The following is a 114,221-nucleotide window of genomic DNA, read 5'->3' as shown; positions in this document are numbered from 1 at the left end:
GGAGGCGCCCGACCCACCGCGGGCGTCGTTCACCGCCCGGCCCTGGCCGGCCGGGCGGCTGGCCGGCATCGACGACGCCACCGACCCGGCGAACGTGGTGGTCGACGCCCGCGACGCGCAGCGCTTCCGCGGCGAGCAGGAGCCCGTGGACCCGCGGCCCGGGCACGTGCCCGGCGCGGTCAACGTCCCGTGCCGCGGCAACCTGGACGCGTCCGGGCGGTTCCTGCCCGCCGACGAGCTGCGGGCCCGCTTCACCGCCGCGGGGGTCGGCGAGGACAGCACGGTGGTGTCCTACTGCGGCTCCGGCGTGACCGCCTGCCACAACCTGCTCGCCCTGGAGCTGGCCGGGCTGCCCGCGGGCCGGCTCTACCCGGGGTCCTGGTCGCAGTACAGCCACGCCCTCGACCGCCCGGCCGCCGTCGGCGGCTGAGGGACCTCCGAGGGCCGGCCGCGGCGGTCCGGCCGGTCGTCCCGGGAGCGTCAGGAGTCCCCGGTGGCGAGCTCGTCCAAGTGGTCGCCGAACCCGATCGCGCCACCGGCCTGCGCGGTCCGGTCACGGTCGGTGGTCGGGAGCACGTCCTGCACGGCGTCGATGCGCTTCCACGCCGGGTGGGGGGCGTTGCCCTCGGCGTCCGGCACGTACGGGGAGTCGCTCACCCGGGTGTGCCGGTGGATGTAGCGGCCGCAGTCGTGGAACACCCGCTCGACCCGCGCACGGACGACGAGGCGGACGGCGGCCACCCGCCCAGCAGCTCGTCGTCGGCGGTGACGCTCGCCGTCGCCTGGACGCGGATCCGGTTCGGCGTCCCCAGGTCGATGAACAGCACGCCGGTCGCGTCGACGGTGGCGAGGAGGAAGAAGTCGCGCGAGGCGTGAGCAGAAGGCCACGGCCCAGGCTCGCGCGCGGCGGCGGTCCGCTCGTGGCGACCGGCCGGACCCGCTCATGAGTCGTCATGCAGAGTCGTGCATACTGATGCTGTGTCCAAGGTGCTGAGCAGTCTCCCCGTCGGCGAACGCGTCGGGATCGCCTTCTCCGGTGGTCTCGACACCTCCGTGGCGGTCGCCTGGATGCGCGACAGGGGCGCCGTCCCCTGCACCTACACCGCCGACATCGGCCAGTACGACGAGCCCGACATCGCCTCGGTGCCCGGGCGGGCCGGCAGCTACGGCGCGGAGATCGCCCGGCTGGTCGACTGCCGCGCGGCGCTGGTCGAGGAGGGGCTCGCGGCGCTGACCTGCGGGGCCTTCCACATCCGCTCCGGCGGGCGCAGCTACTTCAACACGACCCCGCTCGGCCGGGCGGTGACCGGGACCCTGCTGGTGCGGGCGATGCTCGAGGACGACGTCCAGATCTGGGGTGACGGCTCGACGTTCAAGGGCAACGACATCGAGCGCTTCTACCGGTACGGCCTGCTGGCCAACCCGTCGCTGCGGATCTACAAGCCGTGGCTGGACGCCGAGTTCGTCACCGAGCTCGGCGGCCGCAAGGAGATGTCGGAGTGGCTGACCGCGCACGGGCTGCCCTACCGGGACAGCGCGGAGAAGGCCTACTCCACCGACGCCAACATCTGGGGCGCCACCCACGAGGCCAAGCGGCTCGAGCACCTGGACGCGAGCATCGAGATCGTCGAGCCGATCATGGGCGTGCGGTTCTGGGACCCCGACGTCGAGATCGAGGCCGAGGACGTGACGATCGGCTTCGCCAACGGCCGGCCGGTGTCGATCGACGGCAAGGAGTTCGACTCCGCCGTCGACCTGGTGCTGGAGGCCAACGCCATCGGCGGCCGGCACGGCCTGGGCATGTCCGACCAGATCGAGAACCGGGTCATCGAGGCCAAGAGCCGCGGCATCTACGAGGCACCGGGCATGGCGCTGCTGCACGCGGCCTACGAGCGGCTGGTCAACGCCATCCACAACGAGGACACCCTCGAGACCTACCACCTGCAGGGCCGGCGGCTGGGCCGGCTGATGTACGAGGGTCGCTGGCTGGACCCGCAGGCGCTCATGCTGCGGGAGTCGCTGCAGCGCTGGGTCGGCATGGCGGTGACCGGCGAGGTCACCCTGCGGCTGCGCCGCGGCGAGGACTGGTCGGTCCTCGACACCACCGGACCGGCGTTCAGCTACCACCCGGACAAGCTGTCGATGGAGCGGACCGAGGACCCCGCCTTCGGGCCGGGCGACCGCATCGGGCAGCTGACCATGCGCAACCTCGACATCGCCGACTCGCGGGCCAAGCTCGAGCAGTACGCCTCGCTGGGCATGGTCGGCAACGAGCGGCCGGCGCTGGTCGGCGCCGCGCAGGCCGCGGCGACCGGGCTGATCGGTGCCATGCCCGAGGGCGGCGCCGAGGCGATCGCGGCGCGCGGCGCGCGAGGCGGCGACGAGGAGCTGCTCGACCGCGCGGCGATGGAGTCCGGCACCGACTGACAGCGGTGTTCGTGCCGGCTGTCCGGTGTGGGCCGGGGTCCGACGGTGACGTCGGTGCCGGTCACATGGCCTCATCGGGGCCCGTGGCCGGCGACGGTGTGCGCGCACGCCGCGATCTCGTGTGGAATGAGCCCTCAGCGCACGTCATCGCCGGTGCGGGAGGCCGTGTCCGCCGACCAGCCAGCACGCCGCTGTGAGGGAGGACCCTCCGCGGTGGTGTGGGGCAGCGCACCCCGGACCGCCCGCTGTGCCCGGTCCCCACCGGCCCGGCTGGGCCGGTGCGGCTCAGGTGGCGGCCAGCAGCCGGAGCAACGGTGTGGGCACCGACGACGGGTCGAGCCGCTCGGCCAGTGCTCGCGCGTACCGGGCCTTGCGGCCGCTGGTGGTGCCCAGGAATCGGTGCAGCTGCTGCTCGGGCGGGCGACCGCGGTGCGCCGGCTGGCGGCGGAAGGTCGTCAGCGCGCGGGCCTCGTGCTGCGCCCGCACGACGTCCTCGACGCCCGTGATCCCCACCGACCGGATGAGCTCCTCCTCGAGGTCGGCCACGCAGGCGAAGAAGCCGGCCGACGCCAGAGCCTCGCGGGACGGGCCGGCCGCGGACCCGGCCCCCTCCACGGCGCGCCGGAAGAACGGCTCCTCCGCGGCGTCGTACAGCCCGGTGACGCGGAGGTCGAGCCCGTGCGGCCCGAGGAGCGCGAGGTGCCGGCGGACGTTCGTGGCGCCGCCCATCGGCAGGACGCACACGCCCTCCGCGGCGAGGTCCCGGCCCTGGGACCGCGCGACCGCCTCCACCGCCTCGCGGTCGCTGACCCCCTCGACGAGCACGACGGTCCGGAGGCCGGCCTCGCCGGCGAGGCGGCGGGCCAGGGTCCCCGAGGCGTCGTCGCCGCGTGCGGCCCAGGTCCGCAGGGCTGAGGCGAGCGGCGCGGACACAGGAGGGGACCCTGTCAGCCGCCCCCCGCCCGGTCCAGCGACGTGGCGGGGCCCCGACCCACGCCGTCGAACAGGTTGGCGACCAGGGCGTCGGCGAAGTCGTCGGTGAGCGGCGAGCCCGGGAGGTCGTCGACGCGATCACCGCCGACGGCGGGACGGCCACCGACGTGCAGGCCGACGTCGCCGACTTCTCCAGCTCCGTGGTGCACATCGCGCTGCCGTCCTACTCGGCGTACGCCGCCACCAAGGGGGCGGTCGACGCGATGACGCTGGTCCTCGCCGAGGAGCCGCGCGGCCGGGACGTCACCGTCAACGCCGTCGCGCCGGGCCCGACGGCCACACCGCTGTTCCTGGACGGCAAGCCCCAGGAGGCCGCCGACCGGCTCGCCTCGATGGCCCTGCTCGAGCGCCTCGGCACCCCCGAGGACGTCGCCGAGGTCGTCGCCTTCCTGGCCGGCCCGGCGCTGGGTCACCGGGCAGGTGCTGTACGCCAACGGTGGCGTCGTCTGATCGCTCAGGCCTGTTGCGCCAGCCAGTCGGGGAACGCGTGCAGGTCGGGGACCAGTCGCCGGCTGAGGTCGAGGTCGCCGCGGTAGGCGGGCGGGGAGGCGAACCAGGTGAACATCGCCCTGAGGTCCTCGTCGGGCAGGACGTCGACGGGCAGGGCCTCGTAGCGGGCCGGCACCCCACGGGCTCGTCCCACGGCGGCGGCCGCCTGCTCCATGGTCAGCTCGTCGCCGACCAGCTCGACGGCGCCGCCGGGCACGCGGGAGGGGTCGAGCAGGGCCGCGGCGGCGGCCGTACCGATGTCCTCGACGGCGACCATCTGCAACGGCACGTCGGCCGGCATCGGCATCCGCAGCACCAGCGTCCCGTCCTCGAGGTCCTGGCCCACTGCCCCGCCGAGGTTCTCCATAAAGAACACCGGGCGCAGGAACGTGACGGGCTGGCCCAGCCGCTCGACGTGCTCCTCGACCCGCCGCTTGCTCTCGAAGTGCGGGATCCCGGTGGACCGCTCCGCACCGCCGACCGAGCTGAACACCAGGTGCGGCACGCCGGCCGCCCGGACGGCATCGACGGCGGCGGCGCCATCCTCGGCCTCCCGCTCGGTACCGCCGGGCCCGAACGGCGTGGTCATGACGAAGGCGCCGTCGACGCCGGCGAAGGCGGCGCGCAGGCTCCCGGGCTCACCGGTGTCACCGCGCACGATCTCGACGCCCTGCGCCGCCAGCGCCCGGGACCGCTCCGAGGCGGGGTCCCGGCTCAGCGCACGCACCCGCGCCCCCGCCGCGAGCAGAGCGCGCACCGTGGCGCCGCCCTGCTGCCCGGTGGCTCCGACGACCGCGAACACCGGGGATCGGTCAGCTGCCATCTCGCCGCTCCCTCCGAGGGGAGCCCCAGCCTCCTGGGGCCGCGCAGGCCCCGCAAACGGGCGGGTCCGTCCGGATCGGCCGCGGGAGGATGTCGCCGTGGACGCGACCGCCACGTCCGCGGCTCAGGCACGCACACCGGGCCGTGGAGGGGCCGGCCACCGGCCGGGCGTTCCGCGACGTCCGGGAGGTCTCCTGGTCCACCGTCCGCGGCGGCCGCATCGTCGACCGGTGGGGGCTCGACCTGTCCCTGTAGCCGTCCTCCGGGACAGGTCCGAGACCTCGGTCCCCCGTCACCGCGGAGGGACGGTCACCGGGCGGTCGTGGCCAGCCTGGCACCGAGTGCGACGAAGGAGACGGCGAAGGCCTGGCGGATTCGCCGCACGACACGCGGCCGCTCGACCAGGTGGCGGCGCACGGCCGCGGCGAAGACCCCGTACCCGGCGAACACGACGAAGGTCATGGCCATGAACACGCCGCTGAGGCCCGTCATCACCAGGAGCTGATCACCGGCGTTGGTCGGCACGAACTGGGGAAGGAAGGCGAAGAAGAAGAGCGTCAGCTTCGGGTTGAGCAGATTGACCAGCACTGCGGAGGTCACCACCCGTGGCCAGGAGCGCCGCGCGACCTGGGCGGAATCGACCACCAGCGGGCTGCGGTCCCGCCACGTCGCCCAGGCCATGTACAGCAGGTAGGCCACCCCGAGCAGCTTCACCGCCTCGAAGGCCACTCCGCTGGCCCGCAGCAGCGCCGCGGTGCCGGTGATCGCGGCGGCCAGGTGCGGCACGATGCCCAACGTGCAGCCGGCGGCGGCCACGAGGCTGGCGCGTGCTCCGCGGGAAAGCCCCGCTGAGATGGTGAACAGCGCACCGGTGCCTGGCGTGGCGACGATGACCAGCGACGTGATCAGGAACGCGACGCTCACCACGACCTCCCTGGCTGAAGGCAGGAGACGTTACAGCCAGACGCGGCACGGCCGATCTGCGAACCGGTCGTGGAACGGCCGGCCCGGTCCTGTCCCGGCGTGAGCGCGTGGTGGGCGACGCGTCGGCGCGGCAGGCGACGGGCCCGAGGACGTCGTCGACTCGGCGGCACCGGATGCTGATGCTGTGCCCGTGGTGACGCACCCCGGCCAGGTGGACGTGACCGCAGCCGAGGTTCGCGTGCTGGTCGACCAGCAGTTCCCGGCCCGACGCGACCTGCCGGTCCGGCCCCTGCCGCAGTCCGGCACGGACAACGCCCTGTTCGGGTTGGGGACGCGGCTGGTCGCCCGGGTCCCGCTGGTGCCCGACGACGTCGAGCCGCTGCGCCGGCTGTGGGCCCGGCTGTGCACCCTGCCGCCGAGCCGCGGCGGAAACGTGATGACCCACGGCGACCTGATCCCCGGCAACGTGCTGGTGGCCGGCGACCTCCTCGCCGCCTGGCACCTGTTCGACGTGGGTCCACGCCAGGCGCCGCGGGCCGACCTGGGCAGCGGTGACCTGCAGTGGGCGCGTGGTGCCGCGTGGGCGCTGCAGCAGGCCCTCGGCGTGGGTTGGTACTACGTCGACAGCAACCCGGCGATGAGCTCGATGGGCCTGCGGACCCTCGACCGGCTCGTCGCGCACCCCCCGGCGATGCCGTGAGGCGATCCTGCTCCGGCCGTCCGCAGTCGGGCGCCGCTGCCGACGTCAGGCACGATGCCCCTGTGGTCGACCGCCGGTACCCGCCGATCGAGCCATATGAGACCGGACGGCTCGACGTCGGCGACGGGCACTCGCTGTACTGGGAGCAGTGCGGCAATCCCCACGGCAAGCCGGCGGTGGTGCTGCACGGGGGCCCGGGCTCGGGCTGCACCCCGGCCATGCGGCGACAATTCGACCCGGCCCGTTACCGGGTGGTGCTGTTCGACCAGCGCAACGCCGGCCGCAGTACACCGTGGGCCGGCGAGCCGGAGGTCGACCTGTCCGCGAACACCACGCCTCACCTGCTCGACGACATCGAGCAGCTGCGGCAGCACCTGGACATCGACCGATGGCTGGTCTGGGGCGGCTCATGGGGCGTGACCCTCGGCCTGGCCTACGCCCAAGCCCATCCCGAGCGCGTCACCGAACTCGCGCTGGCCGCGATCACCAGCCCCGACCGGTGGCTGATCCAGTGGATCACCCGAGACATGGGCCGGGTCTTCCCGCGCGAGTGGGAGCGCTTCCGGGACGCCGTCCCGGCGGCCGAGCGCGACGGCGACCTCGCCGCGGCCTACAACCGGCTGCTGCACGACCGCGACCCGGCGGTGCGGGCGAGAGCCGCCCAGCACTGGTGCGACTGGGAAGACACCCACGTCTCCCTCGCCCCGGACGCCGAGCCGTCGCTGTCCCTGGCCGACCCGGCGGTCCAGCTCGCCTTCGCCCGGGTGGTCACCCACTACTGGGCCAACGGCTGCTTCCTCGACGACGGCCAGCTGCTCCGTGACGTGCACCGGTTGACCGGCATCCCCGGGATCATGGTCCACGGCCGCTACGACGTCAGCGGCCCGCTGGACGTCGCCTGGCAGCTGGCCAAGGCTTGGCCCGACGGCGAGCTGACGGTCATCGGCGACGCCGGCCACTCAGGTGGCGGCATGCCCTCGGTGTTGATCGAGTACCTGGACCGGGTCGCCCGCTGACAGGCACTGCCTGCACAGCTCGTTCTCGACACGTTCCAGCTCCGCAGCTGAGAGGGACGTGACCGTCCGCACGCTCCACGTGCAGAGGCAGCCTCGGTGCAGGACGAAGCGCTCATGATGATCGATGACAACGTCAGCGATCACTGGTCGGAGGACGAGCCGCGCTCACGAACGCCGGTCCCATCAGGTTCACGGGCGCAGCTGCGGATCGCCTGCTCGAGGGCTGCGACGACCTCCTGCTCTGCCCGACCGGCGAACGCGCGCTCGACCTCCTCGAGGGCACGGTCGTGATGCTCCATGGTCGTGATGGTCCATGGCGCTGCCGCGCGGCTGTCGACCTGAGTCACCGTGCAAGGTCGTCACGCTTCGACGCTTCGGCCTCGACCTGGCTGGGAAGGGCGACGCCCCGTGGAGATCTGCCCGGCGGGACGTCCTGGCGTGACCCATCCATGACCTACGCGGCGGCGGAGAGGGTTACAGGGGGCCGGCACGGGCCGTCCGGATGATCCTCCGGTACTCCTCCGGAGGGCCTGACGGCAGCCTGACCTGCGGTCTTACTTGGAGCGGGTGACGAGAATCGAACTCGCACTGTCAGCTTGGGAAGCTGATGTTCTGCCATTGAACTACACCCGCGGTGGCCCTCTGGCCGGCCATCAGCGTAGCAAGCCGCGGAGGTCGGTGGTCAGCCGCCGCCCGGGCGCGGGCTGCGGATGACCACCGTGGTGCCCGACGGGCTCGGTGTGGCGGCGACGTCGGCGAACGCGCTCATGAGCATCGAGCCGCGGCCGCGGTCCATGCTCGACGTCCGTTGCCGCCACTGCCCGTGGTCGTGCACCGCGATCTCGACCGCGCCGTCGTCCACGGTCACGCGGACGTCGACGACCGGCTCGGCCGGATCCAGGGCGTGCTCGACGGCGTTGGTCGCCGCCTCGCAGGTGGCCAGCAGGAGGTCGTAGACCCGGTCCTCGGGCAGGCCGGCGCCGGTGAGCAGCGCGCGCAGCCGGCGCCGCAGCGGCGGGATGGCGGCGGGGGTCGACGGGAACCGCCATGCGGCGGTGACCGGCCCGGAGGCCGCCGGGGCCGGCCGGGCGGACGGTGCGGGTGCGTCCGCACCGCGGGGGCGCGGGGGCGGCGGCGCGGGACTCGACGGGGGAGCGCTGGCCCGGGGCGGGACACCCGGTTCGCGCCGGCCGCGGGAGCGCTCGAGCACCGAGCGCAGCCGGCCGAGCAGCTCGGCGGACTCGAACGGCTTGGCCAGGTAGTCGTCGACGCCGGCGTCGAAGCCCTCGACGGCGGCCTCCTGACCGGCGCGGGCGGTGAGCATGACCACCGGGACGCCGCGCGTGGCGGGGTCGGCGCGCAGCGCCCGCAGCAGCCCGAAGCCGTCGAGGCCGGGCATCATCACGTCGGTCAGCACGACGTCGGGCCGGGAGCGCGCCGCGTCGAGCAGCGCCGACTCGCCGTCGGCCGCCGTCCGCACCGTCCACGACGGGGACAGCAGCCGGACCAGGTAGGCGCGCATGTCGGCGTTGTCGTCGACGACGAGCACGGCGCCCAGCGGGCCGGCCGGCTCCACCGGGCGGGCGCTCCAGCCCAGGTCGTCGTCCCACGGGGTGAGGGCCGCGCCGCGCACCGCGGGCGGGGCCGACGGCGGGGGAGCGGCGGCGTCCGGCTCCCCGAAGGGCACCCGCACGGTGAACGTGCTGCCCACGCCCGGCTCGCTGGCGACCTCCACCGTGCCGCCGTGCAGGCCCACCAGCTCGCGGACCAGCGCCAGGCCCAGCCCGGTGCCCTCGCGGCTGCGGGCGGGGGAGTCGGTGACCCGGTGGAAGCGCTCGAACAGCGCCGGGAGCTCGCCGGCGGGGATCCCCACGCCGGTGTCGGAGACACACAGCACCACCGCGTCGTCCTCGGCGCGCAGCGAGACGGTGATCCCGCCGACGAAGGTGTACTTGACGGCGTTGGCGACCAGGTTGAGGACCACCTTCTCCCACATCCGCGGGTCGACGGCGGCCGGGCGGGGCAGCGGCGGGCAGTCGACGGCGAGCGTGAGACCGGCCCGCTCGGCCGCGGCGCGCAGCACGCCGGCGAGCTCGGCGGTGGCGGCGGCCAGGTCGGTCTCCACCCGCACGGCCGACGTCCGGCCGGACTCGATGCTGACGAACTCCAGCAGGTCGTCGACCAGGCGCTTGAGCCGCGTGCCGTTGCGCAGGGCGAGGGTCAGCTGGTCGCGCACCGCCGGCGGCAGCTGCCCGCCCGGGTCGGCGAGCGCGTCGGCGATGGGGGCCAGCAGCAGGGTCAGCGGCGTCCGCAGCTCGTGGCTGACGTCGGAGAAGAACGTCGTCTTGGCCCGGTCCAGCTCCGCGAGCGCCTCGGCGCGGGCGCGCTCGGCCGCGTAGGCCCGCGCGTCGACGACGGCGCCGGCCACCTGCGCGGCCAGCAGCTCGTGAAAGGTCCGGTGCTCCTCGTCCAGCGCCCGGTTGGGGCTGACGCCGACCACCAGCGCCCCCACCGGCTCCCGGCCGGCCCCGCCCGACAGCGGCAGCACCACCGCCTCGGTGACCGCGTCGCCGAACGGGCCGCCGGCGACGCCGAGGCCGGCCACCGGGACGGCGCGGAGCTCCTCGGCGGTGGCCGCGGTCCCGGGCAGCCGCTCGGCCGGCACGCCCACGGTGGCGGCCTGCCGCAGCCGCCCGTCGTCGTCCGCGGTGAGGTAGACGGCGGCCAGGGGGACGTCGAGCGGGTCGCTCGCCAGGGCCCGGCACACCTGCTCGGCCAGATCGTGCTCGTCCTCGCGCCGGCCCGCGGCGGTGGACACCTCGTGCAGCAGCCGCTGCCGCCGCTCGGCGACGACCTGGCGGGTGACCTCGGTGCACACCGCGTGCATGCCGGCGACCTCTCCGGCGTCACCGAACGCGGGGGCGTGCGAGACGGTGAAGTAGGTCTCCTCGCGGTAGCCCGCGCGCTCCAGCAGCAGGAGCAGCTGCGGGATCCACGACGCCTCGCGGACCGCCATGGCCCGCTCGACGGGCTCCTCCAGGGCCGCCCAGCCCTCGGCCAGCGTGACCCGCAGGTCGTCGCCGATGGCGCCGGGGTGCTTGGCGCCGATGAGGGTCGCGTAGGCGTCGTTGTAGAACTGCGTGTACTGCGGGCCCCAGGTCAGGATCATGGGGAACCGCGAGGCCAGCACGGTGCGGACGGCGTAGCGGAGGCTCGCCGGCCAGCTGCCCACGGGCCCGACCGGCGTCGTCGACCAGTCGAAGGCGGCCATCAGCCGGCCGTTCTCGCTGCCGCCGGCGAAGACGTCGTCGCCGTCGGGGCCGCCGGCGGCGTCCGGGGCCACGGGCACCTCCAGGACGACCCTCCCTGCGAGCACGCCGCAGCGAGCTCCCGCTCGGCGTCAGGACCTCGGTGGCCGGACCGGCCACCTGACTGTCGGCCACGGTACATGCGCCGGCTGCGAGGTCGCCGGACCTGCCCGGGCGGACCCGTCAGCGGCGCATCTCCGCCAGGAAGCCGGTCGCCTCCGACCGCAGCCGCTCGGCCATCTGCGACAGGCCGGTGACGTCGGTGGCCGTCGCGCCCAGGGACGCCGAGCCGTCGACCGCCGCCGCGATCCCGTCGACCAGGCCGTTCATGTCCGCAACGGTGCCGCCCACGGAACCGATGACGGCCGTGACGTCGTCGCAGGCCGCGCGGATCGCCTCGACCTGCGCGGTCACCCGCTCGGTGGCCTGGGAGGTCTGGTCGGCGAGGTCCTTGACCTCGGAGGCCACGACGGCGAAGCCCTTGCCGGCCTCCCCGGCACGGACGGCCTCGATCGTCGCGTTGAGCGCCAGCAGCCGGGTCTGCGCGGCCACCGACTCGATGAGCGCGATCACCTGGCGGATCTCGGTGGAGGTGCGGGTGAGGGAGGCGAGGGTGGCCGAGGCGTTGCCGACCTCGGACGCCGCGGCCTCGGCCGCCGTGGTCAGTCCGGCCGCCGAGGCGCTCATCTCCGTCGCCGCCGTCGCCACCTGCTCGCTCATCGCCAGGACGACGGACTCGAAGTCGTCGGCCAGCCGCAGCCGGGAGGTCTGCGCCTCGGTGACCCGGCCCGCGGTGTCGCGCATGGCGTCGCGGGCGGCGTTGATGTCGGTGGCCGCCTGGCGGTGGGCGCCGTGGAGGCCGGTGAGGAGGACCTTGCGGTGGAACCGGCCCTCGGCGGCCGAGGCCAGCGCGGCCCGCGACTCGCGGACGAAGGCGTCGCTGACGTCGAGGGTGCGGTTGACCCCGTGCTGCAGCGCGGCCAGCTCCGGGACGGCGTCGGAGCCGTCGACCGGGACGGCGCGGGCCTCGAGGTCGCCGCGGGCGGCCGCCTCGCAGGTCTCGGTGAGACGCCGGACGAAGGCGCGGTAGACCTCGAGCTCCGCGGCTGCCGAGCGGCCCTGGTTGCGGCCCACGTCAGTTCTCCTCCTCGGTGACGACCGCCCACACGAAGTCCTCGTAGGAGGCGGCGTGCTCGGCGATCAGGCGGTCGAGCAGTGCGGCGGAGGCGGCGACGGCGGCTCGCGCGTTCGGGTGGCGACGCTCCTCGGCGAGCAGGGTCTCGTAGAGCGGGCGGACCCGGTCCAGAGCCCGCCTCGAGGGCCGCCGGCGGTTGGAGTGGTAGCCCACGAGCGAGCCGTCGGCGCCGTAGGACGGCGTCACGTGCGCGAGCACCCAGTAGTGGGCGCCGTCGGCGGCGAGGTTGTTGATGTAGGCGAACAGCTCCTGGCGGGCGGCCAGCGTGTCCCACAGCAGCTTGAACACCGCGCGCGGCATGTCGGGGTGCCGGATGAGGTTGTGCGGCTGCCCGATGACCTCGTGGAGGTCGTAGGCGCCCACGCGCAGGAAGACGTCGTTGGCGTAGGTGATCACGCCGCGCGGGTCGGTCTTGGAGACGATGAGCTCCTCGGCGGAGAAGGTGCGCTCCTCGCCGGTGGGCCGGACGGGCGTCCGTGCGCCGCGGCGGGCCGCCGTCCGCGGGATGGTCTCCAGCACGCGTCCTCCTGGCTCCGGACCGGGGTGTCCCCGCGGGTATCGGCAGCCGGGTCCCCGGACGTCAGCCGAAACGGCGACGTGCGGTCCGGCCGCGCCGCGCCGAGGAGGTCCCCGGCGCGGCGCGGCCGGTCCGCTCAGACGTCCAGGGCCACCCCCCGGCACGACGCCGAGCAGTCCAGCGTCCACAGCGACGCGGGGACCGCGGCCAGGCGGGCCGAGCGCACCAGTCGCAGGCCGCCGGGACCGGTCCGCTCGTCCGGCGTCGAGGGGGCTGCGCCGTCCGCCGGCGGGGTGGCCGGTGCGGGCGCGGGTGCGGGGGTCGGCGTCGGCGTGGTGCCCGGCGTCGTGCCTCCGCCGGTCCCGCTGCCGCCGGGAGCGGTCGGTGCCGTGCTCCCGCCGGAGCCGGACGCGACGTACTCCAGCACCGTGCCCAGCACCTGGAGCCGCCCGTCGGGGGCGAAGACCGTCACGTCGTACCGGCCGGCCACGCGGGCCGGGGTGCGGAACACCAGGGCGGTGCTCGTGCTGCTGACCACCTGGGCGGCGCCGGTCGTCCCCACGAGCACCCGGGCCCCGAGCGGCAGGGCCAGGCCGGTGATCCGGACCTGGGTGCCGCCGGTGACACCGACCCGCACCGGGCTGATCGAGGTGATCTGGAACTGCCCGCGGGCGGGGAAGCTGACCGTGCCCGAGCCGTCCGGCGGCGGGGTGCTGCCCGAGCCGCCGCTGCCGCCCGAGCCCGTGCCGCCGGAGCCCGTGCCCGTGCCCGTGCCGGTGCCGGTGCCGGTGCCGGTGTCGGGGGTTCCGGTGCCCGTGCTGGAGCCGCCGGAGCCGGAGCCGGAGCCGGATCCGGATCCGGAGCCCGTGCCCGTGTCGGGGGTCCCCGCGCCGGAGCCGCCGGAGCCCGTACCGCCCGAACCCGTGCCGGTCCCGCCCGAGCCCGTGCCCGTCCCGCCCGAGCCCGTGCCGGTCCCGCCCGAGCCCGTGCCGGTCCCGCCCGAGCCCGTGCCGGTCCCGCCCGAGCCCGTGCCCGTCCCGCCCGAGCCCGTGCCGGTCCCGCCCGGGCCGGTGCCGGGGGTGCCGCTCCCGGCGCCACCGGAGCCGCTCCCCGTGCCGCTCCCGGCGTCGGGGCCGGCCGCGGCGGCTGCGCCGACCAGCAGGGGAGCCGCCCGCGTGAGACCGACCGGTGCGCCGTCGCGGGTTAGCTGGACGGTGAGCACGTAGCGGCCGTCGCCGAGCGTCATCGTCGGCGCGAACGCCAGCCCGGCCGGCGAGGTGCGCGCGCCCAGGGTGAAGGTCGCCTGGCCCTCGTCGTCGGTGGTCACCGTGGCCCCGCCGAGGGTGATCGGGACGTCGGCGACGGCCCAGGTGCTGCCCTCGTACTGCATGCCCAGCCCGAGCGTGACGCCGAAGGTGCCCGGCGCCGACGTGCCGCTCACCGCGATGCGCGGGCCGACCGTGCCGGCGGGGGCGGTCATGCCGCTGAAGGAGTAGTCGACGGCGCCGAGGCCCGCGTCGGCCAGGCCGGCGACCGAGAGCCGCCCGCCGGTGACCGACCGGCCGCGGAAGGCGGCCACCGGGTCGACGTCGGCGAGCAGCGCCTGGCGCACCTGCTCGGCCGTGGCGTCGGGCAGCGCGGCCCGGTAGAGGGCCGCCGCGCCCGCGACCTGCGGCGCGGAGAAGGAGGTGCCGTCGACCAGGCGGTAGCCGCCGTCGTTCCAGGTGGAGAAGACGCGGCTGCCGGGCGCGAAGAGGTCCACCGAGGTGGCGCCGTACGCGGAGAACGAGCTCATCGTGTCCGCGGCGGTGCTCGAGCCGACGGTGACGACGTTCGGCTCGGTCAGGTTGGCCGGGTACACCGGACTGCGGTCGCGGTCGGCGGCGTCGTTGCCGGCCGCGGCGACGACCACCACGCCCTTGGACCCGGCGTAGGCCACCGCGGAGCGCACGGTCTCCAGCGCCCAGCCGGACATCGGGCCGCCCCACGACGCGTTGACGACGTCGGCCCCGTGGTCGGCGGCGTAGCGGATCGCCTCGGCGGCGAGCGCGACGTCGACGCCGCTGCCACTGCCGGCGGCGAGCGGCATGATCGTCACCTCCGGCGCGATGCCGGCGGTGCCGCGGCCGTTGTCGGCGCGGGCGCCGACGGCCCCGGCCACGCTCGTGCCGTGGGTGCCGTTGGTGCCGTTGTCGACCGCCGGCGAGTTGGTCGTGAAGTTCCAGCCGTGGCAGTCGCCGGCCTTGCCGTTGCGGTCGGTGTCGACCGTGCCGCAGGGCTCGGCCGGGTTGGTCCACAGCGCGCCGGCGAGGTCCTCGTGGTCGGAGTCGTAGCCGGTGTCGACGACGGCGACCACCACGCCGGAGCCGCGCCCCCCGGCCCAGCCGTCGGGAGCGTCGGTGTCGGCGTCGGCCACCGCCGTCTGCTGCGGGGCGTTGCTGCCGGTGTTGTCCAGGTTCCAGCCGTACGTGGGCACGTAGGGGTCGCTGACGGTGCCGAAGACCTCGACGGTGGGCGAGGGCTCGACGGCCGCGACGCCGTCCACCGCGGCGAGGTCGCCCTCGTCGAGGGAGCCGGTGGCCACCAGGGCGCGCCCGTCGCTGAGCCGCTGGACGTTGGCGACGCCGTCCAGGGCCCCCAGCGGGTCCAGCAGCCCGGCGGCGTCCCCGGACGCCGCGGTGACCACGTAGCGGGTCAGGCCGTCACCGGCACCGAAGTCCCCGGCGACGGCCACGGCGGGTGCGGCCAGGGCCGTGTAGGCCGCCGCTCCCGCGTAGCCGGCCACCAGAGCCGTCACGAGCACACCCGCCTGGGTGCGCCTCCTCAGGGTGGACACGTGCCCCTCCTCCCGGCCCGGTCCGCCCGGGCGCCACCGGCCCCCGGCGGGGGCCAGCAGGACGGCATCGGCACGCCGGCCGGCCGCGCGGAGGGGGACGGCACCGGGTCTGACCCGGGAGGATGAGGTCGCCCTCCCTAGACTCCGCGCCATGCTGCTGTCCGACCGCGACATCCGCGCCGCGATCGCCGAGGGGCGTCTCGGCATCGAGCCGCACGACGCGGGGCTGGTGCAGCCCTCGAGCATCGACGTCCGGCTCGACCGCTACTTCCGGGTGTTCAACAACGCCCGCTACACCCACATCGACCCCGCCCAGCAGCAGGACGACTTGACCACCGCGGTCGAGACCGAGGGCGACGAGCCGTTCGTGCTGCACCCCGGCGAGTTCGTGCTCGGCTCCACGCTGGAGGTCGTGTCCATCCCCGACGACCTCGCCGCGAGGCTCGAGGGGAAGGCGCTGGCGCTGGAGACGTCCGTGCCCACGCCGACCGGCTGGAGCACGATGGGCGAGCTCGTCGTCGGCGATGAGGTCTTCGACGAGAACGGCATCCCGTGCCGAGTGGTGGCAGCGACCGAGGTCATGCTCGGGCGTCCCTGCCGTGAGGTGGAACTCAGCGACGGATCGCTGTTCACCGCCGACGCCTCGCACCTGTGGGTCACCACGAGCAAGCAGGAGCGTCGCCCGGGTCGGCCGCGGACCACATCGGCGAAGACCACGGACGAGATCGCCGCGACCCTCCGGTACGGCCAGGAGTTCAGTCACCAGATCGCGCTGGCCGGACCCGCGCAGTACCCCACCGCCGAGCTGCCGATGGACCCCTACGTCCTCGGCTACTGGCTCGGGGACGGCACCAGTACCAAGGGCGAGATCACGGTCGGCCGTGGAGACGAGGAGGTCCTCGCTTCGTTCGAGGCCGCCGGTTACTCCGTCTGGTCGGCGACCAGCCCGCATGCGTACCGCCTCGGCGGCGCCGCGCGTCACACAGACCACGAGCACCGGGGCAGCGAGGGTGGGCGGTTCAGTGGCAACGGCTCCCTGAGCAGCCACCTCCGTGCGCTCGGCCTGCTGGGTGACAAGCGGGTGCCGGCTGTCTACCTCACCACCGACGTCGACCAGCGGTTGGCGCTGCTGCAGGGGCTGATGGACTCCGACGGCTACGTCGACGAGTACGGCCGCTGTGAGTTCACCAACACGCGCGAGGACATCGCCTGGGCTGTCCACGAACTGGCCGCCAGCCTCGGGCTACGGCCGACCTACCGGAAGAAGCGAGCCATGCTCGACGGTGTGGACTGTGGCCCGGCCTTCCAGGTGAAGTTCACGCCGCGCCGGTTGCCGGTCTTCCGGCTGGCACGCAAGGCCGCCCGGCTGAGGACCGATGACCGCGGCCACGAGTTCCGCGCCGTTCGCGCAGTGCGTGAGGTACCGACCGTCCCCGTTCGGTGCATCCAGGTCTCCTCACCGAGCGGGATGTTCCTCATCGGGGACTCCTACGTGCCCACGCACAACTCATCGCTGGGCCGTCTCGGACTGCTCACCCACTCGACGGCGGGCTTCGTCGACCCCGGCTTCTCCGGGCACATCACGCTGGAGCTCTCCAACGTGGCCAACCTGCCGATCACCCTGTGGCCGGGCATGAAGATCGGCCAGCTGTGCCTGTTCCGGCTCACCTCGGCCGCCGAGCACCCGTACGGCTCGGCGGTGTACGGCTCGCGCTACCAGGACCAGCGCGGCCCCACGCCGTCGCGGTCCTACCGCAACTTCACCCGCGCGGAGACGCGGCCCGTGCCGGACTGACCGGTGCGGCCGGTCCCGCCGGTGACCAGCCGGGCAGCTCGTCGTCGACGTACCGCTCGCGGGTGGCCAGCCACCCGGTGACCGTCAGCCCGACGGTGGTCACCGCGACCAGCACGAACATGCCGGTGTAGCCCCCGGTCACGTCGCGCAGCACGCCCACCAGCAGTGGGCCGGCGGCGGCCAGGAGGTAGCCCCAGCCCTGGGTGACCGTCGACAGCGCCGCCGTCGTCTCCGGCGTGCGGGCCCGCACCCCGATGAGCGCGAGCACCATGCTGAAGGTCCCCATGCCGACGGCCAGCACCGACATCCACAGCCACGGCAGCGTCAGGGGGGCCAGCCACAGCCCGCCCCAGCCGACGACGTAGCAGGCCATGAAGCCCAGCAGCAGCGGCCGCTGCAGCCGCTGCCGCACGGTGAGCGCCGGGCCGACGGCGTTGACCGGGATGACGACGATCGAGTTGACGCCGAGCAGCAGCCCGGCCGTCGCCGCGCTCAGGCCGGTGTCGCGCAGGTACTGCGCCGACCAGCCCATGACCACGTAGGCCTGCGTGGCCTGCAGGCCGAAGAACGCCGCGAGGACCAGCGCCGTGGGGCTGCGGCGCAGCGGGGCCATCCGCACCGAGCGGTGCTCGCCGCGGGAGGCGCCGGGTTGCCGCGGCGTGACGGCCCAGGGCAGCGCCGCCAGCAGCGCCAGGACCGCCCAGACGCCGAGCGCCCAGCGCCAGCCGCCGGGGCCGGCCGCCGCCGCGATCGGGGCGGTGGCCGTCGCCGCCACGGCGCCGCCGATGGCCATGGCGGCGCTGTAGGCGCCCACCAGCAGGCCCGTGCGCTCCGGGAACCAGCGCTTGACCAGGCCGGGCAGCAGCACGTTGCCCAGGGCGCCGCCGACCATGGCCAGCGCCGTGCCGACGAGGAACAGGGCGAAGGAGCCGACGACCGCACGCAGCACCAGCCCCGCGGCCATGGTGAGCAGTGCGCCGGCCAGCACGTGCGCGTCCCGGAAGCGGGCGGCCAGGGGCGGCCCGGCGAAGCCGATGGCGGCGAAGCAGACCACCGGCATCGTCGTCACCACACCGGCTGCCGCACTGGAGACGCCGAGCCCCGCCTCGAGCTCCTCGAGCACCGGGCCCACGGAGCTGACCGCCGTCCGCAGGTTGGCGGCGGTGAGCACGATGGCCACCGCCACGAGGACCAGACCGCGGCGCCGGTCCGCGGCGGCCGGTGCGGTGGTGGGGGCGGCGGCGGTACGGGTCACCCCCCGATGGTGCCTGGCGGGTGCGCGCTGCAACCAATCCGCTGGTCAGGCGCGCAGGCGGGTGCGGCTGACCGCCTCGATGCGGGGCACGACCCGGGGCACGCGCTGCCAGAGCACCCGCTGCAGGGCCAGCGTGACGAGGGCGGCCACCAGGATCCCGGCCAGGTTGAGGCCCAGCTGCAGGGCCGCGCGGCCGAACTCGGTGCCGCCGCCCAGGGCCAGGGAGACCGCCATGTCGGCGGCGGCCGGCACGGTGGTCACCGAGATGAAGACGCCGACCAGCGCGCCGCTCCTCGCCGAGGTGACCGAGAGGACCCCGGCGATGCCGGCCAGCACGGCCACCACCACCGACCAGCGGTCCGGCGCGGTGATGAAGCCGGTCTGTGGGCGCTCGGCCGTCAGCACCTCGGTGCCGAACCAGCCCAGCCCGCGGGCGGCGAGGGTGGCCAGCGCGGTCACCGCGATCGCCACGCCGAAGCCGACCACCAGCGCGCGGACCGCCGCGGTGGCGATGCCGCGCCGGCGGTGCACGACGGCGACGGCCAGCGCGGCCAGCGGGGCGAACTCCGGGCCGAGGACCATCGCGCCGATCACCAGCACGGCGGAGTCGTTGACGATCGCGACCGCCGCCAGCAGCGTCGCGATGGTGAGGAAGGACAGGTAGGACACCGACAGCGCCGAGTCGGCGGCCGTCGTCCGGACCACCTGCTCCCACACGACGGCGTCGGACCCGTCGCCGGGTGCGGCCTCCTCGGCCCGCTGGGCCCGGGCCGAGACGGCGGTGTCGACGGTGACCACCGCGATCCCGCCGTCGCGGTCGACGGCCAGCTCCCGCAGGCCGGCCACCAGGGCGTCGGCGGACTCGCGCGCGACGTCGGCGAGGACGAGGTCGCCGGGCGGGGAGACCGACGCGCCGGGGAGCACGGCCAGGTGCGCCGTCCCCGGGCAGCGGTCGAACAGGTCGCGCACCGCCTCGGTCCGGTCGGCCGGCACGGTCACCCTCAGCTGCAGCAGCACCGGGCCGTCCTACCCCACACCGGCGCGGGAACGACGGACGCCGCCGGTAACGGCCCCCTGCAGGGCCCCGCCGCGAACTCGCGAGTGGTGGGGGGCAGGGGGTCCTTTCCTCAGGCCTGCGGCCCGTGTCCCGTGGCGGCCGAGCCGGTGCCGGCGACGTCGTCGTCGGCGGTGCCGACCTCGGTGCCGTGCTCGGTGCCCGGCGTGCCGACGGTGGCCATCGACCGGAGCAGGATTTGGCTGACGTCGAGGACCTCGACGTGCTCGGCGGCCTCGCCGTTCTGCTTCTTCGACGTCAGGGCGTCCGACAGCATCGTGATGCAGAACGGGCAGGCGGTGGAGATGACGTCCGGGTCGAGGCCGAGGGCCTCCTCGGTGCGCTCCACGTTGATCCGCTTGCCGATCTTCTCCTCCATCCACATGCGCGCGCCGCCGGCGCCGCAGCAGAAGCCGCGGTCCTTGCAGCGGTGCATCTCCTGGGTGGAGAGGCCCTGCACGCTGTCGAGGATCTCCCGCGGCGGCGTGTAGACCTTGTTGTGCCGGCCGAGGAAGCACGGGTCGTGGTAGGTGACCTTGCGGTCGACCGGGGTGACCGGGGTGAGCCGGCCCTCCTCCACCAGCTGGCTGAGCAGCTGCGTGTGGTGCACGACCTCGTACTCGCCGCCCACCTGCGGGTACTCCCGGCCGAGGGAGTTGAAGCAGTGCGGGCAGGTGGTGACGATCTTGCGGGTGCCCGGCACGCGGCCCTCGAAGACGCCGTCGAGGGTGGCCACGTTCTCCTGGGCCATCATCTGGAACACGAACTCGTTGCCCATGCGGCGGGCCGGGTCGCCCGAGCAGGTCTCCCCGGAGCCCAGGACGGCGAACTCGACGCCGGCGGTGTGCAGCAGCTCGGCGACGGCCTTGGTGACCTTCTTGGCGCGGTCGTCGATGGCGCCGGCGCAGCCGACCCAGAACAGGTACTCGACCTCCTGGGGCAGCGGCCCGTCGGCCATCCGCACCTCGAAGTCCATGTCCTTGATCCAGTCCTCGCGGGTGCTGGGGCTCACGCCCCAGGGGTTGCCGCGGTTCTCGAGGTTGCGCAGCATCACGCCGGCCTCGGACGGGAAGTTGGACTCGATGAGCACCTGGTAGCGGCGCATGTCGTCGATGTGGTCGATGTGCTCGATGTCGACGGGGCACTGCTCCACGCAGGCGCCGCAGTTGGTGCAGCTCCACAGGACGTCGGGGTCGATGACCCCGCCCTCCTCCAGGGTGCCGACCAGCGGGCGGTGCGCCTGGGCGTCGTTGGTGCCCTCGATGCGGGCGTAGCCCGACGCCCAGACCTGCTCGTCGCTGGGCTTGAGGACGTCGTAGTCCGGCGCGGTCTCCGACGCCGTCTTCTCACCGAGCAGGTACGGGGCCTTGGCGTACAGGTGGTCCCGCAGGTCCATGATCACCATCTTGGGGGACAGCGGCTTGCCCGTGTTCCAGGCAGGGCACTGGCTCTGGCACCGCCCGCACTCGGTGCAGGTGGTGAAGTCGAGCATCCCCTTCCAGGTGAAGTCCTCGATCTTGCCGCGACCGAAGACGTCGTCCTCGCCCGGGTCCTCGAAGTCGATCGGCTTGCCGTTCGAGGTCATGGGCTGCAGCGGGCCGAGCGCGACGCTGCCGTCGTCGTTGCGCTTCCAGTAGATGTTGAAGAAGGCGCTGAACCGGTGCCAGGCGACGCCCATGTTGAGGATCCGGCTGACGACCACGAGCCAGGTCAGCGAGACGACGATCTTCACGAAGGCGACGACGCTGAGCAGGTCGGGGCTGTCGGGCAGCACGGTGGCCAGCAGGCTGGCGAACGGGTGCGACCAGGTGGGCGCCTCGGTGAGCCCGGAGGAGACCTTGAGCGCGCGGATCAGCAGGATGCAGATGCCGACGGTGAGGACGACGGCCTCGACGAAGTAGCCGCGGCCCTCGTTGGAGCCGGCGAAGCGGCTGGTCCGGCCCTGGCGGCGCGGGTGGTCCTTCTGGCGCCGGTAGATCAGGTACAGGATGCCGATGATCGTCCCGGCGCCGATCACGTCGGCGAAGAGGTTCCACAGGCTCCACTCGCCGATCAGCGGCAGGTGGAAGGCCGGGTTCCAGACCTCGCCGAAGGCCTCGACCAGGGTGAGGAACAGCCCGTAGAAGCCGACGAAGACGAACCAGTGGGCGGCGCCGATGGCCGACCACTTGAGCATCCGGGTGTGGCCGAGCGACTCGACGGCGAGCGTCTTGAGCCGCTGGCCGACCGGCCCGTTGCGGGTGGAGTCCGGCTGGCCGGTGCGGATGATCCGCACCATCGCCCGGACGGCGCGGTAGGCGAAGACGACCGCCACGATGAGGAACAGCACGCTGATCGTGCCCAGCACGATCTGCAGGGGGCCCGTCATGATTCCCTCTCCCCACGCCTCGTGGCGTCGGTTGTCTCCGGTCCGCCCGGACGGCGCGAGAGGGGCCTCACCGCCGTCCCCACCGGCCCGTGGGCCGGCGGCGGATCGCGCGCGGGCGCCTGTGCCCGCGCAGCCCGCACGATAGCTGGCCGGAACACAGATTACTCAGCGGTAACCCCGGGCGCCGCGCCCCGACCCGGAACCGCCCCACGGTGCTCGGCGCCCCGCCGTCCCCGGCCTGACCGGGACGTTCGGGGGACGCGTGCGGACGGTGGTCGACGGCTGGCGTGCGGGCCGGACCGCGCCGACGGGCGACGAGGTGAGCGGGCTCACGACCCCGGTCGGGCGCCCCGGCCGTCGCCGGTCGGGAGCCGGCACCGACCGCGCTTCCTCGGACCGTGGTCCACCTCACGGGAGAGGAGTACGGCGGGGCGGGGAACACGGTCGGCGGGTGTGCCGTTAGGGTGGGCAGGAAAGTTGAGCGGACCCGACGCAAGCCAGTGCACGACCGGGCAGCGCGGCCCGCGCGACGACCTGCAGCCACCAGCACAGCACCCACAGCACGCACCCGCACACGGAAGAGAGGCCAGCTCATGGCTCGAGCGGTCGGTATCGACCTCGGCACCACCAACTCCGTCGTCACCGTCCTCGAGGGCGGCGAGCCGACGGTCATCGCCAACTCCGAGGGCTCGCGCACCACGCCCTCGGTCGTCGCCTTCGCCAAGAACGGCGAGGTCCTGGTCGGCCAGTCGGCCAAGAACCAGGCCGTCACCAACGTCGACCGCACCATCCGCTCGGTGAAGCGCCACATGGGCACCGACTGGCGGACCGGCGAGATCGACGGCAAGCGCTACACCCCGCAGGAGATCAGCGCCCGCATCCTGCAGAAGCTCAAGCGGGACGCCGAGACCTACCTGGGCGAGCCGGTGACCGACGCGGTCATCACCGTCCCGGCCTACTTCGAGGACGCGCAGCGCCAGGCCACCAAGGAGGCCGGTGAGATCGCGGGCCTCAACGTCCTGCGCATCGTCAACGAGCCCACCGCCGCCGCCCTGGCCTACGGCCTGGACAAGGGCGAGACCGAGCAGACGATCCTCGTCTTCGACCTCGGTGGTGGCACCTTCGACGTCTCCCTGCTCGAGATCGGCGAGGGCGTCATCGAGGTGAAGGCCACCGCCGGTGACAACCACCTCGGCGGTGACGACTGGGACGAGCGCGTCGTCAAGCACCTGGTGCAGACGTTCAACGCGCAGACCGGCATCGACCTGTCGAAGGACAAGCTGGCCATGCAGCGGCTCCGCGAGGCCGCCGAGAAGGCCAAGATCGAGCTGTCGGGCGCGCAGTCGACCAACGTCAACCTGCCCTACATCACCGCCGGGGCCGAGGGCCCGCTGCACCTCGACGTCACGATCACCCGTGCGGAGTTCCAGCGGCTGACCCAGGACCTGCTCGAGCGCACCCGCGCGCCGTTCAACCAGGTCGTCCGGGACGCCGGCATCTCCATCGGCCAGATCGACCACGTCGTCCTGGTGGGTGGCTCCACCCGCATGCCGGCCGTGACCGACCTGGTCCGCGAGCTGACCGGCGGCAAGGAGCCCAACAAGGGCGTCAACCCCGACGAGGTCGTCGCCGTCGGTGCCGCCCTGCAGGCCGGCGTGCTCCGCGGTGAGGTCAAGGACGTCCTGCTGCTCGACGTCACCCCGCTGTCCCTGGGCATCGAGACCAAGGGCGGGATCATGACCAAGCTCATCGAGCGCAACACCACGATCCCGACCAAGCGCAGCGAGATCTTCACGACGGCCGACGACAACCAGCCCTCCGTGCAGATCCAGGTCTTCCAGGGCGAGCGCGAGATGGCGGCCTACAACAAGAAGCTCGGCATGTTCGAGCTGACCGGGCTGCCGCCGGCCCCGCGCGGCGTGCCGCAGATCGAGGTCGGCTTCGACATCGACGCCAACGGCATCGTGCACGTCACCGCCAAGGACCTCGGCACGGGCAAGGAGCAGTCGATGACCATCACCGGCGGCTCCGCGCTCCCGAAGGACGACATCGAGCGGATGATGAAGGACGCCGAGGCCCACGCGGAGGAGGACAAGCGCCGCCGCGAGGAGGCCGAGACCCGCAACCTGGCCGAGTCGCTGCAGTACCAGACCGAGAAGTTCCTGGCGGAGAACGGCGAGCGGATCCCGGCCGACAAGAAGGAGGAGCTCGGCGAGGCCCTCACCGAGCTGCGCTCGGCCCTCGGCGGCTCCGACATCGCCGCGATCAAGTCGGCGCAGGAGAAGGTCGCCCGCGTCTCGCAGGAGGTCGGCGGGGCGCTCTACGCCCAGCAGGCCGAGGCCGGCGCGGCCGGCACCGGTGACGGCGCGACGGGTGCGCCCGGTGGGGCGGGTGCATCGGCGTCCTCGGCCGACGAGGACGTCGTCGACGCCGAGATCGTCGACGAGGACAGCGACCGCCGATGAGCCAGGGGGACGAGCAGCCGCGGGTCGTGATCCGTGACAAGCGGCGGATCGACCCCGTCAGCGGCGCGGTGCGGGCGCCGGCCGGCCAGCAGCCGGCCGGCGCCCCGCCGGGCCCGTCCACAGCCGACCCGTCGCCAGGGGAGCAGATGAGCGAGAACGAGACCGTCGCCGGCCCGGAGGTCGTCCCGCCGGTGGCAGCGGGCGAGGACCTGTCCCGCCAGCTGGCCGAGCGCACCGAGGACCTGCAGCGGGTCACCGCCGAGTACGCGAACTACCGCCGGCGGGTGGACCGCGACCGCACCGCCGTCGTCGACCAGGCGGCCGAGCGGTTCGCCGCGCAGCTGTTCCCGATCGTCGACGACATCGAGCGGGCCCGGGACCACGGTGACCTCACCGGCGCCTTCAAGGTCGTGGCCGACCGCGTCCTGGGGCTGCTCGACGGCCTCGGCGTCGAGGCCTTCGGCGTCGCCGGGGACCCGTTCGACCCGGCGCTGCACGAGGCCGTCCTCCACGACACGTCCGACCAGGTGAGCGTGCCGACGGCGACGACGGTCCTGCGGCAGGGTTTCCGCCGCGGCGACCGCGTCCTGCGCACGGCGATGGTCGCCGTCAGCGAGCCCGCCGGTGGCGCCGTCGTCGCCGGCGAGCCGGTGACCGGGCAGACCGTCGAGGACGCGACCGGCAGCGGTGCGCCGGGGGAGACCCCGGCCGCCGGCTGACCGGCCGCGCACGCACCACGGACGCGAAGAGAGGAGGCGCCCGATGAGCACTCGGGACTTCATCGAGAAGGACTACTACGCCGCACTGGGCGTCTCCCAGAGCGCGGACGCCGCGGAGATCAAGAAGGCCTACCGGAAGCTGGCCCGCGACCTGCACCCGGACAAGAACCCGGGCAACGCCGACGCCGAGGCCCGCTTCAAGGAGGTCTCCGAGGCCTACGACGTCCTCGCCGACCCCAAGCGGCGCAGCGAGTACGACGAGGCCCGGCGGCTGTTCGGCAGCGGCGGCGCGGGCGCGCGGGCCGGGTTCCCGGGCGGCTTCCCCGGCACCGGCGGCGGGGGCCAGCCCTTCGACCTCGGTGACCTCTTCGGCGCCGCGGGCGGCCGGGGCGGCGCCGGCGGCGGCCTGGGGGACATCTTCGGCAACCTCTTCGGCGGCGGCGGGGCCGCGGCGCCCGGGTCGACCCGCGCGCGTCAGCAGGCGGCGTCCGGCCCGGCCCGCGGCCAGGACGTCGAGACCGAGGCGACGCTCTCCTTCGAGGAGGCCGTCCTCGGCGTGACCGTGCCGCTGCGCATGCAGAGCCCGGGCACCTGCCCGACCTGTGCCGGCAGCGGCGCGCGTCCTGGCACCTCGCCGCACACCTGCGAGGTCTGCGGCGGCGCCGGCGTCACCAGCCGCAGCCAGGGTGCGTTCGCCTTCTCCGAGCCCTGCCGCAACTGCCGGGGCAGCGGCTCGGTGGTCGACGACCCGTGCCCCACCTGCGCGGGCAACGGCGTGACCACCCAGACCCGCACCATCACCGTGCGGATCCCCGCCGGCGTCAAGGACGGCCAGCGCATCCGGCTGGCCGGCAAGGGCGCGCCCGGACGGCGGGGCGGCCCGGCCGGTGACCTGTTCGTCGTCGTGCACGTCAGCGACCACGAGCTGTTCGACCGCCGGGGCGACGACCTCACCCTCACCGTGCCGATCACCTTCCCCGAGGCCGTCCTCGGGACGACGCTGACCGTGCCCACGCTGGAGGCGCCGGTGACGCTCAAGGTGCCCGCCGGGACCGCCAGCGGGCGCACGCTGCGGGTCCGCGGGCGGGGCGTCCCGGGCCGCGGCCGCTCCGGGGACCTGCTGGTGACCGTCGAGGTCTCCGTGCCGCAGCGCCTCTCCGCCGAGGCCGAGCGGGCGGTGAAGACGCTCGACGCCGAGCTCGGCGACCCGCGGCCGCAGATCACCGCGGCCGTCGAGAAGGGGAGCACCCGGTGAGCGCGCCGGGCGCCGACGGCCGGGAGCGGCGGGACGCCACCCGCACCGTCGCCGACGACGCGCCCGTCTTCGTCATCTCGGTGGCCGCCGAGCTCGCCGGCATGCACGCCCAGACGCTGCGGCAGTACGACCGGCTGGGCCTGGTGACCCCGGGCCGCACCCCCGGCGGCGGACGGCGCTACAGCCCGCGCGACGTCGCCCTGCTCCGGGAGGTGCAGCGCCTCTCGCAGGAGGACGGCGTCAACCTGGCCGGCATCAAGCGGATCATCGACCTGGAGTCGCGGGTCGAGGCCCTGCAGCAGCGCGTGCACGAGCTGCTCGGCGAGCTCGAGGGCTCCGAGCACCGGCGGATCGCGGCGGAGTCGGCCCTGCGCAGCGGCTTCGGGTCCCCGCTGCGCCGGGCCGACCTCGTGCCGGTGCGCCCGCCCAGCTCGGCGCTGGTCGTGTGGCGCCCCCGGGAGAGCCGGTGAGCGCCGTGACCGACCCGCAGCCCCCCGGCACCCCGGGGCCCGACCCGCACGGGTCCTTCGTGCGGCTGGAGCGCGAGATCGGCCTGCTGCTGCGCCGCTCCCGGGCGATCTCGGCCCGGCTGGCCCGCGAGCTGCACCCCGACCTCGACGGCGCGGCCTACGGGCTGCTGGCCCTGCTGCAGGACGCCGGCCCGCTGCGCGCCAGCGACCTGGTCGCCCGCCTGGGCCTGGACAAGAGCACCGTCAGCCGCCAGGTGGCCTCGCTGGTCGACCTCGGGATGGTGACCCGAGCGCCCGACCCCGCGGACGGGCGGGCGCAGGTGCTCACCACCTCGGCCGAGGGGGCGGCGCGGCTGGCCCGCATCCGCGAGGCGCGCCGCGCCCGCTGGGAGGCCGACCTCTCCGGCTGGCCGGCCGACGACGTCGCCACGCTCGGCGAGCTGCTGGCCCGGTTCAACCGGCTCGGCGAGGCCCGGGAGGCCGAGAGCAGCTGAGGGCCCCGTCCCTCCCGACCGCGCACACGGCACACGAGACGACGGCGCCCCCGTACCGGGCCGGTACGGGGGCGCCGTCGTGTCAGCGGGTCAGGTCACTGCCCGGGGACCATCCAGCCGAGCACCGGTGAGGCCTGCAGCACCACGATGAGGCACATCAGCAGCAGGAGCAGCATGCTCCAGCCGAACACCTTCCGGAACAGCTCGCCTTCCTTGCCGGCCATGCCCACGGCGGCCGCCGCGATCGCCAGGTTCTGCGGGCTGACCATCTTGCCCATGACGCCGCCGGAGGAGTTCGCCGCGGCCAGCAGCACCGGGTCCAGACCGGCGCCGGCCGCCGTCTGCACCTGCAGGGCGCCGAACAGCGCGTTGGCCGAGGTGTCCGAGCCGGTCACCGCGACGCCGATCCAGCCGAGGATGGGCGAGAGGAAGGCGAAGAAGCCGCCGGTCTGGGCCAGGGCGCGGCCGAGGTGGCCGGTCATCCCCGACTGGTTGAGGACGTAGGCCAGGGCGAGCACCGCCATGACGGTGACGATGGCCCACTTGAGCTCCCGGTAGGTGTCGACGTAGGCCTTGAGCCCGCGCCCAGGGGAGATCCGCAGGACCAGCATGGTGAGCAGCCCGGCGATGATCATCAGCGTGCCGGCGGCGGGCAGCCAGTTGAAGGTGAACGTCGTCGACGCCAGCTCCTCGCTGGAGCCGGCCGCGAACACGTTCAGCCCGGGCCAGGGGAAGGTCGTCGTCCACGGGGCCTGGGCCAGCGCCGACTTCACCGGGCCGAGGTTGGCCAGGGCGAAGATCACGATGACGATCCCGTAGGGGGCGTAGGCCTTGGCGACCTCCGCCGGGGTGTCGGGCAGGAGCGGAGCGTCCTCGGCACCGGACGCCGGGGCGTGCGGGTCACGCGCGGTCTGGCGCCCCGGGGCGTCGCCGAGCTCCTCGCCGGCGGTGGCGCCGACCCCGGCACGCCCACGGCGACCGGACCCTGCGGCCACGGTGCCCGCACCGCCGGCCGCGTCGGCCCCTGTCCCGGCGCGGGACAGGGAGGCCGCGGTGACCGGCTCGTAGCCGGCCTTGCGCATGCGCACCACGGCGACGACGGCGGCCGCGGAGACCAGCGCGGCGATGATGTCGGTGAGCGGCACCGAGACGTAGTTGGCGGCGAGGAACTGGGCGACGCCGAAGGAGACGCCCGCGACCAGGGCCTCCAGCCAGGTGTCCTTGACGCCCCGCCTGCCGTCGACGACCAGCACCAGCACCAGCGGCACGATCGCGGCCAGGATGGGTGTCTGCCGGCCGGCCATGGCGCCCAGGGTGTCGACGGTCAGCCGCGCGTCGTCGCTCACGCCGGAGGTCACGGTGGCGAGCGTGACGATCGGCGTGGCCAGCGCGCCGAAGGCGACCGGGGCGGTGTTCGCGATCAACGCCACGGCCGCCGCTTTCATCGGCTGGAAGCCCAGCGCCATCAGCATGGAGACGGTGATCGCGACCGGGGTCCCGAAGCCGGCGAGGGCCTCCAGCAGCGCACCGAAGCAGAAGGCGACGATGATCGCCTGGATCCGCAGGTCGGGGCTGACGTTCCCGAACGAGCGCCGCAGCACGTCGAAGTGCCCGGTGGCGACCGTGAGGTTGTAGACCCAGATCGCGTTGATGACGACCCACAGGATCGGGAAGAACCCGAACGCCGCGCCCTCGGTCGCGGACAGGGCGGCCTGCCCGACCGGCATGCGGAACGCGAGGATGGCCAGGACCAGGGCGACGGCCAGCGAGATGAGGCCCGCCAGCCAGGCCTTGACCTTGAGCGCACCGAGGAGCACGAACAGGGTCAGCAGCGGTACCGCTGCCACCAGGGCGCTCAGTGCGAGTGACCCACCGACGGGGTCGACGACCTGCTCGAACAACGGGGCTCCTTCCCTCGACGGTGAGGGGGGTGTGGCTCTGTGGGGGTGGTGCGGCGGTGCGGTGGTGCGGGGAGGCAGGGGTCCGTCGTCACCGGTCCGCGGTGGCGGGCCGGGCCAGGGCGGTCCCGGGGCCGGTGAGCGCCCGGTCGAGCACCTCCTCGACGGGGACCCCGCGGATGGAGGCGTCCAGCACCTGGACCGTGTGCGCGACCGGCATCCGCTCGCCCATGCGGGCCAGCGTCGTCGCGACCTGCATCCAGCAGCCGGGGTTCGCGGTCACCATCAGGTCCGCCCCGGTGGCCAGGACGGCGGCCGCCTTGCGCTCGCCGAGCTCCCGGGCCGGTTCGGGCTGCAGCATGTTGTACGTGCCGGCGCTGCCGCAGCACAGCTCGGCCTCCGTGAGCTGCCTGAGCTCGATGCCGGGGATGCCGCGCAGCACCTTCCGCGGCTCCTCGCGGATGCCCTGCGCGTGAGCCAGGTGGCAGGCGTCCTGGTAGGCCACGGTCATGGGCAGCGGGTGCCGCTCGGCGACCGGACCGAGCTCGACGATGAACTCACTGATGTCCCGGGCCTTCTTCGCGAGTGCCTCGGCGCGCGCGGCCCACCCCGGCTCGTCGCGCAGCTGGTGGCCGTACTCCTTGACGTTCGAGCCGCAGCCGGCGGCGTTGAGGATGACGTGGTCGACCCCGGCCCGCTCGAAGGTCTCGATCGTCCGCTTGGCGAAGTCCAGCGCCTGCTCCTCCCGCCCACCGTGGCCCGGCAGCGCCCCGCAGCAGCCCTGGCTCCGCGGCACGATGACGTCGCAGCCCTCGGCGGCCAGCACCCGCACGGTCGCGGCGTTCACGTCGGGGAAGAAGGTGCCCTGCACGCACCCGGCCAGCAGCCCGACGACCGCCCGCCGCTCACCGACGGCCGGCGTCCGCTCGGGGACGCGCTCCACCGGGCCGAGCTTGGGCGCGAGGGACTCCATCGCCTGGAGCGGCGCCGGGAGCCGGCGCATCAGGCCCGTGCGGGTCAGCAGGCTGCCGAGCCGGCTGGCCTGGTAGGCCCGCAGCGGCCCGCGCAGCGCCCGCAGCCGCTTCGGGTAGGGGAACAGGTTGTAGATGAGGTCGCGGTAGAGCTTCTCCGACCTCGGCCGCCGGTAGCGCCGCTCGATCTGCGGGCGGGTGGCCTCGATGAGCTTGTCGTACTGGACGCCGGACGGGCAGGCCGTCACGCAGGCCATGCAGCCCAGGCACTGGTCGAAGTGCCGCACCATCGAGTCGTCGAGCGGCTCGCCCTCCAGCGCCTCCTTCATGAGGTAGACGCGCCCGCGGGGGCTGTCCATCTCCTCGCCCCAGAGCACGTAGGTGGGACACGTGGGCAGGCAGAACCCGCAGTGCACGCAGTCGCCGATGAGCGCGGCGTCCGGCGGGTGGTGGTCGTCGAAGGCCGGCTGCACGGCCTGGCGCGTCTGGGGCAGGCCGAGCAGGGTGGGGGTGCCGACGGTGGCGGCCCCGGTGCCGGGCGGCAGGTCGATGTCCTGGCCGACGTCGAGCGGACGGCGCGCCCCGACCACCGCGGCCGGTGCCTCGTCGGCGGTCCGGGCCGCTCCGGTGGGCGATCCGGACGGCAGGTCGGCGACCGTGTCGCGCACCGGGTTGACGGTGGGGGAGGCGCCAGGGGACCCGGGCGGAGGTGAGTCGCCCCGGTCGCGGCTGCCCGGCGTGATCTCCGTCATCTACAACCCTCCGACGAACCGGCCCGGCGACATCCGCCGCTCGGGGTCGAACCTCTCCTTGACCCGCCGCATGAGGTCCAGCGAGTCGCCGACCGGACCCCAGTGGTCCAGCCGGTCCCGGACGGCGTCGGGCGCCCGCAGGACCACCGCGGTCCCGTCGTGGGGGGCGAGTGCGGCCCGCAGCCGCGGCAGCGCCTCGACCGCCTCCCCGGCCGGGAGCGCCGCGTAGGTCACCCCCGTGGCGGCGTGCGCGGCCACCGCCGTCCCGGCGGGCAGCGCCTCCAGCGCCGCCGCGAGCGACGCCGGCGCGTACGCCAGCCGCAGCAGCACGTCGTCCGCACCGCCGGGCCTCCGGCCGAAGTCCTCCGGCAGGTCCTCGGACTCCTCGCCGCCGCCGAGCAGGGCCAGGGCGGCCGTGGCCTGCCCGGCCACCGACTCCGCGATGGACTCGAACAGCACGACCAGCCGGGCGCCCCCGCCGGCGGTGCCGACCAGCTCCACGGCCGACGGGGTGAGCGTCGAGCGGGCCAGCGCGATCGACAGGGGGCCGGCGGCCGCGGCGTCCGGCAGCTCGAGGGTGACCACCCGCCGCGCCGGCGGCACCGGGTGCAGCCGCCAGGTGGTGGAGACGACGACGCCGAGCGTGCCGTGGGCGCCGGTGAACAGCTTCCCCAGGTCGTACCCGGCGACGTTCTTGACGACCTTGCCGCCGGCGTGGGCCACGGTGCCGTCGGCGAGGACGACGGTGATGCCGATGAGCAGGTCGCGGGTGGTGCCGTACCGCAGCCGGCGCGGCCCCGACGCGTTGGCGCTCACCACGCCGCCGAGCGTGGCGCCTTCCTCGGGCGGGTCCAGGCCGAGCAGCTGGCCGGCCCGGCCGACCTGCGCCTGCAGGTCGGCCAGGCGCACCCCGGCCTCGGCCACGACGGTGAGGTCGCCCGCGACGTGCTCGACGACGCGGTCGAGGCCGGTGAGGTCCAGCAGCAGGTCGCAGGACTCCGGCGGCGCCGCCCATGTCAGTTTGCTGCGCCCGCCGACCGGCACGACGGTGCGCCCGTCGGCCGCCGCGGCCCGGACGACCCCGGCGGCCTCCTCGACGGTCCCTGGCCGGACCACCTCGCGCGGCACCACCCCGGCGACGGCGTCGTCGGGGCCGCCGGCCCGGCCGGTGAGGGCGGGTGCGGTCACGCGTCCTCCTCGCCGGCGCTCGTCGGCCTCGTGACCGACGGTGCTCCGTCCAGTGAGCTCACCCGCTCGCTCACTAGAAGACCTCGCCGAGGCCGGCCGCCTGCACCGGGTGCTCGCCCTTCCGGACGCCGGGCCGCTCGCCGCACAGCCGGGGGGTCGGGAAGACCTTGCCCGGGTTGGCGACGCCGTCGGGGTCGAAGGCGCACCGCAGCAGCTGCATGGTGTCGAGGTCCTCCGGCGTGAACTGCTTGCCCATCTTCATCCGCTTCTCCTGGCCCACCCCGTGCTCGCCGGTGATCGAGCCGCCGGAGGTGATGCAGAGCTCGAGGATGGCGCCGGCCAGCTCCTCGGCCTCGTGGGCCTGGCCCTCGACCGCGTCGTCGAACAGCACGAGCGGGTGCAGGTTGCCGTCGCCGGCGTGGAACACGTTGGCCACGCGCAGGCCCCGCTCGTCGGCCATGCGCTCGATCTCGGCGAGCACCTCGGGCAGCTTCGTGCGGGGGATGACGCCGTCCTGCACGAAGTAGCTCGGGCTGATCCGGCCGACCGCCGCGAACGCCGACTTGCGGCCCTTCCACATCAGCGCCCGTTCCGCGTCGTCGGCCGCGATGCGGATCTCGAAGGCGTTGCGGGCCCGGGCGATCTCCTCGACCTGCCGGAACTGGGCCTCGACCTCGACCTGCGGGCCGTCGAGCTCGATGACCAGCACCGCCACCGCACCCGCGGGGTAGCCGCAGCTCACCGCGGCCTCGGCGGCCTCGATGGCCAGCGCGTCCATCATCTCGACGGCGGCCGGCAGGATCCCGGCGGCGATGATGTCGCTGACCGTGCCGGCCGCGTCCTCGACCGAGGAGTAGCCGACCAGCATGGTCTGCACGGCCTCCGGCACCCGGACCAGCCGGAGCGTCAGCTCGGTGGCCACACCGAGGGTGCCCTCGCTGCCGATGAACGCGCCCAGCAGGTCGTAGCCGGGGTGCTCGGGCGCGCGCCCGCCCAGGTGTACGACCTCGCCGTCGGGCAGCACGACCTCGGCGCCGAGGACGTGGTTGACCGTGAAGCCGTACTTCAGGCAGTGGGCGCCCCCGGCGTTCTCGGCCACGTTGCCGCCGATCGAGCAGACCAGCTGGGACGACGGGTCGGGCGCGTAGGCCAGGTCGTGGGGCGCCGCGTCGCGGGTGACCCACAGGTTGATGACCCCGGGCTCGACGGTGACCTGGCGGTTGTCCGCGTCCACCGGGGACAGCGTGCGCAGGCGCGACAGCACGAGCAGGACGCCGTCGGCGCTGGGCAGCGCGCCACCGGACAGCCCCGTGCCCGAGCCGCGCGCCACGAAGGGGACGCCGGCCTCGGAGCAGAGCCGCACCGTGTCGACGACGTGCTGCCGGCTCTCGGCCAGCACGACGATGGCCGGGGTGACCTTGAAGTTGGCCAGCCCGTCGCACTCGTAGGTGCGGACCTGGGCGCGGTCGGTGAGCACCCGCCCGGTGCCGACGGCGGTCCGCAGCCGCTCGGCGAGCGCTGCGGTGCGCTGGGAGGTGTCCGGTTCGGCGATGGCGGTCATGGGGTCCTCACGGCATGCGCTCGTAGGCCGGCTGGGTCGGGGAGTCGCTGGGCTCGTCAGCCGGCGCCGTCCCGGTGGACGGCGCCCCCTCGTCGACGATCCGCCCGACGGCCGGTAACTCCGGCCGGCGGCCGTCGAGCTCGCGGTGCAGCAGGGACGCCAGCGCCAGCGCCCGAGGCGTCAGGACCTCCTCCGACCGGTTGCCCGTCGGGCCGGTGGTCTCGAGGGCCGCCACGGCCACGCTGCTGCTCATGCGTCTCCCTGTCGATGTGGTCCTGTCGATGTGGGTCGTCGTCCTGTGGTCGTCGTGATCGGTCATGGTGCCGCTGCGCCGCCGCCTCAGCGACTCGAGATCGTCCGCAGGCAGGTGTTCCGCATGGCGGAAGATGCTGTCTACAGTCCGGAAACCGGTCCGGAAGGTAGTGGGCCCGGTCGCCGGGGGTCAAGGTGGGTGGTCGGGGGGGGGGCGCCCGGACGGCGGGCGGCCCCGGGGGGAGGGGCGGTGGCGACCGACAGGACGGGCGCGGGCGGCGCGGCGGAGGGTGTGCAGTCCCTGGAGCGCGCGTTCGCGCTCCTCGAGCTGATGGCCGACGCCGGGGGCGAGGTCGCCATCAGCCGGCTGGCCGCCGACAGCGGTCTGGCGCTGTCGACCATCCACCGGCTGGTCCGCACGCTCGTGGCCCGGGGCTACGTGCGGCAGCTGCCGTCCCGGCGCTACGTCCTCGGTCCGCGGCTGATCCGCCTGGGGGAGAGCTCCTCGCGGATGCTCGCCACCTGGGCCCAGCCGCACCTGTCCCGGCTGGTCGACGACATCGGCGAGACGGCCAACCTGGCCATGCTCGACGGCGACCGGGTCGTCTACGTCGCCCAGGTCCCCTCGCGCCACTCGATGCGGATGTTCACCGAGGTGGGCCGTCGGGTCCACCTGCACTGCACCGGCGTCGGCAAGGTCCTCCTGGCCCAGCTGCCTGCCGAACAGGCGCGCCAGCTGCTCGTGCAGGCCGGCATGCCGGTGCGCACCGAGCGCACGGTGACCGACCCCGACGAGCTCCTCGCCACGCTGCCGGCCATCGCCGCGCGGGGCTACGCCGTCGACGACGGCGAGCAGGAGGCCGGGGTCCGCTGTGTCGCGGTCCCGGTGCCGGGTAACTCCTCGGCCGGGGCCATGTCGGTGTCGGGTCCCGCGGGTCGGCTGGGCATGGACGCGGTGTCACGGGTCGTGCCGCTCCTGCAGTCGGCCGCTGCCGCGTTGGCCGCCGAGCTGCGGGAGGACGGCGGCCCGGTTTGAGTCGGGGTGCCGCCCGGGACCCCCAGGGCGCCGGGGAGGTGAGCCACGGGACACGCAGAGTCAGTTGCCTGTGGCAACCAAATGGATGTATGGTTGCAGTCTGCAAACACCTCCTCTCCGTGTGAGGACCCCATGCCCCTCTCTCCCGGCACGCGCGACCGTCTCGTCGCCGGTATCGCCCACGTGATCCGCACCGGCCGGCACGTCTCGACGCGGGCCGCCGAGTCCGTCTACGGCGGGCTGCCCTCCTTCGGCTGGGCGCTGCTCCTCCCGCTGGAGCGCGAGGGGGAGCAGCGGTGCAGCGCGCTGGCCGCTCAGGCCGGCGTCGACGTCTCCGTCGTCAGCCGGCAGGTGTCCGCGCTGGAGCGGCAGGGGTACCTGGAGCGGCGCCCGGACCCGCACGACGGGCGGGCCAGCCTCATCCGGCTCTCCGAGGCCGGTGCCGCCGTCCTCGCCCGCACGCGCGCCGTGCGCTCCGAGTGGACCGCCGCCGCCCTCGCCGACTGGGACGAGGAGGACGCCCGGCGGCTCGGCGACCTGCTGGAACGGCTGGCCGCCGACCTCGACCGCGCCGCACCGCCGGCCCGCCAGCCCCTCGGAGCCGCCTCGTGAGCCGGCCCCACCCGTCCGCGCCGTCGTCGCCGCTGCCGTCGTCGCCGTCGTCCACGACCCACCGCGAACCACCCAGGAGCACCGTGACCACCACCCGTGAACCCGACGCCCGAGCCGGCGCCGCCCCGGCTCCGCAGCCGTCGGTCGAGCCCCGGCCCTCGGTCGAGCCCCAGGCGCCGGTGGAGCAGCAGGGCCGCATGAGCCACCGCCAGATCCTCGAGGCGCTCTCGGGGATGTTGCTGGCGATGTTCGTGGCGTTCCTGTCCTCGACCGTCGTCTCCAACGCCCTGCCGACGATCATCACCGACCTGCGCGGCAGCCAGAGCCAGTACACGTGGGTGGTCACCGCCACCCTGCTGGCCTCGACGGCGTCGACGCCCATCTGGGGCAAGCTGGCCGACCTGTTCAGCAAGAAGCTGCTGATCCAGCTGGCCATCGTCATCTTCATCGTCGGTTCGATGCTGGCCGGCCTGTCGCAGTCGGTCGGCGCGCTGATCGGCTGGCGCGTCCTGCAGGGCCTGGGCCTCGGTGGCCTGCAGGCGCTGGTGCAGATCGCGATGGCGGCGATGATCAGCCCGCGCGAGCGCGGCCGGTACTCCGGCCTGCTCGGCAGCGTCATGGCCGTGGCCACGGTCGGCGGCCCGCTGCTCGGCGGCCTGCTGGTCGACACCAGCTGGCTGGGCTGGCGCTGGTGCTTCTACGTCGGCGTGCCCTTCGCCGCCGTGGCGCTGGTCCTGCTGCAGCGCACCCTGCACCTGCCGGTCACCAAGCGGCGCGTCCGCATCGACTACCTCGGCGCGGCCTTCCTGACCGCCGGCGTCTCCGCGCTGCTCATCTGGGTCACCCTGGCCGGCGACCAGTTCGCCTGGGCCTCGCTGGAGACGGCGCTGTTCCTGACCGGCGGCGCGCTGGCGATCGCCGCGTTCGTCGTCACCGAGATGCGTGCGGCCGAGCCGATCGTCCCGCTGCGGCTGTTCCGCGACCGGACGACGACGCTGGCCATCGTCGCCAGCGTCGCCATCGGTGTCGCGATGTTCGGCTCGACGGTCTTCCTCGGCCAGTACCTGCAGATCTCGCGCGGCTACTCGCCGACGGCGGCCGGCCTGCTCACCATCCCGATGGTCGGCGGGCTGCTGGTCTCCTCGACCGTCTCCGGCATCCTCATCAGCCGGTACGGCCGGTGGAAGCGCTTCCTCGTGGCCGGCTCGGTCCTGGTCGTCACGGGCTTCGGCCTGCTGTCGACCATCGACCACGAGACCGACATGGTCCTGCTCGGCGTCTTCCTGTTCGTGCTGGGCGTCGGCATCGGCATGACCATGCAGAACCTGGTGCTCGCGGTGCAGAACACGGTCGCGGCCACCGACCTGGGCGCGGCCAGCTCGGCGGTCGCCTTCTTCCGCAGCCTCGGCGGCACGATCGGCGTCTCGGTGCTCGGTGCGGTGCTCAGCGCCCGGGTCGGCACCCTCATCACCGCCGGCCTGCCGCCGGAGGCCGCGGCCGCGGCCGGTGGGGGCAGCGTCGGCCTGGCCGACCTCGCCGACGCCCCGGCGCCCATCCAGGAGCTCATCCGCGTCTCCTACGGCGACGCGACCGGGCGGATCTTCCTGGTCTCCGCGGTGATCGCCGTGGTCGCCGTCCTCGCCATCGTGCTCATCCGTGAGGTCGCGCTGCGGACCGAGAGCGGCGAGGAGCGGCTGCAGCGGGAGTCCGCGCCGGCCCTGGCCGACGACGAGGCGGTCGGCACCCGGCGCTGAGCGAGGACCCCTGGCAGGAGCCCCACCGCTCGCACGCGCGCGGCGGGGCTCCTGCCAGGGGCCCAGAACGCACGACGGCCCGCTCCCCCCGAGGGGAGCGGGCCGTCGTCGTGGTGGCCGCCCTGCAGGGTCCCGCCGCGAGCGTGCGAGCGGCGGGGGGCAGGGTGGTCCTTCAGTCGAGCGCGGCGTCCAGGGAGATGTCGACGCCGGTCAGCGCCTTGCTCACCGGGCAGCCGGCCTTCGCCTCCTGCGCGGCCTTCTCGAAGCCCGCGGCGTCGAGGCCCTCGACCTCGCCGCGCACCGTCAGCTGGATGCCGGTGAGCCGGAAGCCGCCGGCGGGGTCGGGGCCCAGCGAGACGTCGGCCTTGATCTCGAGGGACTGCGGGGTGCCGCCGGCCTGGGCGATGTTGGCCGACAGCTGCATGGCGTAGCACGCGGAGTGGGCCGCGGCGACGAGCTCCTCGGGGCTGGTCGTGCCGCCGGCGTCGTCAGCGGCGCGCTTCGGGAAGCTGACCTCGTAGGTGCCGACCTCGGAGCTGCTCAGCTCGACCTGGCCCGACCCCTGCTCGAGGGTGCCGTTCCAGGCGGTGCGTGCGGTACGGGTGGGCATGGACCACTGCCTTCCGGTCGGGGTGCCGGCGGGTCTCACCGGCATGACCTCGCGGCCGTACCCGGGTGGGTTGCGCGCAACCCACCCATCTCGCGCCGTCCGGCGCGGGTCAGCCGTGGCGCGGCGCCTCGCTGACCCGCTGCGTCAGCACGTGCAGGGTCTGCCTGAGGTCGGCGAAGTCCTCGATCCCGAGCTGCAGGGCGCAGATCATGTCCTGCGAGATGGCGAAGGCCCGGTCGCGCAGCGCGCGGCCCGCGTCGGTCAGGGCGATGGCGACCGAGCGCTCGTCCTCGACCCGGCGGTGCCGGGTCACGAGACCCGCGGTGGTCAGGCGCTTGAGCAGGGGGGACAGGGTCCCGCTGTCCAGCGCGAGCCGCTGGCCGAGCTGGCCGACGGTCTGCTGGTCCTCCTCCCAGAGCAGCATCATCACGAGGTACTGCGGATAGGTGAGGCCCAGCTCCTCGAGCATCGGCCGGTACCGCGCGGTCATCGCACGGGAGGCCGCGTACAGGGCGAAGCAGAGCTGGTCGTCGAGCGCCACGCTCGGGGCGGGGAGCTGCGGCTCCTCGCGCGTCGTCGTCATGCCTCGGAGTGTAGGAGCAACAGTGTGGCGCGTCATGCAGTTGCGAGTGTGTCAACCCCTCCGCGGCAACCCCCCGCGGCCCCCTGGCACGGAACCAGGTTGAGCGGAACAGACTCAACTCCCGGGTCGTTGCAGATCACGACACCGACCACGGCCGGGGACACCCGGCCACCCGCCCGACGAGAGGACCAGCCGCACCGACCATGGAGAGCAAGCTCACCACCCGTTCCCAGGAGGCGTTCGCCGCCGCCCAGCGCCTGGCGGTCGACCGGGGGCAGGCGGCGCTGGAGCCCCTGCACCTGCTCGTCGCCCTACTGCAGCAGACCGACGGCATCGCCGGCCCCCTGCTGACCGCCACGGGCGCCGACCCGGCCGAGGTGCGCGGCAAGGCGGAGGCGGCCCTACGGCGCATGCCCAGCGTCAGCGGCGCCACCGTCGCCGCGCCCTCGCCGTCCCGTGAGCTCCTGCGCGTCGTCAACGCCGCCGGTGAGCAGGCCAGCGCCCTGGGCGACCAGTACGTCTCCACCGAGCACCTGCTGGTGGGTCTGGCCGGCTCCGACGGCGAGGCCGGCGCGGTGCTCAGCAGCGCCGGCGCCACCCGCGACGCGCTGCTGGCCGCCTTCCGCACCGTCCGTGGCAACCGCAAGGTCACCACGGCCGACCCGGAGAGCACCTTCCAGGCACTGGAGAAGTACGCCGTCGACCTCACCGAGCGCGCCCGTGAGGGGAAGATCGACCCGGTCATCGGCCGGGACACCGAGATCCGGCGGGTCGTGCAGGTGCTGTCCCGGCGCACGAAGAACAACCCCGTGCTCATCGGGGAGCCCGGCGTCGGCAAGACGGCGATCGTCGAGGGCCTGGCCCAGCGGATCGTGGCCGGCGACGTCCCCGAGAGCCTCAAGGGCAAGCGGCTCATGGCCCTGGACCTCTCCGCGATGGTGGCCGGCGCGAAGTACCGCGGCGAGTTCGAGGAGCGGCTCAAGGCCGTCCTCCAGGAGATCACCGAGGCCGAGGGCCAGGTGGTCACCTTCATCGACGAGCTGCACACGATCGTGGGCGCCGGTGCCACCGGCGACTCCGCCATGGACGCCGGCAACATGATCAAGCCGATGCTCGCCCGCGGTGAGCTGCGGATGGTCGGCGCCACGACGCTCGACGAGTACCGCGAGCACATCGAGAAGGACCCCGCGCTGGAGCGCCGCTTCCAGCAGGTCTTCGTCGGCGAGCCCTCGGTCGAGGACACCATCGGCATCCTGCGCGGCCTCAAGGAGCGCTACGAGGTCCACCACGGTGTGCGGATCACCGACGCCGCGATCGTCGCCGCCGCCACCCTGTCCGACCGCTACGTCACGGCCCGGTTCCTGCCGGACAAGGCGATCGACCTGGTCGACGAGGCCGCCAGCCGGCTGCGGATGGAGATCGACAGCCGGCCGGTCGAGGTCGACGAGGTCGAGCGCGCCGTCCGCCGCATGGAGATCGAGGAGATGGCGCTGGCCAAGGAGGACGACCCGTCCTCGATGGAGCGGCTGGCGGCGCTGCGCAGCGACCTCGCCGACCGGCGCCAGGAGCTCGACGAGCTGACCGCGCGCTGGCAGCAGGACAAGTCGGCGATCGAGCGGATCCAGCGGATCAAGGAGGAGCTCGAGTCGGCGCGCACCGAGGCCGAGCGCGCCGAGCGCGACGGCGACCTCGCCCGCGCCGCGGAGCTGCGCTACGGCCGGCTGCCCGAGCTGCAGCGCTCCCTGGCCGCGGCCGAGGACTCGGTGCAGACCGGTGAGTCGATGCTCAAGGAGGAGGTCGGCCCCGACGACATCGCCGAGGTCGTCCAGGCCTGGACCGGCATCCCTGCCGGCCGGCTCCTCGAGGGCGAGACGGCGAAGCTGCTGCGGATGGAGGACGAGCTCGCCCGGCGGGTCGTCGGCCAGCCCGACGCCGTCCGCGCCGTCGCCGACGCCGTCCGCCGGGCGCGGTCGGGCATCTCCGACCCCGACCGGCCCACCGGGTCGTTCCTCTTCCTCGGCCCGACCGGCGTCGGCAAGACCGAGCTGGCCAAGGCGCTGGCGGAGTTCCTCTTCGACGACGAGCGGGCGATGGTCCGCATCGACATGAGCGAGTACTCCGAGAAGCACTCGGTGGCCCGCCTGGTCGGTGCCCCTCCGGGCTACGTCGGCTACGAGGCCGGCGGCCAGCTCACCGAGGCGGTCCGGCGGCGGCCCTACACCGTCGTCCTCCTCGACGAGGTGGAGAAGGCCCACCCCGACGTCTTCGACGTGCTGCTGCAGGTCCTCGACGACGGCCGGCTCACCGACGGCCAGGGGCGGACGGTGGACTTCCGCAACACCATCCTCATCCTGACGTCGAACCTGGGCTCGCAGCTGATCGCCGACCAGTCCCTGCCCGAGGAGGCACGGCGCGCCGCGGTGATGGACGTCGTCCGGTCGCACTTCAAGCCGGAGTTCCTCAACCGCCTCGACGACGTCGTGGTGTTCCGGGCGCTGGGCAGCGAGGAGCTGGCCGGGATCGTCGACATCCAGGTCGGCGTGCTCGCCCGCCGGCTGGCCGCCCGCCGACTGACGCTGACGGTCACCGACGCCGCGCGCGAGTGGCTGGCGATCAACGGGTTCGACCCGGTGTACGGCGCCCGCCCGCTGCGCCGGCTGGTGCAGTCGGCCATCGGCGACCCGCTGGCCCGCGCGCTGCTGGCCGGGGAGATCCGGGACGGCGACGAGGTCGTCGTCGACGCGCCCGAGGACCTCGCCGAGGAGGGCCTGACCGTCCGCCGAGGGTGATCGGAGGACCTGCCTGCCCCCACCGGTCGCAGGCCCGTGGCGGTACCCCGCAGCGAGGCCGTTCCGGCACGTCACCGGGCCCCGCCGTCCCACCCGGGACGGCGGGGCCCGTGCGCGTCGCCATCGATCCGGTCTCGATCCGCTCCCGGTCCTGGTCGGGGCCTCGCCGGCCGGGTGACCATCGCGCCAGGTACCCGACCGGCGAGCGAGGAGCGAGCGATGACGTCAGGCCACGGTGGTCCGGACCCCCAGCAGGGGTGGCAGCCGCCGCAGGACCAGCCGGGCCGCCAGGACCCGCCGCCGCAGGGGTGGCAGGGTCCGCCGTCTCCGCAGGGCCCGCCGCCGCAGGGCTGGCAGGGCCCGCCGCCGCAGGGGTGGCAGGGCCCGCCGCCGTACGGCTGGGCCGCCGCTCCGCCGGCGCCCGGCCCGGGCCTCGCGCCGGAGGCCCCCGAACGGCCGACGACGGTGCGCGTGGGGATCGGGGCCTTCCTCGCCACGCTGATCCTGGGCGTCATCTCCTCCCTCGTGCAGTTCTCGGACGTCGACGGCCTGGTCGCGCAGGCCGTGGCGCTCGCCGACGACCCGGCCGTCACCGAGGACGTCGTCCGTGCCGGGGTCGTCGTCGGTGCGGTGATCGGGCTGCTGCTGGTCGTCCTCCAGGCGCTATTCATCTGGTTCGCCTGGAAGGGGCGCAACTGGGCGCGCACCGTGCTGCTGGTGCTCGGCGGGCTCAGCGTGCTGTTCGGCCTCAGCGCCCTGAGCGGTGCCGGCAGCGGCGTCGCCGGCTCGGGGTTCCTCGACTCGCTGTCGGTCTTCTCCACCCTCATCACGCTCGTGGGGGTCGTCGCGCTCGCGCTGCGGCCCTCGAGCGAGTGGTACCGAGCGATGACCGCACGCCGGCAGGCCGGGCTGCGCTGACACATCGTTATCCAACCGTTACCGCGAGATCTGAACCCGGAGGGCGGCTGGTCCCGAAGACCCGTCGTGACCACCACCGAGCAGGCCCCGGCCTCGGCGACCGGGCCGGACGTCGCGGCCCCCCGCGGGCGCCGTCCGCTCGCCGCCGTGGCCGGGCTGCTGTCGGCCGGCGTCGCGCTGGGGATCGCCGAGCTCGCGGCCGGTCTGGTCGGCCCGGCGTCCTCGCCGGTCGTGGCGGTGGGCGACACGGTCATCACGCTGGTCCCCGAGCCGGTCAAGCAGTTCGCCATCGCGACGTTCGGCGCGAACGACAAGACCGCGCTGGTCGTCGGGACCCTGGTCCTCGTCGCCCTGTACGCGGTGCTCGTCGGCCTGGTCGCGCTGCGCTCCCGCCGCCTCGGCGTCGCCGGCACCGCCCTGTTCGGCCTGATCGGCGCCCTCGCCGCGGTCACGCGGCCCGCCGGCGGCCTGCCCGACGCGCTGCCGTCGGTCGTCGGCGCGCTCGCCGGCACCCTGGCCCTGCTGCAGCTGGTGCGGCCCCTCACGCTGCCCGCCCCCGCTCCGGCCGGCGCACCCCCGGCCGTGGACGACGCCGGCCGGCACGCCGACGAGGTGGTCCTCGACCGCCTGCGCGGCGCCCTGGCCATGGCCGACCGCAAGGGCAGCGGCATGGACCGCCGCCGCTTCTTCCTGACCGGCGGGATCGCCCTCGGCGCGGCGGCGGCGACCGGCGGCGGTGGCCGGCTGCTCCAGCGGCGCTTCGACGTCAGCGCCGCCCGCGGGGACCTCGCCCTGCCGGCCCCGGCGTCGCCGGCGGCGGCCCTGCCGCCCGGCGCCGACCTCGCCGAGCAGGTCGAGGGCCTGACCCCGCTGTTCACCCCGAACCGCGACTTCTACCGGGTCGACACCGCGATCACCGTCCCGCAGATCCGGCCGGCGGAGTACACGCTGACCCTGCGCGGGATGTTCGACTCGCCCCGCACCTACACGCTGGCCGACCTCGTCGACCGCGACGACGTCATCGAGCGCGACATCACGCTCACCTGCGTCTCCAACGAGGTCGGCGGCACCCTGGCCAGCACCGCCCGCTGGACCGGCATCCCGCTGGGCGCCCTCCTCCGCGAGAACGGCATCCAGTCCCGCTCCGACCAGCTGGTCTGCCGCTCGCAGGACGGCATGACGATCGGCGCCTCCACCCGCGCGGCCCTCGAGGTCGAGGACGCGATGGTCGCCTTCGGCCAGAACGGCGAGCCGCTGCCCGTCGAGCACGGCTTCCCGGTGCGGATGCTCATCCCGGGCCTCTACGGGTACGTCTCGGCCTGCAAGTGGATGACCGAGATCGAGGCCTCGACCTACGACGCCTTCGACGTCTACTGGACCGCGCGCGACTGGGCGCGGCAGGCGCCGGTCAAGCTCTTCTCGCGGATCGACACCCCGGCCCCGCTGCGCCGCTTCCCGGCCGGCCGCCGGCCGATCGCCGGCGTGGCCTGGGCGCAGACCCGCGGGATCGCCCGGGTCGAGGTCCGCGTCGACGAGGAGGAGTGGCAGGAGGCGCAGCTGTCCCCCCGGGTCGACGCCGACCTCTGGCGCCAGTGGGTGCTGCCCTTCGACTTCGCCCCCGGCTCCTACCAGCTCACCGTCCGCGCCACCGCGGCCGACGGCGAGGTGCAGACCGGGGAGCGCGCCGCCCCCTTCCCGGACGGGGCCAGCGGCCTGCAGTCCATCCGGGTGATCGCGACGTAGCGGTCGCGCCCGGCACCGGCCGGGCGACCCGCCCGGACCCCAGACCCGTCTCGGCCCCCGCCGCAGACGCCTCTCCCGACCCCTCCACGGGGCCGGGGGAGACCCCGCAACGACGACCGAGGAGCACCCCGTGAAGAACACCCTGACCCGCGGCATCCTGCTGGCCTCCGCCTCGACCCTCGCGGTCACCCTGAGCGCCTGCGGCTCGACCGACAGCGGCTCGACCGACAGCTCGGCCTCGTCGGACACCAGCAGCTCGGCGGCCAGCAGCTCGGCCGACGACAGCATGGCGTCGAGCAGCAGCAGCGCCACGCCCGCCGGCGACGAGCCCTTCGGTGCAGGCTGCGCCGACGTCCCGGCCGACGGTGAGGGCTCCTTCACCGGCATGACCGACGACCCGGTCGCCACCGCCGCCAGCAACAACCCGGTGCTGTCCACGCTGGTGCAGGCCGTCGTGCAGGCCAACCTGGTCGACGCCCTGAACAGCACCCAGGACATCACGGTCATCGCCCCGGCCAACCCCGCCTTCGAGGCGATCCCGGCCGACCAGCTGCAGGCGGTGCTCGCGGACAACGCCCAGCTGACCGCGATCCTCACCCACCACGTCATCGAGGGCCGGCTGGGCCCCGACCAGCTCGCCGGCACCCACACCACCCTCGCCGGCGACCAGGTGACCATCGAGGGCTCGGGGGAGGACTTCACCGTTGCCCAGACCGTGACCGGCACCCCGGCCTCGGTCGTCTGCGGCAACGTCCAGACGGCGAACGCCACCGTCTACATCGTCGACCAGGTCCTGGCCCCCGCCACCGCCTGACGAAGGACCCCGTGCCCCCCACTGCTCGCGAGCTCGCAGCGGGGCCCTGCACGGGGGCCGCAGGGCGGCACCGGCACCGGCCCGGCTCCCACGGGGGAAGCCGGGCCGGTGGCCTGCGTAGGGTCGGCCGCATGCCGACGGACCCCGTTCCCGCCCGCTCCCCGTCGCCCGGGGCGGGCCCCCGGAACGGGACCGCGCGGCCCGACCGCGACCGCCTGCTCGAGCTGATCGTCGACCTCGCCGTCGTGCACGGGAGGGTGACGCTGTCCTCCGGCCAGGAGGCCGACTGGTACATCGACATGCGCCGCCTGACGCTGCACCACGAGGGCGCGCCGCTGGTCGGGCGGGTGATGCGCCAGCTCACCGGCGACCTGCGCTACGACGTCGTCGGCGGGCTCACCCTGGGCGCCGACCCCATCGCGGCGGCGATGCTGCACGCCGCGGCCGACGGCGAGGGCTTCCTCGACGCCTGCGTCGTCCGCAAGGCCGGCAAGGCGCACGGTCTGCAGCGGCGCATCGAGGGCCCCGACGTCGGCGGGCGGGCGGTGCTCGTCGTTGACGACGTCTCCACCACCGGCAGCAGCCCGCTGGCCGCCGTGGAGGCCCTGCAGGACGCCGGCGCGGAGGTGCTCGGGGTCGCCGTGATCGTCGACCGCGGTGGGCGGGCCGCCGTCGAGGCCGCCGGGCTGGAGTACCGCGCCGCCTACGACCTCGCCGACCTCGGCCTGGCCTGATCCCGCGGCGATGACCCCGCGGCGATGATCGCCGCGGCGATGACCCCGCGGCGATGATCAGGTGACCTGATCGTGCGGCGTCCTCCCTCACGTTCCACCGTCAGGTAGGACGCTCGACGATCAGGTCACCTGATCATCGCGGCCGGGCCTACCGTGGGGACGGTGACCGCCCTCACCACCGCCTGGGTCGATGAGCTCACCGCCGTGCTCGGCGCGGACAGCGTCCGCACCGACCCCGACGTCACCGCCGCCTACGCCCGCGACCAGGCCGTCCTGGCCGACGCCGGCACCCCGGCCGCGGTGGTCTTCCCCCGCGACACCGCCGACGTCGTCGCGGTCATGGAGCTGGCCGGCCGGCACGCGATCCCGGTCGTGCCGCGCGGCGCCGGGTCGGGACTGGTGGGCGCGAGCAACGCCGTCGACGGCGGGATCACCATGGTGATGACCCGCATGGACGCCGTCCTGGAGGTGTCGGCGGCCGACCGGCTCGCCGTCGTCCAGCCCGGCGTGGTCAACAAGGCGCTGCGCGACGCCGTCGCCGCGGAGGGGCTGTTCTACCCACCGGACCCGGCCAGCTACGACTGGTGCACCCTCGGCGGCAACCTGGCCATGAACTCCGGCGGCCTGTGCTGCGTCAAGTACGGCGTCACCACCGACTACGTGCTCGGCCTGGAGGTCGTGCTCGCCGACGGGCGGGTGCTGCGCACCGGACGCCGCACCGTCAAGGGCGTCGCCGGCTACGACCTCACCCGGCTGTTCGTCGGCTCGGAGGGCACCCTCGGCGTCATCACCGAGGCGACCCTGGCGCTGCGGCCGGCCCCCGCCGACGACCCGGTCACCCTCGTCGCCACCTTCGCCACCAGCGCGCAGACCGGCCAGGTGGTCGAGTCGGTGGTCACCGGCGGCGTGGTGCCCAGCATGCTCGAGGTGATGGACCGCACCTGCATCCGCGCGGTCGACGACCTGCTCCGCGCCGACCTCGACCGCGACGCGCAGGCCCTGCTGGTCGCCCGCTCCGACGCCGGGGGAGCAGCGGGCCTGGCCGAGATCGCCGAGCTGACCCGGCTGTGCGAGGCGGCCGGGGCCGACCTCGTGCACTCCACCCCCGACCCCGCCGAGGGCGACCTGCTGCTCACCGCCCGGCGGATGGCGCTGCCGGCGCTCGAGCGGCTGGGCAACGTGCTGCTCGACGACGTCGCCGTGCCCCGCTCCCGGGTGGCCACCTTCATCGACGGCTGCGACGCCATCTCGACGCAGTTCGACCTGGTCATCGGCGTCATGGGGCACGCCGGCGACGGCAACATGCACCCGACGATCGTCTTCGACGCGGGCGACGACGAGCAGCGCGCGCGGGCGGTGGCCGCGTTCGACGCCATCCTCGAGCTGGGGCTCTCCCTCGGCGGCACGATCACCGGCGAGCACGGCGTCGGCACGCTCAAGGCCGAGTGGCTGGAGCGGGAGGCCGGGCCGGTCTCCCTGGACGTGCAGCGCTCGATCAAGCAGGCCCTCGACCCCGCCGGCCTGCTCAACCCCGGCAAGGTGCTCCGCCGCCGCGGCTGAGGCCCCGTCCGGGGTAGCGCCCGCTGTCGGCGCGGCCCCGGCAGGTGGGATGCTGACCGGCGACCAGCGCCGATCGACGAGGAGAGCCCGCATGCCCATCGCGACCCCCGAGGTCTACGCCGACATGATCAGCCGGGCGAAGGAGAGCGGCTTCGCCTACCCGGCCATCAACTGCACCTCGTCGGAGACGGTCAACGCGGCGCTGCGCGGGTTCGCCGACGCGGGCAGCGACGGCATCATCCAGTTCTCCACCGGCGGCGCCGAGTTCGGCTCGGGCACCCGGGTCAAGGACATGGTCACCGGCGCCGTCGCGCTGGCCGAGTTCGCCCACGTCGTCGCCGAGAAGTACCCGGTCAACGTGGCGCTGCACACCGACCACTGCCCCAAGGACAAGCTCGACGCCTACGTCCGCCCGCTGATCGCCCTGTCGAAGGACCGGGTCGACGCCGGCCAGGCGCCGCTGTTCCAGTCGCACATGTGGGACGGCTCGGCCATCGACCTCGACGAGAACCTGCAGATCGCCGAGGAGCTCATCGGGAAGTGCGCGGCCGCCAAGATCGTCCTCGAGCTGGAGATCGGCGTCGTCGGCGGTGAGGAGGACGGCGTCAGCCACGACATCAACGACAAGCTCTACACCGCGCCCGGCGACTTCGTGGCCACGGCGAAGACCCTCGGCCTGGGCGAGAAGGGCGTCTACCTGCTCGCCGCCACCTTCGGCAACGTGCACGGCGTCTACAAGCCGGGCAACGTCAAGCTGCGCCCGGAGATCCTCCAGCAGGGCCAGGAGGTCGTCGCCTCCGAGCTCGGGCTGGGCGAGGGCGCCAAGCCGTTCAACTTCGTCTTCCACGGTGGCTCGGGCTCCGCACAGGAGGAGATCCGCGAGGCGCTGTCCTACGGCGTCGTGAAGATGAACGTCGACACCGACACCCAGTACGCCTTCACCCGGCCCATCGCCGGGCACATGTTCACCAACTACGACGGCGTCCTGAAGGTCGACGGTGACGTCGGCAACAAGAAGACCTACGACCCGCGCACCTACATGAAGCTCGCCGAGACCAACATGGCCGCGCGCGTCGTCGAGGCCTGCGAGGACCTGCTGTCGGCCGGCCAGTCGCAGGGCGCCTGACCCGTGACGCACTCGCACAACCTGCTCGGCGAGCCGCCGGCCACGCTGCTGCCCGGTGACCCGGAGGCGGAGGCCGCGCTGGCCGCCGGCACCGACCCCGCCGAGGTCGCCGCCGCCCACCCGCGGGCCAGCGCCGCCTGGGCGGCGCTGGCCGAGGCGGCCGTCGAGGGCGGGCGCACCATCGAGGCCACCATCCAGGCCTACGCCTACGCCCGCACCGGCTACCACCGCGGTCTGGACGCGCTGCGCAAGAACGGCTGGAAGGGCTACGGCCCGGTGCCGTGGTCGCACGAGCCCAACCGCGGCTTCCTGCGCTGCCTCACCGTCCTGGCCCGCGCCGCGGAGGCGATCGGCGAGGTGGACGAGCAGGAGCGCTGCACCCAGCTGCTCCGCGACTGCGACCCGAGCCTCGCGGCCTGACACGGGCCCGCGCACTCCCGCGTGGGTGCACGGGTGGTGGACCGTGCCTGGTCAGGGCCACACTCCGTGTCCCCGGGCGTCCGCCCGGGTCTCACCGGAGGTGGTACGTGGCAACACTGCTCTGGATCCTCGCCGTCGTCCTGGTCGTCGCCGGGATCCTCGCGATCGTGCGTCGACAACTGCTCTGGGGGATCGTGCTGATCATCGTCGGACTGCTCGTCGGTCCCGGCGGCGTCAGCCTCTTCACCAGGTGACCCCGGCCGGCGCTGGGCGCCCGCACGGGCCCGGCGCCGGCCGGAACCCCGTCGGCGGACCGGGACGACGGCCGGCCACCGCGCCGTCCTCTGCGGTCGCCGTCCTCAGCGGTCGCCGAGCTCGGGGTGCAGCTCGCGCAGGCGGGCGGTCAGGGCGGTGAGCTCCTCGCCGCCGGCCATGAGCCGCGTGAGGTCGTCGGCGTGGACGTCGGCGCGGGTGAGGTCGCCGGCCACCTGGCCGCGTGCCAGCAGCAGGAAGCGGTCGCCCACCAGGTGCGCGTAGCGCGGGTTGTGCGTCACCAGGACGACGGCGAGGCCCTCGGCCCGCGCGCGCAGCACGGCCTGGGCCACGAGCGTCTGCTGCGCGATCGCCAGGGGCGCGGTCGGCTCGTCGAGCACCAGCGCGCGGGCGCCGAAGTGCAGGGCCCGCGCGATCGCCAGGCTCTGCCGCTCGCCGGCGCGCATCGCGTTGGCCGGCCGGTCGGGGTCCACCCCGGTGACGCCGACGCGCTCCAGCGCCCGCACGGCGGTCTCGCGGGCGGCGTCGACGTCGAGCCGGCGCAGCGGCCACCGCCCGCGGGTCGGCTCCGCGCCCAGGGAGAAGTTGCGCCACACCGACAGCAGCGGTGCCACGGCGAGGTCCTGCCACACGGTGGCGATCCCCGCGGCCCGGGCGGCGCGGGGGCTGCCGAAGTGCACCGGGACGCCGTCGAGCAGCAGCTCGCCCTCGTCGTGCCGCGCCAGCCCGGACAGCACCGACACCAGCGTCGACTTGCCCGAGCCGTTCTCCCCGAGCACGCAGGTGATCCGGCCCCCGTGCAGCGCGATGCCCACCCGGTCGAGCGCGGCCACGCTGCCGAAGCGGACGGTCAGCCCCCGCAGCTCCAGCACCGGCGGCACCCCGGGCGCGCTCACGACCGCGGCGCGGCCCGCAGCCGGCCACGCACCACCCCTCCGACCAGCAGCGCGACGAGCAGGAAGACGCCGAGCAGCGCCTGCGACCAGCGCGGGTCCCAGCCGGCGAGCTCCACGCCCCGGCGCGCCACCGCGTACAGCAGCGCACCGATCGCGGCGCCGGCCATCGAGCCGTAGCCGCCGGTCAGCAGGCACCCGCCGAGGACGGCGACCACCACGAAGTCGATGGCCGTCACGAGCGCGGGCGTGGCGGCCACGCTCGCCGTCGACACCAGGGTCAGCGTGCCGAGCAGCCACGCGGCGAAGGCGGTCAGCGCGTACAGGACCAGCGTCGTCCGGTGCACGGGCACGCCCAGCTCGCGGGCGGCCCGGCGGGATCCGCCCATCGACAGGACCTCGTTGCCGAAGCGGGTCCGCCACAGCAGCCAGCCGGCGACGGCGGTCAGCGCGACCCACCACAGCAGCGAGACGGAGAAGACGCCGTCGCCGACCTCCGCCGTCGATCCGAACAGCGCCGAGGCCGAGGACCAGCCGCGCGCCTCGTCCAGCCCGCTGATCCGCGGCGCGCCGGCCACCAGCGGCAGCCCGGCCACGGTGACGCCCTGCAGGACCAGTGCCGTGGCGAGGGTGACCAGGAAGCTGGGCAGGCCGGTGCGGACGACGAGCCACCCGTTGAGCAGGCCGACCGCGAGCGCGGCGGCCAGCGACGCGGTGAGCGCCGGCCACACGCCCCACTCGGCCGGCCCGACCAGCACCCCGGTGAGGACGGCGCTGGACACGGTGAGCATGCCGATCGAGACGTCGAAGTGCCCACCCACCAGCAGCAGCCCCACGGCCACCCCGCCGATGCCCAGCAGCGCGGCGGTGTCCAGGACCGCGGCCAGGCCGCCCACGGTGAGCAGGTCGGGCACCCGCAGCCCGAAGAGGACGACCACGACCGCCAGTCCCAGCGCCGCGGCCAGGCTGGGCCGGGCCAGCACCCGGTCGGGCAGCCGCCGCCGCGGCGGCGCCGGACGACGGGACCGGGGCAGGCGGTCGGCGCTCACCGGCACGGCACCCCGGGCGCGGGCGGGAACGGGCGCAGGGGGACCTCCTCGGCTCGGGACCCCAGTCTCCACGACGCCCGCGCGCGCCCCCGGACGTGGCACGCTGCCAGGGCGTGGCTCAGGGGGCCAGCCGCCAGCGCACCCGGTCGTCGGCGTACCAGGTCCAGCGCGTGACCGGCCGGGGGTGCGGGACGCCGTCGCAGGTGACCCGGGCCGGGTCGCTGGCCAGCTGCAGCGCCCGGCCGGTGCTGCGCCGCGGTGGCCGCAGGAGCTGCGGGGAGACGGCGACGCGGATGGTGTCGAGCGCCCGCCAGTCGGGCCGGACGTCGATCCGCGCGACGAGGCCGTCGGCCACGCGGGCGTCGTCGTGGTGGGCCTGGACGCCGAGCCGCGCGGCCAGCCCCAGCCGGCCCTGCTCGGCCGCCTCGTAGCGCCCGTGCTGCAGCAGCACCCCGCCGTGGTCGTCGCGGACCAGCGTCAGCTCCCGCGCGCCACCGGTGCCGACGCCGAGGTCGCGGGCCAGCCCCCGGGACGAGCTGTCGTCGGCGGGCTCCCACGACACGGGCACCCCGGCGGTCCGACCGGCGCGGTGCAGGGCGGCGAGCACCGCCGCGAGCGCCGGCACCGGCCCGCGCACCAGCAGCGCCCCGGCTCCGGCCGCCTCCGCGACCGCGGCCCGCTCGGGTGCCTGACCCGGCCCGAGACCGCGCAGGTCGAACTCGACGAGGGACATGCCGATACCCTGCCACCTGCCAGCCGGTCGACCGCCGGTGACGAGTCCTGAGGGGGACGACAGCGAGATGCCGGCAGTCGTGCTGATCGGCGCCCAGTGGGGCGACGAGGGCAAGGGCAAGGCCACCGACCTCCTCGGGGGCCGGGTGCCCTACGTGGTCCGCTACCAGGGTGGCAACAACGCCGGGCACACGGTGATCACGCCCGACGGGGAGCGCTACGCCCTGCACCTGATCCCCTCGGGGATCCTCACGCCGGGCTGCACGCCGGTCATCGGCAACGGCGTCGTCGTCGACCCGCAGGTGCTCATCGGTGAGCTGGCCGGGCTGGAGGAGCGCGGCGTCGACACCTCGCGGCTGGTGCTCTCGGCCGACGCGCACCTGATCATGCCGCACCACCGGGCGCTGGACCGGGTCACCGAGCGGTTCCTCGGCAAGCGCCGCATCGGCACCACCGGCCGCGGCATCGGCCCGGCCTACGGCGACAAGGTCGCGCGCACCGGCATCCGGGTGGCCGACCTGCTCGACCTGTCGATCCTGCGCCAGAAGCTCGAGGGAACGCTGCAGGAGAAGAACCAGGTCCTGGTCAAGGTCTACAACCGCAAGGCCATCGACGTCGACGAGGTGGTCGAGGAGTACGCCGGCTACGCCGAGCAGCTCCGGGGTCGCATCGCCGACACGCGCCTGCTGCTGGGCCGCGCCCTCGACGCCGGCGAGTGGGTGCTGCTGGAGGGCTCGCAGGGCACCCTGCTCGACGTCGACCACGGCACCTATCCGTTCGTCACGTCGTCCAACCCGACCGCCGGCGGCGCCGCGACCGGCAGCGGGATCGGTCCCACCCGCATCTCCCGGGTCGTGGGGATCCTCAAGGCCTACACGACCCGGGTGGGCTCGGGCCCGTTCCCGACCGAGCTGCACGACCAGTGGGGCGAGTACCTGCGCAAGCAGGGCGGCGAGGTCGGCGTGACGACCGGCCGCGACCGGCGCTGCGGCTGGTTCGACGCCGTCGTCGCCCGCTACGCCAGCCGGGTCAACGGGATCACCGACTACTTCCTCACCAAGCTCGACGTGCTCTCCGGCCTGGAGACGGTGCCGGTCTGCGTGGCCTACGACGTCGACGGCGTCCGGCACGAGGAGATGCCGATGACGCAGACGGACTTCCACCACGCGACGCCGGTGTACGAGGAGCTGCCGGGCTGGTTCGAGGACATCCGGCGCTGCCGGTCCTTCGACGAGCTGCCGCCCAACGCCCGGGCCTACGTGCGCCGGGTCGAGGAGCTCTCCGGCGCGCGGGTCAGCGTGGTCGGCGTGGGTCCCGGGCGCGAGGAGAACGTCGTCGTCCACGACCTGCTCGGCTGAGCGCGACGATCAGCTGACCTGATCGTGCGGTGTCCACCCTCACGGTGGGACGTGCGGGAGGACGCTCGATGACCAGGTCACCTGGTCATCGAGCGTCCTCCCTGCTCACGCGGCGCGGCTGGTGGCGGCCGGCTGCTCCAGCTCGGCGCGGGCGGCCGTCACGACGTCGGGGTTGTCGGTGATGACGCCGTCGACGCGGAGGGTCAGCAGCAGCCGGGCCTCGCCGCGGGCGTCGCCGGTCGCGGCCGGGTCGGTACCGATCCGCAGGTGCCGCGGCAGGAAGGCGTTCTCCGCCGCGAGCGTCCACGGGACGACGAACAGGCCGGCGTGGTGGGCGCGGGTCACGAGGTCGGAGACGCCGGTCAGCGCACCGTCGTCGTCGCGCAGCAGGATCCGGTCGCGGCTGGGCGCGATGCCCTGCGCGTAGGTGGAGACCGCCCGCAGGCCGGCGTTGGTGAGCAGCACGTCGTCGGTCGGGGTGACGTCGACCAGCTGCAGCATCCGCGGACCGCCGTCGCCGAGGTCGGCGCGCAGCCGGCGCAGGGCCCCGGCGTCGAAGGACTGCAGGACGACGGTGCCGTCGGACGTGGCGGCGTCGAGACGGCGCAGCTCGGCGGCGACCAGCTCGGTCATCGGCTGGCCGCGCTGGGCCGACCAGCTGGGCTTCTTCAGCTCGGCCAGCACCCGGACCCGCCGCTCCGGCGTGGACCGGCGGCGGGCCAGCTCCACGACCTCCTCGAGCGTGAGGACCCCGAACTGGCCGTCGTAGGCGGTGTTGAGCGGTCGCAGCTCCGGCATCCGCTCCACGGCGCGCAGGGAGCGCAGCTCGGCGAGCGTGAAGTCCTCGGCGAACCAGCCGGTCTTGCGCTTGCGGCCCACCCGGCGGGTGGTGCGGCGGTCGGCGAACTCGGGCCGCTCGGCGACGTCGGTGCTGCGCGACAGCTCGTTCTCGTGGCGCGCGATCAGGACGCCGTCCCTGCTGACGACGAGGTCGGGCTCGATCAGGTCGGCGCCCATGTCGATGGCCAGCTCGTAGCTGGCGGTCGTGTGCTCGGGGCGGTACGCGCAGGCACCACGGTGCCCGACGACGACGGCGCGGGGGAGGCGGGCCACTGCGGGAGTCGCGAGCGACTCGATCGCGTGCATGACATCCAGGACACCCCAGCCAGGTTGCGCGGAGGGGAACGACGTGGGGCGAGTCGAGCACAAATGGGAGGACGGCGCGCTGACCTGCGGTCCATCATCCGGGGTGTGGCGCATGTCTCACACATCGGCAGGTCTCCCCAGCCACACGAGCCCCTGCCGTCCGGCACCGAACTCGCCCGGGTGACCCGGGTCGACCGCGGACGGCTGACCGTCCTGACCGCCGACGGGGAACGGCGGGTCCACCCCGCGGCCGCGCTGCACGACCCCGACGGCGTCGACGCGCCCGCGGTGGGGGACTGGGTGGCCCTGCGCGGCGAGCTCGCCGTCGCGCTGCTGCCCCGCCGCTCGGCGTTCACCCGCACCGTCGCGGGGCGCACGTCGGCCGCCCAGGTCGTGGCCGCCAACATCGACACCGTGCTCGTCGTCGACGCGCTCGCCGGCCCGACGCGTGCCCGCCGGGTCGAGCGCTACCTGGCGGTGGCGTGGTCGAGCGGGGCCACGCCGGTCGTCGTCCTCACCAAGGCCGACCTGTGCGACGACGTCGCCGCTGCGGTCGCCGAGGTGCAGGAGGAGGCGATCGGCGTCGAGGTGCTGGCGGTCAGCGTGCGCACCGGCGAGGGTGTGGACGCGGTGCGGGCGCTGGTCGGGCCCGGGCAGACGGCGGCGATGGTCGGCCCGTCCGGCGTCGGGAAGTCCTCGCTGGCCAACGCGCTCGCCGGCCGGACGGTGGCGCCGACCCGGGAGGTGCGGGAGGCCGACGGGCGCGGCCGGCACACCACCACCGCGCGCGAGCTGCACGTGCTGCCCGGCGGCGGGCTGCTGGTCGACACCCCCGGCATGCGCGAGCTCGGCCTTTACGACGACGAGGGCGTCGACACCGCCTACGCCGACGTCGCCGCGCTGGCCGCCGGCTGCCGGTTCCGCGACTGCGCCCACCGCACCGAGCCCGGCTGCGCGGTCGCCGCGGCGATCGACGACGGCCGGCTCGACCCCGCCCGGCTGCTGGGCTGGCGCAAGCTGCAGGCCGAGGCGCGCCGCCAGCTGCTGCGCGCCGACGCCCGCGCCCGGGCCGCCGAGCACGCCCGGGTCAAGGCGCTGCACCGCGCGCAGCGGGCGCAGCCCAACCGGCTGCGGTAGCCCTCTCCCCGCTCTCCCGGCTGCCGCGCCGCCGCCTCGGTAGCGTCGCCCCGTGCGCGTGCTCGTGATCGGCTCCGGTGCCCGGGAGCACGCCCTGTGCGTCGCTCTGTCCTCCGACCCCGCGGTCACCGCGCTGGCCTGCGCGCCGGGCAACGCCGGCACGCGCGCGCTCGCCGAGCCCGCGGCGGTCGACGTCGCCGACCCGGTCGCGGTCGCGGCGCTGGCCACCGGCTGGGGTGCCGACCTGGTCGTCGTCGGGCCGGAGGTCCCGCTCGTCGCCGGGGCCGCCGACGCGGTCCGCGACGCCGGCATCGCCTGCTTCGGCCCGTCGCAGCAGGCCGCGCAGATCGAGGGCAGCAAGTCCTTCGCCAAGCACGTGATGGCCGCCGCGCGGGTCCCGACCGCGCGGTCGTGGCCGGTCGGCGGCCCGGCCGAGCTGGAGACCGCACTCGACGAGGCCGGCCCCCCGTACGTGGTCAAGGACGACGGGCTGGCCGCCGGCAAGGGCGTCGTCGTCACCCCCGACCGGGACGCGGCGGTGGCCCACGGGCACCGCGTGCTCGAGGCCGGGGGAGCGGTGCTGGTGGAGGAGTACCTCGACGGGCCGGAGGTGTCGCTGTTCGCCGTCACCGACGGGACGACGGTGCTGCCGCTGCTGCCCGCGCAGGACGCCAAGCGCCGCGACGACGGCGACGCCGGCCCGAACACCGGCGGGATGGGGGCCTACGCGCCGCTGCCGTGGGCGCCGCCCGGGCTGGTCGACGAGGTGCTGGCCACGGTGCTGCAGCCGGCCGTCGACGAGATGCGCCGTCGCGGCGAGCCGTTCTCCGGGCTGCTCTACGCCGGGCTGGCGCTGACCGCGGGCGGCGTGCGGGTGGTCGAGTTCAACGCCCGCTTCGGCGATCCCGAGACCGAGGTGGTGCTGCCGCTGCTGGAGACGCCGCTGGCCGGCCTGCTGCACGCCGCCGCCACCGGCACGCTCGCCGACCACCCGCCGCTGCGCTGGCGGTCCGGTGCCGCCGTCACGGTCGTGGTGGCCGCGGCCGGCTACCCGGAGCGGCCGCGCACCGGCGATCCCGTCACCGGCGCCGACGGCGAGGGGGTGCTGCACGCCGGCACCGTCGTGGACGCCGAGGGGACGGTCCGCTCGGCCGGCGGGCGGGTGCTCGCGGTGACCGCCACCGGCGCCGACCTCGCCGCCGCTCGGCAGGCCGCCTACGAGCGGGTGGCCGCCGTCCGGCTGGCCGGGGCGCACTGGCGCAGCGACATCGCGCTGGCCGCCGTCGAGGGCCGGATCGCCGTCCCCGGCACCTAGCGGCTCCTCCCTCACCGCAGCGTGTCCTCCCTCACGGTGGGCGGTGAGGGAGGACACGCCAGGATCAGGTCACCTGATCGTGGCCGACCCTCAGGTGCGGACCCCCACGGCCGGGCGGGCGCGCTCGGGTCGCGGCTCGGGCGGCCGCGGGCCGTCGTGCCGGCGGGACAGATACGTGCCGGCCACGTTGGCGCAGGCGACCACCGGCACCGCGATCAGCGCGCCGAAGATGCCGGCGACCAGCAGGCCGGCCGCGATGGCGAGGACGACGGCCAGCGGGTGCACGTGCACCGCCTTGCCGAGCAGCAGCGGCTGCAGGACGTGCCCCTCCAGCTGCATGACCAGCACGACGACCGCCAGGGCGATGAGCGCCTTGATCGGGCCGACGGCCACCAGGGCGACCAGCACGGCCACCGACCCGGCCAGGAACGACCCGATGATCGGGATGAACGCGCCGAGGAACACCAGCGCGGCGAGCGGGACCACCAGCGGCACGCCGAGGACGGCCAACCCGATGCCGATGCCGACGGCGTCGACCAGGGCGACGGCGACGGTCGCGCGGACGTAGGAGATGAGCGTGCGCCACGAGCGGCGGGCGGCCTCGTCGAGGTAGGCGCGGGAGTCCCGGGGGAAGAGGCCGACCAGCCACAGCCAGATGGACCGGCCGTCCTTGAGGAAGAAGAACAGCGTGAACAGTGCCAGGGCCACGCCGGTGAAGACCTCGCCGACGGTCGCGGCCGTGGTGATCGCGCCGGAGGCCAGCTCCTCCTGGTTGCCGGCGACGAAGTCCTGGAAGGAGGTGAGGGCCTCGTCGATCTGCCGCTCGGTGACCGGGAAGGTCTCGACCACGAAGTCGCGGATCTGGTCGAGGCCCTGGGTGACCTGGTCGGCGAGGTCGGTGAAGCCGGCGGTGACCTGCTGCACGACCAGCGTGATGATCCCGGCGACCACTCCGAGCCCCACGAGCAGCATCACGAACGCCGCCAGCGAGCGCGGCCAGCCGTGCCGGATCAGTGCCACCGCGCCCGGCTGCAGCAGCGCGGCCAGCAGCAGCGCCACCATGACCGGGACGAGGACCACGGCCACGTAGGCCGCCACGTAGAGCAGCACGTACAGGCCGGCGAGGACGGCGATCATCCGCCACGACCAGGCCGCCGCCGTCCGCAGCCCGCTGGGCACCGCGGCGTCGCCGTGCGGCAGGTCCCGGCCGGGGCCGAGCAGCCGGCGGCCGCGCTCGGCGGGGCGGTGCGGCCGGCCGCCCTCGGGCGGGCCGCTGACCCCGCCGGGCCCCAGCGGGCCGTCGAGGTCGGGCGCGTCGGGCGCGGGGCTGCCCAGGGGTGCGTCGGCGTCACCGCCGCTGTCGCCGTTGCCGCCGTTGCCGCCGTTGCCGCCGCTGCTGCCGGTGCTGCCGTCGTCGTCGGCCGTCGTCCACGGCTCGTCGTCGCGGACGAGGATCGCCCGGTCGTCGTCGCGCTCCGGCCAGGCGTGCGGGTCCCGCTCGGCCGCGGTGCGGATGTGCTCGCGCGCCCGGGCGACCAGGTGGGTGGCCCGTCGCAGCATGGCCGGTCCTTCCGCGGGGTGAGGTGGGGCCCGTTCTCGATCACGCTAGCCCTGCGGGAGGATGCGCACGTGCTTCGACGAGCTGACCGGGTGCGGGCGGTACCCGCGTGATCGACCGCTACACGCTCCCCGAGATGGGTCGGGTCTGGAGCGACGAGCACAAGTACGAGCTCTGGTGCCGCGTGGAGACCCTCGTGCTGGAGGCGCACGCGGCGGCCGGGCGGGTGCCGGCCGACGTCGTCGAGCCGGTGCGCAGCGCCCCGCCGCCGACCGCCGCGCGCGTGGCCGAGATCGAGGAGACGACGCAGCACGACGTCATCGCCTTCCTCACCGCGTGGGCGGACAACACCGAGCCCCGCTCGGCCGCCGCGTACGTGCACCACGGCATGACGTCGTCGGACCTGCTCGACACCGCGCTGGCCGTGCAGCTGACCGAGGCCACCGACGTGCTGCTGGCCAAGGCCGACCGGCTGGTCGCCGTGCTGCGCGACCACGGGCTGGCCCACCGCGACACCATCAAGGTCGGCCGCACCCACGGCGTGCACGCCGAGCCCGTCGTGTGGGGCCACCGGGTCGCCGACCTGGCCTTCGCGATGGCCCGCTCCCGCGACCGGCTGCGGGCCGCGCGCGAGCGGGTCGGCGTCGTCGCCATCTCCGGCGCCGTCGGCACGTACTCGCTCATCGACCCCTCGGTGGAGGTCGCCGTCGCGCAGGCGCTGGACCTGCGGCCCGCCGACGCGTCCACCCAGGTGGTCATCCGCGACTCGATCAGCGAGTGGGTGGCCGCGCTCGCCGTCGTCGCCACCGTCTGCGAGGCGGTGGCGCTGGAGGTGCGGCACGGGCAGCGCACCGAGGTGCGGGAGCTCTCGGAGGCCTTCGGCTCCGGCCAGAAGGGCTCCAGCGCCATGCCGCACAAGAAGAACCCGATCCGCTCCGAGCGCATCGCCGGGCTCGCGCGGGTGGTGCGCGCCGCCGTCGTCCCGGTGATGGAGGGCATCCCGCTGTGGCACGAGCGCGACATCTCGCACTCGTCGACCGAGCGGGTCTTCCTCCCGGACGCCGCGATCACCACCGACTACCTGCTGCACCTGACCACCGGGCTGGTCTCCGGACTGGTCGTGGACGCCGAGCGGATGCGGGCCAACCTCGAGTCGACCGGCGGCCTGATCTACACCTCCGCCGTGCTGCTGGAGCTCGTCGAGGGCGGCCTGTCGCGCGAGGACGCCTACGCGCTGGTGCAGTCGGCGGCGATGGAGACGTGGAACACCGCGACGCCGTTCCGGTCGACGCTGCGGGCCCGCGCGGACGCCTCCGGGGTGACGCTGGACGAGGCCCGGCTCGACGAGATCTGCCGGCCCGAGGGCTACGTGCGCCGGCTCGGCCCCCTGTTCGACCGGCTGGCGGCGCTGACCTGATGCCCGACCTGCCCCTCGTCGCGCGCGGCAAGGTCCGCGAGGTCTACGACGCCGGCGCCGACCGCCTCCTGCTGGTCGCCTCCGACCGCATCTCGGCCTACGACCACGTGCTGCCCACGCCGATCCCGGACAAGGGACGGGTGCTCACCCAGCTGTCGGTGTGGTGGTTCGGGCAGCTGACGCCGGTGCTGTCGTCGTTCGGGGCCTCGCACCACCTGCTGTCGGCGACCGACGTGCCGGCCGACGTGGCGGGCCGGGCGATGCTGGTGCGGCGGCTGGAGATGCTGCCGGTGGAGTGCGTGGCCCGCGGCTACCTGTCGGGCTCGGGGACGGCGGAGTACCGGCGCACCGGGTCGATCGTCGACGTCGTCCTGCCGGCGGGCCTCGTCGAGGGCTCGCGGCTGCCGGAGCCGGTGTTCACGCCCTCGACCAAGGCCGCCGTCGGGGACCACGACGAGGCGATCCCCTTCGCGCGCGTGGTCGACCTGGTGGGTGCCGCGCGGGCCGAGGAGCTGCGCGAGCTGACGCTCGCCCTGTACCGGCGGGGGGCCGAGATCGCGGCCGACGCGGGCATCGTGCTGGCCGACACGAAGGTCGAGTTCGGGCTCACCGCGGACGGCGGCCTGGTGCTCGGCGACGAGGTGCTCACGCCGGATTCCTCCCGCTTCTGGCCGGCGTCGTCGTGGTCCCCGGGCGCGGCGCAACCCTCGTTCGACAAGCAGTACGTCCGCGACTGGCTGACGTCGTCGGGCTGGGACCGCGTCTCCCCGCCGCCGGAGCTGCCGGACGACGTCGTCGAGGCCACCCGCGCGCGCTACGTCGCCGCCTACGAGCAGCTGACCGGCGCGACCTTCCGGTGATGCGCACGCGGGCCGGGATCTCCCACCGCTCCGGCGGGTCGGGCGGGGACCTGCTCCTGCTGCTGCACGGGCTGGGCGCCACCGGGGCGGTGTGGGACCGGCTGCTGCCGCTGGTCGAGCGCGACTGGCCCGGCTCCTGGGCGGTGCCCGACCTGCGCGGGCACGGCCGCTCGCCGTTCGAGCCGCCCTACGGCTACGCGGTGCACGCCGCGGACGTGGCGTCCCTGGCCGCCGGCGCCTCCCGGGTGACCGTGCTGGGCCACTCCTTCGGCGGTGTGGTCGGCGCGGTCCTCGCCGGTGGCTGGTACGGCGTCGACGTGGCCCGGGTCGTCGCGCTCGGCGTGAAGATCGACTGGACGCCCGAGGAGGAGGCGGGGGCCCGCCGGATGGCCGCCCGCCCGCCGCAGGTGTTCGCCACCGCCGCGGAGGCCGCCGAGCGGCACCTCCGGCTGGCCGGCCTCACCGGACTCGTCGACCCGTCCTCCGAGGTGGCGCTCGCCGGCGTCCGGGAGACGTCCGGTGGCTTCACCCCGGCGCTGGACCCGCGCGCGTTCGGTGCTGTCGGCCCGTCGGTGGAGGAGGTGCTGCGGCGGGTCGTCGCACCGCTGCGGCTGGCGGCGGGTGCGGCCGACCCGATGGTGGGCCTCACCGTGATGCGCCGGGTCGACCCGGACGCGGTGCTGGTCGAGGACGCCGGGCACAACGCCCACTGGGAGGCCCCGGACGCCGTCTGGTCCCTGCTGCGCTCCTGACCTCCCCCGCGAGATCTGCACACTCGCGCTCATCAGCGTCGTGAAGGGCACCACTGTGCAGATCTCGCGGCGGCCTGTGGACGGCGCCAGCGAGAACGGGGGCGCACCGGCCAGGGTGCCCCGTGCCCGCTCGCCGTACCCGATCTCGCCTGACCGGACCCGCGACCAGAGCGTCCGCGCGGGCGGCGGGCATCCCGCTCCCCCAGCTGCGCCACCGCGACGTGGTCCGCCTGTCACGCGACACCTACCTGCCCCGTGCAGTGGCCGGCGTCCCCGGCGTCCGCATCGCGGCGGTCCTGCTCACGGCGCCGGATCAGGCGGTGGTCAGCCACACGACCGCGGCCGGTCTCTGGGGTGTGGCCGTCCCGCTGCAGCGGGAGGACCCGCGGGTCCACCTGACCGTCGCGACGGGCTCGGCCGTCCGCGGGCGCCGCGACCGGGTCGTGCACCGCAGCCCGCTCGTCGACGGCGACACGACGACCCGGGACGGGGTCTCCGTGACCACGCCGCAGCGGACGTGGCGCGACCTGGCTGCGCTGCTGGAACCGACCGCGCTCCTCGCCGTCACCGACCAGCTGCTCGCCCGGTGGTGCAGCCGCCCTGATCTGCAGGCCGAGCTGGACCGCCGACCGACCGGCCGCGGTTCGGCGCGGGCGCGGGCCGTGCTGTCCCTGGCCGACCCGCGGGCCGAGTCGCCGATGGAGTCGGTGCTGCGCTGGGTCCTCCACGAGGCCGGCCTGCCCGCACCGGACCTCCAGCACGTCGTCCGGGACGGCGCCGGGGCGTTCGTCGGCCGTGCGGACCTCGCCTGGCCGGAGCAGCGGGTGCTCGTCGAGTTCGACGGCGACGTCCACCGCGAGCGCGACGTCTTCGTCGACGACCTGCGCCGCCAGAACCGGCTCGTGGCTGCGGGGTGGACGGTGTTGCGGTTCACCTCCGCCGACGTCCTCGGCCGCCCGGACGACGTCGTCACGGCGATCCGCGCCGCCCTCGCTCGGTGAGATCTGCACACCGGCGGTCATCAGCACCCTGAAGGGCACCACTGTGCAGATCTCGCGGAAAGGACCGGCGGGGAAGGACCGCCGGGGGAGGACCGGCGGGGGAGGGCGGCGACCCGCGGGCCGGTCAGTGGCCCCCGCCACCCCGGTACCCTCGTCGGCGTGCCGCAGGTGGTCGTCGACGTCGTCCTCAAGCCGGAGATCTCCGACCCGCAGGGGCAGGCGGTGCTCGGCGCGCTCGGCCGGCTGGGGCACACCCAGGTGACCGGCGTCCGCCAGGGCAAGCACTTCGTCCTCGACGTCGACGGCACCCCCGACGAGGCCGAGCTGCGACAGATCGCCGAGACGCTGCTCGCGAACCCGGTCATCGAGGACGTCGAGCTGCACCTCACCACCGACTGAGAGGGACCGCCGTGCGCATCGGTGTCATCACCTTCCCGGGCTCCCTCGACGACGTCGACGCCGCCCGTGCCGTGCGCCTGGCCGGGGCCGAGCCGGTCGCCCTCTGGCACGCCGAGCACGACCTGCGCGACGTCGACGCCGTCGTCCTGCCCGGCGGCTTCTCCTACGGCGACTACCTGCGCGCCGGCGCCATCGCCGCCCGGGCGCCGATGATGCGCGACGTCGTCGACCGGGCGCGCCAGGGCATGCCCGTCCTCGGCATCTGCAACGGCTTCCAGGTGCTGTGCGAGGCGGACCTGCTGCCGGGCGCGCTCACCCGCAACAGTCACCTGCACTTCCGCAACCGCGACCAGCGGCTGCGCATCGAGCGGGCCGACACCGCCTGGACGTCGGACTACGCGCAGGGCCAGGAGGTCGTCGTCCCGGTGAAGAACGGCGAGGGCCGCTACGTCGCCGCCCCGGCCGACCTGGACCGGCTCGAGGGCGAGGGCCGGGTCGCCGTCCGCTACGTCGGCGGCAACCCCAACGGCAGCCTGCGCGACATCGCCGGCGTCGCCAGCGAGGACGGCCGGGTCGTCGGGCTGATGCCGCACCCCGAGCACGCCGTCGAGGACCTCACCGGCCCGGGCACCGACGGGCTCGGCTTCTTCACCAGCGTCCTGAAGGCGGTCGTGGCAGCGTGACCGAGTCGGCCACCGCGGGGCTCTCCGACCTCGACACCGGGCCCGGCCCGCTGTCGCACCGGCTCGACACCGTCGACCTCGCCGCGAGCACCCCGGACGTCGAGCAGCCCTACGCCGAGTTGGGCCTCAAGAGCGACGAGTACGCCCGCATCCGCGACATCCTCGGCCGCCGGCCCACCACCGCCGAGCTGGCGATGTACTCGGTGATGTGGAGCGAGCACTGCTCCTACAAGAGCTCCAAGGTGCACCTGCGCCGCTTCGGCGACCTGCCGCGCAGCGAGGCGCTGCTGGTGGGCATCGGCGAGAACGCCGGCGTGGTCGACGTCGGCGACGGCTACGCGGTCACCTTCAAGGTCGAGTCGCACAACCACCCGAGCTACGTCGAGCCCTACCAGGGAGCGGCCACCGGGGTGGGCGGCATCGTCCGCGACATCCTCACCATGGGCGCCCGCCCGGTCGCGGTCATGGACTCGCTGCGCTTCGGCCGCGCCGACGCCCCCGACACCGCCCGCGTGCTGCCCGGCGTCGTCGCCGGGGTCGGCGGCTACGGCAACTGCCTGGGGCTGCCCAACATCGGCGGCGAGCTGCTCTTCGACGAGTGCTACGCCGGCAACCCGCTGGTCAACGCGCTGTGCGTCGGCGTCATGCGGCACGAGGACGTGCGGCTGGCCAAGGCCGAGGGCGCCGGCAACAAGGTGGTGCTCTTCGGCGCGCGCACCGGCGGCGACGGCATCGGCGGCGTGAGCGTGCTCGCCAGCGAGACCTTCGACCAGGAGGGCCCGGCCAAGCGCCCGAGCGTGCAGGTCGGCGACCCGTTCACCGAGAAGCTGCTCATCGAGGCGTGCCTGGAGATCTTCGCCGCCGACCTGGTCACCGGGATCCAGGACCTCGGCGGCGCCGGCCTGTCCTGCGCGACGAGCGAGCTGGCCAGCGCCGGCACCGGCGGCATGCACGTCGACCTCGACGCCGTCCCGCTGCGCGACTCCACGCTGACGCCGGCCGAGATCCTGATGAGCGAGTCCCAGGAGCGCATGTGCGCGATCGTCGAGCCGGGGAAGGTCGCCGACTTCCTCGCCGTCTGCGCCAAGTGGGACGTGCTGGCCACCGTCATCGGTGAGGTCACCGACGGCGACCGGCTGACCGTCGACTGGCACGGCGAGCGGATCGTCGACGTCCCGCCGCGCACCGTCGCGCACGAGGGCCCGGTGTACGACCGGCCGATGCAGCGCCCCGCCGACCTCGACGCCCTGCGGGCCGACGACCCGGCCGCGCTGCCCCGCCCGGCGACGCCGGAGGAGCTCACCGCGCACTGGCTGGCCGTCGTCGCCGGCCCCGACGGCGCGGACAAGACGTGGGTCACCGAGCAGTACGACCGCTACGTGCGCGGCAACACCGTGCTCGCCCAGCCCGACGACGCCGGCGTGGTCCGCATCGACGAGGACTCGCACCGCGGCATCGCGCTGGCCCTCGACGGCAACGCCCGCTTCGCCCGGCTCGACCCCTACACCGGCGCGCAGCTCAACCTCGCCGAGGCCTACCGCAACGTGGCGGTCAGCGGCGCGCGCCCGCTGGCGGTCACCAACTGCCTGAACTTCGGCTCCCCGGAGGAGCCGGAGGTGATGTGGCAGTTCGCCGAGGCGGTCCGCGGCCTGGCCGACGCCTGCCGCGACCTGGGCCTGCCGGTCACCGGCGGCAACGTGAGCCTCTACAACCAGACCGGCGACGTCGCGATCAACCCGACGCCGGTCATCGGCGTGCTGGGCGTGCACGACGACGTCCGCACGCGGGTGTCCACCGGCTGGCGGGCCGCGGGCGAGACCGTGCTGCTGCTCGGCGAGACCCGGCCGGAGCTCGGCGGCTCGGCCTGGGCGAGCGTCGTGCACGGCCACCTCGGCGGCCGCCCGCCGGCGGTCGACCTGGCGGCGGAGCGGTCGCTCGCCGAGCTGCTGGGGGCGCTGGGCCGCGAGGGCCTGGTCACCTCCGCGCACGACCTCGCCGACGGCGGCCTGGCGCAGGCGCTGGCCGAGTCGGCGCTGCGCCACGGCACCGGGGCGCGGCTGCGACTCGGCGACGACGCGTTCACCGCGCTGTTCAGCGAGTCCGCCGCCCGCGCCGTCGTCACGACCACCGACCCGGAGGCGGTGCGCACCACGGCCGAGTGGGCCGGCGTCGCCGTCACCGAGCTGGGGACGACGGGCGGGGACGCGCTCGCCGTCGAGGGCGTCGCCGACATCCCGCTCGCCGAGCTGCGCGCCGCGTGGACGGCGACGCTGCCGGCGCTGTTCGGGACGCCGGAGGCCGCGGTGGGCACGGTCCCCTCGGGCGCGGTCCCGACCAGCTGACCGTGCCGGCCGCACCGATCCCCGCCGGGGAGCTGCGGGCCGCCGTCGACGCCGTCCGCCCGTGGCTGGCGGGGGAGGCCGAGCAGCCTCCCCGGTCGGTGCTCGGCGCCGCGGTGAAGACCAGCACCCGCTGGCTGGCCCAGCAGGTGCCCGGGCGGTCGGTGGAGCTGCGGGTGCCGCCGCACGTCGCCGTCCAGCTGGTGCCCGGCCCCCGGCACACCCGCGGCACGCCGCCCAACGTCGTCGAGACCGACGCGGCGACCTGGCTGCGGCTGGCCACCGGCGAGCTCGGCTGGGCCGAGGCCGTCGCCGAGGGGAGGGTCAGCGCCAGCGGCAACCGCGCGGACCTGTCCGCGCACCTCCCCCTGCGGCCTCTGGGCCGCGGCACGTGACGGGGCCCGGGCGTGCGTCGCGGGTGGACCCGGCGCGGGGCCCGGAGGGTCCCCGGCGGGGACACGGGGTGGGCTCCGTACAGCAGGGGGACGGCACCTGGCCGCGATGTCGTCCGGTAGGACGACGAACAGCACAGCGCCCCCGGCCCGGACGACCCGGGACGGGGGCGCTGTGCTGCCGAGTGCCGGTCAGCCGCCGAACAGGGCGCTCGCGGCCTTGACCGTGTTGTACAGCCCGTAGAGCAGGGGGACGCCCACGAGGGTCCAGGCGAGCGCGATCAGACCGACCGGGGTGTGCGTGGGTGTGCGGTCGTCGGTGACGGGGGTGCTCATCGGGCGGCGCTCCGTTCCGGGTTGGCGCGGGCAGTGGCGGGGGTGGTGGCGTGCGGCTCGTGCCACTTGCTGGCCACCGGCCTGATCAGCAGGTTGGCGACGAAACCGACCGCCAGGAGGCCGACCATGATGAACAGCGCCGGACGGTAGTTCGCCGCGACCAGCTCACCGGGGGTGCCCTGGGTGTCCAGGACGCCGTTGATGATCAGCGGGCCGGCCACACCGGCGGCCGACCAGGCGGTCAGCAGTCGGCCGTGGATGGCGCCGACCTGGTAGGTGCCGAAGAGGTCGCGCAGGTAGGCCGGTGCGGTCGAGAAGCCGCCGCCGTAGAAGCTGATGATGATGGCGGCGGTCAACACGAAGATCCAGGTCGCCGTGCTGCCGAGGGTGGCCAGGATGAGGTAGAGGATGATGCCGACGCCCAGGTACACCATGTAGATCGGCTTGCGGCCGATGAAGTCCGAGGTCGTGGACCACACGAACCGGCCACCCATGTTGAACAGCGACAGGACGCCGACGAAGCCGGCGGCCGTGGTCGCCGCGACGGTCGAGGTCGCCCCGGTGCGGAAGAAGTCCTGGATCATCGGGGCGGCCTGCTCGAGGATGCCGATGCCCGCGGTGACGTTGCAGAAGAGCACCGTCCACAGCAGCCAGAACTGCGGCGTCCTGATGGCGTTGCGCGCCGAGACGCTCTCCGTGGTGACCAGGGCCTTCTGCTTGACCGAGGAGGGGTCGAAGCCGGCGGGGCGCCAGTCGTCGGCCGGCACCCGGACGATGAAGGCGCCGAACATCATGAAGACCAGGTAGACCGCGGCGAGGGTGAAGAACAGCGCGGCCACGGCGTCTCCGTTGGGGACGGTGCCGGCCGTGCCGTCGTACGCCGGGTCGTAGTAGTTCATCAGCTGGCGCGACAGCGGCGAGGCGATGAGCGCACCGCCACCGAAGCCCATGATCGCCATGCCGGTGGCCAGGCCCGGGCGGTCGGGGAACCACTTGATCAGCGTGGACACCGGCGAGATGTAGCCGATGCCCAGGCCGACCCCGCCCAGCACGCCGTAGCCGAAGTACAGCAGCCACAGCTGCCCGGTCTCGATGCCCAGGCCGCCGACCAGGAACCCGGCCACCCAGAAGACGGCGGAGGTGAACATCGCCGCGCGCGGGCCGTTGCGGTCGACCCAGGTGCCGAACAGGGCGGCGGACACACCGAGCATGACGATCGCGATCGAGAAGATGATGCCGATCGCGGTCAGGCTGGCGTCGAAGTGCTCGACCAGCGCGCTCTTGTAGACGCTGGTCGCGTACGCCTGACCGATGCACAGGTGGACCGCCAGCGCGGCCGGCGGGATCAGCCAGCGGTTGAACCCGGGCCGGGCCACGATGCGTTCCCGGGCCAGGAAACTCGGTACTGCCACAGACGGACCTCCGGTCGCGACGTCGGGTTCCCCCATGGACGGGCCTGTGCGCGAGGTCACGGACCCGCGAGGACGCTACGTCGCACTCCGGCGTGTCGCGCGGCCAGCGGACCGATCGGGGGACGCCGAGACCAGATCGTTGTGCGGCATGCGATGCCGCACGACCCTCGGACGCCCCGGGGCGTCCCAACGGCGGCACCCCTAGGCTCGCGCCATGGCATACGAGGTGAGGGGCGTCGTCGCCCGCGGCAAGGGAGCACCGGTCACCGTGGAGACGATCGTGGTGCCCGACCCGGGTCCGGGTGAGGCGGTGGTGGACGTGGCCGCGTGCGGGGTGTGCCACACCGACCTGCACTACCGGCAGGGCGGCATCAACGACGAGTTCCCGTTCCTGCTCGGCCACGAGGCCGCCGGCACGGTGGCCGCCGTGGGCGAGGGCGTGACGAACGTGGCCGTCGGCGACTTCGTGATCCTCAACTGGCGGGCGGTCTGCGGGCAGTGCCGCGCCTGCCTGAAGGGCGAGCTGCAGTACTGCTTCGCCACCCACAACGCCGCGCAGAAGATGACGCTGACCGACGGCACCGAGCTCAGCCCCGCCCTGGGGATCGGCGCGTTCGCCGAGAAGACGCTGGTGCACTCGGGGCAGTGCACGAAGGTCGACCCGGCCGCTCCACCCACGGCCGCGGGCCTGCTCGGCTGCGGCGTCATGGCCGGCGTGGGTGCGGCGATCAACACCGGCGGCGTCCGCCGGGGCGAGAGCGTGGCGGTGTTCGGTTGCGGCGGCGTCGGCGACGCCGCGATCGCCGGGGCCAGGCTGGCCGGCGCGACGACGATCATCGCCGTCGACATCTCCGACCGGAAGCTGGAGTGGGCGCGCACCATGGGCGCCACCCACACGGTCAACTCGAGCGAGTCCGACGCCGTGGAGGCGATCAAGGGGCTCACCGGCGGCTTCGGCGTGGACGTCGCCATCGACGCGGTCGGCCACCCGAAGGTCTTCGAGCAGGCCTTCTACGCCCGCGACCTGGCCGGCCGGGTGGTCATGGTCGGGGTCCCCACCCCCGACATGCAGATCACCCTCCCGGCCATCGAGATCTTCGGCCGCGGCGGGGCGATCAAGTCCTCCTGGTACGGCGACTGCCTGCCCAGCCGCGACTTCCCGATGCTGATCGACCTCTACCTGCAGGGGCGCTTCGACCTCGACGCCTTCGTGTCCGAGACGATCGGGCTGGAGGACATCGAGGAGGCGTTCGAGAAGATGCACCGCGGCGAGGTCCTGCGGTCGGTGGTGGTCCTCAAGTGACCGCCCGCATCGAGAAGGCCGTCGTCTCCGGGGTGTTCAGCCTCGACGGGCAGGACTTCGACGTCGACAACAACGTCTGGCTCGTCGGCGACGACGACGAGGTGCTCGTGATCGACGCCCCGCACCGCGTCGAGCCGATCGTCGAGGCGATCGGTGGCCGGCGGGTGACTGCGATCGTGCTCACCCACGGGCACAACGACCACATCACCGCCGCGGTCGACCTGCGCGAGGCCACCGGCGCGCCGATCTGGTTCCACCCCGCCGACCGGATGCTCTGGGACGTCGTCCACGAGGGCGCCGACCCCGACGAGGCGCTGGCCGAGGGGACGGCGTTCCGCGTCGCCGGCACGACGCTGACCGCGCTGCACACCCCCGGCCACTCGCCGGGCAGCACCTGCCTGCACGCCCCCGACCTGGCCGCCGTCTTCACCGGGGACACGCTGTTCCACGGCGGGCCCGGGGCCACCGGCCGCTCGTTCAGCGACAAGCCGACGATCCTGAACTCGATCCGCAGCCGGCTGCTGACCCTGCACGGTGACACCGTGGTGCACACCGGGCACGGCGAGGACACCAGGATCTCCGCCGAGATCAGCACCGTGCACTGAGACGCGGCCGGCCGGGGCCGACCGCGCCGGGGCTCACGCCCGGCCGGCGTCCTCCCCGGCCGCGCTGCCGTCACCGTTGGAGTGGCCGGGGTCGGCCTCCGGCGTCGCCGTGCGCTCCAGGCGCTGGCGGATCGCCGCGACGTCCAGCGCGAGGTCCTCGAGCGCCTCGACCGCGCGGGTGGCCAGCGCGAACGTGAGGTTCTCGCGCCGCTCCTCGGCGCTCGGCTCCCGGTGGCGCTCCCGCGGGGCCGGACCCCGGTCGGTCGCTCGCGCCCAGGGGTCGTCGTCGCCGCGCGGCGGGTCGAACAGGCTGCGCAGCGCCCGCTGGGCCATCTCGAGGAAGTCGTTCGGGTCGGGCCGGTCGTTGCTCATGTCCGCTCCTCTTCCACGCGTGCCGACCGTCAACGGGCCGGAGGTGGCCGGGGTTCCCCGGCGGGCGCCGCGGGCCGCGCGTGGTGCGCACCACCGGGCGGGACGGCCGGCGGCCGGTACCCTCGAGAGGTGCCTCGCGGTGACGGACGGCTGACGCACGCCCTCGACCCCTCCGCTCCCGGCCCCCAGGACGCCTGTGGCGTCTTCGGTGTCTGGGCGCCGGGGGAGGAGGTCGCGAAGCTGACCTACTTCGGCCTGTACGCCCTGCAGCACCGCGGTCAGGAGGCGGCCGGCATCGCCGTCTCCGACGGCGCCTCGGTCGTCGTCTACAAGGACCTCGGGCTGGTCAGCCAGGTCTTCGACGAGTCGACCCTGGGCAGCCTGCGCGGGCACCTCGCCGTCGGCCACACCCGCTACTCGACGACGGGCTCCTCCACCTGGGAGAACGCGCAGCCGACGTTCCGCACCACCGACGCCGGCACCGGGCTGGCGCTGTGCCACAACGGCAACCTGGTCAACACCGCGGAGCTGGCGAGCAGGGCCGCCGACGCCGGTGTCCCCGGGGCCTTCACCTCCAGCACCGACTCCGACCTGGTCACCGCGCTGATCGCGGCCCGGCCGGACCTGTCGGTCGAGGCCGCCGCCATGGAGGTGCTGCCGCAGCTGCGCGGCGCCTTCAGCTTCACGTTCATGGACGAGGACACCCTCTACGCCGCCCGCGACCCGCAGGGCGTGCGCCCGCTGGTGCTCGGCCGCCTGGAGCGCGGCTGGGTCGTCGCCAGCGAGACGGCGGCGCTGGACATCGTCGGCGCCTCCGTCGTCCGCGAGGTCGAGCCCGGTGAGCTGCTGGCCATCGACGAGAACGGCCTGCGCAGCCAGCACTTCGCCCCGGCCGAGCCCAAGGGCTGCGTCTTTGAGTACGTCTACCTCGCCCGGCCCGACACCACGATCGGCGGCCGCGGCGTGCACGCCGCCCGCGTCGAGATCGGCCGGCGGCTGGCCCGGGAGCACCCCGCCGACGCCGACCTGGTCATCCCCGTGCCGGAGTCGGGCACCCCGGCCGCGGTCGGCTACGCCGAGGCCTCCGGCATCCCCTACGGCCTGGGCCTGGTCAAGAACTCCTACGTCGGCCGCACGTTCATCCAGCCCAGCCAGACCATCCGTCAGCTGGGCATCCGGCTCAAGCTCAACCCGCTGCGCGACGTCATCCGCGGCAAGCGGCTGGTCGTCGTCGACGACTCGATCGTGCGCGGCAACACCCAGCGCGCGCTGATCCGGATGCTGCGGGAGGCCGGCGCCCTCGAGGTGCACGTGCGCATCTCCAGCCCGCCGGTGAAGTGGCCGTGCTTCTACGGCATCGACTTCGCCAGCCGCGCCGAGCTGATCGCCAACGGCCTCGACGTCGACGGCGTGCGCGCCTCGATCAACGCCGACTCGCTGGGCTACGTCTCCGAGCAGGGCCTCATCGCCGCTACCGAGCAGCCGGCCAGCCGGCTGTGCACCGCCTGCTTCACCGGCGAGTACCCGATCCCGCTCGGCGAGGCCGGCGTGCTGGGCAAGCACGTCCTCGAGGGCATCGAGCGCCGGGTGGACGACGTCCGCTCGGTCAGCGGCTGGACCGGCCGGCAGGCCGGCAGCCCCGCGGTGCCCGGCGGCGCCGACGACGCGCTGCGCCGCCCGTGAACCAGCCGTCCGTGAGCGGGCGCGCGGGGGAGTTCACCTACGCCGCGTCCGGCGTCGACATCGACGCCGGCGAGCGCGCCGTCGCCCTCATGCGGACCGCGGTCGAGCGGACCCGCCGACCCGAGGTGGTCGGCGGCCTCGGCGGGTTCGCCGGGCTGTTCGCGCTCGACACGACCCGCTACCGCCGCCCGCTGATCGCCTCCTCCACCGACGGCGTGGGCACCAAGCTCGCGCTGGCCCGGCAGCTGGACCGGCACGACACGGTCGGCATCGACCTGGTCGCCATGGTCGTCGACGACTTGGTGGCCTGCGGCGCCGAGCCGCTGTTCCTGCAGGACTACGTGGCCGTCGGGACGGTCGTGCCCGAGCGGGTCGCCGCGATCGTCACCGGCATCGCGGCCGGCTGCGAGCGGGCCGGCGCCGCGCTGGTCGGCGGGGAGACCGCCGAGCACGGCGACCTGATGGCCCCCGACGACTACGACCTGGCCGCCACCGCGGTCGGCGTCGTGGAGGCCGACGCGGTGCTGGGCCCCGAGCGGGTCCGCGACGGCGACGTCGTCGTGGCGATGGCCTCGTCGGGCTTCCACTCCAACGGCTACTCGCTGGTGCGCCGCGTGGTGTCCGCCGCGGGGCTGGACCTGGCGGCCACGCCGGCCGGGCTGGACCGCCCGCTGGGCGAGGTGCTGCTCGAGCCGACCCGCGTCTACGCGCTCGACTGCCTCGCCCTCGTCGGCGAGCTCGGCGTCGAGGGCGTGCACGCGTTCGCGCACATCACCGGCGGCGGGCTGGCCGGCAACACCGCGCGGGTGGTCCCCGACGGGCTGGAGGCCGTCCTCGACCGCGGTACCTGGGCGCTGCCCGCGGCCGTCTCGCTGCTCGAGGAGCACGGTGTGCCGCGCGAGGAGTCCGAGCGGGCGTTCAACTGCGGCGTCGGCATGGTCGCCGTCGTCGCCGCCGAGGCCGCCGACCGGGCGGTGCGGCTGCTGACCGGGCGCGGGGTGCCGTCGTGGGTGGCCGGCGTGGTCACCGCCGGGGGGACCGGCGCACGGCTGACGGGCAGCTACCGCTGCTGAGGACCCCGGTCCGGGGGCTCACCCCTCACGAGTCGGGGTGAGGCCCCGGACCGGGCCCGTCAGCGACTGGCTGCCCAGTCGTCGTCCGCGTCGTCGTCCGCCCAACGGTCGGCGTACTCGTCGCCGTCGTCATCGTCGTCGTCCTTGCCCGCCGGGGCGGTGTAGGACGACGGAGACCCGGCCAGCTCGCGCTGGAGCGCGGAGAGGTCGGTGTTGGGTGAGCTGTACTTGAGCTCACGGGCCACGCGTGTCTGCTTGGCCTTCGCTCGGCCGCGCCCCATCGGCTCGACCCCCTCATAACGGAGAACGGGAGCCCAGCTCACGGGCTGGACGGCCCGCGTGGCGACCCCGACTGAGTGACTGTGTCTGGACCGAGCTTACGACACCGATGGAACGGGGGCACGGGTCCTCCCCCCGGCGTCCCCCGACCGTGGCCGGCGGCACACCGGCGAGGCGCCGGCCGGGGCTCAGCGGGGCAGGCGGATGGTGGCCAGCCGGCCCACCGCGGCGATGCGCTGCTCGGCGAGCCGGTCGGCGGCCACGGCGGGGGAGACCCCCTCGGCGGCCGCGGTCTCGAAGACGCGCAGCGCGGTGTCGAAGATGCGTGCGGCCTTGGCCTCGGCGCGGGGGAAGGAGAAGCCGTGCCGCTCGTCCTCCACCTGGATCACGCCGCCGGCGTTCACCAGGTAGTCGGGGGCGTAGAGGATGCCGCGCCGGGTGAGCTGGTCGGGGATGCCGTCGTGCGCGAGCTGGTTGTTGGCCCCGCCGCAGACGACCTCGGCGTGCAGCACCGCCACGGTCTCGTCGTCGAGGGCGCCGCCGAGGGCGCAGGGGGCGTAGACGTCGGCGGGGGTGCGCACCAGCGCGGTGGTGTCGTCGACGGCGTCGACGCCGGTGTGGCGGGCGAGCACCCGCTCCACCGCGGCGGTGTCGACGTCGCTGACCACGACGTCGGCGCCGTCGGCGACCAGCCGGTCGACCAGCCAGGAGCCAACCTTGCCGACCCCGGCGACGGCGACGGTCCGCCCGGCCAGCGTGGGCGACCCCCAGCGGTGCAGGGCGGCGGCGCGCATCCCCTGGAAGACGCCGAAGGCGGTGAGCACCGAGGAGTCCCCGCAGCCGCCGTACACCTCGGAGCGGCCGTGGGCGAAGCGGGTCTCGCGCGCGACGACGTCGAGGTCGGCGTTGGTGGTGCCGACGTCGCAGGCGGTCAGGTAGCGGCCGCCCAGCGCCTCGACGAACCGGCCGTAGGCCCGCAGCAGCGCCTCGGTCTTGTCGGTGCGCGGGTCGCCGATGACGACGGCCTTGCCGCCGCCGAGGTCGAGCCCGGCGAGGCTGTTCTTGTAGGCCATGGCGCGGGCCAGCCGCAGGGCGTCGGCGACCGCGTCGTCCTCGCCGGCGTAGGGGTGGAAGCGGGTGCCGCCGAGCGCGGGACCCAGCGCCGTCGAGTGGACGGCGATGACCGCCCGGAGCCCCGACGCGGGGTCGGAGCAGAAGACGACCTGTTCAGCGCCGGATCCGAAGACGTCCACGGCCCCGACCCTAGACGCGGGCGTCACGGCCCCCTGGAATCCGGCAAACCCGTTCGCCCGCCGGCCTCAAGGTCCCCCGTCCGGGTGACGACAACAGGAGGGACGGATGTGGGAGTCGGCGTCCCGTGGGACCGGGGTGACACCCGTGCCGCGTGCTCTGCACGTGACGGGACGTCACCGGTGCGACGCTGGACCGGCCCCCGCGCCACCCTCTTCCCAGGGAGCGATCGATGCTGCAGTGCCGTCCCGGCCGGCGCCCGTCCGGCCCCGCCGGAGGAGCACGGGGTCGTCGGGGCGCCCGCGGCGCACTGGTGGGTCTGCTCACCGCGGCGGTCCTGCTGGGCGTGGCCGGCCCGGCGTCGGCCGTCCCCGCGCCGCCGCCGAACCCGACCGACGGGCAGATCGCCGACGCCGAGGCCGCGCAGGAGGCCGCCGCCGCGGAGGTGGGCCGGCTGGCCGCCGAGGTCGCCGCCGCCGAGACCGAGCTCGAGCGCCTCGCCGTGCAGGCCGAGGCCGCCGGCACCGCCTACCTGGCCGCCGAGGAGGCCCTCGGGGTGGCCCAGGCGGCCGCCGACCAGGCCGCCGCGGACCTGGAGGCGGCCACGGGGGCCGTCGACGCCGCCCTCGGCCGCATCGCCGGCTTCGCCCACGACAGCTACGTCAACGGCGCCACCCTCACCACCGCCGCGGCGCTGCTGGACTCCGCCGGCCCCGGCGAGCTGGTGCAGCGGGCCGCGATGCTCGAGTACGTCGGCGACACCCAGGTCGACGTGCTCGACCAGCTGGAGGTCGCCCGCGTGCAGCAGGCCAACGCCGAGTCGACGGCGCGGCAGACGCGGAACGAGATGGCCGCCGCCGAGGACGCGGCGGCCGCCGCCAAGGCCACCGCCGACGCGCAGGTCGCCCAGCAGCAGGGCGCCGTCGAGGCGGCCACCGCGCACAAGGCCGACCTCGACGCTCAGCTGCAGGCCGCCCAGATCCAGCTGCTGGAGCTGCAGGGCGCCCGCGACGCCTACCAGGAGTGGCAGCGGCAGAAGGCCGCCGAGGAGGCCGCCGCCGCCGCGGCCGCCGCCCGCGCCGCCGAGGAGGCAGCCGCGGCCGCGGCCGCCGCCCGGGCCGCCGCCTCGTCGGCCGCCTCCTCCGGGTCGGGGTCGGGGTCCGGGTCGGGGTCGGGGTCGGGCTCGTCGTCCGGGTCGGCGACCGCGGCGGCGGCCGGCGGGGGCAACTACGTCAAGCCCACCTCCGGCCGGACGTCGAGCTGCTACGGCTTCCGCTGGGGCGCCCTGCACGGCGGCGTCGACATCGCCGCCCCGATCGGGACGCCGATCTACGCGGCCACCTCCGGCACCGTCGTCCGCACCGGGCCGGCCACCGGCTTCGGCATGGCGGTCTACATCCGGGGCACCGACGGCGCGGTGACCGTCTACGGCCACGTCAACGCCGAGTACGTCAGCACCGGCGAGCGCGTGGTCGCCGGGGAGCTCATCGCCGAGGTCGGCAACCGCGGCCAGTCCACCGGCCCGCACCTGCACTTCGAGGTCCACCCGTCCGGCGCGATGTACGGCGGTCAGGTCGACCCGGTGCCGTGGCTGCGCGCCCGCGGGGTGAGCATCAGCGGCTGCTGATGAAGGACCCCCTGCCCCCGCCACTCGCAGGCTCGCAGCGGGCCCCTGCAGGGGGCCGAACTCAGCTGGTGGGGGCCGCCGAGGCGCAGTTGGCCTGGCCGAACTGCTGGACGGCGGTGCCGTCGGGGCCGCCGGCGACCCCGACGAAGTCCTGCGCCGCGGTCTGCAGCTGCTGCTGGCCCTCGGGGGTGGTGGCGTCCACCGAGTTGGCGGTGTCGGAGAAGGCCTGGACGGCGTCGCCGACGACCTGCCACGAGCTGGCGATCTCGGCGGGCGGCTGGACGCTGTCGAACGCGGCCGCCGCCTGCTGCAGCAGCCCGGGCAGCTGCTCGGGCGTGGCCGCGGTCAGCTGGTTGCCCAGCTCGTCGAACTGGGCGGCCTGGGCGCAGAACTGGGCGACGGCGGGGTCGTCGCTGGTGGAGGTCGCCGCCGAGCTGCCGGCGCCGGTCGACGACGCCGCACTGGAGCTGGTCTCGGCGCTGGTGACCTCCGCGGACTCCTCGGCGTTGTCGGACCCCTCGCCCCCGCCGCCGCAGGCGGTGAGCAGGACGGCGGCGGCCGCGGTGACCAGCACGGGACGGGACCTCGACCACGGGGAGCGCATGGGGGGAGGCTAGCCGCCGGGCGGGCGGCCCGCCCCGGTGCGCGGCTACCGTGCCGGGTGTGCACGCCCCGGCCGACCCGCGGACCTCCTGGGACCTCCCGGCGCCCGGCGCGCTGCCGCGGACGGCGGCGCTCGAGCCGCTCGTGACGCGGGTGCTGGCGCCCAACCCGTCGGGGATGACGCTCGACGGCACCAACACCTACCTCGTCGGCGAGCCGGGCAGCGGCCAGGCCGTCGTCGTCGACCCCGGGCCCGACGACCCGGCCCACCTCGCCGCGGTGGAGCAGGCGCTGGCCGCCCGCGCCGCGCGCTGCGTGGCCGTCCTGGTCACCCACCACCACGGCGACCACGCCGAGGCCGCGCAGCCCTGGGGAGCCCGCTTCGGCGCCCCCGTCGCCGCCGCCGACGCCGCCGTCGCCGGCCCGCGTGGGCGGGTCCTCGAGCCGGGGGCGCGGCTGCGGCTGGCCGGCACCGTGCTGGACGTCGTCCCCACGCCCGGGCACACCGCCGACCACCTGGCGTTCCGGCTGGAGTCGGGCGCGGTGCTCGTCGGCGACCACGTCCTGGGCCGGGGCACCTCCGTGGTCACCCACCCCGAGGGCGACGTCGTCGCCTACCTGGAGTCCCTGCGCCGGGTGCACGACCTCGGCCCCAGCGCGCTCTACTGCGGCCACGGCCCGGAGCTGACCGAGGACCCCACCGCCGTCCTCGACTACTACCTGGCCCACCGCGCGTTCCGGGAGGCGCAGCTGCTGGCGGCGCTGGTCCGGGGCGCGGGGACGGTCGACGCGCTGGTGGCCGACGTCTACGCCGAGGTGCCGCAGGCGCTGTGGCCGGCCGCGGCGCAGTCCACCCGGGCCACGCTGGCCAAGCTCGCCGCCGAGGGGCACCTGGAGGTCGACGGCGACCGGGTACGGCTGCCGTGACGGTCCCCGTCGTCCGGGCCGCCGACAGCGAGCGCGACCAGCGGCGGGCCGCGGCGGCGCTGCGGGCGGGCGGCCTGCGGCCCGGTGACCGGCTGCTCGTCTCGGCGGCGTCCTCGCCGGCGCTGCTGGCCGTCGTCCTCGGGGCGCTGCGCACCGGCGTCGTCCCCGTGGTGCTCGACCCCGCGCTGCCCGCGGCGGAGCGCGCGGCGCTGGCCGAGGCCGCCGACCCCGCCCTCGACGCCGGCGCCGCGCCCGACCGGCTGCTCGAGGGCACCGCCGAGGCCGACCTGGCCGACGTCCCGCTGGCCCGGCCGATGCACTACACGTCGGGCACCACCGGCCGCCGCAAGGGCGTGTGGTCCGGCGTCCTGGCCGAGGACGACGCCCGGGCGCTGGCCGCCGAGGAGATCGACCTGTGGGGCTTCGGCCCGGGCGACCGGCACCTGGTGCTCTCGCCGCTGCACCACTCGGCGCCGCTGCGCTTCGCCGTCCACACCCTGCTGGCCGGCGGGGAGGTGCTGCTGCCGGGCCCGTTCGACGCGGCGCGGGCAGCGCAGGCGATCGGCGCGCTGCGGCCCACCACCGCCTTCTGCGTGCCCACCCACCTGCAGCGGCTGCTCGCGCACGGCGCCGTCGACTGGAGCTCCTTCCGCCGCCTGGTGCACGCCGGCGCGCCCTGCCCCGAGCCGCTCAAGCGGGCCGTGCTCGCCGCGGCGCCCGAGGGCAGCGTCTGGGAGTTCTACGGCTCCACGGAAGCGCAGTTCACCGTCTGCTCGCCGGAGGACTGGCGGGCGCACCCGGGCAGCGTCGGCCGCGCCCGCCCGGGCCGGCGGCTGGAGACCGACGAGCACGGCCGGCTGTGGTGCGCCGTCCCGCGGTGGGCCTGGTTCGAGTACTGGCGCGCGCCGGACAAGACCGCGGCCGCCTGGCGCGGTGACCGCGTGACCGTCGGCGACCTCGGCCGGGTCGACGACGACGGCACCGTCTGGCTCGACGGCCGCCGCGAGGACCTGGTGATCTCCGGCGGGGTGAACGTCTACCCGGCCGAGGTCGAGGCGGTGCTCGACGCGCACCCGGGCGTGGTGGAGAGCGCGGTGGTCGGCGTCCCCGACGGCGAGTGGGGCCAGCGGGTGGTGGCCGCCTACGTGGGCGACGCCGACCCGGCGGAACTCGCCGCCTGGGCCCACGAGCGGCTGTCCCCGGCCAAGCGCCCCAAGAGCCTGCACCCGGTCGGCGAGCTGCCGCGCACCTCCACCGGCAAGGTGCGCCGGCTGGACCTGCCGGGGGTCCTCGGCCTGTGACCCCCGAGGCCGTGACCCCCGAGGTGGAGGTCGTCGTCGTGGGGGCCGGCTCGTCGGGCTGCGCGCTGGCCGCGCGCCTGGCCGACGCCGGGCGGCGCGTGCTGCTGCTGGAGGCCGGCGCCGACCACGCCCGGCCCGGCGACTTCCCGGCCGACCTGCGCGACGCCGCCACCCTGGGCGCGACCGTCCCGGGGCACCCGGCGAACTGGTCGCTCACCACCGAGCTCACCCCGGGCGTCCGGGTGCCACTGCCCCGGGGGCGCGGCGCCGGCGGGTCCAGCGCGGTCAACGGCGGCTACTTCGTGCGCGCCACCCCGGCCGACCACGCCGGCTGGGCCGCCGCGGGCAACGACCTGTGGAGCCTCGCGGCCACCCTGCCGGCCTGGTGCCGCCTGGAGGCCGACCGGGACTACGGCGACCGGCCCGGCCACGGCGCCGGCGGGCCGCTGCCGGTGGGCCGCCCGACCGGCGGCTCCCCGCTGACCGACGGCCTCGCGGCCGCGGCGGCCGAGCTCGGCGTCGCGGAGGAGCCGGACAAGAACGCCGGCGGCCCGCCCGGCTGGGGGCCGGTGCCGTTCACCGTCCGCGACGGCGTCCGGGTCAACACCGCGATGGCCTACCTCTCGCCGCGGCGCGGGCTGCCCGGGCTGACCGTGCGCGGCGGTGTGCGGGTGCGGCGGGTGCTCGTCGAGCGCGGCCGGGCGGTGGGCGTGGACACCGACGCCGGCCCGGTGCGCGCCGCCGAGGTCGTGCTGGCCGCCGGGGCCATCGGCTCCGCGCAGCTGCTGCTGCTGTCGGGCGTCGGCCCGGCCGCGCACCTGCGCGAGCACGGGATCGGCGTGGTCGCCGACGCCCCGGGTGTGGGCGCCGGCCTCAGCGACCACCCGCTGGTCTACCTGCCGTGGACGCCGGTCGCGGGGCTGCCCGACGGCGACTGGCCGCTGCCGCTGCACAGCTGCCTGAACGCCACGTCGGAGGGCTCGCCGGTGCCCGGCGACCTGGAGGTGCTGCCGTGGCTGCGGCCGTGGGGGCGGGTGGTCCCCGGCGGCGGGGGGGACCACCGCACGCTGTCGCTGGCCGCCGGCCTCTACCGGGAGGAGAGCCGCGGCCGGCTCGCGCTGGCCGGCCCCGACCCCACCGCCGCGCCGCGCATCGCGCACGGTTACCTGGCGACGGCGGCCGACCGGCGGCGGCTGCGCGAGGCCGTGCGGCTGGCCGCCGCGCTGCTGCGCACCCGGGCGCTGGCCCCGCTGGTGGCCGCCCGCCCCGACCCCGCCGACGACGTCCTCGCCGACGACGCCGCCCTCGACGGCTGGGTCGCCGCGCACCTGGCCACCGCCCAGCACCTGGCCGGCAGCGCCCGGATGGGACCCGACGGCGACCCGGGCGCCGTCGTCGACCAGCACCTGCGGGTGCGCGGGGTCGAGGGCCTGCGGGTGGCGGACCTGTCCGTGCTGCCCGAGGTGCCCACCCGCGGGCCGGCCGCGACCGCCGTCCTGGTGGGCGAGCGCGCCGCCGACCTGATGGGCGCCGGCTGACCCCTCGTGGTCCGGGTCACACCTCGGTTAACGTCGGGCCTCCGTGTTGCAGCCCCCGTCGAGAGGACCCATCCCGTGCCGCAGGTGCAGACCGTCCGAGGCCCCGTCGACACCGCCGAGCTCGGCCCGACGCTGATGCACGAGCACGTGTTCGTGCTGAACGCCGACGTCCAGCAGAACTACCCCGAGGAGTGGGGGAGCGAGGACGACCGCGTCGCCGACGCCGTCCAGAAGCTGACGAAGCTGGCCGCGACCGGCGTCCGGACCATCGTCGACCCCACCGTGATCGGCCTGGGCCGCTACATCCCGCGCATCCAGCGCATCGCCGAGCAGGTCGACCTCAACGTCGTCGTGGCCACCGGCTGCTACACCTACGACGACGTCCCGTTCTTCTTCCACCACCGCGGCCCGGCGCTCAACGAGGCGGTCGGCGCGGAGGTCCCCGACCCGATGGTCGACATGTTCGTCGGCGACATCGAGAGCGGCATCGCGGGCACCGGCGTGCGGGCCGGCGTCCTCAAGTGCGCGATCGACCACCAGGGCCTGACCGCCGGCGTCGAGCGGGTGATGCGGGCCGTGGCCAAGGCCCACCGCGCCACCGGCGTGCCGATCACGGTGCACACCCACCCGGGCAGCCACACCGGGCTGCAGGTGCAGAAGGTGCTCGGCGACGAGGGCGTCGACCCGCGCCGCGTCGTCCTCGGCCACAGCGGCGACAGCACCGACGCCGACCACCTCACCGAGCTGGCCGAGGCCGGCTTCGTGCTCGGCATGGACCGCTTCGGCATCAACCTCGACACCACGTTCGAGGCGCGCGCCGACATCGTCGTGGAGATGTGCCGCCGGGGCTTCGCCGGGCAGATGGTGCTCTCGCAGGACGCCTCCTGCTACATCGACTGGCTGGCCCCCGGCGTCATGGACCTGCTGCCGCAGTGGCACTACACGCACATCCACGAGGACGTGCTGCCCTACCTGCGCGAGCAGGGGGTGACCGAGGCGCAGATCACCACGATGCTGGTGGACAACCCGCGCCGGTACTTCGAGAACGTCGGGACGTACTGATGACCCTGCACCCCTTCGACGAGACCGGCGTCGAGCGCGACGCGGCCGGCGTCAAGCACTACACCGACCTGCCCGACTCGGTCGTCGCCATGCTGCGGACGTCGGTCGAGCGCGACCCCGGAGGCGAGGCCGTGGTGGAGGTCGACGGGCCGCGGCTGACCTTCCGGGAGCTGTGGGACGCCGCCGCCCGCGTCTCCGGCGGCCTGCGCGCGGCCGGCGTGCAGCGCGGCGACCGGGTGGCCATCCGGCTGGGCAACGGCGTCGACTGGGTGCTCGGCTTCTTCGGCACCCTGATGGCCGGCGGGGTCGCGGTGCCGGTGAACACCCGGTTCACCGAGTCCGAGGCGCGCTACGTCGTCGAGGACAGCGGGGCCCGGGTGGTGCTCGAGCCGGGCACCCCGCTGCCCGACGGCGACCCGCACGTCGCCGAGGGCCTGCAGCGCTCGGACCTGGCCGCGATCTTCTACACCTCGGGGACCACCGGCTTCCCCAAGGGCGCGATGACCAGCCACGAGAACTTCCTCAGCAACACCGAGACCGCCCGCCGGGTGGTCGGGCTGTCGGGGCACGACCCGTCGCTGCGCAACCTGATCAGCGTGCCGCTCTTCCACGTCACCGGCTGCAACAGCCAGCTGCTGGTCGCGCTGCAGGGCGGGTCGGCGGCCGTGGTCATGCCGGCGTTCGAGGTGGGCCGCTTCCTGCGGCTGATCCCGGAGGAGCGGGTCGCCGTCGTCACCTCGGTGCCGGCGATCTTCTGGCTGGCCATCAGCCAGGAGGGCTTCGCCGACGTCGACGTGAGCGGCGTGCGGTTCGCCACCTACGGCGGTGCGCCGATCGCCCCGGACCTGGTGCAGCGGATCAAGCAGGCGTTCCCCGCCGCGCGGGTGGGCAACGGGTTCGGGCTGTCGGAGACCTCGTCGATCTCGACGTTCCTGCCGCACGAGTACGCCGGCACGCACGCGCACTCGGTCGGTTTCCCCGCGCCCGTGGTCGACCTGCAGGTGGCCGACCCCGACCCCGGGACCGGCGTCGGCGAGCTGCTCATCCGCGGGGCGAACGTCGTCCAGGGGTACTGGAACAAGCCCGAGGCGACGGCGCAGACCTTCGTCGACGGCTGGCTGCACACCGGCGACCTGGCGCGCATCGACGACGAGGGCTTCACCTACGTCGTCGACCGGGCCAAGGACATGATCAACCGCGGCGGCGAGAACGTGTACTGCGTCGAGGTGGAGAACGTCCTCGCCGCGGCCCCGGGCGTCTTCGAGGTCGCGGTGGTCGGCGTGCCCGACACGATGATGGGGGAGAAGGTGGGCGCCGTCCTCGTGCCACTGCCGGGCACCGAGCTCGACGTCGACGCCGTCCTCGCGCACGCCCGCGCGCACCTGGCCGACTTCAAGGTGCCGCAGTTCGTGTCCGTGCGCCCGGCCGTGCTGCCGCGCAACCCCGGCGGCAAGGTGCTCAAGCCGGTGCTTCGGCAGGAGACGGAGTGGGGCCGGCCCCTGCGCTGAGGATCGCCGTTGGGTCGCCGCGCCGGGCGGGGGCTCCGGGCTGTCCCGGCGGCGCGCTGTCCGCAGCCGCCGGGACGCCGGGTCAGGGGACGGTCACCGGACCGCGCGCATCTCCTCGGTGGTGCTGCTCGGCGGCGCCCACGCGTCGGGGTGCGGCCGGCCGGCGTCGGCCACCCAGCCGGCGGGCCGGCCGGCCGGGCGGGTCGCGGGCCGGGCGCTCAGGGTGACGATCAGCGCGAGGAGCAGGAGGAGCCCGACGAGGACCCCGCCGATGACCATGAGCGTCGTGAGCACGCACTCACGGTAGGTAGTGAACCGGTCCGTGTCACAGGGCGAAAGACGACGGACATCCGGCTCCGACACGGGCAGGTGTCGCCGGTGGACGGCGCGTCCCGGCCGTGTCCGGTCGCCGGCGGTGAACGGAACACGCGGAACGGGGGAGAGCCCGGCCGCCGCGGGTAGGGCCGCTCCTGGTGCCCGGAGCTCGGCGCGCCGGGGAGGGGGACGTCGTGCAGGACCTGGCGAGGCTGGCCGGCCGGCTCGCGGCGGTGCCGCTGGGCACCCTGGCCCGGTGGCGGGCCGGCAAGCCCATGCACCCCCGCGGGGTCGTCCTCGACGCCGTCCTCGAGCGCACCGGGGGCGCGCGGGGCTGGGGCGTGCGCTGGCTGGAGGAGCCCGCGCGCGAGCCCGCCGTCGTCCGGCTCTCCCGCGGGGCGGGACTGCCCACCCCGCTGCCCGACCTGCTGGGCCTCGCCGTCCGCCTGCCCGACGGCGACCGGCCGGTCGACCTGCTGCTGTCGACCGGCGGCCGTGGCCGCTGGACGCGGTTCCTGCCGGTCCCTCGGGTCGACGCGGCATCGACCTACTCCTCCTTCATGGGCTACCGCTCGCCGGCGGGGACGCTGCGGCTGGCCGCCGTCCCGGACGGTCCCGACGGCGTGGCCTCCGACCCCCGTGCGGTCGCCGCCGCGGTCGCCGAGCGCGGGCTGGTGTTCCGGCTGCTGGTCGCCCGCGGTGCGGAGGGGTGGGTGCCCTTCGCCCGCCTGACGCTGACCGCGCCGGTGGCCGAGCTCGACCCGGACCTGCGCTTCGACGCCGTCCGCAACCCGCCGCCGGGGCTGCTCGCCGACGGGCCGATGGCGCGCTTCCGGGCGCCGGCGTACGCGGCCGCGCGGGAGGGCCGCGCCCTCGCCCGGGGCCGGCCCGGACGGGTGAGCAGCGCCACCCAGTAGCGCCACAGACGGTTGTGCGGCACCGGGCTCGGGTACCGGAACCGCCGTAGATCGTCGAGGAGCACCGCCCTGCCGTCGCGTGCTCGACCGCAGGAGGAGTGCCCGCTCGCGTGGTCCACGCCCTGACCTCGTCCGTGTCCCCCGTGCCGGTCCGCGTCGCCGCGGTCCCGCACGGTGACGCCTACGTCGACGCCGTGCTGCCCGCGACCGCGGTGTGCGTGGGCCCCCGGCACGACCCCAGCCCGTGGCTCGACCCGGCCTACCTCACCGCGCACGCCGGGCAGGTCGACGTCGTCCACCTGCACACCGGCTACGGCCACCTGCCCGAGGACGAGGTGGTCAGCTGGACCGAGGCGCTGCGGCGCACCGGGGTCCCGCTGGTCGTGACCGTGCACCAGTTGCGCGACCCCGACCAGCCGGCCCGTTCCCGCCACGACGCGCACCTCGCCGCCCTGCTGGCCACCGCCGAGGTCGTGCTCACGCTGACGCCCGGCGCGGCCGACGAGATCGCCGAGCGCTTCGGGCGGACGGCGATCGTGGTGGCCCACCCGTCGCTCACCGCGGCCGACCCGGACACCGGCGCCGAGCGGGGGCTGGTCGGGCTGGCGCCGGGCACGGTGCGGACGGCGGTGCCCGACCGGGCCGCGCTGGTGCGTGCCGCGCTCTCCGGTGCGGTGTCCGGCGGGGGGCGGTTACGGGTGTTCGTCGAGCCGGGGCAGTCGCTGTGCGCCGACCCCGACCTCGCCGTCGCCGACGGGCTCGAGGTGGTGACCCGGGAGCCGGCCCGCTGGGCGCAGCAGCTGCAGGAGCTGCACGTCGCCGTGCTGCCGGAGCGCTGCGGCACCCACTCGCGCGATCTCGAGGTGTGCCGGGACGTCGGCACCCGCGTGGTGGCGCCGAGCTGCGGCTGGTTCGCCGACCAGTGGTCCGACGTCGTCGTCTACGGCAACGACGAGGAGCGCGGCCTGGACCCGGTCTCCTTGGGCGCCGCGGTGGCGGCGGCGCTGACCCGGCCGATGCCCCGGCCGGCCGACCGCGCGTGGCGGGCCGGGCAGCAGGCGGCGGTGCGGGCGGTGCACGAGCAGGTCTACGGGCAGGTGCTGGCCGACCGGCCGGTCGGCGTGTGACTCAGCCGCCGTGGGTCCGGCGGGCGGCGTCGGTCCCGTGGACGGCGTCGGTCCCGTGGACGGCGTCGACCAGCCACAGGCCCGGCAGGACCTCACGCTCGCCGACCTCGCCGAAGCCCAGCGCCGCGTAGAGCCGGCGCGCCGGGGTGTTGTCCCGGCCCGTGGAGACGGTGACCCGCCGCCCGGCGGCCTCGGTCAGGACGGCGCCGACCAGCGCCCGGCCCAACCCGCGGCGGGCGTGCGCCGGGTCGACGACGAGCCGGTCGAGGTCGAGGCCGCCGTCGGTGACCCGCCAGGCGACCGCGGCGACGACGCCGTCCTCCTCCGCGGCCACCAGCCAGTGCAGGCCGGCGTCCCGGAGCGCGGGGAGGTCCTCGTGCAGGGCGGGGATGCGGTCGTCGCCGATGAGCCGCGCCTCGACGGCATAGGCGGCGCGCTGCAGGTCGAGCAGGCGGGCGGCGAGGACCGGCTCGGTGGCCGGGTCGCGGGGGACCAGGGCCACGGAGCACCGTCCGGGGGAGTGTGTGGGCAGGGGCGGGGTCGAACCGCCGACCTCTCGCTTTTCAGGCGAGCGCTCGTACCGACTGAGCTACCTGCCCCTCCCGGTGACGTTCCACCGGGGAAGCGACCCTGACGGGACTCGAACCCGCGACCTCCGCCGTGACAGGGCGGCGCGCTAACCAACTGCGCTACAGGGCCTTGCTGTGTGTCGTGCGTGCCCCCAACGGGGTTCGAACCCGTGCTACCGCCTTGAAAGGGCGGCGTCCTGGACCGCTAGACGATGGGGGCTCGTGTTCGCCGGGGGCAGCGAGAACTCTACATGGTCGTCGGGGGTGCCCTCGGAACCCCCCCTCCGCGGGGGCGTGGCGGTCGCCGTCGGCGGCCCGGTCCCCCGCCTGCTGCCGGAGGGTGTCCCGGCCGGCACGTCGCCACCGGGCCCCGTGATCGCCGGGAGGGCCGCGACACGGACGCGGCGGTGCCACGGCCGGGGCGCGTGGGCTGCGACGCTCGGAGGGTGACCCGCCGCTCCCTCGTCCCCGCCTGCACCCTCCTCGCCGCGGCGGTCCTGCTCACCGGGTGTGCCGGGGAGCAGCCGGCCACCGCCTCGGCGTCCGGCACCGTCCCGGCGACCGGCACGGCGTCCGGTGCCGACGAGGTCGACCCGACGGCAGGCAGCGGTGAGGAGAGCGGCGCGACGGACCCGGCCGGGGACGACGGCGGCACGTCCGCCCCGTCCTTCGCGGCGGACACCGAGCCCGACACCGCCGAGGCGTCGGCGGACGCCCTGGTCACGGTCACCGACATCCGCACCGGCCGGCACGACGGTTTCGACCGCGTGGTGTTCGAGGTCGACGGCACCGGGACGCCCGGCTGGGACGTCCGCTACGTCGACGCCGCCACCTCCCAGGGCAGCGGCCAGCCGGTCGACGTCGCCGGGGACGCCGTCCTCCAGGTGACCGTCACCGGCGTCGGTTACCCGTACGACACCGGCGTCGAGGAGTACGCGGGCCCCGACCCGCTGCCGGGGCAGGGCACCGAGACGGTCACCGAGGTCGCCTACGACGCGACGTTCGAGGGGACGACGGTCGCCTTCGTCGGCACCAGCGGGCGGGCGCCGTTCCGCGTCTACGCGCTGGAGGACCCGTCGCGGATCGTCGTGGAGGTCGCCGACCCCGCCTGAGCGCGGTGTGGTGCGGGAACGGCCCCTCTGCAGGGTCCCGCCGCGAGCCTGCGAGCGGTGGGGGGCAGAGTGGTCCTTCGTTCAGTTCAGGGTGGCGGTGAGCTCGACCGCGTCGCCGGTGACGCTGGTGCACTCCAGCGCCAGCGGCCCGGCGGTGACGCTCTCACCCTGCCCGCAGGACACGCTCGCCCCGCCGACGCTGATCTGGGCCCGGCCGTCCTGCACGCTGCCGAGGGTCACCGTGGTGCCCAGCACCTCGACCTCGGAGCCCTGCCCGTCCAGCGTCACGGTGCACTGCGACGCGCTGCACGACAGGTTGTCCGAGGTGAACGAGCAGCCGGTCAGGGGCACGAGGGTGAGCCCTCCGGCGAGCAGTCCGGCGGCCAGGCGGGCGGTGCGCGTCGTCGGGACCATGCCGGCGAGCGTAGGCGGCGCCGGTCAGCCCGTCGGGGAGGCGGGCGCCCCGCCGTCGCCCGAGTCGGCCGCGCCACTGGCGGCCTCCGGCACGACGGTGCGCGCGATCGTCGCCTCGGTCTCGCCGAGCCCGCCCAGCGTGATGTCGTCGTAGGCGACCAGCGTGCCGGTGTCCGGGTCGAGGTAGAGCACCGTGCAGGTCAGCGGTTCGGGGTACTCGCCCTGCAGGCCGCGCAGGCCGGCGCCGCCGGTGGAGCCCTGCACCATGAGCAGCGTCCCGTCGTCGAGGGTCTCGACCTCGCGCTCGTGGGTGTGCCCGGCCAGCACCAGCGGCACGACGCCGTCCAGCGGAGGTGCCTGCTTCGGGTCGTGCACCATCGCGATCGCCGGGGGCTCGGGCAACGCCTGGGCGACGTCGGCGAGGTCCTCGCCGGTCTGCGCCAGCGGCTCGGTGTCGCCGGTGGCGTCCTTGTCGGGCGTGAAGCGCGGGTCCGGCGCCCCGACGACGGTGATGCCGGCGACCGTCGTCGCCGTGTCGTCGAGCACCGTGGCGTTGGGCTGGGAGGCGACCAGCCCGGCGGTGACCGCGGAGTCGTGGTTGCCGCGGATGTAGACGTAGGGGACGCCGAGCTGCCCCACGCGGCTGATCAGCTGGTTCTCCGGCTCGCTGCCCCAGTCGGTGATGTCCCCGGTGTCGAGCACGCCGTCGACGTCGAACTGGTCGACCACCTGCGCCACCAGGTCGAAGCCGGCCGGGTTGAGGTGCAGGTCGGACACGTGCAGGAGGGCGACGGTGTCGGCGGGGCCGCCCGGGGCCGGGAGCGCGGAGAGCGTCGAGTAGAGCGTGCCGACGTTGGTGACGAGTTCCTCGAGCGAGGCCCGGTAGGCGTCGAACCGGGCCACGATGTCCTCGGCGCTGCCGATGAGGCTGGTCGCGTTGACCAGCAGGCCGGTGTAGGTCGGCTGCGAGAGCGCCTCGGGCCGCCAGGTGGCCGCGCCCAGCCCGGCGGTGCCGGCGAGCAGGACGACGGAGACGCCGGCGGCGAGCAGCGGCTCGCGCCAGCGCCGGAAGACGACCAGCGAGGTGAGGACGGCGCCACCGAGGCCGGCCGCGGCCGTCGTCCACGCCAGCCGGACGACGGCGGCCTGCAGGTCGTCGCTCACCCGGTCGACCAGGCCGTCGAGCTGGGCGGGGTCGGCCACCAGTGCCTGGACGCGCGCCTCGTCGACGCGGCGCAGCTGGACGTCGAGACCCAGCGGGCCGTCGTAGGCGTCGACGGCCAGGGCGCCCAGCGGCGGCACCTCCACGGTGGCGCCGCCGCCGGTGGGCGTGAGGGCGAGCGAGGCGTCGAAGGGGCCGATCGGCGCCTCGACGCGGCCGAGCAGCAGGATGCCGAGGACCGCGCCGGCGACCGCGACGAGCAGCCGGAACGACCACCGGGCGGTGGTCCGCGCCCACCTGCGCCGGTGCCCGGCGGCCGGTGGCGGCGTCGGCTCGTCCATCCCGCCGAGGCTAGCGGCGGCCGCGGTGAGCGCGTCCTCCCTCACCGCAGCGCGTCCTCCCTCACCGCCCACCGTGAGGGAGGACGCGCCGGGATCAGGTCACCTGATCATCGCGTGACCGGCCCGGCGGTCAGGCGACCAGCTTCGCCGTCACCTCGGCCAGGCGGCGGCCCTGGTAGCGGGCGGCGGCGAGCTCCGCCTCGGTGGCGGTGGCGGACTTGCCGCCGGAGGCGTTGGAGACGCCGTAGGGGTTGCCGCCGGCCTCGAACAGCAGCGGGTCGGTGTAGCCGGGCGGCACGATGACGGCGCCGAAGTGCGAGAAGACGTTGAACAGCGTGAGGATCGTCGACTCGTTGCCGCCGTGGGCGTTCTGCGCGCTGGTGAAGGCGGTGGCGCCCTTGTTCGCGAGCTTGCCGGTGAACCACAGCCCGCCGAGGGTGTCGATGAACTGCTTCATCTGCGCGGCCGGGGTGCCGAAGCGGGTCGGCGTCCCCAGGGCGTAGCCGTCGGCCCACTCCATGTCGGCCGGGGTGGCCTCCTGGACCTCGTCGGCGGTGGCGTCGACGTGAGCGCGCCACAGCGGGTTGGAGTCGATGGCCTCCTGCGGGGCCAGCTCCTTGACCCGGCGCAGGCGCACCTCGGCGCCGGCCTCCGCGGCGCCCTCGGCGAGGGCGGCGGCGAGCTGGTGCACGTTGCCGGTGGACGAGTAGTAGATGACGGCGATCTTGGTCATGGTCGATCGGCTCCCTGTTCGCGGGTGGTCAAGTGGTTCTGCGTTCAACCAACAGGGAACAGTGGAACCGTCTTCCCGGGGGCGCACACGGCGGGTCAGGCGTGATGGGGGCGGAACACCCAGCGCAGCGCCAGGAACCGCAGGGTGCCGATCGTGGCCGTGACGGCGGCGATCAGCAGGATCTCGGTGACGACGGCGGGCTCGGTGACGACCTCGTTGAGCCAGCGCAGCGCCAGGCTCGTGCTGACCATGCCGGCGACGCACAGGGCGCCGCCCTCCCACTGCGCGGCGAACCAGCCGACCCGTTCGCCGGCGCGGAAGGTCAGTCGCCGGTGCATCTCGTTGGCCAGCACCGAGGACAGCGCCGCGCCGACCAGGTTGGCCGGGACCTCGCCCAGCCCGCGCAGCAGCACGAACAGCAAGGCGTAGACCGCGCTGGAGAACCCGCCGACGAGGACGAACCGGGCGAACTGCCCCAGACCCCTGTCGGACCGCACCAGGGCCGCGAGGTCACCGACGAGGTCGGCGACCGCCAGGGGGCGGTGCAGCGACGGGCAGGTCACGGCTCCTCCTCGATGCGCACGGTGTCTTTCTCGACCCTGCCACTGACAGTTCCCTCGGGACGAACGCAATACGCGCTGGGAAGCGTCCCGTGGTGTGTGATCGCCCACGAGTGGGACGGCGTGACGGTCGGCGACGGTGCCCCCCGTGCCCGCGGTCGACCGCCCGGTATCGACCGGCCACGACGGGGTAGTGGCCCGCGCATGAGCCTGATGGGGATCCTCGACCGACTCGCGGACGTGAGCAGCTTCGACAAGGCCATCGAGCCGGCCCGCAAGGCCGTGCTCGCGGTGATCAGGGGATCGGTCAAGGACGCCCTGCACGGCACGTGGCTCGGCCATCCGCTGCACCCGGTGCTCGTGCAGATCCCCGTCGGCAGCTGGGCCTCGGCCGGCCTGCTCGACGCCATCCCCCCGCTGCGGCCGGCCGCCACGGTGCTGATTGGCACCGGCGTCGCCGTCTCGGTGCCCGCCGCCATGGCCGGCGCGGCCGACTGGTCGGAGCAGGAGATCGGCGTCCGCCGGCTGGGGGCGCTGCACGCGGTGTCCAACGTGGCCGCGCTCGGGCTCTACGTCGGCTCGCTGGTCGCCCGGGCCCGGGGGCGGGACACGCTCGGCCGCGTCCTGTCCTACTCCGGGCTGGGCATCGCCACCGGCTCGGCCGCGATCGGCGGGCACATGTCCTACGCGCAGTCCTCGGGCGCCTCGCACGCAGCGACGGCGGCCCGCGCGCTGACGTCGGACTGGATCGACCTCGGCCCGCTCGACGACCTGCCCGAGGGCCGGCCGGCGCTGCGCACCGGGAGCGGCAGCGGCGTGGCGGCGCCGCTGGCCGCCGTCCGCCGGGGCGCGCGGGTCGACGTCTTCGTCGGGGGGTGCTCGCACCTGGCCGGCCCGCTGTACGAGGGCAGCGTCGAGGAGGTGCGCGGGCACACCTGCCTGGTCTGCCCGTGGCACGACTCGGCGTTCGACCTGGAGAACGGGGAGCCGCGGCGCGGTCCGGCGGCCAACCCGCAGGAGAAGCTCGAGGTCCGCATGGAGGCCGGGCGGGTCATGGCGCGGCTGCCCAGCCGGCACCAGTAGGGGCGCCGCCCGCCTACGCTGCCGCGGCATGCGGCGGACGGCGGTGGGACTGGCCGTCCTCCTGTGCGCCGCGTGCTCGGGGGACGGCGGCGCCGGGTCGTCCGCGCCCTCGGCTGTGTCGCCCACGGCTGGGTCGTCCGCGTCCGTCCCGCTGCCCGCCGGCCCGTCCGTGCCCGCCGTCCCCGGCATCGAGGCGGAGGTGCGGCAGTGGCGCACCGACGAGGCGGTGGGTGGGCAGGTGCAGGTGACGGTCACCGACACCGGGGCCGAGCCGTTCACGGTCACCTCCGTGGCGATCGAGTCGGCCGGCTTCGCCCCCGTGCCGGACCGCGCGGTGCAGGTCGAGTTCGCGCCCGGGCGCCGCTTCGACCTGCCCACGCAGTACGGCGAGGTGGTCTGCGACCGCGCCGCGGAGCCGGCGGCCGCGCGGCTGACCGTCGTCCGCCCCGACGGCGGGAGCGAGCAGCTGCTGGTCCCGCTCGCCGCCGAGGTGCTCGGCCGGATCCACACCGAGGAGTGCGCGGTGCGGGCCGTGCTGGCCGTCGCGGACGTCGCCGTGAGCGGGTTGGTGCTCGACGGCGAGGCGGCGACCGGGTCGGTCGTCCTCACCCGGGCCGGGGGCGACGACCGGGCGGTGGAGGTGGTGCGCCTGGGCCGCAACGTGCTCTACGGCGTGGGCGTGGACCTGCCGGCGACGCTCGCGGCGGGGGAGCGCCGCCTGGAGGTGCCGGTGGAGTTCACCTCGGCGTCCTGCGACCCGCACGTGCTGGCCGAGACCAAGCAGCCCTACGTCTTCCCGATGGCGGTGCGCGTGGGGGACGACGACCAGGTGCCGCTGGACCTGCCGCTGGACCAGGCGCAGCGGGACGTGCTGGCCGCGCTGGTCGACCGCGTCTGTGGCTGAGCGCTCACGTGGACCGGTCCGGCCGTCCCGGGGGGATCGGGACGGCCGGACCGGAGTCGGGCGGCGCGGGCGGTCGTCCTCCGCGCTGGCGATGACGCTACGTAGCGGGCGTCCGCCGCCGCGATCCCCTGAACGGGTAGTACCCGTCCGGGGAGGGTGTCGGCGGTCACGCAGGGTTGTGCCCAGCGGTCTGTGGGCACCCCGGGTCGGTGTTCTTCCTCTTCTCCAGCCGCCTCGGCTGCCTCGGCAGCCTGCTGGTCTCCGCCCTGCTGACGCTCGTCCTGCTGATCGCCTTCGACGTGCTCTGAGCCGCGGGCGGCGCCCGTCCCCTAGGGCGAGCCGCTCGTACCTGGTAGGGGACGGCAGGGCGTGCGGTGGACCCCGCGTGCCGGACGTCCGCGGCGTCGGGTCCGGTCTCGATCCGCCGGTCGGGCGCCGGCCCCGTGGCCCAGCTGGAGCGGACACCTCCGGTGAGGCGGGCGCGGGCGACGAGGGGGTCGCCGCGTCGGGGCCCCACCGTGCCCGTGGACGACTGGCCGGGCCACGCGCCGTGGTGAGCACGCGGCTCACCAGGGAACCGGTCTACCTCTTTCGGGTGGTCCCGCGGGTGCACCGCTGCACCCGTGGGCCCCGACTCCCGAACAGATGGCGTGAGTGACACGGGCCCAGGGCCGCGCGCAGGCGTCCACGAACGGCGGCGGAGCGGAAGGCTCTACGGTCGGACCGCGACGGAGGTCACCGGAGCGGTCCAGGGTGGGGAGGACCGGGTCCGCTACCGCGACGCCCTCACCGCCCGGCAACGGCGCGGTGTCCTGGGGCTGGGTTGGTTCCACGTCGTCCTCGCCCTCGCGCTGGCCGGCTACCTGCTGCTCCCGGACAACCTCCCCCGACTCGGCGGCGGGGTCCTGGTGGACGCCCTGTCCGTGGCCGGTCTGGTCGTGATGGTGGTGCTGCAGCTGATCGCCGGCCTGCGCACCTGGACGGTCACCTACCACGCGGGGCAGGCACGCGACCCGATCCCCATGCGACCACAGCCGGGGCTGCGCGTCGCCGTCCTGACCACCATCGTGCCCGGGAAGGAACCGCTGGAGCTGGTCATGGCCACCCTGCGGGCGATGACCCGGATCCGCCACGACGGGCTCCTGGACGTGTGGCTGCTCGACGAGGGGGACGACCCGGAGGTCCGCCGGCGCTGCGCCGAGCTCGGCGTACGGCACTTCAGCCGGAAGGGGCGGCCGGAGTGGAACCAGCCGAGCGGGCCGTTCCGGGCGAAGACCAAGCACGGCAACCACAACGCCTGGCGCAGCCGGCACGAGCACCTGTACGACGTCGTGGCCCAGATGGACCCCGACCACGTGCCTTTCCCGAACTTCCTCGAGCGCACCCTGGGCTACTTCTCCGACCCGGACGTGGCCTTCGTGGTCGCGCCGCAGGTCTACGGCAACCTGACCGAGTCCTTCGTGGCCCGTGGTGCGGCGGAGCTCGCCTACCTCTTCCACGGCATCATCCAGCGCGGCGGCAACGGTCACGACGCCCCGCTGCTGATCGGGACCAACCACCTCTACCGGCCGGCCGCCTTCGCGCAGATCGGCGGGTACCAGGACTGCATCATCGAGGACCACCTCACGTCGATGGTCGTCTACACGGCGGTGAACGCGGCGACCGGACGCAACTGGAAGGGCGTCTACACGCCGGACATCGTGGCGGTCGGGGAGGGGCCGGCCACCTACTCGGACTTCTTCAGCCAGCAGAAGCGCTGGGCCTACGGCATCTGGGAGATCGCCCGCCAGCACTCCCCGCACGTCTTCTCGCGGATGCGGACCCGGCAGCAGCGGCTGTCCTTCTTCGCCCTGCAGACGCACTACCCGACGACGGCCGTCGTCTGGGTGGGCGGCATCGCGCTCTCGGTCCTGTACCTGGTGGGCGGTGTGACGGTGACCCACTTGCCGGTGCTGCAGTGGTCGGTGCTGTTCGGCGCCAACCTCCTGGCCGGGCTGCTCTTCTCCTTCTGCATGCGGCGCTTCAACCTGGTGGAGCACGAACGCAGCTCCTGGGGCCTGGCGGGGATGCTGCTCGACCTGATCACCGCACCGGTCTACGTCGCCGCGGCCGCCGCCCAGCTGGCCGGACGACCACTGGTGTACGTGGTCACCGCGAAGGGCAGCGCCGCCACCGGGGACACGTGGCGGACCTTCCGCCCGCACCTGCTGTGGCTGGCGGTGGCGGCGGTCGCGCTGCTCGCCGGCCCGCTGCTGCACCACGACTACTCGGCGCTCTACGTGTGGGCCGGCCTCACGGCCGTCCTCTGCGTGCTCCCGCTGCTGCACGTCGGGTCCGGCCGCGTCGGGGAGGCGGTGCGCCTGGTCCGGGTCCGATCGGTCCTCCGCCACCGCCGGATCGGTGAGGTCCTCGTCGCGCAGGGCGCGCTCAGCAACGCCCAGCTCCGGGAACTGCTCGACCTGCAGGCGACGAGCGACGCCGCCTGGATGCGGCTCGGCGACCTGGCCGTCGCCGAGGGGCACGTCACCTCGGCGCAACTCCTGGCAGCTCTGGGCGCGCCGAGCCGTCCCCCGGTCGCCGAGCTGCAACCGGCCTGACCGTGAGCCGACCCGGTCGGCCGGTCGGATGGGGGGAGCTGCGGCGACAGGCGGCCTCGCTGCCCGTCGCCACCGGTCGGGGCGCCCGCTGGCGCGGCGACGGCGCGCTAGCCTCGCAGTGGGTGGCAGGCGCCACGGGACGGCCCACGCGTCGTCCGTGGGCGTCCAGACGGTCCCTGCACCCACCGGGCCTCTAGCTCAACTGGCAGAGCAGCGGACTTTTAATCCGCGGGTTGTGGGTTCGATCCCCACGGGGCCCACCAGCACCGGGGCCACCGGCTGCCGCGGCGGCCCGATGAGTCCGGCGACCGTCGTCGGTCAGGACTGCATGAGCGTCGCGACCCCGGCGATCCGGCTGGACATGACCGTGTCTCTCGACGGCTTCGTCGTCGGACCGCGGGACAGCACGGCGGAGCCGATGGGCGTCGGCGGGTTGCGGCTGTTCAACTGGCTGGACTCCCGCTCCGACCCGGGACCGAACGGTCAGGTGGTCGCCGAGTCGACCGCCACCCGGGCCGTCATCTCGGGCCGCCGCACCTACGAGCACGCGAACCGCTGGAACGGCGACCACCACGACGGCGTCCCGGTCCTCGTGCTCACCCACCACGTGCCGGAGGAGCCTCCGCCGGGCAGCGTCCGCGACGTGACCGACGTCGGCGCCTGCGCCGCGCAGGCCCGCGCCGCCGCCGGAGACGCCGACGTGCTGGTCCTGGGGGCCGGGGCCGCCCAGGCGCTGCTCCGGGCCGGCGAGCTCGACGAGAGGGAACTGCACGTCGTCCCCGTCCTGCTCGGGCAGGGACGGCGGCTGTTCGACCACCTGCCCGCCGAGCGGACCGAACTCGAGCTGATCCGCGAGCTGAACGCTGGGGAGACCGCCCCCGCCCACCGGGTCCTGCACCTCCGCTACCGCGTCCAGCGGCCGCCGCTGGACGCAGGAGGGAACGGATGAGGACCCTGCACGTCGGCCTCCGGGTCGCCGATCCCGAGCGGGCGGTCGCCTTCTACACGGCCGTCGGCTACGAGGTGGTCGGACGGGTGCCGGAGTCCCCGGCCGGGCAGCTGACGATGCTGGAGCTGCCCGACGACGACGCGGTCAGCGTGGACCTCGTCTTCGACCCCGGCGAGGCCGAGTGGGACCGAGGCGCCGGCCTGAGCCACCTCGTCATCCAGGTTGAGTCGATGGAGGCCACGGTCACCGACCTCAGGACGAAGGGCATCGAGGTCGCCGAGCCCGGGTCGCCCGACGGTTCCGCGGACTTCCTGACCACCTGGATCACCGACCCCGACGGCAACCGGATCGAGCTGGTCCAGTGGCCCGCCGGTCACCCCGACGGTCTCACCGCGGCCGACTGGTCGTGACGGCACCGCAGCTGCCGTCGCCTGCCTGCGGGCGTCCGGGCCGCGGCTGACGACGATCCGGGCCCGGGAGGCGGCCGACGCGCGTAGCGTCGGCCGGGACGTCCGGGCGATCCGGCGTCGACGGCGCGTCACACAGTCGGCGTACCTGCACACGGTCCCCAGGTCGGGGACCGCAGCCGAGGTGATCCCCGGTGTGACCGGACCGGAGGCCGCGGCGTGGCCAGCAACCCGAACTCCCCTTCCCCTGGCACCGCCGAGGCGCTGGAGCGCCTGGGCCGGTTGTCCCTGCGCGACCTGTCGATGGAGGATCTGCTGCAGACCGTCGCCGACCTCACCGGGACGGTGGTGCGGGCCCGGACGGAGAGGTCGGTGACGCTGCTCGTGGAGGGCAGGCCGAGCACGGTGGCCTCCACCGGTCGACTGGCCACCGACCTGGACGAGACGCAGTACGACCGCGGCCACGGACCCTGCCTGCACAGCGCCCGCACCGGCGAGCTGACCGAGATCACCGACACCCGCACCGACAGCCGCTGGCCGGACTACACACCACGTGCGGTCGAGCGCGGCGCCCTGAGCTCCCTGTCCGTCCCGCTGGCCGTCGACGACGAGCAGGTCACCGGCGCGCTCAACATCTACGCCCGCGAGCCGCACGCCTTCGACGAGGACAGCCGCTCGGCGGCCACCGAGTTCGCCCCCTACGCAGCGGTCGCCGCCGGCAACCTGCACGCCTACCGGAGCGCCCACGACGCGGCCGCCGGCCTGCGGACCGCCCTGGAGTCGCGAGCGGTCATCGACCAGGCCAAGGGCATCCTGATGGCGCGCCACCGGCTCACCGCGGACCAGGCGTTCCAGGTCCTGGCACGGATGTCGGTGAAGACGAACCGGAAGCTGAGCGCGGTCGCCGCCGACCTGGTCCACACCGGGCAGCTGCCCCGGGCGTGAGCCGGCCGGCACCGGGAGCCCCGCGGAGCGCCCCGGGTCTTTGGTCCCTGTCGGGCTCGTCGTCGTCCCCCCTACGGTTCCCGCCGGGCGCTCCCCGGTGCGCTCGGACGAGGGGCTGGGTCTGCCTGCCGTGCGGATCCGGTCCTCGACGCAGGACGTTCCGACGGAGGGGGACGGATCGTGGGATCCCGGACGGTCACCCGGATGACGGCCGCGACACTGCTCGCCGGCGCTCTGGTCTTCGCCGGCTCGACGCAGGCGCTCGCGGCCCCTCCCGGCGCGTCCACGACGCCCCGCGTCATCCAGAAGGACCTGCCGCACAGCGGCGAGGGCGTCCAGACCGTCGTCTACGACACCACTGCCGGAACGGGCAGCACCGGCGGCACCATCAGCCGCAGGCCGGTCGTCCAGCTCGACCTGCCGCACAGCGGCGACGGGGACCAGGTCGTCGTCTTCGACGCGAGCGCCGGGAACGGCGGAGCCGGCGGGGCGGGTGGCAGTGCCACGGCGGCCTCGGTGGCGGTGAACGCACCCACGGTCACCCAGACCGCCACGGCCGCCGCCGACGGCGGTGCCGCGACCGCCGGCAACACCGCCACGACGGGCGCCGCGACCGCCGGTGCCGCGACGGCCACCGGAGGTGCCGGCGGCGCGGGCGGAGCCGGGGGGACGGGGAGCACCGGCGGCACGATCACGACCGGCCCGACCGTCCAGCAGGACCTGCCGCACAGCGGCAACGGCGACCAGAGCATCGTCTTCGATGCCAGCGCGGGCAACGGCGGGGACGGCGGGGCGGGTGGGGACGCCACCGCGGCCTCGACGGCGGTGAACGCACCCACGGTCACCCAGACCGCCACGGCCGCCGCCGTCGACGGCAGCGCCACCGCCGGCAACACCGCCACCACCGGTGACGCCACGGCCGGTGCCGCGACCGCGACCGGAGGTGCCGGCGGCGACGGTGGCGACGGTGGCGCGAACAGCACCGGCGGCACGATCACCACCGGCCCGACCGTCCAGCAGTCCGCGTCCCCCGGCAGCGGGAACGACCAGGCCGCCGTCGTCGACGCGAGCGCCGGGAACGGTGGCGACGGTGGTGCTGGTGGGGACGCCACGGCGGCCTCGACGGCGGTGAACGCACCCACGGTCACCCAGACCGCCACCGCTGTCGCCGTCGACGGCAGCGCCACCGCCGGCAACACCGCCACCACCGGTGACGCCACGGCCGGTGCCGCGACCGCGACCGGGGGCGCCGGAGGTGCCGGGGGTGCCGGCGGCGCCGGTGCGGGCGGCGGGAACGGCGGAGGCGGCGGGGACGGCGGGGACGGCACCGCGGCCTCGACGGCGGTGGACACAGCCGCGGTCACCCAGACGGCCACCGGTGGGTCGGTCGGCGGCTGACGTCGTCACCCGAGCCGCCCGCACCGGCCTGGGCACCGCCTCCGTCGCGGTCGGGACCGGTCAGGCGCCGACGTAGGCCGCCAGGTGCTCGCCGGTGAGGGTGGACCGGGCGGCGACCAGGTCGGCCGGGGTGCCCTCGAAGACGACCCGCCCGCCGTCGTGCCCGGCGCCGGGGCCGAGGTCGACGATCCAGTCGGCGTGCGCCATGACCGCCTGGTGGTGCTCGATGACGATCACCGACCGGCCGGCGTCGACGAGCCGGTCGAGCAGCGCGAGCAGGTTGGCCACGTCGGCGAGGTGCAGGCCGGTGGTGGGCTCGTCGAGGACGTAGACGTCGCCCTTCTCGGCCATCTGGGTGGCCAGCTTCAGCCGCTGCCGCTCGCCGCCGGAGAGGGTGGTGAGCGGCTGGCCGAGCGTGAGGTAGCCCAGCCCGACGTCGGCGAGCCGGTCGAGGACCGTGTGCGCGGCCGGCGTGCGCGCCTCGCCCGTGCCGAAGAACTCCTCCGCCTCGATGACCGACATCGCGAGCACCTCGGCGATGTTGCGGCCGCCCAGCGTGTACTCGAGCACCGACGCCTGGAAGCGCCGGCCCTCGCACTCCTCGCAGGGGGACTCCACCGTCGCCATCACCCCGAGCTCGGTGTAGATGACGCCGGCGCCGTTGCAGGTCGGGCAGGCGCCCTCGGAGTTGGAGCTGAACAGGGCCGGCTTGACGCCGTTGGCCTTGGCGAACGCCTTGCGGATCGGCTCGAGCAGGCCGGTGTAGGTGGCGGGGTTGCTGCGGCGGGAGCCGCGGATCGCGCCCTGGTCGACGACCACGACGCCGTCCCTCGGTGCGACGGAGCCGTGGATGAGCGAGCTCTTGCCGGAGCCCGCGACGCCGGTGACCACGCAGAGGACACCGAGCGGGACGTCGACGTCGACGTCGCGGAGGTTGTGGGTGCTCGCGCCGCGCACCTCGAGCCGCCCGGTCGACGTCCGCACCTCCGGCTTGAGCGCCGCGCGATAGCCGAGGTGGCGGCCGGTGAGGGTGCCGCCGGCCCGGAGCCCCTCGAGGCCGCCCTGGTAGACGATCTCGCCGCCGGCCGTGCCGGCGAGCGGGCCGAGGTCGACGACGTGGTCGGCGATCGCGATCGTCTCGGGCTTGTGCTCGACGACGAGCACCGTGTTGCCCTTGTCCCGCAGCTGCAGGAGCAGGCCGTTCATCCGCTCGATGTCGTGCGGGTGCAGGCCGATGGTGGGCTCGTCGAAGACGTAGGTGACGTCGGTGAGCGACGACCCGAGGTGGCGGATCATCTTGGTGCGCTGCGCCTCCCCGCCGGACAGCGTGCCCGCGGGCCGGTCGAGGGAGAGGTAGCCCAGCCCGATCTCGGTGAACGAGTCGAGCAGGTGCTGCAGGCCGGTCAGCAGCGGGGCCACCGACGGCTCGTGCAGCGTGCGGACCCAGTCGGCCAGGTCGCTGATCTGCAGGGCGCAGAGGTCGGCGATGTTCCTGCCGCCGATCGTCGAGGACCGGGCCTCCGGGGTGAGCCGCGTGCCGTCGCACTCGGGGCAGGTCTGGAAGGTGATCACGCGCTCGACGAAGCGCCGGACGTGCGGCTGCAGCGAGTCGACGTCCTTGGACAGCATCGACTTCTGCACCCGGGGGATCACGCCCTCGTAGGTGAGGTTGACGCCCTCGACCTTGATCTTGGTCGGCGTCTTGTAGAGGAGGTCGTCCATCTCCCTCTTCGTGTACTGCCCGATCGGCTTGTCCAGGTCGAGGCCGATGCCCTGGAAGAGGCGGCCGTACCAGCCCTCCGTGCTGTAGCCGGGGACCATCAGGCCGCCCTCGTTGAGCGACCTGGTCCCGTCGTAGAGCGCCGTGAGGTCGAAGTCGGAGACCGACCCCATGCCCTCGCAGCGCGGGCACATGCCGCCCAGGTAGACGACGTCGCGCACCACGGCCTTCTCGACCCGGCCGCCGGCCTTCTCGGTGCTCATCACCCCGCTCGCCCGGCGCGTCGGCACGTTGAACGAGAAGGCGGTGGGCGGACCGATGTGCGGCGTGCCGAGCCGGCTGAACAGGATGCGGAGCATCGCGTTGGCGTCGGTGGCGGTGCCGACGGTGGAGCGCGGGTTGGCGCCCATCCGCTCCTGGTCGACGATGATCGCCGTCGTCAGGCCCTCGAGCAGGTCCACCTCCGGCCGCGCCAGCGACGGCATGAAGCCCTGCACGAAGGCGCTGTAGGTCTCGTTGATCAGCCGCTGCGACTCCGCGGCGATCGTGTCGAACACCAGCGAGCTCTTGCCCGAGCCCGAGACGCCGGTGAACACCGTCAGCCGGCGCTTCGGGATCTCGAGGCTGACGTCGCGGAGGTTGTTCTCGCGGGCGCCGACCACGCGGATCAGGTCGTGGCTGTCGGCGGCGTGCACCGCGGGGGACCGCGGATCGGTGCTCGTGACCGTGCTCATCGTGTCTCCGTCCATCGGCAGGGCCGGCGCGGGCGCCGCGACGGTCCGCTGTCTACCTGATCGGCGGGGGCGCCCGGGGGTCGGAACACCCGTCCGGCTGACGGCGGAGCGCTCAGCGCAGCTCCTGGATGCGGACCAGGTTGCCCGCGGGGTCCCGGAAGGCGCAGTCGCGCACCCCGTAGGGCTGCTCGGTCGGCTCCTGGACGACGTCGGCGTCGGCGGCCTGCAGCCGCTCGAAGGTGCCGTCGAGGTCCTTCGTGGCCAGGAGGATCCACCCGTAGGTCCCCTTGGCCATCATCTCGGCGACGGTGCGGCGCTCGTCGTCGGTGATGCCCGGGTCGACGGCGGGGGGTGCCAGGAGCACGGACGTGCCGGGCCGGCCGGCGGGGCCGACGGTGATCCAGCGCATCGGGCCCGTGCCGACGTCGGTGCGCACCTCGAAGCCGAGGGTGTCGCGCCAGAAGGCCAGCGAGGCGTCCGGGTCGGTGTGCGGGAGGACGGTGGTGTGGATGGTGAGGTCCATGGCGCTCACGCTAGGAACGGCTCGCGCGCCGGTGCTTCTCGATTCCTGACCGGTCGGGTCACCTGCTTGGCGACGCAGGCGGGCAGGCCCTCGGTGCCCTGGGCGGCGAGGCGCCGGTAGGTGCTCGGTGGCATCCCCACCAGCTCGGTGAAGCGGGTGCTGAAGGTCCCCAGCGACGAGCAGCCGACGGCGAAGCAGACCTCGGTGACGCTGAGGTCCCCCCGGCGCAGCAGTGCCATCGCTCGCTCGACCCGCCGGGTCATCAGGTAGGCGTAGGGCGACTCGCCGTAGGCCTGCCGGAACGCGCGGCTGAGGTGCCCGGCCGACACGTGCACGCCGCGGGCGAGGGCCTCGACGTCCAGCGGCTGGGCGTACTCCCGGTCGATCCGGTCGCGGACGCGGCGGAGCCGCGCGAGGTCCTCCAGGCGCTGCGCGGCGGCGGGCCTGCTGGTCACTCCCGGGATCGTGCCACGGCGTCCGTGGCCGGTGCGCCACCTGCGGCCGGCGGGGACGCGATCTCGACGTGGCCGGTGTCGAGGGGCTCGCGAGGCGTGCCGTTGACCACGGCGCAGGCGCGTCGCCACGGTCCCGTCGGGCGGCCGGGGGCGGTCCCGGTCAGTGCAGGGGCAGGCCGGTGCGGTCACCCGCCGGCCGGGGGCCGTGGATCCGGCGCTCGGCGGCGGTGATGGCGACGTCGTCGATGCTGGCCTCCCGGCGCCGCATGAGGCCCTCGGCGGTGAACTCCCACTGCTCGTTGCCGTACGAGCGCCACCACTGGCCGCCCGCGTCGTGCCACTCGTACTGGAAGCGCACGGCGATGCGGTCGTCGGTGAAGGCCCACAGCTCCTTGCGCAGGGCGTAGTCCAGCTCGGTCCGCCACTTGCGCGTCAGGAACCCGACCACCGCATCGCGTCCCGTGAGGAACTCGCTGCGGTTGCGCCACTGTGTGTCGGGTGTGTAGGCCTGCGCGACCCGCTCCGGGTCCCGGGTGTTCCACGCGTCCTCGGCGGCCCGGACCTTCTCCTCGGCGGTCGCCCGGGTGAACGGCGGCAGGGGTGGACGGGACACGTGGCCTCCAGGTGGGGTGGCGGGGGAGTCCGTGCAGTGTCTGTCCGCCGGGCGCCCCGCGCACGAGGAGCCCGGGCTCACGGGGTGGCCGCGCGGACACGCCACGGCGGCGGCGCCGCCGGAGGTCACCGCGGCCCTCCAGCAGGTCCGCACGCACGGCGGTGGCCGGACCGGTCGACTTGTGGGTGCCGGCAGCGGCGGGTCACCGGCCTGGCCGGACGCCTGCACAACGATCCGGTAATGCCGCGTCCCACGACGTGCCGCGGGGTGCGTGGCGCGGTGGCCCGGACCCCACACTTCCCTCGTCCGCGCCGCCCTCACCGGCGGCTCGCGGATGCCGTCGCACTTCCCCTGCGGTGGCCCCATGGACGGGATGAACGGTGGATCACGTGGACCTCCGCAGTACTGGACTGCGCCTCGACAGCGAGGCACGCCTGGGTTGGTGGCTGGTCGTCGAGGGCCAGGACGGCCCCGACCGGCTCGTCGCCGGCCCCTTCGAGGACCGCGCCGGGGCCGGCTGGGCCGCCGCGGCGCGGGACGAGGACGACGAGCCGGTGCGACCGGTGTACGGCGTCCGGCGCCCGGACGGCGGGCTGCACCGCCGGCCCTCGCCGCAGGAGCTGGCGTGGCTCGGCCACCTCGGCGACCAGCTCGACCGGCTGCCGGAGGCCTGGGACGCCGGCCTCGCCGACGACGACCCGCTGGCCACCCTGCTGGTCGAGGTCACCGCGGCGCTGGCCGAGGCCGGCCTGCCGCTGTGGGACGCCACCGGCCCCGACGGCGCGCTGGGCGGCGTCTGCCTGAGCGCCGAGCCGGCCCTGGACGGTGTCGTCGTCGGCTGGCGCCAGCACGACCGGATGAGCGTCGAGCAGCTGCACGGCACCGACACCGACAGCGCCGTGCAGCAGGTGATGAACGTGGCCCTGGCCGACGTGCTCTGGCTGCGCGGGTTCGAGGTCGACGCCCTCGGCGGCGGGGCCAGCGGCTCCGTCGTCCGCTGCGCCGCCTGATCGCGATGAGCACGTCCGCCCTCTCCCTCGCGCGCCGGCCGTTCCGCGTCCCGTCCTCCACCGCCGAGGACGGCCTCGGTCTGGCCGGCCTGCTCGACCTGCTCGGCATCGACCCCGCCGACACCGAGCTCCCCGACGGCGCAGAGCTCCCCGCCGACACCGCGCCCTCCGCTGGCGCGGCTGCCCTCCGCCCCGCCGACCTGCTCGCACGGACGCGCGCCGCGCTGCACCGGGCGGCCGACTGGGGTGCCGGCCCGCAGCGCTCCTGGTGCGCCTGGTGACCCCGCCGGTCCCCGCCGGCGGCGCCGAGCTGCTCGTGTGGCCGGTGGTCGCCGTCGTGGGGTTCCTCGCGCTGGCCGGGCTGGTGGTGGTGCTGGGCCGCAGCTCCACGGCCCGCTACGAGTTCGAGCGCAACGCCGTCCGGCAGCAGCGGCCGCACGGCGGCGACGGCCGGACCGGGCCGGCCACCGGGCCCGGCACCGCGACCGGGATCCGCGTGCCGGCCGTGCCCGCGGGCACCGGCGCCCCGGCGGCGCCCTCGGCCGCCGTCGCGCCGGACCGCCCGGCGGCCCGGACCGCGGTGGGCCTGGCGACGCACCCGGCTCCCCACTCGGCCACCCACCCCGCCGGACGGCAGCTGGGGGCGGGGAGCGGGGCGACGGCGTGGTGGCTGGTCGACTCCGCCGAGGACCGGCCCGGGCAGCACGCGGTGGCCGGTCCCTTCGCCGCCCGGGCCGACGCCCTCTGCACGGCCCTGGCCACCGGGCTCGACGGATCCGTCCGCGCGGTGCACGGCGTCCTGCGCGCCGACGGCACGGTGGTCCGGCGGATCTCGGCGCAGGACTCCGCCTGGCTGGCCCACCTCGGGGACCAGCTCGACCGGCTGCCGGAGGACTGGGACGCCGGCCTCACCGAGGAGGACCCGCTGGCCGGCCTGGTGGTCGAGGTCGCTGCCGCGCTGACCGAGGCCGGCCTCCCGCTGTGGGACGCCACCGGCCCCGACGGCGCGCTGGGCGGCGTCTGCCTGGGCGCCGAGCCGGCCCTGGACGGCATCGTCGTCGCCTGGCGCCAGCACGACCGGATGAGCGTCGACCAGGTGTACGGCGCCGACGTGGACGTCGACGTCCAGCAGGTCCTGAACGCCGCGCTGGCCGACGTCCTCGCCGTCCGCGGCTTCGACGCCGAGCCCCTCGGCGGCGCGGCCAGCGGCTGCCTCGTCCGCGGCGCCGGCTGACCCGCCCGCCCGCGGGCGACCGCCCGGCGCACGAGGTCACGATCGAGGACGGGACCGGTCTCACCCTCCGGCGGGATGGCGGGTCAAGTCCGTCCGCAACCCTGTCGAAGGACCATCCATGGCACGCACGCCGACCCACCGCACGACGCACCGGGGGACCGCCCTCTGGTGCTACCTCACCGCACTGGTGGCCGTCCCGCTGGCCGGCGTCGGCGTCCTGACGTCGCTCGTCGCCGTGCACACCAGCGGGGACGTGGGCAGCGCCCGGCGTGCCGAGTCCGCCGTGCGGGCCATCGCCTCCCTCGACGCCGTCCGGACGGCCGCGGAGCAGGAGATCCTGCCGACGCTCGCGCTGGCCGTCATCGACGACCCGACCGCCGCCACCGCGCTGGGGGTCACGCCGTGGATGCTGGCGGCCGCGCGCGGCACGGCGGCCGACGGCGCCGTCGAGGCCCGGACGGCCACCGACGCCGCGGTGGCGGCGGTGCCCGCCGGCTCGCTCGGCGCCGACGTCGTCGAGCGCGTGGCCGCCGACCTGGCCGGGCTGCGGGCGGACAGCGACACCGGCCAGGTGCGCCTCGAGCAGCTGTACCTCGGCTACCTCGGCGTCTCCAACGACGTGATGACCGCCGAGCGCGCCGCGGCCGCCGCCGCCGTCTCCGAGGGCGTGCCGGCCCGGACGGCGCGGGCCGTCCAGGACGTGCTGACCATCGCCACCCTGGCGCAGGACGCCACCCGGCAGACGCCCCTGTACCTCGGCTCGCTGTTCGCCCCGGACGGCGCCCTCATCGGCTCGCGCCTGGCGTGGGAGACCGGCTGGCTCTCCTACACCGACGCGCAGCGGCAGATGGAGGAGCTGTCCCAGGAGTCGCTGCACACCGCGTGGGTGCGGCTGCGGGACTCCGAGCTCGTGACCCAGCTCGACGCGCTGGTCACGCCCGCGACCACGGCCGGCGAGCTGACCGCCGACGTCGGCCGCCTGACCGAGCTGCTGTTCCGCAGCGCCGACCGCGACGCCGCGCTGGCCGGGCTGGTCGGGACCGCCGTCGACGACGTGCGCGCGCTGGCCGCGGCCGACCGCGAGGACGCCGCCGCGGTCCTGCGGCGGACGGTCGAGCTCGGCATCGGCCTGCTGCTGGTGGCCGCGCTCGGCGCCGTCTGGCTCGGCCGGACCGTGTCGCGCTCGCTCGGACTGCTCGCCGGCCAGGCCACCCGGATCAGCGAGGGCGAGCTGGTCGAGGTCGAGGTGCACGGGCCGCGCGAGGTGCGCACCGTGTCGGCCGCCCTCGGCGAGGCCGTCGCCGGCCTGCGCCGGATCCAGGACCAGGCCCAGGCGGTCGCCCGCGGGGACCTCGACGACGCGCTGCTCAACCAGCCGCTGCCCGGCCCGCTGGGCGAGGTCGTGCACGCCTCGATCCGCCAGATCGTCACCTCGGTCCGCCAGCGCGAGGAGCTGCAGTTCGCGCTGGCCCACCGGGCCACGCACGACCCCCTGACCGAGCTGCCCAACCGTGCCCAGGCCCTGACCCTGGTCACCTCCGCGCTGCACCGGGCCCGCCGCTCGGGGGCGATGACCGGTCTGCTCTTCGTCGACCTCGACGGGTTCAAGGCGGTCAACGACGGCCACGGCCACGCCGCCGGCGACACCGTGCTGCGCGAGGTCGCCGCCCGGATGCGCGCGATGGTCCGCCAGGGCGACGTCGTCTGCCGCCTCGGCGGGGACGAGTTCGTCGTCCTGGTGGAGCCGGTCGAGACCGAGCGGGACCTCATGGACCTCGCCGAGCGCCTCATCGCCGGGCTCAGCGAGCCGATCGAGGTCGGCGGACTGGTGCAGATCGGCGCCAGCGTCGGCATCGCGGTCAGCCGGGACGGCGGCGCCGACGCCGACGCGCTGTTCGCCGAGGCCGACACCGCCGCCCACCGCGCCAAGCAGCACGGCCGCGGCCGGGCGGAGATCTTCGACGACGCCCTGCGCCGGCAGCTCGCCGCGCGCGCCGCGACCGAGACGGCGATCGCCGCGGCGCTCACCGACGGCGGGATGCGGCTGGTCTACCAGCCCGTGCTCGACGTCGCCGACCAGCACCTGCGCGGCTACGAGGCGCTGGTGCGCTGGGTGCGCGCCGACGGCACCGTCGTCCCACCGGACGCGTTCATCCCCGTCGCCGAGAGCTCGAGCCTGATCTGCGACCTCGACCGCTGGGTGCTGCACGAGGCCACCCGGCAGCTCGCCGCCTGGCGGGCCGCGTCGCCGGCCGTCCCTGGTGCCGCCGAGCCGACCATGGCGGTCAACGTCTCCGGCCGGCACCTGACCGACCGGCGCGTCGTGGCCGACGTCGCCGACGCGCTGGCCGCCTCCGGGCTGCCGCCGCGCCTGCTGGTCCTCGAGGTCACCGAGACGGTCCTGGTCGACGACCCGGTCGCCATGACGCACCTGGCCGAGCTGCGGGCCACGGGCGTGTCCATCGCCATCGACGACTTCGGCACCGGCTACACCTCGATCGGGCAGCTGCGACACATGCCGGTCGACACGCTCAAGATCGACCGCAGCTTCGTGGCCTCGCCCGACCCCGGCCAGCGGGAGCTCGTGGGCCTGATCATCAGCGCGGCGCACACCTTCGGCCTCGACGTCGTCGCCGAGGGCGTGGAGGAGCCGGTTCAGCTCGAGCGGCTGCGCGCCCAGGCGTGCGACCTCGCGCAGGGCTACCTGCTGCACCGCCCGCTCCCGGCCGACGTCGCCGGCACGCTGATGGGCGCGCTGCCGGAGGCCACCCCGGCGTCCTGACCTGCGGGGAGCCGTCCCGTTGACCGGGCGGGCGGCGCGCGGCAGCCTGCTGTCCCCGAGCCGGACGCCGTCCGAGCCCGCCGTCCGACCCCGCCGTCCGACCCGGAGGAGCCCGCGTGCGCGTCCGCCGCCCCGCCGCCGGGGTGCTCCTCGCCGCGTCCCTGGCCCTCGGCGGGTGCACCACCGCGGTCGCCGGGACGGCGTCCCCGGTCGGTGGCGCGCGCACCGACGCCGGCCCGCGCGTGCACCTCGCCGAGGCGGGCGACGGGACCGACCGGATCGCGCGCGACGCCATCACCGACGTCCTCGCGTACTGGGCCCGGACCTACCCGCGGCTCTACGGCGAGGAGTTCGGGGCGGTCGACGGGGGGTTCTGGTCGATCGACCCCGGCGAGACCGACCCCGGCGACCTGCCCGGCGGCCCGTGCTTCTCCGACGACGTCGACGACCTGGCCGAGAACGCCTCCTACTGCAGCGAGGACGACGTCGTCGTCTACGACCGCGCGTGGCTGGCCCGGCTGGCCGACGACTACGGGCCCTTCGTCGTCGCCGAGGTCATGGCGCACGAGATCGGCCACGCCGTGCAGGAGCAGGCCGGGCTGGCCGACCCGTCGATCGTCGCCGAGACGCAGGCCGAGTGCTTCGCCGGCGGCTGGACCCGGTGGGTGGTCGACGGAGGGGCCGCCCACTTCTCCGTCCGGCCGGAGGAGCTCGACCCCTACCTGCTCGGCTACCTCTACTTCGGCGACGCCGTCGGCACCTCACCGGACGCCGAGGACGCGCACGGGTCGCTGTTCGACCAGCTCTCCGCCTTCCAGGAGGGCTACGCCGAGGGCCCGCGGACCTGCGCCGCCTTCGACGCCTCGCGCGTCTTCACCGAGGAGGAGTTCGGCCCGGGGGAGGCGGCCGACGGCGGTGACCTGCCCTACGGCGACGTCGTCTCCGGCAGCGGCGACCTGCTGGCCGCGTTCTGGGACCAGGCGCTCACCCGCGGCTTCCCCGGCACCGCGCCGCTGGGCGGGCGGCTCGACGTCCCCGCCGTCCGGGCCGCCGACGGGCCGGGGCCGGTCTGCGGCGGCGCCGGCCCGGAGCGGGACCTGCAGTGGTGCCCCGAGGACGACTCGGTCCGCTACGACGCCGCCGGCCTGCTGCAGCCGGCCTACGAGGACGTCGGCGACTTCGCCGTGACGACGCTGCTGGGGCTGCCCTACGCCATGGCTGTGCGCGGGCGGCGCGGCCTGCCGGTCGACGACGCGGCCGCGGTCACCGCCTCGGTGTGCGCCGTGGGCTGGCTGGCCCGCGAGCTGCGCCTCGGGCACGTCGACGGGCCGGTGCCGGCCGTCTCCCCGGGGGACGTCGACGAGGCCGCGGTGGTGCTGCTGCGGTACGCCACCGAGCCGACCGTCGTCCCGGGGTCGGGGCTGTCCGGGTTCGAGCTCGTCGACTCCTTCCGGCAGGGGTTCGTCGACGGCGGGAGCGCCTGCGGCCCCTGACCCCTCGGTCCGCGTCCCGCTCCGTGTCCCGGTCCGCGTCTCAGTCCGCGTCGAGGAAGCGCTCGACCACCGGGGCCAGCTCCGCGGCCTCGGTGACCAGCGCCAGGTGCCCGCCGGAGTAGAGGTGCAGCTGCGCGCGGGGGATGCCCCGGGCCAGGATCCTGGCGTTGACCACCGGGATGATCGGGTCGTCGTCGCCGGCGACCACCAGCGTGCGCTGCCGGATGAGCGACAGGAACGGCAGGCTGCTCCACCCCGCGCTGGCCGCCAGCTGGTAGTAGTAGCCGCGCCGCGGCCCCAGCCGGCTGGCCGAGTGCAGCACGCGGGCCGCCATCGCCGGGTCGGTGCGGACGGTGCCGCCGTAGAGCGTCGCGGCGACCTCCTCGGCGTAGCGGGCGTCGCGGTGCCGCTGCGGGGTCAGCATCCGGGCCAGCACGCGCGGGTGCGCGGGCACCATCAGGCTGCCGGTGCCGGTGGCCGCCAGCACCAGCCGGCGGCAGCGCCGGCGGTGCTGGACGGCGAAGTGCTGCGCCAGCGCGCCGCCCCAGGACAGCCCCAGGACGTCGACCGGCCCGTCGTACCCCAGCTCGCAGAGCACCCCGGCCAGCACCGGGGTGAACGTGGCCAGCGTGTAGGGGACGACGGGCCGGGGGGAGCCGCCGACGCCGGGGACGTCGAACCGGACCACCGTCCGCCGCTGGTCGAGCTCGTCGACGAAGGGCTGCAGGACCTCCAGGCTCGCCCCGATGCCGTTCATCAGCAGCAGCGGCGGGGCCGACCCGTCCCCCCGGCGCACCGAGACCCGCAGGGTGCGGCCGGAGACGGTGACCGACCGGACGAGCTCACCGGTGCCCGCCCGGGCCGCGAGCGCCGGGTTCACCAGGCGGCCGCGCGGCCCCGGTTCCTCACTTGTCGAAGACATACGTCCCCGGCGCGTCGGTGAGCGGCGGCAGCTCCTCGTTGCCCAGGGAGGTCGGGGCGGGCACCTCGTCGCCGGCCCGCTCGCCCAGCCACGCCATGAAGTCCGGCCACCAGGAGCCCTTCTCCTTCGTCGCCACGGCCAGCCACTGCTCGGGGTCGGCCGGGGTCTGCGGGGCCACCTGGAACGACGCCTTCGGGTTGGTCGGCGGGTTGACCAGCGAGGCGATGTGGCCGGCGGTGGACAGGACGAACCGGCTGCGGCCGCCGAGCAGCTGCGTCGTGCGGTAGCAGGACTGCCAGGGGCACAGGTGGTCGGCGATGCCGGCGGTGACGTAGGCGTCGACGTCGACGGCGGACAGGTCGACCGGCGAGCCGAGCATCGTCGCCCCGCCCGGCTTGGTCAGCAGGTTGCCGACCGACACGTCGATGAAGTCGCGGTGCAGGGCCGCGGTCATCCGGGTGGTGTCGGCGTTCCAGTAGAGGATGTCGAAGGCCGGCGGCGGCTTGCCCTGCAGGTAGTTGTTGACCCAGTAGTTCCACACCAGGTCGTTGGGCCGCAGCCAGGCGAACACCTCGGCCAGCGTGGCGCCGTCGAGGTAGCCCCTCTTCCGCGACTTCTCGGTGGCGTCGCGCACCGCCTCCTCGTCCATGAGCGCGCCGATCGTGCCGGCGTGCGACCAGTCGAGGACGGTGACGGCGTAGCTGGAGGCGGCCACCCGCTGCAGCGCGCCGGTGGCCGCGAGGTGGGCGAGCACCATCGCCTGGATGATGCCGCCGGAGCAGAAGCCCTGCAGGGCCACCTTGTCGCTGCCGGTGATCTTCTCCGCGGCGTCCATCGCGTCGAGGACGGCCTGCCCGTAGGCGTCCAGGCCCCAGTCGGCGTGCCGCTCGTCGGGGTTGCGCCAGCTGATCATGAAGACCTGCTGGCCGGCGGACACGTAGTGCTCGACGATGCTGCGGCCGGGCGCGAGGTCGGTGACGTAGTACTTGTTGATCGTCGGGGGCACGATCACCAGCGGCACGCTGCGCACGGTCTCGGTCGTCGGCCGGTACTGGATCAGCTCGAACACCGGCGTCCGCAGGACCACCGCGCCCGGGGTGACGGCGAGGTCCTCACCGACGGTGAAGGCGTCGGGCTCCACCATCGAGGGCACCCGTGGCGCGGACGCGAGGTCGCCGACCAGGCGGCGCACGCCGCTGACCGCGTTGCGGCCGCCGGTGTCGATGACCGCCTTCCACAGCAGCGGGTTGAGCAGGCTGTTGCTGGGCGCCAGCGCGTCGACGACGTTGGTGAGGGTGAAGCGGATCCGCTCGTCGTCCTGCCACTCGAGGTCGGCGTCCTCGACGAGCCCGGCCGCGGTCTGCGCCGCCGCGATGTGCGCCTGCATGAGCCGCTTGAGCAGCGGGTTGCCCGCCCACGCGGGGTCGGCGTAGCGGCGGTCCTTGGGGTTGGGCGCGACCTCGGAGCGGCCGGAGAGGATCCCGCCCAGCTCGCGCACCAGCTCACCGGAGCGGCGGGCCACGACGTCGGGCTTGCGCACCAGCGCGGCCCCGAGCCGGCCCACGGTCCGCGCCGGCGGGATCATCCGCCGCAGCGGGCCGCGCGCGCCGTCGACGAGCACCATGTCCAGCCCCATGACCGCATCCGACGCCTCCGGCGACTCCGCCGGGCCGGTGTCGCCGACGGGCGCGGGACGCGGGCGCGGTGAGTCGGGGGAGGGGCGGGGAGCAGTGGTGGTCATCCCGGTTCTCCTGGTGTCGCTGCAGGCCTCTGAGCCGGTTCACTCAACCACAGGGGCTTCCCTGCGGCGGGGGGCGGACGCCCCGCAGGGGGCCCTACCCGCCGGGTGGGACCGGGCACACGTGCGTTCCGGTGCCGGTGCCCGGTGGCCGGGCGTCCCGCTCAGGGGGACGCCCGGGCGCCGCGGGCGTGCCGGTCGCGCGCGGCCGTCACGAGCGCGGGCCACCCCAGGGCCAGGCCGGCGCCCAGCAGCGCCCCGGCGACGGTGTCGGAGAGCCAGTGCGCGCGCAGGTACACCCGCGACAGCGCCATGACCGTGGAGAACACCACCGCCCACACCTCCCAGCGCCACCGGGCCGGTCCCGGCGGCGCGAGCACCAGCACCAGCCCGACCGCGGTCACCGCGCCGGCGATGGCGTGCCCGGAGGGGAACGAGGCCGCCGACGTCGCGATCAGCGACCCCGGGGGACGGGGGCGGTCGAAGGCGGCCTTGACCGGGCCGATCGCGGCCTCGCTGCTGACCACCGCGAGGGTGAACGCGAGCACGCGGGCCCAGTGCCGCCGCCAGGCCAGCAGCAGGACCGCCGCGACCCGCAGCGGCCAGTTCACCCACGCGCTGCCCAGCCAGGAGAACGCGACCGCCACCGCGGTGGCCGGCCCGCTGCGGTGCGCGCCGACCCACTCCCACACCGCGTCGTCCACCGCCTGCACCGCCGGGCGCGTGGCCGGCAGGGCCACCAGCACGCCGACGGCCCCGGCCCCGGCCAGCAGCGCCGCGCTGACCCACAGCCCGCGACGGGAGTCGACCAGCATCAGCCCGGCCGCCCGAGCAGGAGACGGACCAGTCCCCCCACGAGCAGGCCGAGCCCCACGCCGCCGACGACGTCGAGCGGCAGGTGCGCCGCCACGTGCACGCGCGCCAGGCACACCGCCGCGGCGAGCAGGACCCCGGCGATCCGCCCCCGGCGCCCCAGCCACGGCCAGGCCACGGTCAGCACGGTGGCGACGACGGCGGCGTGGCCGGAGAGGAAGCCGCGGCCCTGCGCGGCGGCCCCGCGGACGACGACGTCGTCGAGCAGGCCGGCGGGCCGGCCCCGCACCACCACGTCCTTGACCACCTTGGCCGCGAGGTAGGTGCCGATCCCGGCCAGCAGCAGCCCCGCCGCGAACCGCCAGCGGCGCAGCGCGGCGGCGACCAGCGCGCTGGCGGGCACCACCAGGACGTTGCCCAGCTGCATCACCGGCCAGACGAGCACGAACGGGAGCACGTCGACGCCGTTGACCGCCCGGAACACCGCCGTCTCGGCCGCGGGTACCGACGTCCGCTCGACCGGGAGCGCGGCCAGGACGAGCACGACGGCGCCGACCGCGGCCAGGACGGCGTCGTGGCCCCGCCGCGTGATCGTGCGCGGCCTGACCGCCGGTCCGCTCACACCGTCTCCGGCACCAGCTCCGTGCGCGGTGCCGTGTTCGGCTCCCGCCGCCACGAGCGGTTCTGCCGCCAGAACACGTAGGTGCCCAGGCCCAGCGGGATGGGCAGCACGTAGGTGAGCGCCCGGAACACCAGCACCGCCGCCGCCACCAGGGCCCGGTCGCCGCCGGCCGCGGAGAGACCGGTGATGAGCGCCAGCTCGATGACGCCCAGCCCGCCCGGGGTGAAGGGGACGGCGGTCAGCAGCCGGGCGAAGGCGAAGACCGCCAGCGCCTCCACGACGCCGACCTGCGCGGCGGTGACGCCCACGGCGCGCAGCGCGACCACCAGCACGAGGAACAGCGAGAGCTGGCTGACCACGGTCGCGAGGGTCAGCCAGTGCCAGCGGGCGCGCAGCAGCAGCGCCGTCCGGTCGCGGAACTTCGTCGTCGCGAGGTCCCAGCCGTGCACGGGCGGCCGGCCGAGCGGCCGCAGGACGGCCGAGGCCACCCGGCCCGCGCCCCTGCCGATCCGGGCCGCGCTCTCCCGGCTGCGCAGCAGCAGGCCCAGCAGGACCACGGCGGCGACCAGCCCGGCCAGACCGGCCAGACCGGCGAGGAGCCGGCCGGTGGTCGGCGTGGAGGTGAGGGCCAGCAGGGACAGGGCGAGCACCGGCAGCGCCAGCTTGGCGAAGTTGTTCCAGAGCCCCGACAGCAGCAGCATCACCGACGTCCGGGAGCGGGAGAAGCCCCACGAGGAGTTCATGCCGTAGGTCAGCCCGAGGGAGATGGCCGCGCCGCCGATCACGGTGTTCGACACGGCGGTCGTGGTCAGCGTCGAGACCGTGGCCTCCCGCAGCCGCAGGCCGGGCATGGTCACGACCATCACGAACTGGTAGGTGGCCAGGTTCCACAGCGTGGCGATCCCCAGCAGCGCCAGCTCGGCCCAGGTCATGGCCGCCACGGCGGACCAGACGTCGGACAGGCTGGTGAACTGCGGCAGGAACCAGAAGAAGACGGCGGCGACCAGGACGAGGGAGAGCAGCGGGGGCACGACGCGCCGCCACAGGGGCTTCCCCCTCGGCGGCCGGGTGGGCGGGGCCTGCGGTGCGACGGCGGTCATGCCGGGCCTCCCTGGTCGGCGGGCGGGTCGAGCTGCAGCCGGCCGCCGCTCTCCTGCTGGACCTGCCCGGCGAGCTCCTCGCGGCTGACGACGCCGAGGCTCTGCGTGGCCAGCGCGAGGGGCTCGCCCCGGTTCTCCCCGGTGAGCCGGAAGGTGATCGTGGTGCAGCCGCCGTCGAAGACGTAGTAGCGCCGGCCGTGGTACTGCGGGGTCACCTGGGTCACCCGCTCGAAGCGGCGCAGGTCCTCCCGCTCGCTGGGGATCTCGGTCGCGCCGCCGGTGTCGCAGCCGGCGTCCAGGGCCACCTCGATGGCGTGCGTGC

Annotated in this window: 106 protein-coding genes and 5 tRNA genes (2 of these 111 only partly in view); 61 read left to right on the top strand and 50 right to left on the bottom strand. The window is 75.1% G+C overall.

The annotated features are described in order from the left end of the window. A protein-coding gene (locus ACU616_RS06545) for a sulfurtransferase (RefSeq protein WP_446757667.1) crosses the window boundary here: on the top strand, positions 1 to 430 show its 3' portion. 383 nt of this gene lie to the left of the window's left edge; only the last 430 of its 813 coding nucleotides appear in the window; its start codon lies off the left edge, out of view; it ends in the stop codon at positions 428 to 430. Positions 431 to 480: 50 nt separating this feature from the next. Here the strand turns inward: ACU616_RS06545 and ACU616_RS06540 are convergent, their stop codons facing one another. Continuing rightward, on the bottom strand, positions 481 to 699 hold the full coding sequence (locus tag ACU616_RS06540; RefSeq protein WP_446757666.1) for a hypothetical protein: 219 nt from the start codon (positions 697 to 699) through the stop codon (positions 481 to 483). On the opposite strand from ACU616_RS06540, the gene ACU616_RS06535 reads away from it, so the two are divergent. Continuing rightward, positions 691 to 876, top strand: coding sequence for a hypothetical protein (locus ACU616_RS06535; RefSeq protein ID WP_446757665.1), 186 nt, complete (start codon positions 691 to 693; stop codon positions 874 to 876). The two genes, ACU616_RS06540 and ACU616_RS06535, sit on opposite strands and share 9 nt — an antisense overlap. A gap of 102 nt (positions 877 to 978) precedes the next feature. Beyond that, the gene (gene argG / locus ACU616_RS06530) at positions 979 to 2,427 is read left to right on the top strand and encodes an argininosuccinate synthase (RefSeq protein WP_446757664.1); all 1,449 of its coding nucleotides are present in this window, start codon (positions 979 to 981) and stop codon (positions 2,425 to 2,427) included. A 285-nt stretch (positions 2,428 to 2,712) separates the two neighbouring features. Here argG and ACU616_RS06525 read toward each other — a convergent pair whose 3' ends face one another. Further along, positions 2,713 to 3,360 (bottom strand): TOPRIM nucleotidyl transferase/hydrolase domain-containing protein, encoded by a 648-nt coding sequence (locus ACU616_RS06525; RefSeq protein ID WP_446757663.1) that lies wholly within the window; start codon positions 3,358 to 3,360, stop codon positions 2,713 to 2,715. 167 nt (positions 3,361 to 3,527) lie between these two features. On the opposite strand from ACU616_RS06525, the gene ACU616_RS06520 reads away from it, so the two are divergent. Further along, a complete protein-coding gene (locus ACU616_RS06520; RefSeq protein WP_446757662.1) occupies positions 3,528 to 3,956 on the top strand; it encodes an SDR family oxidoreductase in 429 nt (142 codons plus the stop codon). On the opposite strand, the gene ACU616_RS06515 is transcribed toward ACU616_RS06520, so the two are convergent. Then, on the bottom strand, positions 3,875 to 4,732 hold the full coding sequence (locus ACU616_RS06515) for an NmrA/HSCARG family protein (RefSeq protein WP_446757661.1): 858 nt from the start codon (positions 4,730 to 4,732) through the stop codon (positions 3,875 to 3,877). The two genes, ACU616_RS06520 and ACU616_RS06515, sit on opposite strands and share 82 nt — an antisense overlap. 308 nt (positions 4,733 to 5,040) lie before the next feature. Then, positions 5,041 to 5,655: a LysE family translocator gene (locus ACU616_RS06510; protein ID WP_446757660.1), complete on the bottom strand. Its 615-nt coding sequence runs from the start codon at positions 5,653 to 5,655 to the stop codon at positions 5,041 to 5,043. 217 nt (positions 5,656 to 5,872) lie between these two features. Here ACU616_RS06510 and ACU616_RS06505 point away from each other — a divergent pair, with 217 nt between their 5' ends. Both ACU616_RS06505 and pip read left to right on the top strand, forming a co-directional pair. Beyond that, entirely contained in the window at positions 5,873 to 6,355 is a 483-nt protein-coding gene (locus ACU616_RS06505; RefSeq protein WP_446757659.1) for a hypothetical protein, read from the top strand. 62 nt (positions 6,356 to 6,417) lie between these two features. Continuing rightward, positions 6,418 to 7,371, top strand: a complete 954-nt coding sequence (gene pip, locus ACU616_RS06500; RefSeq protein WP_446757658.1) for a prolyl aminopeptidase — start codon at positions 6,418 to 6,420, stop codon at positions 7,369 to 7,371. 140 nt (positions 7,372 to 7,511) lie between these two features. Here pip and ACU616_RS06495 read toward each other — a convergent pair whose 3' ends face one another. The 6 genes from ACU616_RS06495 to ACU616_RS06470 form a co-directional block, all read right to left on the bottom strand. After that, complete coding sequence (locus ACU616_RS06495; RefSeq protein WP_446757657.1) at positions 7,512 to 7,718, bottom strand: hypothetical protein; 207 nt, start codon at positions 7,716 to 7,718, stop codon at positions 7,512 to 7,514. Between the two features lie 212 nt (positions 7,719 to 7,930). After that, positions 7,931 to 8,004 (bottom strand) — tRNA-Gly (locus ACU616_RS06490). A gap of 49 nt (positions 8,005 to 8,053) precedes the next feature. Continuing rightward, positions 8,054 to 10,747, bottom strand: coding sequence for an ATP-binding protein (locus tag ACU616_RS06485; protein ID WP_446757656.1), 2,694 nt, complete (start codon positions 10,745 to 10,747; stop codon positions 8,054 to 8,056). 115 nt (positions 10,748 to 10,862) lie between these two features. Further along, the gene (locus ACU616_RS06480; RefSeq protein ID WP_446757655.1) at positions 10,863 to 11,813 is read right to left on the bottom strand and encodes a methyl-accepting chemotaxis protein; all 951 of its coding nucleotides are present in this window, start codon (positions 11,811 to 11,813) and stop codon (positions 10,863 to 10,865) included. A gap of 1 nt (position 11,814) precedes the next feature. Continuing rightward, positions 11,815 to 12,393, bottom strand: a complete 579-nt coding sequence (locus ACU616_RS06475) for a PAS domain-containing protein (RefSeq protein WP_446757654.1) — start codon at positions 12,391 to 12,393, stop codon at positions 11,815 to 11,817. A 134-nt stretch (positions 12,394 to 12,527) separates the two neighbouring features. Beyond that, positions 12,528 to 15,227 (bottom strand): S8 family serine peptidase, encoded by a 2,700-nt coding sequence (locus ACU616_RS06470; RefSeq protein WP_446757653.1) that lies wholly within the window; start codon positions 15,225 to 15,227, stop codon positions 12,528 to 12,530. A 151-nt stretch (positions 15,228 to 15,378) separates the two neighbouring features. On the opposite strand from ACU616_RS06470, the gene dcd reads away from it, so the two are divergent. Further along, complete coding sequence (dcd, locus tag ACU616_RS06465; protein ID WP_446757652.1) at positions 15,379 to 17,022, top strand: dCTP deaminase; 1,644 nt, start codon at positions 15,379 to 15,381, stop codon at positions 17,020 to 17,022. Here dcd and ACU616_RS06460 read toward each other — a convergent pair. The 3 genes from ACU616_RS06460 to ACU616_RS06450 all read right to left on the bottom strand — a co-directional run bounded on the left by ACU616_RS06460 (position 16,988) and on the right by ACU616_RS06450 (position 21,699). Then, a complete protein-coding gene (locus ACU616_RS06460) occupies positions 16,988 to 18,277 on the bottom strand; it encodes an MFS transporter (RefSeq protein ID WP_446757651.1) in 1,290 nt (429 codons plus the stop codon). The two genes, dcd and ACU616_RS06460, sit on opposite strands and share 35 nt — an antisense overlap. A gap of 45 nt (positions 18,278 to 18,322) precedes the next feature. Next, on the bottom strand, positions 18,323 to 19,294 hold the full coding sequence (locus tag ACU616_RS06455) for a DUF389 domain-containing protein (RefSeq protein WP_446757650.1): 972 nt from the start codon (positions 19,292 to 19,294) through the stop codon (positions 18,323 to 18,325). 110 nt (positions 19,295 to 19,404) lie between these two features. Next, complete coding sequence (locus ACU616_RS06450; RefSeq protein WP_446757649.1) at positions 19,405 to 21,699, bottom strand: heterodisulfide reductase-related iron-sulfur binding cluster; 2,295 nt, start codon at positions 21,697 to 21,699, stop codon at positions 19,405 to 19,407. A gap of 593 nt (positions 21,700 to 22,292) precedes the next feature. Between ACU616_RS06450 and dnaK the strand changes: the two genes are divergently transcribed. Genes dnaK through ACU616_RS06425 form a run of 5 tightly spaced genes read left to right on the top strand, consistent with a single transcriptional unit; the run spans position 22,293 to position 27,102 of the window. Beyond that, a complete protein-coding gene (dnaK, locus tag ACU616_RS06445) occupies positions 22,293 to 24,164 on the top strand; it encodes a molecular chaperone DnaK (RefSeq protein ID WP_446757648.1) in 1,872 nt (623 codons plus the stop codon). After that, positions 24,161 to 24,883: a nucleotide exchange factor GrpE gene (gene grpE / locus ACU616_RS06440; protein WP_446757647.1), complete on the top strand. Its 723-nt coding sequence runs from the start codon at positions 24,161 to 24,163 to the stop codon at positions 24,881 to 24,883. The genes dnaK and grpE overlap by 4 nt, the downstream gene beginning before the upstream one ends. 43 nt (positions 24,884 to 24,926) lie before the next feature. Next, the gene (dnaJ, locus tag ACU616_RS06435; RefSeq protein WP_446757646.1) at positions 24,927 to 26,138 is read left to right on the top strand and encodes a molecular chaperone DnaJ; all 1,212 of its coding nucleotides are present in this window, start codon (positions 24,927 to 24,929) and stop codon (positions 26,136 to 26,138) included. Further along, positions 26,135 to 26,608 carry a heat shock protein transcriptional repressor HspR gene (locus ACU616_RS06430; protein WP_446757645.1) on the top strand — a complete coding sequence of 158 codons (474 nt, stop codon included), beginning with the start codon at positions 26,135 to 26,137 and terminating at the stop codon, positions 26,606 to 26,608. The genes dnaJ and ACU616_RS06430 overlap by 4 nt, the downstream gene beginning before the upstream one ends. Then, a complete protein-coding gene (locus tag ACU616_RS06425) occupies positions 26,605 to 27,102 on the top strand; it encodes a MarR family winged helix-turn-helix transcriptional regulator (protein WP_446757644.1) in 498 nt (165 codons plus the stop codon). Before ACU616_RS06430 ends, ACU616_RS06425 begins: the two co-directional genes overlap by 4 nt. 95 nt (positions 27,103 to 27,197) lie before the next feature. Here the strand turns inward: ACU616_RS06425 and ACU616_RS06420 are convergent, their stop codons facing one another. The 5 genes from ACU616_RS06420 to ACU616_RS06400 form a co-directional block, all read right to left on the bottom strand. Beyond that, positions 27,198 to 29,003: an L-lactate permease gene (locus ACU616_RS06420; RefSeq protein WP_446757643.1), complete on the bottom strand. Its 1,806-nt coding sequence runs from the start codon at positions 29,001 to 29,003 to the stop codon at positions 27,198 to 27,200. Between the two features lie 88 nt (positions 29,004 to 29,091). Further along, a complete protein-coding gene (glcF, locus tag ACU616_RS06415) occupies positions 29,092 to 30,639 on the bottom strand; it encodes a glycolate oxidase subunit GlcF (protein WP_446757642.1) in 1,548 nt (515 codons plus the stop codon). Positions 30,640 to 30,723: 84 nt separating this feature from the next. Continuing rightward, the gene (locus ACU616_RS06410) at positions 30,724 to 31,911 is read right to left on the bottom strand and encodes an FAD-binding oxidoreductase (protein ID WP_446757641.1); all 1,188 of its coding nucleotides are present in this window, start codon (positions 31,909 to 31,911) and stop codon (positions 30,724 to 30,726) included. A gap of 73 nt (positions 31,912 to 31,984) precedes the next feature. Beyond that, positions 31,985 to 33,472, bottom strand: a complete 1,488-nt coding sequence (locus ACU616_RS06405) for an FAD-linked oxidase C-terminal domain-containing protein (protein WP_446757640.1) — start codon at positions 33,470 to 33,472, stop codon at positions 31,985 to 31,987. Between the two features lie 7 nt (positions 33,473 to 33,479). Beyond that, positions 33,480 to 33,725: a hypothetical protein gene (locus tag ACU616_RS06400; RefSeq protein WP_446757639.1), complete on the bottom strand. Its 246-nt coding sequence runs from the start codon at positions 33,723 to 33,725 to the stop codon at positions 33,480 to 33,482. Between the two features lie 249 nt (positions 33,726 to 33,974). Here ACU616_RS06400 and ACU616_RS06395 point away from each other — a divergent pair, with 249 nt between their 5' ends. From ACU616_RS06395 to ACU616_RS06385, 3 genes are all read left to right on the top strand, one after another. Next, on the top strand, positions 33,975 to 34,760 hold the full coding sequence (locus ACU616_RS06395) for an IclR family transcriptional regulator (RefSeq protein ID WP_446757638.1): 786 nt from the start codon (positions 33,975 to 33,977) through the stop codon (positions 34,758 to 34,760). Between the two features lie 132 nt (positions 34,761 to 34,892). Next, positions 34,893 to 35,372, top strand: coding sequence for a MarR family winged helix-turn-helix transcriptional regulator (locus ACU616_RS06390; RefSeq protein WP_446757637.1), 480 nt, complete (start codon positions 34,893 to 34,895; stop codon positions 35,370 to 35,372). Between the two features lie 83 nt (positions 35,373 to 35,455). Further along, complete coding sequence (locus ACU616_RS06385; protein ID WP_446757636.1) at positions 35,456 to 37,126, top strand: MFS transporter; 1,671 nt, start codon at positions 35,456 to 35,458, stop codon at positions 37,124 to 37,126. Positions 37,127 to 37,298: 172 nt separating this feature from the next. Here ACU616_RS06385 and ACU616_RS06380 read toward each other — a convergent pair whose 3' ends face one another. Next, positions 37,299 to 37,736 (bottom strand): OsmC family peroxiredoxin, encoded by a 438-nt coding sequence (locus ACU616_RS06380; RefSeq protein ID WP_446757635.1) that lies wholly within the window; start codon positions 37,734 to 37,736, stop codon positions 37,299 to 37,301. Positions 37,737 to 37,845: 109 nt separating this feature from the next. Further along, positions 37,846 to 38,319, bottom strand: coding sequence for a MarR family winged helix-turn-helix transcriptional regulator (locus ACU616_RS06375; RefSeq protein WP_446757634.1), 474 nt, complete (start codon positions 38,317 to 38,319; stop codon positions 37,846 to 37,848). A 203-nt stretch (positions 38,320 to 38,522) separates the two neighbouring features. Here ACU616_RS06375 and clpB point away from each other — a divergent pair, with 203 nt between their 5' ends. The 9 genes from clpB to ACU616_RS06330 all read left to right on the top strand — a co-directional run bounded on the left by clpB (position 38,523) and on the right by ACU616_RS06330 (position 48,677). After that, the gene (gene clpB / locus ACU616_RS06370; RefSeq protein WP_446757633.1) at positions 38,523 to 41,108 is read left to right on the top strand and encodes an ATP-dependent chaperone ClpB; all 2,586 of its coding nucleotides are present in this window, start codon (positions 38,523 to 38,525) and stop codon (positions 41,106 to 41,108) included. Between the two features lie 219 nt (positions 41,109 to 41,327). Next, positions 41,328 to 42,026, top strand: coding sequence for a hypothetical protein (locus tag ACU616_RS06365; RefSeq protein WP_446757632.1), 699 nt, complete (start codon positions 41,328 to 41,330; stop codon positions 42,024 to 42,026). Positions 42,027 to 42,092: 66 nt separating this feature from the next. Next, positions 42,093 to 43,769 (top strand): molybdopterin-dependent oxidoreductase, encoded by a 1,677-nt coding sequence (locus tag ACU616_RS06360; protein WP_446757631.1) that lies wholly within the window; start codon positions 42,093 to 42,095, stop codon positions 43,767 to 43,769. 130 nt (positions 43,770 to 43,899) lie between these two features. Beyond that, complete coding sequence (locus ACU616_RS06355) at positions 43,900 to 44,583, top strand: fasciclin domain-containing protein (RefSeq protein WP_446757630.1); 684 nt, start codon at positions 43,900 to 43,902, stop codon at positions 44,581 to 44,583. A gap of 131 nt (positions 44,584 to 44,714) precedes the next feature. Further along, entirely contained in the window at positions 44,715 to 45,317 is a 603-nt protein-coding gene (pyrE, locus tag ACU616_RS06350; protein ID WP_446757629.1) for an orotate phosphoribosyltransferase, read from the top strand. A gap of 162 nt (positions 45,318 to 45,479) precedes the next feature. Next, positions 45,480 to 46,877 (top strand): FAD-binding oxidoreductase, encoded by a 1,398-nt coding sequence (locus ACU616_RS06345; RefSeq protein ID WP_446757628.1) that lies wholly within the window; start codon positions 45,480 to 45,482, stop codon positions 46,875 to 46,877. Between the two features lie 91 nt (positions 46,878 to 46,968). Further along, positions 46,969 to 48,003, top strand: coding sequence for a class II fructose-bisphosphate aldolase (fbaA, locus tag ACU616_RS06340; RefSeq protein WP_446757627.1), 1,035 nt, complete (start codon positions 46,969 to 46,971; stop codon positions 48,001 to 48,003). Between the two features lie 3 nt (positions 48,004 to 48,006). Then, positions 48,007 to 48,423: a DUF3151 domain-containing protein gene (locus tag ACU616_RS06335; RefSeq protein ID WP_446757626.1), complete on the top strand. Its 417-nt coding sequence runs from the start codon at positions 48,007 to 48,009 to the stop codon at positions 48,421 to 48,423. Positions 48,424 to 48,530: 107 nt separating this feature from the next. After that, positions 48,531 to 48,677: a GPGG-motif small membrane protein gene (locus ACU616_RS06330; protein ID WP_446757625.1), complete on the top strand. Its 147-nt coding sequence runs from the start codon at positions 48,531 to 48,533 to the stop codon at positions 48,675 to 48,677. 105 nt (positions 48,678 to 48,782) lie between these two features. Here ACU616_RS06330 and ACU616_RS06325 read toward each other — a convergent pair whose 3' ends face one another. From ACU616_RS06325 to ACU616_RS06315, 3 genes are all read right to left on the bottom strand, one after another. Further along, a complete protein-coding gene (locus ACU616_RS06325; RefSeq protein WP_446757624.1) occupies positions 48,783 to 49,592 on the bottom strand; it encodes an ATP-binding cassette domain-containing protein in 810 nt (269 codons plus the stop codon). After that, positions 49,589 to 50,638, bottom strand: coding sequence for an ABC transporter permease (locus tag ACU616_RS06320; protein ID WP_446757623.1), 1,050 nt, complete (start codon positions 50,636 to 50,638; stop codon positions 49,589 to 49,591). Before ACU616_RS06320 ends, ACU616_RS06325 begins: the two co-directional genes overlap by 4 nt. 118 nt (positions 50,639 to 50,756) lie before the next feature. Next, on the bottom strand, positions 50,757 to 51,371 hold the full coding sequence (locus tag ACU616_RS06315) for a hypothetical protein (protein WP_446757622.1): 615 nt from the start codon (positions 51,369 to 51,371) through the stop codon (positions 50,757 to 50,759). A 67-nt stretch (positions 51,372 to 51,438) separates the two neighbouring features. On the opposite strand from ACU616_RS06315, the gene ACU616_RS06310 reads away from it, so the two are divergent. After that, positions 51,439 to 52,728, top strand: coding sequence for an adenylosuccinate synthase (locus tag ACU616_RS06310; RefSeq protein ID WP_446757621.1), 1,290 nt, complete (start codon positions 51,439 to 51,441; stop codon positions 52,726 to 52,728). Positions 52,729 to 52,833: 105 nt separating this feature from the next. On the opposite strand, the gene ACU616_RS06305 is transcribed toward ACU616_RS06310, so the two are convergent. Continuing rightward, positions 52,834 to 53,874 carry a glycerophosphodiester phosphodiesterase family protein gene (locus tag ACU616_RS06305; RefSeq protein WP_446757620.1) on the bottom strand — a complete coding sequence of 347 codons (1,041 nt, stop codon included), beginning with the start codon at positions 53,872 to 53,874 and terminating at the stop codon, positions 52,834 to 52,836. 180 nt (positions 53,875 to 54,054) lie between these two features. Between ACU616_RS06305 and rsgA the strand changes: the two genes are divergently transcribed. Both rsgA and purD read left to right on the top strand, forming a co-directional pair. Further along, the gene (gene rsgA, locus ACU616_RS06300; RefSeq protein WP_446757619.1) at positions 54,055 to 55,011 is read left to right on the top strand and encodes a ribosome small subunit-dependent GTPase A; all 957 of its coding nucleotides are present in this window, start codon (positions 54,055 to 54,057) and stop codon (positions 55,009 to 55,011) included. 52 nt (positions 55,012 to 55,063) lie between these two features. Further along, a complete protein-coding gene (gene purD, locus ACU616_RS06295; protein WP_446757618.1) occupies positions 55,064 to 56,326 on the top strand; it encodes a phosphoribosylamine--glycine ligase in 1,263 nt (420 codons plus the stop codon). A gap of 90 nt (positions 56,327 to 56,416) precedes the next feature. Here the strand turns inward: purD and ACU616_RS06290 are convergent, their stop codons facing one another. Further along, a complete protein-coding gene (locus tag ACU616_RS06290; RefSeq protein WP_446757617.1) occupies positions 56,417 to 57,886 on the bottom strand; it encodes an AI-2E family transporter in 1,470 nt (489 codons plus the stop codon). A gap of 107 nt (positions 57,887 to 57,993) precedes the next feature. On the opposite strand from ACU616_RS06290, the gene purB reads away from it, so the two are divergent. The 8 genes from purB to ACU616_RS06250 all read left to right on the top strand — a co-directional run bounded on the left by purB (position 57,994) and on the right by ACU616_RS06250 (position 65,730). Beyond that, positions 57,994 to 59,301: an adenylosuccinate lyase gene (gene purB, locus ACU616_RS06285; protein ID WP_446757616.1), complete on the top strand. Its 1,308-nt coding sequence runs from the start codon at positions 57,994 to 57,996 to the stop codon at positions 59,299 to 59,301. Beyond that, positions 59,301 to 60,161, top strand: a complete 861-nt coding sequence (locus tag ACU616_RS06280) for a phosphoribosylaminoimidazolesuccinocarboxamide synthase (protein WP_446757615.1) — start codon at positions 59,301 to 59,303, stop codon at positions 60,159 to 60,161. Before purB ends, ACU616_RS06280 begins: the two co-directional genes overlap by 1 nt. After that, complete coding sequence (locus ACU616_RS06275; protein ID WP_446757614.1) at positions 60,161 to 60,913, top strand: alpha/beta fold hydrolase; 753 nt, start codon at positions 60,161 to 60,163, stop codon at positions 60,911 to 60,913. Before ACU616_RS06280 ends, ACU616_RS06275 begins: the two co-directional genes overlap by 1 nt. A gap of 221 nt (positions 60,914 to 61,134) precedes the next feature. Next, complete coding sequence (locus ACU616_RS06270; protein ID WP_446757613.1) at positions 61,135 to 61,914, top strand: endonuclease domain-containing protein; 780 nt, start codon at positions 61,135 to 61,137, stop codon at positions 61,912 to 61,914. Between the two features lie 159 nt (positions 61,915 to 62,073). Next, on the top strand, positions 62,074 to 62,313 hold the full coding sequence (gene purS / locus ACU616_RS06265) for a phosphoribosylformylglycinamidine synthase subunit PurS (protein WP_446757612.1): 240 nt from the start codon (positions 62,074 to 62,076) through the stop codon (positions 62,311 to 62,313). 11 nt (positions 62,314 to 62,324) lie between these two features. Beyond that, positions 62,325 to 62,996: a phosphoribosylformylglycinamidine synthase subunit PurQ gene (gene purQ, locus ACU616_RS06260; RefSeq protein WP_446757611.1), complete on the top strand. Its 672-nt coding sequence runs from the start codon at positions 62,325 to 62,327 to the stop codon at positions 62,994 to 62,996. Continuing rightward, the gene (gene purL / locus ACU616_RS06255) at positions 62,993 to 65,338 is read left to right on the top strand and encodes a phosphoribosylformylglycinamidine synthase subunit PurL (protein WP_446757610.1); all 2,346 of its coding nucleotides are present in this window, start codon (positions 62,993 to 62,995) and stop codon (positions 65,336 to 65,338) included. Before purQ ends, purL begins: the two co-directional genes overlap by 4 nt. Before the next feature lie 2 nt (positions 65,339 to 65,340). Next, complete coding sequence (locus ACU616_RS06250) at positions 65,341 to 65,730, top strand: sterol carrier family protein (RefSeq protein WP_446757609.1); 390 nt, start codon at positions 65,341 to 65,343, stop codon at positions 65,728 to 65,730. A gap of 189 nt (positions 65,731 to 65,919) precedes the next feature. Here ACU616_RS06250 and ACU616_RS06245 read toward each other — a convergent pair whose 3' ends face one another. Together ACU616_RS06245 and ACU616_RS06240 are read right to left on the bottom strand one after the other, a co-directional pair. Continuing rightward, a complete protein-coding gene (locus tag ACU616_RS06245) occupies positions 65,920 to 66,063 on the bottom strand; it encodes an MFS transporter small subunit (protein WP_446757608.1) in 144 nt (47 codons plus the stop codon). After that, positions 66,060 to 67,475: an OFA family MFS transporter gene (locus ACU616_RS06240; protein WP_446757607.1), complete on the bottom strand. Its 1,416-nt coding sequence runs from the start codon at positions 67,473 to 67,475 to the stop codon at positions 66,060 to 66,062. Before ACU616_RS06240 ends, ACU616_RS06245 begins: the two co-directional genes overlap by 4 nt. A gap of 214 nt (positions 67,476 to 67,689) precedes the next feature. Between ACU616_RS06240 and ACU616_RS06235 the strand changes: the two genes are divergently transcribed. Both ACU616_RS06235 and ACU616_RS06230 read left to right on the top strand, forming a co-directional pair. Further along, the gene (locus ACU616_RS06235; RefSeq protein WP_446757606.1) at positions 67,690 to 68,778 is read left to right on the top strand and encodes an S-(hydroxymethyl)mycothiol dehydrogenase; all 1,089 of its coding nucleotides are present in this window, start codon (positions 67,690 to 67,692) and stop codon (positions 68,776 to 68,778) included. Beyond that, positions 68,775 to 69,383 (top strand): MBL fold metallo-hydrolase, encoded by a 609-nt coding sequence (locus ACU616_RS06230; protein ID WP_446757605.1) that lies wholly within the window; start codon positions 68,775 to 68,777, stop codon positions 69,381 to 69,383. Before ACU616_RS06235 ends, ACU616_RS06230 begins: the two co-directional genes overlap by 4 nt. 33 nt (positions 69,384 to 69,416) lie before the next feature. On the opposite strand, the gene ACU616_RS06225 is transcribed toward ACU616_RS06230, so the two are convergent. Beyond that, entirely contained in the window at positions 69,417 to 69,755 is a 339-nt protein-coding gene (locus ACU616_RS06225) for a hypothetical protein (RefSeq protein ID WP_446761536.1), read from the bottom strand. Between the two features lie 129 nt (positions 69,756 to 69,884). On the opposite strand from ACU616_RS06225, the gene purF reads away from it, so the two are divergent. Both purF and purM read left to right on the top strand, forming a co-directional pair. Beyond that, complete coding sequence (gene purF, locus ACU616_RS06220) at positions 69,885 to 71,438, top strand: amidophosphoribosyltransferase (protein WP_446757604.1); 1,554 nt, start codon at positions 69,885 to 69,887, stop codon at positions 71,436 to 71,438. Between the two features lie 11 nt (positions 71,439 to 71,449). Continuing rightward, positions 71,450 to 72,511: a phosphoribosylformylglycinamidine cyclo-ligase gene (gene purM / locus ACU616_RS06215; RefSeq protein WP_446757603.1), complete on the top strand. Its 1,062-nt coding sequence runs from the start codon at positions 71,450 to 71,452 to the stop codon at positions 72,509 to 72,511. Between the two features lie 59 nt (positions 72,512 to 72,570). Here the strand turns inward: purM and ACU616_RS06210 are convergent, their stop codons facing one another. After that, positions 72,571 to 72,792: a DUF3073 domain-containing protein gene (locus tag ACU616_RS06210; RefSeq protein WP_446757602.1), complete on the bottom strand. Its 222-nt coding sequence runs from the start codon at positions 72,790 to 72,792 to the stop codon at positions 72,571 to 72,573. A 186-nt stretch (positions 72,793 to 72,978) separates the two neighbouring features. Next, positions 72,979 to 74,043 (bottom strand): Glu/Leu/Phe/Val family dehydrogenase, encoded by a 1,065-nt coding sequence (locus tag ACU616_RS06205; protein WP_446757601.1) that lies wholly within the window; start codon positions 74,041 to 74,043, stop codon positions 72,979 to 72,981. A gap of 311 nt (positions 74,044 to 74,354) precedes the next feature. Here ACU616_RS06205 and ACU616_RS06200 point away from each other — a divergent pair, with 311 nt between their 5' ends. Then, positions 74,355 to 75,668, top strand: a complete 1,314-nt coding sequence (locus ACU616_RS06200; protein ID WP_446757600.1) for a M23 family metallopeptidase — start codon at positions 74,355 to 74,357, stop codon at positions 75,666 to 75,668. 61 nt (positions 75,669 to 75,729) lie between these two features. Here ACU616_RS06200 and ACU616_RS06195 read toward each other — a convergent pair whose 3' ends face one another. Further along, positions 75,730 to 76,272: a hypothetical protein gene (locus tag ACU616_RS06195; protein ID WP_446757599.1), complete on the bottom strand. Its 543-nt coding sequence runs from the start codon at positions 76,270 to 76,272 to the stop codon at positions 75,730 to 75,732. Positions 76,273 to 76,331: 59 nt separating this feature from the next. Here ACU616_RS06195 and ACU616_RS06190 point away from each other — a divergent pair, with 59 nt between their 5' ends. From ACU616_RS06190 to ACU616_RS06170, 5 genes are all read left to right on the top strand, one after another. After that, on the top strand, positions 76,332 to 77,198 hold the full coding sequence (locus tag ACU616_RS06190) for an MBL fold metallo-hydrolase (protein ID WP_446757598.1): 867 nt from the start codon (positions 76,332 to 76,334) through the stop codon (positions 77,196 to 77,198). Then, positions 77,195 to 78,499 carry a class I adenylate-forming enzyme family protein gene (locus tag ACU616_RS06185; protein ID WP_446757597.1) on the top strand — a complete coding sequence of 435 codons (1,305 nt, stop codon included), beginning with the start codon at positions 77,195 to 77,197 and terminating at the stop codon, positions 78,497 to 78,499. Before ACU616_RS06190 ends, ACU616_RS06185 begins: the two co-directional genes overlap by 4 nt. A gap of 11 nt (positions 78,500 to 78,510) precedes the next feature. Beyond that, on the top strand, positions 78,511 to 80,037 hold the full coding sequence (mftG, locus tag ACU616_RS06180) for a mycofactocin dehydrogenase MftG (RefSeq protein ID WP_446757596.1): 1,527 nt from the start codon (positions 78,511 to 78,513) through the stop codon (positions 80,035 to 80,037). Positions 80,038 to 80,112: 75 nt separating this feature from the next. Further along, complete coding sequence (locus ACU616_RS06175) at positions 80,113 to 81,099, top strand: phosphotriesterase family protein (protein ID WP_446757595.1); 987 nt, start codon at positions 80,113 to 80,115, stop codon at positions 81,097 to 81,099. After that, a complete protein-coding gene (locus ACU616_RS06170; protein WP_446757594.1) occupies positions 81,099 to 82,607 on the top strand; it encodes a class I adenylate-forming enzyme family protein in 1,509 nt (502 codons plus the stop codon). The genes ACU616_RS06175 and ACU616_RS06170 overlap by 1 nt, the downstream gene beginning before the upstream one ends. Before the next feature lie 93 nt (positions 82,608 to 82,700). Here the strand turns inward: ACU616_RS06170 and ACU616_RS06165 are convergent, their stop codons facing one another. Further along, the gene (locus ACU616_RS06165; protein WP_446757593.1) at positions 82,701 to 82,901 is read right to left on the bottom strand and encodes a hypothetical protein; all 201 of its coding nucleotides are present in this window, start codon (positions 82,899 to 82,901) and stop codon (positions 82,701 to 82,703) included. Positions 82,902 to 83,080: 179 nt separating this feature from the next. Here ACU616_RS06165 and ACU616_RS06160 point away from each other — a divergent pair, with 179 nt between their 5' ends. Next, positions 83,081 to 83,839: a phosphodiesterase gene (locus ACU616_RS06160; protein ID WP_446757592.1), complete on the top strand. Its 759-nt coding sequence runs from the start codon at positions 83,081 to 83,083 to the stop codon at positions 83,837 to 83,839. Between the two features lie 110 nt (positions 83,840 to 83,949). Beyond that, positions 83,950 to 84,966 carry a glycosyltransferase gene (locus tag ACU616_RS06155; protein WP_446757591.1) on the top strand — a complete coding sequence of 339 codons (1,017 nt, stop codon included), beginning with the start codon at positions 83,950 to 83,952 and terminating at the stop codon, positions 84,964 to 84,966. Between the two features lies 1 nt (position 84,967). Here ACU616_RS06155 and ACU616_RS06150 read toward each other — a convergent pair whose 3' ends face one another. The 4 genes from ACU616_RS06150 to ACU616_RS06135 form a co-directional block, all read right to left on the bottom strand. Next, positions 84,968 to 85,468, bottom strand: a complete 501-nt coding sequence (locus tag ACU616_RS06150) for a GNAT family N-acetyltransferase (RefSeq protein ID WP_446757590.1) — start codon at positions 85,466 to 85,468, stop codon at positions 84,968 to 84,970. Positions 85,469 to 85,491: 23 nt separating this feature from the next. Next, positions 85,492 to 85,565, bottom strand: a tRNA-Phe gene (locus ACU616_RS06145). Positions 85,566 to 85,591: 26 nt separating this feature from the next. Then, positions 85,592 to 85,665 (bottom strand) — tRNA-Asp (locus ACU616_RS06140). A 17-nt stretch (positions 85,666 to 85,682) separates the two neighbouring features. Further along, positions 85,683 to 85,755, bottom strand: a tRNA-Glu gene (locus tag ACU616_RS06135). Between the two features lie 226 nt (positions 85,756 to 85,981). Here ACU616_RS06135 and ACU616_RS06130 point away from each other — a divergent pair. Continuing rightward, entirely contained in the window at positions 85,982 to 86,647 is a 666-nt protein-coding gene (locus ACU616_RS06130; RefSeq protein ID WP_446757589.1) for an AMIN-like domain-containing (lipo)protein, read from the top strand. An 81-nt stretch (positions 86,648 to 86,728) separates the two neighbouring features. Here the strand turns inward: ACU616_RS06130 and ACU616_RS06125 are convergent, their stop codons facing one another. From ACU616_RS06125 to ACU616_RS06110, 4 genes are all read right to left on the bottom strand, one after another. Continuing rightward, entirely contained in the window at positions 86,729 to 87,061 is a 333-nt protein-coding gene (locus ACU616_RS06125) for a hypothetical protein (protein ID WP_446757588.1), read from the bottom strand. Positions 87,062 to 87,085: 24 nt separating this feature from the next. Beyond that, entirely contained in the window at positions 87,086 to 88,609 is a 1,524-nt protein-coding gene (locus ACU616_RS06120) for a metallophosphoesterase family protein (protein ID WP_446757587.1), read from the bottom strand. An 85-nt stretch (positions 88,610 to 88,694) separates the two neighbouring features. After that, on the bottom strand, positions 88,695 to 89,297 hold the full coding sequence (gene wrbA, locus ACU616_RS06115; protein WP_446757586.1) for an NAD(P)H:quinone oxidoreductase: 603 nt from the start codon (positions 89,295 to 89,297) through the stop codon (positions 88,695 to 88,697). A gap of 95 nt (positions 89,298 to 89,392) precedes the next feature. After that, positions 89,393 to 89,860 carry a GtrA family protein gene (locus ACU616_RS06110; RefSeq protein ID WP_446757585.1) on the bottom strand — a complete coding sequence of 156 codons (468 nt, stop codon included), beginning with the start codon at positions 89,858 to 89,860 and terminating at the stop codon, positions 89,393 to 89,395. Between the two features lie 237 nt (positions 89,861 to 90,097). Here ACU616_RS06110 and ACU616_RS06105 point away from each other — a divergent pair, with 237 nt between their 5' ends. The 8 genes from ACU616_RS06105 (at position 90,098) to ACU616_RS06070 (ending at position 98,140) form a co-directional block, all read left to right on the top strand. Next, entirely contained in the window at positions 90,098 to 90,940 is an 843-nt protein-coding gene (locus ACU616_RS06105; protein ID WP_446757584.1) for a DUF2231 domain-containing protein, read from the top strand. 169 nt (positions 90,941 to 91,109) lie between these two features. Beyond that, positions 91,110 to 91,844: a hypothetical protein gene (locus tag ACU616_RS06100; RefSeq protein ID WP_446757583.1), complete on the top strand. Its 735-nt coding sequence runs from the start codon at positions 91,110 to 91,112 to the stop codon at positions 91,842 to 91,844. A 650-nt stretch (positions 91,845 to 92,494) separates the two neighbouring features. After that, complete coding sequence (locus tag ACU616_RS06095; RefSeq protein WP_446757582.1) at positions 92,495 to 94,441, top strand: glycosyltransferase family 2 protein; 1,947 nt, start codon at positions 92,495 to 92,497, stop codon at positions 94,439 to 94,441. Positions 94,442 to 94,628: 187 nt separating this feature from the next. Continuing rightward, positions 94,629 to 94,704: transfer RNA gene (locus ACU616_RS06090), tRNA-Lys, on the top strand. Between the two features lie 65 nt (positions 94,705 to 94,769). Beyond that, entirely contained in the window at positions 94,770 to 95,390 is a 621-nt protein-coding gene (locus ACU616_RS06085) for a dihydrofolate reductase family protein (RefSeq protein ID WP_446757581.1), read from the top strand. After that, complete coding sequence (locus tag ACU616_RS06080; protein WP_446757580.1) at positions 95,387 to 95,800, top strand: VOC family protein; 414 nt, start codon at positions 95,387 to 95,389, stop codon at positions 95,798 to 95,800. Before ACU616_RS06085 ends, ACU616_RS06080 begins: the two co-directional genes overlap by 4 nt. 216 nt (positions 95,801 to 96,016) lie before the next feature. Then, the gene (locus ACU616_RS06075) at positions 96,017 to 96,742 is read left to right on the top strand and encodes an ANTAR domain-containing protein (protein ID WP_446757579.1); all 726 of its coding nucleotides are present in this window, start codon (positions 96,017 to 96,019) and stop codon (positions 96,740 to 96,742) included. A gap of 204 nt (positions 96,743 to 96,946) precedes the next feature. Next, positions 96,947 to 98,140 carry a hypothetical protein gene (locus ACU616_RS06070; protein ID WP_446757578.1) on the top strand — a complete coding sequence of 398 codons (1,194 nt, stop codon included), beginning with the start codon at positions 96,947 to 96,949 and terminating at the stop codon, positions 98,138 to 98,140. 60 nt (positions 98,141 to 98,200) lie between these two features. Here ACU616_RS06070 and ACU616_RS06065 read toward each other — a convergent pair whose 3' ends face one another. From ACU616_RS06065 to ACU616_RS06050, 4 genes are all read right to left on the bottom strand, one after another. Then, positions 98,201 to 100,594, bottom strand: coding sequence for an ATP-binding cassette domain-containing protein (locus ACU616_RS06065; protein ID WP_446757577.1), 2,394 nt, complete (start codon positions 100,592 to 100,594; stop codon positions 98,201 to 98,203). A 112-nt stretch (positions 100,595 to 100,706) separates the two neighbouring features. Beyond that, on the bottom strand, positions 100,707 to 101,117 hold the full coding sequence (locus ACU616_RS06060) for a VOC family protein (RefSeq protein WP_446757576.1): 411 nt from the start codon (positions 101,115 to 101,117) through the stop codon (positions 100,707 to 100,709). Positions 101,118 to 101,122: 5 nt separating this feature from the next. Next, a complete protein-coding gene (locus ACU616_RS06055; protein WP_446757575.1) occupies positions 101,123 to 101,572 on the bottom strand; it encodes a helix-turn-helix transcriptional regulator in 450 nt (149 codons plus the stop codon). Between the two features lie 160 nt (positions 101,573 to 101,732). Beyond that, positions 101,733 to 102,185, bottom strand: a complete 453-nt coding sequence (locus tag ACU616_RS06050) for a nuclear transport factor 2 family protein (protein ID WP_446757574.1) — start codon at positions 102,183 to 102,185, stop codon at positions 101,733 to 101,735. A gap of 389 nt (positions 102,186 to 102,574) precedes the next feature. On the opposite strand from ACU616_RS06050, the gene ACU616_RS06045 reads away from it, so the two are divergent. The 5 genes from ACU616_RS06045 to ACU616_RS06025 all read left to right on the top strand — a co-directional run bounded on the left by ACU616_RS06045 (position 102,575) and on the right by ACU616_RS06025 (position 108,704). Further along, a complete protein-coding gene (locus ACU616_RS06045; RefSeq protein WP_446757573.1) occupies positions 102,575 to 103,195 on the top strand; it encodes a hypothetical protein in 621 nt (206 codons plus the stop codon). A gap of 5 nt (positions 103,196 to 103,200) precedes the next feature. Next, entirely contained in the window at positions 103,201 to 103,476 is a 276-nt protein-coding gene (locus ACU616_RS06040; protein ID WP_446757572.1) for a hypothetical protein, read from the top strand. Further along, positions 103,473 to 104,429 carry a hypothetical protein gene (locus ACU616_RS06035; protein ID WP_446757571.1) on the top strand — a complete coding sequence of 319 codons (957 nt, stop codon included), beginning with the start codon at positions 103,473 to 103,475 and terminating at the stop codon, positions 104,427 to 104,429. The genes ACU616_RS06040 and ACU616_RS06035 overlap by 4 nt, the downstream gene beginning before the upstream one ends. A 118-nt stretch (positions 104,430 to 104,547) precedes the next feature. After that, positions 104,548 to 107,211, top strand: a complete 2,664-nt coding sequence (locus ACU616_RS06030) for a putative bifunctional diguanylate cyclase/phosphodiesterase (RefSeq protein ID WP_446757570.1) — start codon at positions 104,548 to 104,550, stop codon at positions 107,209 to 107,211. 116 nt (positions 107,212 to 107,327) lie between these two features. Next, positions 107,328 to 108,704, top strand: a complete 1,377-nt coding sequence (locus tag ACU616_RS06025; RefSeq protein WP_446757569.1) for a neutral zinc metallopeptidase — start codon at positions 107,328 to 107,330, stop codon at positions 108,702 to 108,704. A 40-nt stretch (positions 108,705 to 108,744) separates the two neighbouring features. On the opposite strand, the gene phaZ is transcribed toward ACU616_RS06025, so the two are convergent. The 6 genes from phaZ to ACU616_RS05995 form a co-directional block, all read right to left on the bottom strand. Continuing rightward, entirely contained in the window at positions 108,745 to 109,584 is an 840-nt protein-coding gene (phaZ, locus tag ACU616_RS06020) for a poly(3-hydroxyalkanoate) depolymerase (protein ID WP_446757568.1), read from the bottom strand. Positions 109,585 to 109,609: 25 nt separating this feature from the next. Continuing rightward, on the bottom strand, positions 109,610 to 111,367 hold the full coding sequence (locus tag ACU616_RS06015) for a PHA/PHB synthase family protein (protein WP_446757567.1): 1,758 nt from the start codon (positions 111,365 to 111,367) through the stop codon (positions 109,610 to 109,612). 161 nt (positions 111,368 to 111,528) lie between these two features. Beyond that, positions 111,529 to 112,179 carry a phosphatase PAP2 family protein gene (locus tag ACU616_RS06010; protein ID WP_446757566.1) on the bottom strand — a complete coding sequence of 217 codons (651 nt, stop codon included), beginning with the start codon at positions 112,177 to 112,179 and terminating at the stop codon, positions 111,529 to 111,531. Next, on the bottom strand, positions 112,179 to 112,799 hold the full coding sequence (locus ACU616_RS06005; protein ID WP_446757565.1) for a phosphatase PAP2 family protein: 621 nt from the start codon (positions 112,797 to 112,799) through the stop codon (positions 112,179 to 112,181). The genes ACU616_RS06010 and ACU616_RS06005 overlap by 1 nt, the downstream gene beginning before the upstream one ends. Continuing rightward, the gene (locus tag ACU616_RS06000) at positions 112,796 to 113,899 is read right to left on the bottom strand and encodes a lysylphosphatidylglycerol synthase transmembrane domain-containing protein (RefSeq protein ID WP_446757564.1); all 1,104 of its coding nucleotides are present in this window, start codon (positions 113,897 to 113,899) and stop codon (positions 112,796 to 112,798) included. The genes ACU616_RS06005 and ACU616_RS06000 overlap by 4 nt, the downstream gene beginning before the upstream one ends. After that, a protein-coding gene (locus tag ACU616_RS05995) for a hypothetical protein (protein ID WP_446757563.1) crosses the window boundary here: on the bottom strand, positions 113,896 to 114,221 show its 3' portion. It continues 280 nt past the right edge of the window; 326 of the gene's 606 nt are visible here — the last part of the coding sequence; the start codon falls outside the window, past its right edge; the stop codon is at positions 113,896 to 113,898. The genes ACU616_RS06000 and ACU616_RS05995 overlap by 4 nt, the downstream gene beginning before the upstream one ends.

Source organism: Geodermatophilus sp. URMC 62 (assembly GCF_052931475.1).
This window is presented reverse-complemented; position numbering and strand designations above follow the sequence as displayed.

What these genes read in the sequence shown, in the direction of transcription:
- ACU616_RS06125 (WP_446757588.1), bottom strand. Translation starts at nt 87,061, where the DNA reads ATGGTCCCGACGACGCGCACCGCCCGCCTGGCCGCCGGACTGCTCGCC.
- ACU616_RS06400 (WP_446757639.1), bottom strand. Translation starts at nt 33,725, where the DNA reads ATGAGCAGCAGCGTGGCCGTGGCGGCCCTCGAGACCACCGGCCCGACG.
- pyrE (WP_446757629.1), top strand. Translation starts at nt 44,715, where the DNA reads ATGCCGACGGACCCCGTTCCCGCCCGCTCCCCGTCGCCCGGGGCGGGC.
- ACU616_RS06065 (WP_446757577.1), bottom strand. Translation starts at nt 100,594, where the DNA reads ATGAGCACGGTCACGAGCACCGATCCGCGGTCCCCCGCGGTGCACGCC.
- ACU616_RS06380 (WP_446757635.1), bottom strand. Translation starts at nt 37,736, where the DNA reads ATGCCCACCCGTACCGCACGCACCGCCTGGAACGGCACCCTCGAGCAG.
- ACU616_RS06225 (WP_446761536.1), bottom strand. Translation starts at nt 69,755, where the DNA reads ATGAGCAACGACCGGCCCGACCCGAACGACTTCCTCGAGATGGCCCAG.
- ACU616_RS06000 (WP_446757564.1), bottom strand. Translation starts at nt 113,899, where the DNA reads ATGACCGCCGTCGCACCGCAGGCCCCGCCCACCCGGCCGCCGAGGGGG.
- clpB (WP_446757633.1), top strand. Translation starts at nt 38,523, where the DNA reads ATGGAGAGCAAGCTCACCACCCGTTCCCAGGAGGCGTTCGCCGCCGCC.
- dnaJ (WP_446757646.1), top strand. Translation starts at nt 24,927, where the DNA reads ATGAGCACTCGGGACTTCATCGAGAAGGACTACTACGCCGCACTGGGC.
- ACU616_RS06450 (WP_446757649.1), bottom strand. Translation starts at nt 21,699, where the DNA reads ATGACGGGCCCCCTGCAGATCGTGCTGGGCACGATCAGCGTGCTGTTC.
- ACU616_RS06030 (WP_446757570.1), top strand. Translation starts at nt 104,548, where the DNA reads ATGGCACGCACGCCGACCCACCGCACGACGCACCGGGGGACCGCCCTC.
- ACU616_RS06010 (WP_446757566.1), bottom strand. Translation starts at nt 112,179, where the DNA reads ATGCTGGTCGACTCCCGTCGCGGGCTGTGGGTCAGCGCGGCGCTGCTG.
- fbaA (WP_446757627.1), top strand. Translation starts at nt 46,969, where the DNA reads ATGCCCATCGCGACCCCCGAGGTCTACGCCGACATGATCAGCCGGGCG.
- ACU616_RS06390 (WP_446757637.1), top strand. Translation starts at nt 34,893, where the DNA reads ATGCCCCTCTCTCCCGGCACGCGCGACCGTCTCGTCGCCGGTATCGCC.
- ACU616_RS06235 (WP_446757606.1), top strand. Translation starts at nt 67,690, where the DNA reads ATGGCATACGAGGTGAGGGGCGTCGTCGCCCGCGGCAAGGGAGCACCG.
- ACU616_RS06080 (WP_446757580.1), top strand. Translation starts at nt 95,387, where the DNA reads ATGAGGACCCTGCACGTCGGCCTCCGGGTCGCCGATCCCGAGCGGGCG.
- ACU616_RS06315 (WP_446757622.1), bottom strand. Translation starts at nt 51,371, where the DNA reads ATGTCCCTCGTCGAGTTCGACCTGCGCGGTCTCGGGCCGGGTCAGGCA.
- ACU616_RS06310 (WP_446757621.1), top strand. Translation starts at nt 51,439, where the DNA reads ATGCCGGCAGTCGTGCTGATCGGCGCCCAGTGGGGCGACGAGGGCAAG.
- ACU616_RS06195 (WP_446757599.1), bottom strand. Translation starts at nt 76,272, where the DNA reads ATGCGCTCCCCGTGGTCGAGGTCCCGTCCCGTGCTGGTCACCGCGGCC.
- ACU616_RS06245 (WP_446757608.1), bottom strand. Translation starts at nt 66,063, where the DNA reads ATGAGCACCCCCGTCACCGACGACCGCACACCCACGCACACCCCGGTC.
- ACU616_RS06085 (WP_446757581.1), top strand. Translation starts at nt 94,770, where the DNA reads ATGAGCGTCGCGACCCCGGCGATCCGGCTGGACATGACCGTGTCTCTC.
- ACU616_RS06405 (WP_446757640.1), bottom strand. Translation starts at nt 33,472, where the DNA reads ATGACCGCCATCGCCGAACCGGACACCTCCCAGCGCACCGCAGCGCTC.
- ACU616_RS06280 (WP_446757615.1), top strand. Translation starts at nt 59,301, where the DNA reads ATGCCCGACCTGCCCCTCGTCGCGCGCGGCAAGGTCCGCGAGGTCTAC.
- ACU616_RS06210 (WP_446757602.1), bottom strand. Translation starts at nt 72,792, where the DNA reads ATGGGGCGCGGCCGAGCGAAGGCCAAGCAGACACGCGTGGCCCGTGAG.
- ACU616_RS06015 (WP_446757567.1), bottom strand. Translation starts at nt 111,367, where the DNA reads ATGACCACCACTGCTCCCCGCCCCTCCCCCGACTCACCGCGCCCGCGT.
- ACU616_RS06170 (WP_446757594.1), top strand. Translation starts at nt 81,099, where the DNA reads ATGACCCTGCACCCCTTCGACGAGACCGGCGTCGAGCGCGACGCGGCC.
- ACU616_RS06040 (WP_446757572.1), top strand. Translation starts at nt 103,201, where the DNA reads ATGAGCACGTCCGCCCTCTCCCTCGCGCGCCGGCCGTTCCGCGTCCCG.
- ACU616_RS06375 (WP_446757634.1), bottom strand. Translation starts at nt 38,319, where the DNA reads ATGACGACGACGCGCGAGGAGCCGCAGCTCCCCGCCCCGAGCGTGGCG.
- wrbA (WP_446757586.1), bottom strand. Translation starts at nt 89,297, where the DNA reads ATGACCAAGATCGCCGTCATCTACTACTCGTCCACCGGCAACGTGCAC.
- ACU616_RS06070 (WP_446757578.1), top strand. Translation starts at nt 96,947, where the DNA reads ATGACGGCCGCGACACTGCTCGCCGGCGCTCTGGTCTTCGCCGGCTCG.
- ACU616_RS06060 (WP_446757576.1), bottom strand. Translation starts at nt 101,117, where the DNA reads ATGGACCTCACCATCCACACCACCGTCCTCCCGCACACCGACCCGGAC.
- ACU616_RS06290 (WP_446757617.1), bottom strand. Translation starts at nt 57,886, where the DNA reads ATGCTGCGACGGGCCACCCACCTGGTCGCCCGGGCGCGCGAGCACATC.
- ACU616_RS06275 (WP_446757614.1), top strand. Translation starts at nt 60,161, where the DNA reads ATGCGCACGCGGGCCGGGATCTCCCACCGCTCCGGCGGGTCGGGCGGG.
- ACU616_RS06515 (WP_446757661.1), bottom strand. Translation starts at nt 4,732, where the DNA reads ATGGCAGCTGACCGATCCCCGGTGTTCGCGGTCGTCGGAGCCACCGGG.
- ACU616_RS06305 (WP_446757620.1), bottom strand. Translation starts at nt 53,874, where the DNA reads ATGCACGCGATCGAGTCGCTCGCGACTCCCGCAGTGGCCCGCCTCCCC.
- dcd (WP_446757652.1), top strand. Translation starts at nt 15,379, where the DNA reads ATGCTGCTGTCCGACCGCGACATCCGCGCCGCGATCGCCGAGGGGCGT.
- grpE (WP_446757647.1), top strand. Translation starts at nt 24,161, where the DNA reads ATGAGCCAGGGGGACGAGCAGCCGCGGGTCGTGATCCGTGACAAGCGG.
- dnaK (WP_446757648.1), top strand. Translation starts at nt 22,293, where the DNA reads ATGGCTCGAGCGGTCGGTATCGACCTCGGCACCACCAACTCCGTCGTC.
- ACU616_RS06365 (WP_446757632.1), top strand. Translation starts at nt 41,328, where the DNA reads ATGACGTCAGGCCACGGTGGTCCGGACCCCCAGCAGGGGTGGCAGCCG.